General features: G+C 40.1%; 106 protein-coding genes, 1 rRNA gene, 1 other RNA gene and 2 pseudogenes (1 of these 110 running past the window's edge). 75 read left to right on the forward strand and 35 right to left on the reverse strand.

Annotated elements, in window-relative coordinates; genetic code table 11:
- The 19 genes from FTU66_RS05580 to FTU66_RS05670 all read left to right on the forward strand — a co-directional run.
- A protein-coding gene (locus tag FTU66_RS05580) for a DNA polymerase III subunit delta' C-terminal domain-containing protein (protein ID WP_180112453.1) crosses the window boundary here: on the forward strand, positions 1–65 show its end. 925 nt of this gene lie to the left of the window's left edge; the window shows 65 of its 990 coding nt (coding positions 926–990); its start codon lies off the left edge, out of view; its stop codon occupies positions 63–65.
- A 10-nt stretch (positions 66–75) separates the two neighbouring features.
- Positions 76–417: a PilZ domain-containing protein gene (locus tag FTU66_RS05585; protein ID WP_026438361.1), complete on the forward strand. Its 342-nt coding sequence runs from the start codon at positions 76–78 to the stop codon at positions 415–417.
- 24 nt (positions 418–441) lie between these two features.
- On the forward strand, positions 442–1215 hold the full coding sequence (locus tag FTU66_RS05590) for a TatD family hydrolase (RefSeq protein ID WP_180112454.1): 774 nt from the start codon (positions 442–444) through the stop codon (positions 1213–1215).
- 93 nt (positions 1216–1308) lie between these two features.
- Entirely contained in the window at positions 1309–1923 is a 615-nt protein-coding gene (locus FTU66_RS05595; protein ID WP_004976797.1) for a TetR/AcrR family transcriptional regulator, read from the forward strand.
- Positions 1924–1929: 6 nt separating this feature from the next.
- A complete protein-coding gene (locus FTU66_RS05600) occupies positions 1930–2481 on the forward strand; it encodes a prepilin-type N-terminal cleavage/methylation domain-containing protein (protein WP_131261481.1) in 552 nt (183 codons plus the stop codon).
- Positions 2471–2851, forward strand: a complete 381-nt coding sequence (gspI, locus tag FTU66_RS05605; RefSeq protein ID WP_004976793.1) for a type II secretion system minor pseudopilin GspI — start codon at positions 2471–2473, stop codon at positions 2849–2851. Before FTU66_RS05600 ends, gspI begins: the two co-directional genes overlap by 11 nt.
- Positions 2848–3471, forward strand: coding sequence for a type II secretion system minor pseudopilin GspJ (gene gspJ / locus FTU66_RS05610; RefSeq protein ID WP_131261480.1), 624 nt, complete (start codon positions 2848–2850; stop codon positions 3469–3471). Before gspI ends, gspJ begins: the two co-directional genes overlap by 4 nt.
- Before the next feature lie 13 nt (positions 3472–3484).
- Complete coding sequence (gene gspK / locus FTU66_RS05615; protein ID WP_171501107.1) at positions 3485–4468, forward strand: type II secretion system minor pseudopilin GspK; 984 nt, start codon at positions 3485–3487, stop codon at positions 4466–4468.
- A gap of 182 nt (positions 4469–4650) precedes the next feature.
- Entirely contained in the window at positions 4651–5247 is a 597-nt protein-coding gene (locus FTU66_RS05620) for a 6-carboxytetrahydropterin synthase (RefSeq protein WP_104851897.1), read from the forward strand.
- A 37-nt stretch (positions 5248–5284) separates the two neighbouring features.
- On the forward strand, positions 5285–5998 hold the full coding sequence (gene ung / locus FTU66_RS05625; RefSeq protein WP_004976786.1) for a uracil-DNA glycosylase: 714 nt from the start codon (positions 5285–5287) through the stop codon (positions 5996–5998).
- The gene (locus tag FTU66_RS05630; protein WP_180112455.1) at positions 5995–7116 is read left to right on the forward strand and encodes an enoyl-CoA hydratase/isomerase family protein; all 1122 of its coding nucleotides are present in this window, start codon (positions 5995–5997) and stop codon (positions 7114–7116) included. The genes ung and FTU66_RS05630 overlap by 4 nt, the downstream gene beginning before the upstream one ends.
- A gap of 27 nt (positions 7117–7143) precedes the next feature.
- Positions 7144–7671: a tRNA adenosine(34) deaminase TadA gene (gene tadA / locus FTU66_RS05635; protein ID WP_136144582.1), complete on the forward strand. Its 528-nt coding sequence runs from the start codon at positions 7144–7146 to the stop codon at positions 7669–7671.
- A 65-nt stretch (positions 7672–7736) separates the two neighbouring features.
- Positions 7737–8168, forward strand: a complete 432-nt coding sequence (locus FTU66_RS05640; RefSeq protein WP_180037686.1) for an SRPBCC family protein — start codon at positions 7737–7739, stop codon at positions 8166–8168.
- Positions 8169–8184: 16 nt separating this feature from the next.
- Positions 8185–8877 carry a (d)CMP kinase gene (cmk, locus tag FTU66_RS05645; RefSeq protein ID WP_180112456.1) on the forward strand — a complete coding sequence of 231 codons (693 nt, stop codon included), beginning with the start codon at positions 8185–8187 and terminating at the stop codon, positions 8875–8877.
- 119 nt (positions 8878–8996) lie between these two features.
- Positions 8997–10673 carry a 30S ribosomal protein S1 gene (rpsA, locus tag FTU66_RS05650; RefSeq protein ID WP_004976774.1) on the forward strand — a complete coding sequence of 559 codons (1677 nt, stop codon included), beginning with the start codon at positions 8997–8999 and terminating at the stop codon, positions 10671–10673.
- A gap of 159 nt (positions 10674–10832) precedes the next feature.
- Entirely contained in the window at positions 10833–11138 is a 306-nt protein-coding gene (locus tag FTU66_RS05655) for an integration host factor subunit beta (protein ID WP_004976773.1), read from the forward strand.
- Between the two features lie 17 nt (positions 11139–11155).
- Complete coding sequence (locus tag FTU66_RS05660; RefSeq protein WP_179993845.1) at positions 11156–11521, forward strand: lipopolysaccharide assembly protein LapA domain-containing protein; 366 nt, start codon at positions 11156–11158, stop codon at positions 11519–11521.
- A 182-nt stretch (positions 11522–11703) separates the two neighbouring features.
- Complete coding sequence (pyrF, locus tag FTU66_RS05665) at positions 11704–12384, forward strand: orotidine-5'-phosphate decarboxylase (protein WP_179997007.1); 681 nt, start codon at positions 11704–11706, stop codon at positions 12382–12384.
- 110 nt (positions 12385–12494) lie between these two features.
- Positions 12495–12692: a hypothetical protein gene (locus FTU66_RS05670; protein ID WP_179997006.1), complete on the forward strand. Its 198-nt coding sequence runs from the start codon at positions 12495–12497 to the stop codon at positions 12690–12692.
- Positions 12693–12754: 62 nt separating this feature from the next.
- Here the strand turns inward: FTU66_RS05670 and FTU66_RS05675 are convergent.
- Positions 12755–12895 (reverse strand): annotated as a pseudogene (locus FTU66_RS05675) (LysO family transporter); the annotation flags it as partial.
- A gap of 95 nt (positions 12896–12990) precedes the next feature.
- Here FTU66_RS05675 and FTU66_RS05680 point away from each other — a divergent pair.
- Positions 12991–13758 (forward strand): META domain-containing protein, encoded by a 768-nt coding sequence (locus tag FTU66_RS05680; protein WP_179997005.1) that lies wholly within the window; start codon positions 12991–12993, stop codon positions 13756–13758.
- Positions 13759–13807: 49 nt separating this feature from the next.
- Here FTU66_RS05680 and FTU66_RS05685 read toward each other — a convergent pair whose 3' ends face one another.
- Positions 13808–15313, reverse strand: a complete 1506-nt coding sequence (locus FTU66_RS05685; protein WP_179997004.1) for an NAD(P)/FAD-dependent oxidoreductase — start codon at positions 15311–15313, stop codon at positions 13808–13810.
- Positions 15314–15482: 169 nt separating this feature from the next.
- On the opposite strand from FTU66_RS05685, the gene FTU66_RS05690 reads away from it, so the two are divergent.
- The 5 genes from FTU66_RS05690 to FTU66_RS05710 all read left to right on the forward strand — a co-directional run bounded on the left by FTU66_RS05690 (position 15483) and on the right by FTU66_RS05710 (position 22693).
- Positions 15483–16490, forward strand: coding sequence for an AraC family transcriptional regulator (locus FTU66_RS05690; RefSeq protein ID WP_171501106.1), 1008 nt, complete (start codon positions 15483–15485; stop codon positions 16488–16490).
- 89 nt (positions 16491–16579) lie between these two features.
- The gene (zapE, locus tag FTU66_RS05695) at positions 16580–17734 is read left to right on the forward strand and encodes a cell division protein ZapE (protein ID WP_004976758.1); all 1155 of its coding nucleotides are present in this window, start codon (positions 16580–16582) and stop codon (positions 17732–17734) included.
- A gap of 358 nt (positions 17735–18092) precedes the next feature.
- Positions 18093–20258 (forward strand): malate synthase G, encoded by a 2166-nt coding sequence (locus FTU66_RS05700; protein ID WP_096901411.1) that lies wholly within the window; start codon positions 18093–18095, stop codon positions 20256–20258.
- Positions 20259–20457: 199 nt separating this feature from the next.
- On the forward strand, positions 20458–21900 hold the full coding sequence (locus FTU66_RS05705) for an aldehyde dehydrogenase family protein (RefSeq protein WP_180112457.1): 1443 nt from the start codon (positions 20458–20460) through the stop codon (positions 21898–21900).
- Positions 21901–22015: 115 nt separating this feature from the next.
- Positions 22016–22693: an SOS response-associated peptidase family protein gene (locus FTU66_RS05710; protein WP_180112458.1), complete on the forward strand. Its 678-nt coding sequence runs from the start codon at positions 22016–22018 to the stop codon at positions 22691–22693.
- A gap of 54 nt (positions 22694–22747) precedes the next feature.
- Here the strand turns inward: FTU66_RS05710 and FTU66_RS05715 are convergent, their stop codons facing one another.
- A complete protein-coding gene (locus tag FTU66_RS05715; protein ID WP_004976754.1) occupies positions 22748–23212 on the reverse strand; it encodes a MarR family winged helix-turn-helix transcriptional regulator in 465 nt (154 codons plus the stop codon).
- 777 nt (positions 23213–23989) lie between these two features.
- Between FTU66_RS05715 and FTU66_RS05720 the strand changes: the two genes are divergently transcribed.
- Complete coding sequence (locus tag FTU66_RS05720) at positions 23990–25513, forward strand: TerC family protein (protein ID WP_004976753.1); 1524 nt, start codon at positions 23990–23992, stop codon at positions 25511–25513.
- 267 nt (positions 25514–25780) lie between these two features.
- Here FTU66_RS05720 and FTU66_RS05725 read toward each other — a convergent pair whose 3' ends face one another.
- Positions 25781–26641, reverse strand: a complete 861-nt coding sequence (locus FTU66_RS05725; RefSeq protein WP_180112459.1) for an alpha/beta fold hydrolase — start codon at positions 26639–26641, stop codon at positions 25781–25783.
- A gap of 140 nt (positions 26642–26781) precedes the next feature.
- On the opposite strand from FTU66_RS05725, the gene FTU66_RS05730 reads away from it, so the two are divergent.
- A complete protein-coding gene (locus FTU66_RS05730) occupies positions 26782–27234 on the forward strand; it encodes a hypothetical protein (protein WP_004976749.1) in 453 nt (150 codons plus the stop codon).
- Positions 27235–27408: 174 nt separating this feature from the next.
- On the opposite strand, the gene FTU66_RS05735 is transcribed toward FTU66_RS05730, so the two are convergent.
- Entirely contained in the window at positions 27409–27645 is a 237-nt protein-coding gene (locus FTU66_RS05735; protein WP_004976747.1) for a hypothetical protein, read from the reverse strand.
- A gap of 573 nt (positions 27646–28218) precedes the next feature.
- Positions 28219–29511 carry a branched-chain amino acid transport system II carrier protein gene (gene brnQ / locus FTU66_RS05740; protein WP_096901417.1) on the reverse strand — a complete coding sequence of 431 codons (1293 nt, stop codon included), beginning with the start codon at positions 29509–29511 and terminating at the stop codon, positions 28219–28221.
- Between the two features lie 350 nt (positions 29512–29861).
- Here brnQ and map point away from each other — a divergent pair, with 350 nt between their 5' ends.
- The gene (gene map, locus FTU66_RS05745; RefSeq protein WP_180072620.1) at positions 29862–30656 is read left to right on the forward strand and encodes a type I methionyl aminopeptidase; all 795 of its coding nucleotides are present in this window, start codon (positions 29862–29864) and stop codon (positions 30654–30656) included.
- A gap of 223 nt (positions 30657–30879) precedes the next feature.
- Here the strand turns inward: map and FTU66_RS05750 are convergent, their stop codons facing one another.
- Positions 30880–31779 (reverse strand): LysR substrate-binding domain-containing protein, encoded by a 900-nt coding sequence (locus tag FTU66_RS05750; protein ID WP_004976726.1) that lies wholly within the window; start codon positions 31777–31779, stop codon positions 30880–30882.
- A gap of 63 nt (positions 31780–31842) precedes the next feature.
- A complete protein-coding gene (locus tag FTU66_RS05755) occupies positions 31843–32283 on the reverse strand; it encodes a guanosine-3',5'-bis(diphosphate) 3'-pyrophosphohydrolase (protein WP_180072622.1) in 441 nt (146 codons plus the stop codon).
- A 120-nt stretch (positions 32284–32403) separates the two neighbouring features.
- On the opposite strand from FTU66_RS05755, the gene FTU66_RS05760 reads away from it, so the two are divergent.
- Entirely contained in the window at positions 32404–32733 is a 330-nt protein-coding gene (locus FTU66_RS05760; RefSeq protein WP_004976724.1) for a hypothetical protein, read from the forward strand.
- A gap of 94 nt (positions 32734–32827) precedes the next feature.
- Here FTU66_RS05760 and glnG read toward each other — a convergent pair whose 3' ends face one another.
- Positions 32828–34306: a nitrogen regulation protein NR(I) gene (gene glnG / locus FTU66_RS05765; RefSeq protein WP_096901419.1), complete on the reverse strand. Its 1479-nt coding sequence runs from the start codon at positions 34304–34306 to the stop codon at positions 32828–32830.
- Positions 34293–35402 (reverse strand): nitrogen regulation protein NR(II), encoded by a 1110-nt coding sequence (gene glnL, locus FTU66_RS05770; RefSeq protein WP_004976718.1) that lies wholly within the window; start codon positions 35400–35402, stop codon positions 34293–34295. Before glnL ends, glnG begins: the two co-directional genes overlap by 14 nt.
- Positions 35403–35752: 350 nt before the next feature.
- On the opposite strand from glnL, the gene rimO reads away from it, so the two are divergent.
- The 12 genes from rimO (at position 35753) to lpxA (ending at position 48137) form a co-directional block, all read left to right on the forward strand.
- A complete protein-coding gene (gene rimO / locus FTU66_RS05775) occupies positions 35753–37096 on the forward strand; it encodes a 30S ribosomal protein S12 methylthiotransferase RimO (RefSeq protein ID WP_096901422.1) in 1344 nt (447 codons plus the stop codon).
- Between the two features lie 84 nt (positions 37097–37180).
- Positions 37181–37909 carry a UMP kinase gene (gene pyrH, locus FTU66_RS05780; RefSeq protein WP_004976712.1) on the forward strand — a complete coding sequence of 243 codons (729 nt, stop codon included), beginning with the start codon at positions 37181–37183 and terminating at the stop codon, positions 37907–37909.
- Positions 37910–37997: 88 nt separating this feature from the next.
- Positions 37998–38552: a ribosome recycling factor gene (gene frr / locus FTU66_RS05785; RefSeq protein WP_004976711.1), complete on the forward strand. Its 555-nt coding sequence runs from the start codon at positions 37998–38000 to the stop codon at positions 38550–38552.
- 3 nt (positions 38553–38555) lie between these two features.
- Positions 38556–39308 (forward strand): polyprenyl diphosphate synthase, encoded by a 753-nt coding sequence (uppS, locus tag FTU66_RS05790; RefSeq protein WP_004976709.1) that lies wholly within the window; start codon positions 38556–38558, stop codon positions 39306–39308.
- A 3-nt stretch (positions 39309–39311) separates the two neighbouring features.
- Positions 39312–40136 (forward strand): phosphatidate cytidylyltransferase, encoded by an 825-nt coding sequence (locus tag FTU66_RS05795; RefSeq protein ID WP_004976707.1) that lies wholly within the window; start codon positions 39312–39314, stop codon positions 40134–40136.
- On the forward strand, positions 40137–41333 hold the full coding sequence (gene ispC, locus FTU66_RS05800) for a 1-deoxy-D-xylulose-5-phosphate reductoisomerase (RefSeq protein WP_180060512.1): 1197 nt from the start codon (positions 40137–40139) through the stop codon (positions 41331–41333).
- A 3-nt stretch (positions 41334–41336) separates the two neighbouring features.
- Positions 41337–42692 carry an RIP metalloprotease RseP gene (gene rseP / locus FTU66_RS05805; protein ID WP_180052075.1) on the forward strand — a complete coding sequence of 452 codons (1356 nt, stop codon included), beginning with the start codon at positions 41337–41339 and terminating at the stop codon, positions 42690–42692.
- Between the two features lie 42 nt (positions 42693–42734).
- Complete coding sequence (bamA, locus tag FTU66_RS05810; protein ID WP_180060514.1) at positions 42735–45245, forward strand: outer membrane protein assembly factor BamA; 2511 nt, start codon at positions 42735–42737, stop codon at positions 45243–45245.
- A gap of 41 nt (positions 45246–45286) precedes the next feature.
- Entirely contained in the window at positions 45287–45787 is a 501-nt protein-coding gene (locus FTU66_RS05815; RefSeq protein WP_180112460.1) for an OmpH family outer membrane protein, read from the forward strand.
- A gap of 3 nt (positions 45788–45790) precedes the next feature.
- Entirely contained in the window at positions 45791–46861 is a 1071-nt protein-coding gene (lpxD, locus tag FTU66_RS05820; RefSeq protein ID WP_167845974.1) for a UDP-3-O-(3-hydroxymyristoyl)glucosamine N-acyltransferase, read from the forward strand.
- A 2-nt stretch (positions 46862–46863) separates the two neighbouring features.
- Positions 46864–47352 carry a 3-hydroxyacyl-ACP dehydratase FabZ gene (gene fabZ / locus FTU66_RS05825; RefSeq protein WP_004976697.1) on the forward strand — a complete coding sequence of 163 codons (489 nt, stop codon included), beginning with the start codon at positions 46864–46866 and terminating at the stop codon, positions 47350–47352.
- Positions 47349–48137 (forward strand): acyl-ACP--UDP-N-acetylglucosamine O-acyltransferase, encoded by a 789-nt coding sequence (lpxA, locus tag FTU66_RS05830; RefSeq protein WP_019836491.1) that lies wholly within the window; start codon positions 47349–47351, stop codon positions 48135–48137. The genes fabZ and lpxA overlap by 4 nt, the downstream gene beginning before the upstream one ends.
- A 71-nt stretch (positions 48138–48208) precedes the next feature.
- Here lpxA and FTU66_RS05835 read toward each other — a convergent pair whose 3' ends face one another.
- Complete coding sequence (locus tag FTU66_RS05835) at positions 48209–49054, reverse strand: YbgF trimerization domain-containing protein (RefSeq protein WP_180044316.1); 846 nt, start codon at positions 49052–49054, stop codon at positions 48209–48211.
- 348 nt (positions 49055–49402) lie between these two features.
- Here FTU66_RS05835 and ffs point away from each other — a divergent pair.
- An RNA gene (ffs, locus tag FTU66_RS05840) (signal recognition particle sRNA small type) lies at positions 49403–49499 on the forward strand.
- 66 nt (positions 49500–49565) lie between these two features.
- Here the strand turns inward: ffs and FTU66_RS05845 are convergent.
- The 4 genes from FTU66_RS05845 to FTU66_RS05860 all read right to left on the reverse strand — a co-directional run bounded on the left by FTU66_RS05845 (position 49566) and on the right by FTU66_RS05860 (position 52635).
- Complete coding sequence (locus FTU66_RS05845) at positions 49566–50255, reverse strand: regulatory protein RecX (protein WP_004976693.1); 690 nt, start codon at positions 50253–50255, stop codon at positions 49566–49568.
- A gap of 81 nt (positions 50256–50336) precedes the next feature.
- Positions 50337–51383 (reverse strand): recombinase RecA, encoded by a 1047-nt coding sequence (gene recA / locus FTU66_RS05850; RefSeq protein WP_004976691.1) that lies wholly within the window; start codon positions 51381–51383, stop codon positions 50337–50339.
- 144 nt (positions 51384–51527) lie between these two features.
- Positions 51528–51968, reverse strand: a complete 441-nt coding sequence (locus FTU66_RS05855; protein WP_004976690.1) for an RNA-binding S4 domain-containing protein — start codon at positions 51966–51968, stop codon at positions 51528–51530.
- Complete coding sequence (locus FTU66_RS05860; protein WP_096901429.1) at positions 51961–52635, reverse strand: HAD-IA family hydrolase; 675 nt, start codon at positions 52633–52635, stop codon at positions 51961–51963. The genes FTU66_RS05855 and FTU66_RS05860 overlap by 8 nt, the downstream gene beginning before the upstream one ends.
- Positions 52636–52920: 285 nt before the next feature.
- Between FTU66_RS05860 and FTU66_RS05865 the strand changes: the two genes are divergently transcribed.
- From FTU66_RS05865 to FTU66_RS05885, 5 genes are all read left to right on the forward strand, one after another.
- Positions 52921–53166, forward strand: coding sequence for a hypothetical protein (locus FTU66_RS05865; protein ID WP_004976684.1), 246 nt, complete (start codon positions 52921–52923; stop codon positions 53164–53166).
- A 582-nt stretch (positions 53167–53748) separates the two neighbouring features.
- On the forward strand, positions 53749–53928 hold the full coding sequence (locus tag FTU66_RS05870; protein ID WP_004976682.1) for a hypothetical protein: 180 nt from the start codon (positions 53749–53751) through the stop codon (positions 53926–53928).
- Positions 53929–54110: 182 nt separating this feature from the next.
- Positions 54111–54968, forward strand: coding sequence for a 3'(2'),5'-bisphosphate nucleotidase CysQ (locus tag FTU66_RS05875; protein ID WP_131261461.1), 858 nt, complete (start codon positions 54111–54113; stop codon positions 54966–54968).
- A 57-nt stretch (positions 54969–55025) separates the two neighbouring features.
- Complete coding sequence (locus tag FTU66_RS05880; protein WP_004976677.1) at positions 55026–55760, forward strand: histidine phosphatase family protein; 735 nt, start codon at positions 55026–55028, stop codon at positions 55758–55760.
- Positions 55761–56166: 406 nt separating this feature from the next.
- A complete protein-coding gene (locus FTU66_RS05885; protein ID WP_257222060.1) occupies positions 56167–58815 on the forward strand; it encodes a M66 family metalloprotease in 2649 nt (882 codons plus the stop codon).
- 196 nt (positions 58816–59011) lie between these two features.
- Here the strand turns inward: FTU66_RS05885 and rpsT are convergent, their stop codons facing one another.
- Complete coding sequence (gene rpsT / locus FTU66_RS05890; RefSeq protein ID WP_004976669.1) at positions 59012–59281, reverse strand: 30S ribosomal protein S20; 270 nt, start codon at positions 59279–59281, stop codon at positions 59012–59014.
- A gap of 215 nt (positions 59282–59496) precedes the next feature.
- On the opposite strand from rpsT, the gene FTU66_RS05895 reads away from it, so the two are divergent.
- The 7 genes from FTU66_RS05895 to FTU66_RS05925 all read left to right on the forward strand — a co-directional run bounded on the left by FTU66_RS05895 (position 59497) and on the right by FTU66_RS05925 (position 67909).
- Positions 59497–60162, forward strand: a complete 666-nt coding sequence (locus FTU66_RS05895) for an NAD(P)H-binding protein (RefSeq protein WP_131261459.1) — start codon at positions 59497–59499, stop codon at positions 60160–60162.
- A gap of 12 nt (positions 60163–60174) precedes the next feature.
- A complete protein-coding gene (gene rraA / locus FTU66_RS05900) occupies positions 60175–60687 on the forward strand; it encodes a ribonuclease E activity regulator RraA (RefSeq protein ID WP_004976667.1) in 513 nt (170 codons plus the stop codon).
- 53 nt (positions 60688–60740) lie between these two features.
- Entirely contained in the window at positions 60741–61520 is a 780-nt protein-coding gene (locus FTU66_RS05905) for a glutathione S-transferase N-terminal domain-containing protein (RefSeq protein WP_180112462.1), read from the forward strand.
- 227 nt (positions 61521–61747) lie between these two features.
- On the forward strand, positions 61748–62107 hold the full coding sequence (locus tag FTU66_RS05910) for a hypothetical protein (RefSeq protein WP_004976663.1): 360 nt from the start codon (positions 61748–61750) through the stop codon (positions 62105–62107).
- 150 nt (positions 62108–62257) lie between these two features.
- A complete protein-coding gene (gene mfd, locus FTU66_RS05915; RefSeq protein WP_180112463.1) occupies positions 62258–65719 on the forward strand; it encodes a transcription-repair coupling factor in 3462 nt (1153 codons plus the stop codon).
- Between the two features lie 207 nt (positions 65720–65926).
- On the forward strand, positions 65927–66361 hold the full coding sequence (locus FTU66_RS05920; RefSeq protein WP_004976660.1) for an HIT domain-containing protein: 435 nt from the start codon (positions 65927–65929) through the stop codon (positions 66359–66361).
- Positions 66362–66427: 66 nt separating this feature from the next.
- The gene (locus FTU66_RS05925) at positions 66428–67909 is read left to right on the forward strand and encodes an adenylate/guanylate cyclase domain-containing protein (protein WP_218949291.1); all 1482 of its coding nucleotides are present in this window, start codon (positions 66428–66430) and stop codon (positions 67907–67909) included.
- Between the two features lie 122 nt (positions 67910–68031).
- Here FTU66_RS05925 and fdx read toward each other — a convergent pair whose 3' ends face one another.
- The 8 genes from fdx to FTU66_RS05965 all read right to left on the reverse strand — a co-directional run bounded on the left by fdx (position 68032) and on the right by FTU66_RS05965 (position 74217).
- Positions 68032–68370 carry an ISC system 2Fe-2S type ferredoxin gene (fdx, locus tag FTU66_RS05930; RefSeq protein WP_004976656.1) on the reverse strand — a complete coding sequence of 113 codons (339 nt, stop codon included), beginning with the start codon at positions 68368–68370 and terminating at the stop codon, positions 68032–68034.
- 15 nt (positions 68371–68385) lie between these two features.
- Positions 68386–70245, reverse strand: a complete 1860-nt coding sequence (gene hscA, locus FTU66_RS05935; RefSeq protein WP_179990815.1) for a Fe-S protein assembly chaperone HscA — start codon at positions 70243–70245, stop codon at positions 68386–68388.
- 45 nt (positions 70246–70290) lie between these two features.
- On the reverse strand, positions 70291–70806 hold the full coding sequence (gene hscB / locus FTU66_RS05940) for a Fe-S protein assembly co-chaperone HscB (protein ID WP_179990166.1): 516 nt from the start codon (positions 70804–70806) through the stop codon (positions 70291–70293).
- 99 nt (positions 70807–70905) lie between these two features.
- Positions 70906–71226, reverse strand: coding sequence for an iron-sulfur cluster assembly protein IscA (gene iscA, locus FTU66_RS05945; RefSeq protein ID WP_004976650.1), 321 nt, complete (start codon positions 71224–71226; stop codon positions 70906–70908).
- Positions 71227–71262: 36 nt separating this feature from the next.
- Positions 71263–71649, reverse strand: coding sequence for a Fe-S cluster assembly scaffold IscU (gene iscU, locus FTU66_RS05950; RefSeq protein WP_004976649.1), 387 nt, complete (start codon positions 71647–71649; stop codon positions 71263–71265).
- A gap of 104 nt (positions 71650–71753) precedes the next feature.
- Positions 71754–72971, reverse strand: a complete 1218-nt coding sequence (locus FTU66_RS05955; RefSeq protein WP_180112465.1) for an IscS subfamily cysteine desulfurase — start codon at positions 72969–72971, stop codon at positions 71754–71756.
- Between the two features lies 1 nt (position 72972).
- Entirely contained in the window at positions 72973–73446 is a 474-nt protein-coding gene (locus FTU66_RS05960; protein ID WP_004976645.1) for an Rrf2 family transcriptional regulator, read from the reverse strand.
- Positions 73447–73569: 123 nt separating this feature from the next.
- A complete protein-coding gene (locus FTU66_RS05965; protein WP_168419047.1) occupies positions 73570–74217 on the reverse strand; it encodes a hypothetical protein in 648 nt (215 codons plus the stop codon).
- Positions 74218–74412: 195 nt separating this feature from the next.
- On the opposite strand from FTU66_RS05965, the gene FTU66_RS05970 reads away from it, so the two are divergent.
- From FTU66_RS05970 to FTU66_RS05980, 3 genes are all read left to right on the forward strand, one after another.
- Positions 74413–74889 (forward strand): phasin family protein, encoded by a 477-nt coding sequence (locus FTU66_RS05970; RefSeq protein ID WP_168419048.1) that lies wholly within the window; start codon positions 74413–74415, stop codon positions 74887–74889.
- Between the two features lie 214 nt (positions 74890–75103).
- Positions 75104–75376: an HU family DNA-binding protein gene (locus FTU66_RS05975; RefSeq protein WP_168419049.1), complete on the forward strand. Its 273-nt coding sequence runs from the start codon at positions 75104–75106 to the stop codon at positions 75374–75376.
- Positions 75377–75507: 131 nt separating this feature from the next.
- The gene (locus tag FTU66_RS05980; protein ID WP_180112466.1) at positions 75508–77379 is read left to right on the forward strand and encodes a SurA N-terminal domain-containing protein; all 1872 of its coding nucleotides are present in this window, start codon (positions 75508–75510) and stop codon (positions 77377–77379) included.
- A gap of 81 nt (positions 77380–77460) precedes the next feature.
- Here the strand turns inward: FTU66_RS05980 and FTU66_RS05985 are convergent, their stop codons facing one another.
- Positions 77461–78333, reverse strand: coding sequence for a DUF2797 domain-containing protein (locus FTU66_RS05985; protein ID WP_131261455.1), 873 nt, complete (start codon positions 78331–78333; stop codon positions 77461–77463).
- 34 nt (positions 78334–78367) lie between these two features.
- On the opposite strand from FTU66_RS05985, the gene FTU66_RS05990 reads away from it, so the two are divergent.
- Both FTU66_RS05990 and FTU66_RS05995 read left to right on the forward strand, forming a co-directional pair.
- Positions 78368–78862, forward strand: a complete 495-nt coding sequence (locus FTU66_RS05990) for a DUF6231 family protein (RefSeq protein ID WP_004976635.1) — start codon at positions 78368–78370, stop codon at positions 78860–78862.
- A 140-nt stretch (positions 78863–79002) separates the two neighbouring features.
- Positions 79003–79605, forward strand: a complete 603-nt coding sequence (locus FTU66_RS05995; RefSeq protein ID WP_180112467.1) for a YidB family protein — start codon at positions 79003–79005, stop codon at positions 79603–79605.
- A gap of 137 nt (positions 79606–79742) precedes the next feature.
- Here the strand turns inward: FTU66_RS05995 and FTU66_RS06000 are convergent, their stop codons facing one another.
- The 5 genes from FTU66_RS06000 to FTU66_RS06020 form a co-directional block, all read right to left on the reverse strand.
- Entirely contained in the window at positions 79743–80801 is a 1059-nt protein-coding gene (locus FTU66_RS06000; RefSeq protein ID WP_180112468.1) for a porin, read from the reverse strand.
- 350 nt (positions 80802–81151) lie between these two features.
- On the reverse strand, positions 81152–81565 hold the full coding sequence (locus FTU66_RS06005; protein ID WP_178867793.1) for an HIT family protein: 414 nt from the start codon (positions 81563–81565) through the stop codon (positions 81152–81154).
- Between the two features lie 38 nt (positions 81566–81603).
- Positions 81604–81873, reverse strand: coding sequence for a YARHG domain-containing protein (locus FTU66_RS06010; RefSeq protein WP_180112469.1), 270 nt, complete (start codon positions 81871–81873; stop codon positions 81604–81606).
- Positions 81874–81958: 85 nt separating this feature from the next.
- Positions 81959–82831 (reverse strand): NAD(P)-dependent oxidoreductase, encoded by an 873-nt coding sequence (locus FTU66_RS06015; RefSeq protein ID WP_180112470.1) that lies wholly within the window; start codon positions 82829–82831, stop codon positions 81959–81961.
- A 13-nt stretch (positions 82832–82844) separates the two neighbouring features.
- The gene (locus FTU66_RS06020; RefSeq protein WP_131261453.1) at positions 82845–83939 is read right to left on the reverse strand and encodes an alpha/beta fold hydrolase; all 1095 of its coding nucleotides are present in this window, start codon (positions 83937–83939) and stop codon (positions 82845–82847) included.
- 151 nt (positions 83940–84090) lie between these two features.
- On the opposite strand from FTU66_RS06020, the gene FTU66_RS06025 reads away from it, so the two are divergent.
- From FTU66_RS06025 to trpB, 9 genes are all read left to right on the forward strand, one after another.
- The gene (locus tag FTU66_RS06025; protein WP_180112471.1) at positions 84091–85278 is read left to right on the forward strand and encodes an O-succinylhomoserine sulfhydrylase; all 1188 of its coding nucleotides are present in this window, start codon (positions 84091–84093) and stop codon (positions 85276–85278) included.
- A 31-nt stretch (positions 85279–85309) separates the two neighbouring features.
- Positions 85310–85639, forward strand: coding sequence for a YbaB/EbfC family nucleoid-associated protein (locus FTU66_RS06030; protein ID WP_004976621.1), 330 nt, complete (start codon positions 85310–85312; stop codon positions 85637–85639).
- Between the two features lie 10 nt (positions 85640–85649).
- The gene (gene recR, locus FTU66_RS06035; protein ID WP_019837914.1) at positions 85650–86246 is read left to right on the forward strand and encodes a recombination mediator RecR; all 597 of its coding nucleotides are present in this window, start codon (positions 85650–85652) and stop codon (positions 86244–86246) included.
- Positions 86247–86484: 238 nt separating this feature from the next.
- On the forward strand, positions 86485–87627 hold the full coding sequence (locus FTU66_RS06040) for an HRDC domain-containing protein (protein WP_180112472.1): 1143 nt from the start codon (positions 86485–86487) through the stop codon (positions 87625–87627).
- Between the two features lie 169 nt (positions 87628–87796).
- Entirely contained in the window at positions 87797–88105 is a 309-nt protein-coding gene (locus FTU66_RS06045) for a YcgL domain-containing protein (protein WP_004976615.1), read from the forward strand.
- 21 nt (positions 88106–88126) lie between these two features.
- Entirely contained in the window at positions 88127–88513 is a 387-nt protein-coding gene (locus FTU66_RS06050; protein WP_180112473.1) for a hypothetical protein, read from the forward strand.
- An 18-nt stretch (positions 88514–88531) separates the two neighbouring features.
- Positions 88532–89383: a MoxR family ATPase gene (locus FTU66_RS06055; RefSeq protein ID WP_180112474.1), complete on the forward strand. Its 852-nt coding sequence runs from the start codon at positions 88532–88534 to the stop codon at positions 89381–89383.
- A 14-nt stretch (positions 89384–89397) separates the two neighbouring features.
- On the forward strand, positions 89398–90585 hold the full coding sequence (locus FTU66_RS06060; protein WP_178319350.1) for a VWA domain-containing protein: 1188 nt from the start codon (positions 89398–89400) through the stop codon (positions 90583–90585).
- Between the two features lie 104 nt (positions 90586–90689).
- Positions 90690–91898 (forward strand): tryptophan synthase subunit beta, encoded by a 1209-nt coding sequence (gene trpB / locus FTU66_RS06065; RefSeq protein ID WP_180112475.1) that lies wholly within the window; start codon positions 90690–90692, stop codon positions 91896–91898.
- A 96-nt stretch (positions 91899–91994) separates the two neighbouring features.
- On the opposite strand, the gene FTU66_RS06070 is transcribed toward trpB, so the two are convergent.
- From FTU66_RS06070 to FTU66_RS06080, 3 genes are all read right to left on the reverse strand, one after another.
- On the reverse strand, positions 91995–92429 hold the full coding sequence (locus tag FTU66_RS06070; RefSeq protein ID WP_180112476.1) for a CBS domain-containing protein: 435 nt from the start codon (positions 92427–92429) through the stop codon (positions 91995–91997).
- A 119-nt stretch (positions 92430–92548) separates the two neighbouring features.
- Positions 92549–92923 carry a DUF2750 domain-containing protein gene (locus tag FTU66_RS06075; RefSeq protein WP_180112477.1) on the reverse strand — a complete coding sequence of 125 codons (375 nt, stop codon included), beginning with the start codon at positions 92921–92923 and terminating at the stop codon, positions 92549–92551.
- Positions 92924–93074: 151 nt separating this feature from the next.
- The gene (locus FTU66_RS06080; RefSeq protein WP_004976599.1) at positions 93075–93308 is read right to left on the reverse strand and encodes a hypothetical protein; all 234 of its coding nucleotides are present in this window, start codon (positions 93306–93308) and stop codon (positions 93075–93077) included.
- Between the two features lie 219 nt (positions 93309–93527).
- Between FTU66_RS06080 and FTU66_RS06085 the strand changes: the two genes are divergently transcribed.
- Both FTU66_RS06085 and FTU66_RS06090 read left to right on the forward strand, forming a co-directional pair.
- Positions 93528–93887 carry a hypothetical protein gene (locus FTU66_RS06085; RefSeq protein WP_167845990.1) on the forward strand — a complete coding sequence of 120 codons (360 nt, stop codon included), beginning with the start codon at positions 93528–93530 and terminating at the stop codon, positions 93885–93887.
- 127 nt (positions 93888–94014) lie between these two features.
- Complete coding sequence (locus tag FTU66_RS06090) at positions 94015–94332, forward strand: hypothetical protein (protein WP_004976594.1); 318 nt, start codon at positions 94015–94017, stop codon at positions 94330–94332.
- Here FTU66_RS06090 and FTU66_RS06095 read toward each other — a convergent pair.
- Both FTU66_RS06095 and FTU66_RS06100 read right to left on the reverse strand, forming a co-directional pair.
- Complete coding sequence (locus tag FTU66_RS06095; protein ID WP_180112478.1) at positions 94229–95875, reverse strand: pitrilysin family protein; 1647 nt, start codon at positions 95873–95875, stop codon at positions 94229–94231. The genes FTU66_RS06090 and FTU66_RS06095 overlap by 104 nt on opposite strands.
- 12 nt (positions 95876–95887) lie before the next feature.
- Positions 95888–97234 carry a pitrilysin family protein gene (locus FTU66_RS06100; protein WP_257222064.1) on the reverse strand — a complete coding sequence of 449 codons (1347 nt, stop codon included), beginning with the start codon at positions 97232–97234 and terminating at the stop codon, positions 95888–95890.
- 186 nt (positions 97235–97420) lie between these two features.
- Between FTU66_RS06100 and ftsY the strand changes: the two genes are divergently transcribed.
- From ftsY to FTU66_RS06125, 5 genes and pseudogenes are all read left to right on the forward strand, one after another.
- On the forward strand, positions 97421–98527 hold the full coding sequence (gene ftsY, locus FTU66_RS06105) for a signal recognition particle-docking protein FtsY (RefSeq protein ID WP_004976589.1): 1107 nt from the start codon (positions 97421–97423) through the stop codon (positions 98525–98527).
- Positions 98528–98732: 205 nt separating this feature from the next.
- A pseudogene (locus FTU66_RS06110) lies at positions 98733–99418 on the forward strand (nitroreductase family protein).
- 258 nt (positions 99419–99676) lie between these two features.
- Positions 99677–100270 (forward strand): nitroreductase family protein, encoded by a 594-nt coding sequence (locus FTU66_RS06115; RefSeq protein ID WP_168542034.1) that lies wholly within the window; start codon positions 99677–99679, stop codon positions 100268–100270.
- A 212-nt stretch (positions 100271–100482) separates the two neighbouring features.
- Entirely contained in the window at positions 100483–101145 is a 663-nt protein-coding gene (locus FTU66_RS06120) for a DUF2057 domain-containing protein (protein ID WP_168460345.1), read from the forward strand.
- 445 nt (positions 101146–101590) lie between these two features.
- Positions 101591–101704, forward strand: a 16S ribosomal RNA gene (locus tag FTU66_RS06125); the annotation flags it as partial.

The raw sequence follows: 101704 nt of genomic DNA on the forward strand, positions 1-101704 counted from the left end.
TTGAGCAAAACGTGCAAAGTAATCTGGTGCTTGATCAATTATGTGTTAAGTTAATGAATATTTAAGGGGAACATGATGCAACCACGTATGGGCGGTATTATTCAGGCCAATATTCCTGATGTCGAAACGCTATATTTAAGTTATATGCCATACGTTGTTGGCGGTGGCTTATTTGTACCCTCAAAACAACCTGTAAAAATGGGTGAAGAAATCTTCGTGCTTGCAACTTTGCCTGAACAATCACAAAAAATTCCACTTACAGGAAAAGTCATCTGGATTTCGCAAAAGCAAAACGGCATCAAATTGCAGGGCTTTGGCATTCAACTGAGCGGTGAAAAAGGCGTTTATTACAAATCTGAAGCCGAAAGAATCCTTGCGGGGCTTAAGTCTGACAACCGTAACAGTTACACTATGTAGGTTGTTTGCTTTTAGGAAAAAATCGTGTTTGTAGATACACATTGTCATTTAACGATGCTGGATTTAAGCCTTTATGATGGTGACTTAGATGCAGCAATTGCTCAGGCACGCCTAGCGGGGGTGTCTAAAATTATGGGTATCTCTGTCGATTTAGACGATCATATTGCATTGTCAAAAATTGCAGCACGTCATGCCGATGTCGGTTATAGCGTGGGTGTGCATCCTTGTGAAAACGCTGAAAATATGGCACGCGCCACCACCGAGCAACTGATTGCTTTGGCACAAGCAGACAAAGTCTGGGCTTTGGGCGAAACAGGTCTAGATTATTTTCACAGTACCGATTTTGTCGCAGAGCAAAAAGCCTGTTTTGCACGGCATATTCATGCGTCACAAGCTGTAAAAAAACCTGTGGTGGTACATACCCGTGCTGCTAAGCAAGATACGGTAGATATTATCCGTGCAGAAAAATCGACACATGGTGTATTACATTGCTTTACTGAAGACTGGGCAACCGCCAAAGCGGTGTTAGATTGCGGTTATTATGTGTCGTTTTCAGGCATTGTTTCCTTTAAAAATGCACAAGATTTACGTGATGTGGCTAAGCAAGTACCTTTAGACCGTGTCTTAATTGAAACTGATAGTCCATATTTGGCACCTGTGCCATATCGCGGTAAGACAAATGAGCCAAAATACGTTCCGTATGTAGCCAAAACCCTAAGTGATGTATATGATAAGTCCTTAGAGGAAATGGCTTTCATAACAACACAAAACTTTGAAAACCTGCTCAAAGGACATTAATTTGCATAGTGGAATGATGCAAAAATTTAATGTTCTGGTGATATTAAAAATTTCCATTGATTGAATAGTGAAAAGAGAGTTTATCGGGTGAAGATGGATCGTCAGGCTCAGTTTCGAGCAAGAGAAACGTTAATTTTCCAAGTGGCAGAGCAGTTGCTTTTGGAAAATGGTGAAGCAGGAATGACCCTTGATGCTTTGGCAGCAGAACTGGATTTGGCCAAAGGTACTCTATATAAACACTTTCAAAGTAAAGATGAACTATATATGTTGCTTATTATTCGTAATGAGCGCATGTTGCTAGAAATGATTAAAGATGCGGAAAAACAGTTTCCTGAACATCTAGCATTTTTTATGCTGCATCACTTACATCATCCTGAACGTACTGTGCTTTTTCATCAAATTGAAGAACGCCTTTCTACAACGGGTGTTGGCATTGGCTTGTTGTTTAGTGAACTATATCAGGTTCGTAAAAGCCGATTACGCATCATTATCCGTATGACTGAACAATATTTGGAATCTATTAATAGTCACATGGAAGTGCGTGATTATCTGGCTTCAATTTGGGCACTTACGCATGGTGCGGCAGCCATTTTAAACTCAAGTTTCTATCAGCGTTATTTAGGTTCCCGGGATACTTTACGTGTGGCCTATATCGATCAAGCGTTGGCGATGCCCAAACAAGCACAATCTTTCGAGCAATTGAATTAATACGCTATGAACACACCACTATCTTCGGTTCGCGGTTTTACGCTCATTGAATTGATGGTGGTGATAGTCATTATGGCGATTATGGCATCGCTGGTTTTAATGAATATCGGTGGTGTTGATCAGCGTAAAGCCATGCAGGCGCGGGAAGTGTTTTTATTGGATTTGCGTAAACTGAATCGTGAAGCCAATGATCAAGCGCGTATTTTTGCACTCAATTTGCATCAAGCAACCGATGTTTCACCTGCGCGATATGATGTACTGGAATATCAGCCTTATGCTTCAGAACAACAATTAACCCTGCAAAATAATCAAAAATGGCAAAACTATGGCGAATTTAAAAGCAGAACGTTGCCTGAACAAGTTTCTATCCAAATTTTATCTTTAGAACAAAGCTATCCGAATGCTAACAATAGTGAGTTGCTGCAAGGTAATGCACCCGCACTGATTTGGCTGGGCAATGGTGAAGCCAAACCTGTGCGTATTCAGTTCTATTTAGAACAGCGTCCTGTAGGTGCGGAAATAGAGGTCGATCATTTAGGAAAAATCCATGAAAGCTAAAGGATTTACACTACTTGAAGTTATGGTGGCTTTGGCAATTTTTGCAACAGCAGCTATGGCAATGACCAAAGTGGCGATGCAATATACCCAATCCACCGCCAATGCAATTTTAAGAACCAAAGCACAATTTGTGGCTTTGAATGAAGTGGCATTGATGGAAATGAATCGGCAATGGTTAAGTGGAACAGAGTCAAAGCAAGTGACACAACAGGGCGAAACATGGCAAATTGACAAGTCCACACAGCCAACCATTAGTCCGAATGTGCAACGTGTCGATCTTCAAATCAGTTTATATAATCAAGACACAGGACAAGTTGAAGCAGGAGTGACTTCTTTGGTGTTTTTTAATGCCCGTGAGCAGCAATCATGAGTACAAAGAAAGGCTTCACTTTAGTTGAGTTGCTAGTCGCTATTGCAATTTTTGCAGTGCTGTCTGCTTTGGGTTGGAAAGTATTTGATTATCTCGCCAAAGTCAAAGATCGCAATGCGATGCATGAAGCCAATCTAGAACAGTTGCAAGAAAGCTATCAACAAATATTACGTGACACGATGCAGGCTGTTCCATTAACGGCCAATGTCAAAGGGCAGCAACAACCTGCTTTGGTTTTACAAAATGGACGTTTTAATTTCAGTAAAACAGGGGTGACCGATCCTTTGCAGCAGAGTATTTCACCCCATGAGCGTGTTGAATATCAATATCGTGCCGATGAAAAAAAATTGTATCGTTTAAAATATCGTAATTTGCATCAAACGGGCAATGATCAGCCTGAGTCGAGCGTGATGTTGGATGAAGTCGAAGCCTTTGAGATTATGGTTTTGAATCCAAATGAATTGAGCAGTTGGCCTGAAAGCAGTGTCGATTCGCAGCAAACTGAACAATTAAGGCTACTCCCGAAAGGAATAAAAATAAATTTAACCGTGCGTGACGTGCAATACGAATGGATATTTAGCTTATTGCAGACTGATTTTTTAAAGAAGAAAGACAATTAAAGGCACAGTGGCAATGTATTCAAAATCGACTCAGCGCTTAGGTAGCATCATCAAATCACAACAAGGCATCGCCTTGATTACGATTTTGATGTTGGTTGCCTTAGCTACGATTTTGGCAGCGACCATTGCCAAGCGGCAAATGTACACCAGTGAAAATACCGCCTATTTGATGCGTCAAAATCAGGCATTGTTATATGCCAAAAGTGCTGAAGTATTTTTTGCAGAATTACTGCAAGATGATGCTGAAAATGCAGGCCAAGTTGATCACTTACAAGAGAACTGGGCAAAACCGATGCCGCCATTTCCAGTCGAAGATGGTTATGTATCGGGCGTGCTGCAAGATGAGTCAGGGAAATTTAATTTAAATAGTTTGCTGACAACCGAAGATCAAGTAAACGAAAAAGCAAAAAAATATTTTGAAAAATTATTGCAGCGTGTTGGGCTACCTGCGCAATTAAGTGAAGCTGTGATTGATTGGCAAGATGCAGATGATGAACCGAGTGGTGCTATGGGTGCAGAGTCGAGTTATTACCAAGGTTTGCCAATTCCTTATTTACCGCCCAATAGCTTGTTTCATAGTGCGGAAGAATTAAAACAAGTCCGTGGTTTTGAAGGTGCGAAGTATCAGCAAATTGCACCTTATGTGAGTGCCTTGCCAAAACGAGATACCACTATCAATATTAATACCGCACCTGCTTTAGTTTTGGCGAGCTTTGATGAAAAATTGGATGTGGTTGCTGTGCAAAATCTACTTGATCGTCGTAATGCCAATTTAGAGCACTTTAGCAATGTAAATGCTTTGTGGGAGTTAGATGGCTTTCAAGCTGTCGATAGCGCGATACGCAATGAATTTACAAGTTTATTGGGTGTGCAATCCCATTATTTTAAAGCCAAAATTGAAGTGGTATTGGGCGAGCGCAAACGTCAATTTAGCAGTGATTTGGTGCGTAGCGAAAAATCTGTCAATGTCAGTGGGCGAAGTCTGGCGCCATTTTAAGTATTAGCATTAACCTTGACTTAGTTGCTGTTATTCGGATGCAAATGCATTGCATATCTGTACTGAAACTGATCATTACGATTTTTGTCTGGCAATCTGCGGGCTAAAATTGGCTTATTGTTCACGTTTTGCATTATAATTAAAAAGAATATCCCCCAAATATTTTGATGACGTTAAGACCCATGTTAATTCGAAAGTTATTTAAGTTTGAAAATGCGCATATTGTGCGTAATTGCACTTCAGACCGCTGTAAGCGCTCGATTCATGGTCATAGCTATAAAGTAGAATTATTACTGAAAGCTTCAAAACTTGATCATGGACAAATGGTGTATGACTTTGGTTTGCTTAAAGGTGTAATCAAAGAATTATTTGATGCCTTCGATCATGCCATTTGTTTTTGGGAGCAGGATGACCCTGCATATATTCAAGCCTGCAAAACGTTCAGCGCACGTTGGGTATCTTTACCAGTATCGCCATCAGCAGAGCAGTTTTCACGTATTTTCTTTTATTTGGCACAACAAGTTTTGGCATCAACCATCACACAAAATGGGGAAGGTGATGTAGAAGTCTATTCTGTGATTGTACATGAAACTGATACAGGCTATGCACAAAGCTTTTTGGAAGATATTGAAAATGCGCAGATGGGATTGCTAAGTCTGGATCAAATTCATTTCTCTGAGCAAGTACAGACAGAATGGTCAGACCCACAAATGTATGAAAAATTAAAACAGGGGATGACATTCCAAAACCCGAATGTCGAGTTACAAGTTAAACTTTAAATCACATCATTAGACATCAACAAGGATTGATAGCGGTATGTCTTTTACTGAGCAGCAATATGCGAGCTTAAATAAAGTTCAGTTAGATGAGAGTTGGAAATACAATCTAGCTGAATTTTTATTGAGTCCACAAATGGATGCGCTACGCGATTTTTTGTTGCAGGAAAAACAACAGAATAAGGTGATTTATCCACCAAGTTCACTGATATTTAATGCTCTAAATACCACGCCTTTAAATCAGGTGAAAGTCGTGATTATTGGGCAAGACCCTTATCATGGACCTAATCAGGCACATGGACTTAGTTTTTCTGTACAAAGAGGGGTTGCATTGCCACCATCTTTGCGTAATATTTTCCATGAGTTACATACAGATTTAGGTGTGCCTATTCCAAGACACGGTGATTTAACCCATTGGGCAGAGCAAGGGGTATTGCTGCTCAACAGCGTGTTAACAGTAGAAGCAGGACAACCAACCTCGCACCAAAAGCAGGGTTGGGAAGATTTTACAGATCATGTGATTGATGTGTTAAATCAACAACGTGAGCATATTGTGTTTATTTTGTGGGGCGCGTATGCACAACGTAAAGGACAACGTATAGATCCAAATAAACATCTGATTTTGAAGGCAGCGCATCCATCCCCATTGGCAGCAAACCGCGGTGGTTTTTTTGGATGTAAAGTATTTTCAAAATCAAATAATTATCTTAAACAAAATGGCATTGAGCCTATAGACTGGCAGCTGGACGCATGACACATTCTCCCATTTCTAAAGAATATCATCCGGATTTAATTGTCGAAGAAGCAAATAACGGTTGGCGCATTGTACGTTTGAATCGCCCAAAATCTTTGCATGCTTTAGATGAATCTATTGTTTCTGCATTATTGGCAGTATTTGAAGACTTTCATACCGATGATAGCGTAAAAGCAATTTGGCTAGATTCGACCACACCAAAAGCATTTTGTGCAGGCGGTGATGTGCGTAAATTACGTCAGCTTGTCATTAATGATGAGGTTGCAACTGCCAATAAATTCTTTGAGCAAGAATATGCGTTGGACTTGTTGCTACATAACTATGCCAAGCCTGTTTTAGTGTGGGGTGAAGGTTATGTCATGGGTGGTGGCTTAGGTCTATTTATGGCTGCACCATTCCGTTTGGTGACACCGTATTCACGTTTAGCTATGCCAGAAATTAACATTGGTTTATACCCAGATGTAGGGGCAACTCGTTTCTTGGCTGACCGTGGTGCGATTGGCTTGTTCACAGGTTTAACGGGTTCAATTATGACTGCTGCAGGTGCGTATGGTATTGGTTGGGCAACCCATATTTGTGATGCACAACGCGCTTCTGTATTAGAAAAAGTCATTAATATTGACTGGAATCATTACCCTGCAGGTGACTTCCGTGCCATTGATGATACCTTGAACAGCATGCACCGTCCTGTAGGGCCTGGGCCGCTACAAAACTCTTTGGATGTGATTCAAAGCGTGTGCCGTGGTGTGAGTTTTGAAAGTGACTATGAGTCGATTATTGGTTTGAGTGATGCGCGTAGTGACTGGTTGCGTCAAGCCAGTGAAAATCTGCAAAAAGGTTCACCAACCACAGCGGCTTTAACTTGGTTGTTATGGCAATGGGGTAAGCAAGTTCATTCTTGGAATGAAGTATTTGAACTAGAAACTCAAATTTCTGACTGGAAAATTCGCCACGCAGATTTTGTCGAAGGTGTGCGCGCACGTTTGGTCGATAAAGACCTTGCACCAGCTTGGCAGCAAAATGGGCCAGTGCAGCTCAAAACCATTTTTGCAGACAATCCACCTGTGACGAGCATTGAAAGCTGGAATGAGTTATTGAAACAATACGAGATTATTTAATTCGTATTGATTTTTACTCATATTTAAATGTCAGAACAGAACTATAGTGATGAAGACTGGATGCAGCTTGCCTATGCGCAGGCTGCTTTGGCTGCAGCACAGGGGGAAATTCCTGTGGGTGCTGTCATCGTTAGTCAAAATCAAGTGATTGGCGCGGGTTATAACGCGCCTATTTCCTTACACGACGCAACCGCACATGCCGAAATTGTGGCAATCCGTGCAGCATGTGATCATATTCAAAATTATCGTTTACCTGAAGATGCCACGCTTTATGTCACACTGGAGCCTTGTACCATGTGTGTGGGTGCGCTCATTCACGCGCGAATTAAACGAGTAGTGTTTGGAGCAACTGAACCCAAAGCTGGCTCATTGATCAGTGCCAGAAAGCTTTTAGAGTCGGGTTATTACAATCATATTTTTGAGTATCAATCAGGTTGTTTAGAACAGCAATGTTCAGCCCAATTGAGCGACTTTTTTAAGCTGCGCCGGGCGCAAAAGAAACAACAAAAACAGCAACTGTTGATAAATGACCTCCATGATCAAAACCAGTTCTGAGTTTTAGGCTTGATTTGCGTTAAACTAAATCAAACACAACACAGCATTCATCATCAGGGCAAACTATGCACGCTATTCAAATTAAAAAAGAATTTAATGCGCCAGTTGCGCAAGTATTTGAATTACTTTCTAAACATGCAACTTATAATATTGCGTTTGCACCAATGCAAGTGGTGCGCATTAAAGACTCTGCTGACCCTGAACGTCCAGATGGTGTAGGTTCGGTGCGTCGTATGGGGATTGGGCCAATTAAACCTTTGCAAGAGCAAATTACCGTGCTTGAACCGAATCAGCGGATTGAATATAAAATCATTAAAAATCCATTGATCAAACATCATTTGGGTACCATTGAATTTCAGCAAGTGGCAGATCACAAAACCTTGGTCACGTATAGCATTGAGCTACAAGCGCGAGTTCCGTTTGTGAGCAAAGCTATTCTTGCGCAGTTGAAAACTGTAATTAAAATTGGTTTATCCAAACTCGCAAAATCTCTCTAATCATTTCGGAAACAGCATGACGGTTCAAATTATTACCATTGATGGCCCTAGCGGTTCAGGTAAAGGCACACTCGCGGCAAAATTGGCAGCATATTATCAGTTTCATTTACTCGACTCTGGTGCGTTGTATCGTTTGTTGGGTTTGGCGTTACATAAGCAGAATTTGCTAGATCAACTTGATACTGAACTGAGTCAATGCGTTGCCATTGCAACACAGCTCAATATTCAATTTGTGACCCAGCCAGATGGCACACAAGTGTTGCTTGATGGTGAAGATGTCACGCAAACCATACGTACCGAATGTGTGGGGGAATATGCCTCAAAAGTTGCGGCAGTACCTGAATTGCGCACAGCATTACTTGCACGTCAGCATGCCTTTGCCCAAGCACCAGGCTTGGTTGCAGATGGACGCGATATGGCGACCAGTATTTTCCCAAATGCGCAGGCTAAAATTTATTTAACTGCTTCGGCAGAGTCACGTGCACAAAGACGAGTAAAACAGTTGCAGGGTATGGGGCTGGATGCTAAAATAAGCGACATTTTAGCGAATATACAGGCTCGCGACAAACGAGACATGGAGCGCACAGTTGCTCCGCTCAAGCCCGCAGAAGATGCTTACATCATTGATAGTTCTGAGTTGAACATTGATGAAGTGTTTGCATTAATGACGGCTTATGTCGATCAGAAGCTTGCTATTTGCCGCGCTTAACCGCGTGAAATAAACCTATTCAGCGAACGCATAGCTTGATCAGTTCTATACGGACTATGTAGACGCTTAACTAAACCGGCCTTGTCTGATCCAAGACCGCTGACTTTATCAGGTATATCATGACCGAATCTTTTGCAGCCCTCTTTGAAGAAAGCGAATTAAACCTCAACGTTGAAAAGGGTGCTGTCATCCAAGGCGTTGTAGTAAGCATCGACTCTGACTGGGTAACAGTTGATACTGGCCTTAAATCAGAAGGCGTTGTTGACCGCGCTGAATTCTTAAACGAACAACGCGAACTTGAAGTTCAAGTTGGTGACACCGTTGATGTTGTTGTTGAAGCACTTGACAACGGTATGGGCCAAACTGTTTTATCACGTGAAAAAGCGAAACGTGCTGAAACTTGGACTAAACTTGAAAAAATCTTTGAAGACGGCGAAATCGTTACTGGTGTTATCTCTGGTAAAGTTAAAGGCGGTTTCACTGTAGACATCGGTCCAGTTCGTGCGTTCTTACCAGGTTCTTTGGTAGACACTCGTCCTATCCGTGACACAACTCACCTTGAAGGTAAAGAGTTAGAGTTCAAAGTTATCAAACTTGATGCTAAACGTAACAACGTTGTTGTATCTCGTCGTGCAGTTATGGAAGCTGAATCTTCAGCTGACCGTGAAGCGCTTCTTGCTCAGCTTGAAGAAGGTCAAACTGTTACTGGTACGATTAAGAACCTTACTGACTACGGTGCATTCGTTGACCTTGGCGGTATTGACGGTCTTCTTCACATCACTGACATGGCTTGGAAACGTATCAAGCATCCATCAGAAGTGGTTGAAGTGGGTCAAGAAGTTACTGTTAAAGTACTTAAATTTGACAAAGAGCGTAACCGCGTATCTTTAGGTCTTAAGCAATTAGGCGAAGATCCATGGTTAGCGATCATGAGCCGTTATCCTAAAGGTTCTATCGTTAAAGCTCGCGTAACAAACTTAACTGACTACGGCTGTTTCGCAGAAATCGCTGAAGGCGTTGAAGGTTTAGTACACGTTTCAGAAATGGACCACACTAACAAAAACATCCACCCATCTAAAGTTGTTCAGATTGGTGACGAAGTTGACGTTATGGTTCTTGAAGTGGACGAAGAGCGTCGTCGTATTTCTCTTGGTATCAAACAAACTCGTGCTAACCCATGGGAAGAGTTTGCTAAGAACCACGACAAAGGTGAAAAAGTTTCAGGTACAATCAAGTCAATCACTGACTTCGGTATCTTCATCGGTTTACCAGGCGGTATCGATGGCCTAGTTCACTTGTCTGACATTTCTTGGAACGAGCAAGGCGAAGAAGCTATTCGTCGTTACAAGAAAGGTGACACTGTTGAAGCGGTTATCCTTTCTGTAGACGCTGAAGGCAACCGTATCAGCCTTGGTATCAAGCAATTGAACAGCGATCCATTCAACGATTTCTTAGCTGCTAACGAACGTGGTGCTTTGGTTAAAGGTACTGTAACTGCTGTTGATGCTCGTGGCGCAACTGTTAAGTTAGCTGACGAAGTTGAAGCAACACTTAAAGCATCTGAAATCAACCGTGATCGCGTTGAAGATGCAACTAAGTTCTTGGAAGTTGGTCAAGAAGTTGAAGCGAAAATCATCAACGTAGACCGTAAATCTCGCTCTATCAACTTGTCTATCAAAGCGAAAGACGAAGCTGAAGAGAAAGAAGCTGTTGCTAACTTGAAAACTGCAACTAGCGGTCAAGACAATGGTCCTAAGACAATTGGTGACTTGATCAAAGCTCAAATGGGCAACTAAGTTGCGGGTAAACTGTATGGTTAATGTAAATTAGCACATACTTTTTACACAAATACTGTAAACGGTAGCGTAGTATTCAATTATTACGCTACCGTTTTGTATTTAAACAGGTTATTATCAGTTTAGGTAAAAGTAGCTTGATAATTAAAGAGGTCGCAGATGACTACTGAAGCACTTAATAAGTCTGATTTGATAGAACGAATTGCTTTGAAAAATCCACATTTGGCTGAGCCATTGGTGGAAGAAGCTGTGAAGATCATGATTGATCAAATGATTGCATCACTATCGGCAGATAACCGAATTGAAATTCGTGGATTCGGTAGTTTTGCATTGCATCACCGTGAACCACGTGTAGGTCGTAACCCAAAAACAGGTAAGTCTGTAGAAGTTGCGGCTAAAGCTGTACCGCACTTTAAACCGGGTAAAGCACTACGTGATGCAGTAAACGAGTCTGTAAATAAATAAAATTCCTAGGGGTGTTTATGCGTTACGTTCTAGTCGCTATTTTAGTTATTCTATTTGGATATTCTCTGGCATTGGTTTTGCAAAACGGCACTGAACTTTCAGTTGACCTGTTATTTACTCAAGTGCCTGCAATGCGTTTGGGTCTATTGCTACTGATTACATTGGCACTTGGTTTGGTGCTAGGGTTATTGTTGGGCGTGCAGGTTTTCCGTGTATTCCAAAATAGTTGGGAAATTAAGCGACTACGTAAAGATATTGAATACCTACGCAAAGAGCAAATTCATGCAGCTCAACTGGCTGCTTCTGAAGCTGCTGCGCATACTCGTCATGAAAAAACGGTATTAGATGTGCATACTGAAGATCGTTCTTCTAATGCACTTTAATTTGCTCTGTTGAGCGAATTGATCATCAACACCTCAAGGTTATCTTGGGGTGTTTTTTTATGTGTGCCTTTGACGAATGGCTGATTATCGCTGCGATGGGGGATAAGCTGTCTTTTTGACTATCTGCTTGGCACGAATCACTTTATAATAGCGACTCTTTGTCAAATCCATAGGTAATTCTCTTGAGTATCATTGTTGCCCTCGATGCTAAAAGCCAATATGACGCCTTAACCATTGCAGAACAATTAGACCCTGCATTATGTCGAGTAAAAGTTGGTAAAGAGTTATTTACCCATGAAGGTCCTGCAGTCGTGAAAGCCTTGCATGACAAAGGTTTTGAGGTTTTTCTAGATTTGAAATTTCACGATATTCCAAATACAACGGCTCAGGCAGTATGTGCTGCAGCAGATTTAGGCGTGTGGATGGTCAACGTGCATGCTGCAGGTGGTCGTAAAATGATGGAAACCTGCGTGGAGCGTTTAAAAGCGGGGAATTACCAAACCCAATTGATTGCAGTGACTGTTTTAACGTCAATGGGACGTGAAGATTTGCGTGATATTGGTTTGGATATCGAACCTGTAGAGCAAGTTAAACGCTTGGCCAAGCTCACTCAAGAGAGTGGCCTGGATGGTGTAGTATGTTCGGCACAGGAAGCCAAAATGCTACGCGAAACTTTAGGACAAGATTTTGCCTTAGTAACTCCAGGGATTCGTCCTGAGGGTTCGAATGCAGATGACCAGAAACGTATTGTGACACCTAAACAGGCAATGCTGAACGGTTCAACACATTTGGTTATTGGTCGTCCTATTACACAAGCTGCTAATCCAAATCAGACTTTAAAAGATATTTTAGCGACGTTGTAATTGTTGTACTTTTACTTTGTCACATGAGTGCGAAAAGCCTTTTTTAAGAAAGGCTTTTCATTTTGAATATAGTGTGATTTTATGAGATTTTTTTAATTGAGGATTTTTTCATGTCCCCTGAATTAAATACGGAAGATTTACAACAACAAGCCGAAGAAATTGTACAACAGTTAGAAGAAACCGAACAACAACAGGCACCTCAAAGTCAGAGTACAGATTGGACATCGGGCGTGGATGTGATTGAAATTGGGGCAGATATTTTGGATTTTTTGGGTGATGTTTTAAGCAATATTGATATTAATTTCTAAGATCAAGATGTCATAAAATGGGGGCAACTTATGGTTGCCTCTCATTTGCGTTGCAATACCATTTAAAACTTCAAATTTAAAAATAAACTAATCAATAGTGGTGCGAGTAGCGAAAGAATTAAGCCACTCATCATGGCATGTGGCACATAATGCGTGCCACATGATTGCTTCACCATGGCCAGGGTAACATCCATTGAAGTTGCTTAATTTTTTATTTTATCCCAGTATATGATTCATCCATTATGCCCAGATAAGTGCTATACAAAATATCAGCAGATAGATATGGAGGAGGGACTAAATGCAAGTTAAATCTATATTTTTCTTTTTATGCTGTAGTGTGGGTTTACTTGCTTGTACCCCAGTTGTACAGGAGCCAAAAAAGATTTCAGTAGATCCAGAGAAAATATTAACTTCATATTTTTGGCAATATCAACCCCCAAATGAGAATCCTCCAATTAAATTAATCTTTGAAAATAATAGTGTTGGGGTGAATACAGGGTGTAATGCTGGGGGTGCGCCTTATAAAATTCAGGGGAAAAAATTAATTGCGACAGAAGATTTTATGCTAACCGCTATGGGATGTTCTGATGAATTAGCAAAACAAGAAGTATTAGCGACAAATTTATTTGATCAAGACAAGCAGGCTATATTTACCTTGGATTCAACCAATATTGCTCAACCAACCTTAACATTTAAAATGTTAGATAGTCAGCAGTATTCATTTGTAGGAAAAATGACACCTGAAACAAAATATCAGTCTAAACCTGAAATTTTAACATTTGAGGTTTTTCCTCATTTCGTATCTTGTGAAAATAACAGCGCAGCTTCCGATCGACCACAATGCTTAAAGATTCGTGAAATTAAAGAGGTCGGATTATGGGAAAATCGGGAAAAAGGACAGTGGCAAATTATTAAACAAGATCAAATTGAAGATTATCAGCATATTGAAAATACGTATGCCATGATTTTAGTGAAACGTTTTCCCCTAAAAGATCACAAGCGTCCGTATGTGGATGTTTATTACACCACACCAAGGTCAGGTAATGGCGATTATTACGAACCTTAAAACAATAAAGGAGAGGATCATAAATTATCCTCTCCTTTATCATTACAATTTAAGCGACTTGTTTTTTTGATTGCTTAGCGTCATTACTCATAAAATTATAATCAGCAACATTGGCTTTACGCGTTTCTAACCAGTATTTCCAGGTATAAGTTGGCCATAGAGAGAAGTTTTTGCCATCCGCTGCCTGATACCAACTACTACAGCCACCTGCTTGCCATACCGTACCTTTAAGCTGTTCCTGTACACGTTCGTTGAACTGATCTTGTACATCATGCTTGATTTCAATCGCCTGAGTAGCAGTTTTATCCACGGTCTGGATCAACTGTAGAATATAGTTCACTTGTGATTCAATCATGAAAATCACAGAGTTATGACCTAAGATTGTGTTAGGACCAAGTAGCTGGAACAGGTTCGGGAAGTTCTTGGTGACAATGCCATAATAACTCTCAGCGCCATCTTTCCATGCCTGTTTCAGCTCAATGCCATTACGACCGACACAATCAAAATGCTTTAAGTAGATACGTGGATCGGTAATAAAACCTGTACCATAAATCAGGCAGTCAATCTGACGTTCTTTACCATCTTTGGTGATGATGCCATTTGCAGTAATTTCCTGAATAGCATCTGTAACCAGTTCAACGTTTTTACGGTTAAAGGTTGGAAAGTATTTGTTGGAAATCAAAATACGCTTACAACCCATGACGAAATCAGGAGTTAGTTTCTTGGCGAGTTCTTTATCTTTCACCTGAAAACGAATAAAGGCTTCTGCAAGCTTTTGACCATATTTCATGATCTGAGGTTGTACAATCGGCACGACACGAGACTCATTGGTCCAGTACAAGCGGGTACGATGGATTTGGCGATAAATATTCGATGCCTTGAACAAAGTCTTGCTGAGTTGTGAATATTTACGTTCATCGCGTGGAATGACCCATGCAGCCGTACGTTGCATCACATATAGTTGTTTGACTTGGGGTGCAATTTCAGGAATGTATTGAATTGCGCTGCCGCCAGTACCAATGGATGCCACAACTTTACCATTTAAGTCGTATTGATGATCCCATTGTGAGGAGTGAAAAACCTTGCCCTGAAACTTTTCAATCCCTTGAATGTGAGGGATTTGCGGCACATGTAGTGGACCAGAAGCAAAGATTAAATATTGACAACTCAATTGTCTGCCATCTTTTAATGTAACGTGCCACAGACATTCTTTTTCATGGTATTCCGTATGCACCACTTCGCTGTTAAATTGGCAATATTCACGCAGATTAAATTGTTGCACCACATCTTGAATATATTGAAAAATTTCTGGTGCTTCGGCATAGCGTTTTGACCAGTCAGTTTTGGGTGCAAATGACAATGAATACAGATGCGACTGCACATCACAAGCCGCACCAGGGTATTGATTTTCACGCCAAGTACCACCCACTTCATCAGACTTTTCTAAAATCACAAAGTTATGAATATTGCGTTGTAGTAAACGAATCGCCATGGCTAATCCGCCAAAGCCTGCACCAATAATTGCGACTTGATAATACGCTGCTGCATCCTGCATGAAGACATCCTTATATTTATTTTGTTTGACTTGAGTTTGTTTGAGTCAGGATAGAATAAGCCAGCATGTGGTAACATGATCGTGCTGACATAAAAATTGATATTTTCGGCAATTTCTATCTGTGGATGAATCGGGTAAAAAGGATATTCCGTTTCGCACTGTTCATTTTATGAAAAGATCCATACTTGGCTTAATGTATTTAATACAAGGCATGCGTAAAGCAGGCGTTGATGTCGATGCAAAATTGCAAAGTATCGGCTTGCGTGCAGATGCGCTGGATACCAGTTCAATTATTCATCCGAGTTTGGAATGGGATATTCTAAAAGTGATTGGTGAAGATGTAGAACCTGAAATGGGGCTGTTTATTGGACAGCATTATGCTTTGGCAGGTTATGGTCCTTTATTGATGTTATTGGTGACCAGTCCAGATATTGCCACTGCATTAGAAAAAGGGATTCAATATCAGGGATTGACGCATTTAAGCGGGAAACTAAGTTTACAACATAGCACGCGACATATTGCATTGTGTTATCAACCCAATGATTTACATAGTAGTTTAGGTGTATTACGTGCGCAGTGTGAAATTTCAGGCACATTCAAATTTATTCAAGACCTATATAAAATGATGGGGATGAGTGCGCCACGTATTCGCATAGAATTGCCATTTGTACAGCCGCAGCAAAGTGAAGTTTTGCAAACTTTTTATGATTATTACGGTCAAGATATTGTTTTTAATCAATCACAAGCAGCATTTTGGTTTGATGATGCAGTTCTCACAGCACGTATTCCCTCTGCCGATGCAGTCACTTTTAGCAGTTATGAAGCCAAGTGTGTGATTGAGTTAGAGCGACTTAAACTTGAAGATGATGCGCCTTCGGTAGTGCAGCGCGTAAAAGATTATTTGGAGTTACAACAGGGCAGTATGCCGAGCATGGCAGAAACAGCACATGCTTTGCAAATTCCTGAACGGACATTGCGCCATCAACTGCAACAACTGAACACCAGTTATAAACAAATTCGTGAAGATCTCATCAAAGATAAAGCATTGCGATTAATTGAATATCAGGAATATTCAATTGAAATGATTGCAGAGTTACTTGGTTATTCAGAACCCGCAGCATTTAATCATGCCTTTAAGCGGTGGTTTGGACAAAGTCCACGCCAATATACAAAATAGCCTAAGTATTTTGCAAACTATGCCAAAGTGCTATATCTCGTGATTCGATCTTCGTTATAATCTATTTGCCCAAATAAGTACTGATGAATATGTCTGATTTTAATTCGCCACAAACCACAGCCTTTACTCCATTATCGCCTGCGGAGCGTTATGCACAAGCGTTAGCCTCTGGACAATTTATGCCAGATGATGCGCAGGCGCAGGCTGTACACGAACTTGAGCGTGTGTGGCAGGAATTAATTCAACGCTATAAAGCATCAAAAAAAGCGTTCCGCCGTTTCCGCCGCCAAACAGCACCACAGGGTGTTTATATGTGGGGTGGTGTAGGTCGTGGTAAAACATGGCTCATGGATCAGTTTTACGACTCGATTCCATTTAGACGTAAAACACGTATGCACTTTCACCACTTTATGCAGCATGTGCATCGTGAACTGAACAAACTTTCAGGGCAGCGTAACCCGCTCGATTCTGTTGCAGACCAAATTTATAAAGATGCAGTGGTGATTTGTTTCGATGAATTTTTCGTATCTAACGTGACTGATGCGATGATTCTGAGTGACTTGTTCCAAAAATTATTCCATCGTGGCATTACTTTGGTGGCAACATCTAACATCGCCCCAGACGGTTTATATAAAAATGGTATCCATCGAGATCGTTTTATTCCAACCATTGAAATGGTCAAAAAACATTGCCAAGTGCTAAATGTCGATGCTGGTGTAGATTATCGCTTACGTGTTTTGAAACAGGCGCAATTATTTAAATCGCCTTTAACGCATGATAATCAAAACTGGATGGCACAGCGTTTCAGTGCTTTGAGTAATACACAACATTATTCTTCTGAGCCAATTATTATCAACCAACGTATTGTTGAAACAATTGCGCATACTGAAGATGTGTTGTGGTGTGAATTTTCAGAACTGTGCTTTAAACCGCGTAGTCCTGCAGACTTTATTGAAATTGCCAACATCTACAACACGGTTTTGGTGAGCAATGTACCGCATTTAACAGACTTCTTGTCTGAAGGAACACGTCGTTTTATTTATTTGGTCGATGAATTTTATGATCGTGGTGTCAAGTTATTACTGACTTCTGAAGATTCGATTATTGAAATTTATCAGGGCGAAAAACTGGCATTTGAAATTGAACGCACACGTTCACGTTTATTGGAAATGCAGTCTGATGATTACTTAAATGAAGAACATCGACAGATACAGGCCACCGAAGCCAAACATCAAATCAGTTGATCTTTTAAGCGCCTAGAACTAGGCGCTTTTTTATGATAGAAAAGATGTGACTGTTGGTTTTATCGACATTTTGTCATAAACATGGCTTAATCTTGAAGGGTTGCAATAAGACTGACGCCGATTTTTACAACAAAATCTGAACTTAAGTCTAATTTCGACATTTCAAAAACTTTATACACTGTAAAAGTGTATTTAGATGAGTAATAGTGTCGTGTTTCTGATCAGGATTTATGATGATTGTTGTCATTCATCTTGTAATAAATGATCGTTATTTTGAAATGTGATAATACTATTCAGCTAAATATAAATCAGTATACTAGAATCTCTTGTATAAAAAGTAGCAATATCAGGAAAGACAATGACTGCACGTATTCAAAAAGGCAAGTTAGCGATTGCTAAAGAACTTTACGATTTCATCGAAAATGAAGCATTACCAGGTTCTGGTTTGGACAGTGATACATACTGGAAAAACTTTGAGCAAGTCGTTGTCGATCTTAGCCCTAAGAACAAAACATTACTCGCAAAGCGTGATGAGCTTCAGGCTAAAATTGATGAATGGCACCGCAATAATACATTTGAATTAGAAGCTTACAAAGCTTTCTTGACTGAAATTGGCTACTTATTACCAGAAGTAGAAGATTTTCAAATTACCACCGAAAATGTTGATGAAGAAATCGCATTATTGGCTGGTCCACAGCTCGTAGTACCTGTACGTAACGCACGTTATTGCTTGAACGCAGCAAACGCACGTTGGGGTTCGTTATATGACGCACTTTACGGTTTTGACGTTATTTCTGAAGAAAATGGCGCAGAAAAAGGTAAAGGCTACAACCCAGTTCGTGGTGAAAAAGTAATTGCATTCGCGAAAAACTTCTTAAATGAAACTTTCCCATTGGCGCAAGGTTCACATGCCGACGCGACTCAATATGCTGTAGAAGCAAACAAACTTGTTGTTCGCCTAAAAGATGGTTCTACAACAACTGTTGCGGATAGCTCTAAATTCGTTGGTTACAATGGCGAAGCTTCTGCACCAACTGAAATCGTACTGAAAAATAACGGCCTGCACGCAATCATCCAGATTGATGCAAACAGCCCAATTGGACAGACAGATGCAGCTGGCGTGAAAGATGTTGTGCTTGAAGCGGCTGTAACGACGATTCAAGACTTGGAAGACTCTGTTGCAGCAGTTGATGCTGAAGAAAAAGTTGAAGGCTACCGTAACTGGTTAGGCTTGATGAAAGGTACGCTTGAAGAGTCTATCGAGAAAAATGGCAAGACCATTACCCGTAAACTAAATGCTGACCGCACCTTCAAAAATGTTGAAGGCGGTGAGACCAAGGTTCATGGCCGTTCATTGATGCTGCTTCGTAACGTGGGTCACTTGATGACAAACCCGGCGATCCTTGTAGATGGCGAAGAAATTTATGAAGGCATCATGGATGCATTGGTCACTCCATTGCTTTCTGTGGCTGATATCCGTGGTGAGAACACGATCAAGAACTCACGTACCGGTTCTATGTATATCGTTAAGCCAAAAATGCACGGTCCAGAAGAAGTAGCATTTGCGGTTGAGCTGTTTGAACGTGCTGAACAAGCGCTTGGCTTACCTGCTAAAACCCTGAAAATCGGTATCATGGATGAAGAGCGTCGTACCTCTGTTAACCTGAAAAACTGTATTGCTCAGGCGAAAGACCGTACCATCTTTATTAACACCGGTTTCATGGATCGTACAGGTGATGAAATCCATACCTTCATGGAAGCAGGTCCATTTGTTCGTAAAGGCGAAATCAAAGGCCAAAAATGGTTCCCAGCTTACGAAAACCGTAACGTCATGGTAGGTCTACAAACAGGTCTACGTGGTAAAGCACAGATTGGTAAAGGCATGTGGCCAAAACCAGACATGCTTTTAGACATGTACAAAACCAAGACTGAACATCCTGAAGCAGGCGCAAGCTGTGCATGGGTTCCGTCTCCAACAGGTGCAGTGATTCACGCGATTCACTACCATCAAATTAATGTAGCAAACCGTCAGCAAGAATTGCTTGCAACTGAAGCATTGCCTTTAGATGATTTGTTAACTCCACCTCTTGCAACTGATACCAACTGGTCTGAAGAAGAGAAACTAAAAGAACTGGAAAATAACTGCCAAGGTATCTTGGGTTATGTCGTTCGTTGGGTTGATCTGGGTGTAGGTTGTTCTAAAGTTCCAGACATCAATGATGTGGGCCTGATGGAAGACCGTGCAACTTTACGTATTTCTTCTCAGCACGTTGCCAACTGGTTACGTCACGGAATTGTAACGCGTGAACAGGTTGAAGAAGTAATGCAGCGCATGGCGAAAATTGTAGATCAACAAAATGCTGATGATCCACTATACACGCCTATGTCTAACGACTTTGCTAATAACATTGCATTCCAAGCTGCATCTGACTTGATCTTCAAAGGTGGCGAGCAACCTTCTGGTTACACAGAGCCACTTTTACACGCAGCGCGTTTAAAGTTAAAAGGTTATACAGGTGATTAATCCTTTAGGATTTGATTTACTGATTGTGTAATACAAACAAATGAGCCTCTTCGGAGGCTTTTTTGTTGCCTGTATTTTGCTTATGGTTTTTTGAAAATTTTGCAGCTGAATAGTTACAGGATGTACTTGCTGCTAGAAAAACATCAAGCTGCGGAGTAGAGTGAAAGTCATATATAAAAAGTAGCGCAAGGACAAATACATGCCAGCATATCAAGATTTGAATCAACAATTTATTGGCGGCAAGTGGTCGGTTGGGACATCTACTAAAACCATTCCAAACTTGAATCCATATCATCAAACTACAATTTTTGAGATGCAGGGCGCCAGCGTGGTAGATGTTGATAGTGCCTATAGTACAGCGCAAAAAGCTTTTGATGAACAATTGATTCAATCCACAAGTCTGCGTCAATACATCATTAAGAACTTAGAGCAAGTCATTCAGCAACGACGCGAAGAAATTATCCAGTGGCTGATTGATGAGTCGGGCAGTACCCGTTTAAAAGCCAATATCGAAGTCGATGCTGCTTTAGGGATTATTCAAGAAGCTGCACAATTTCCCGAGCAAATGACCACGACGCAACTGGAAAGCAAAGATCCGAAAGTCCGTAGTGTTGTTTTGCGTAAACCTTTGGGTGTTATTGCTGTGATCAGTCCGTGGAATTTCCCTTTCCATTTGTCTATGCGTTCAGTGGTTACAGCGATTGCTTGTGGTAATAGTGTAGTGTTCAAACCTGCCAGTGATACGCCAGTCACAGGTGGAACTATACTCGGTAAACTGTTCGAAGAAGCAGACTTGCCTGCAGGCGTACTCAATGTGGTGGCGGGTGCGAGTCGTGAAATTGGTGATTACTTTGTTGAGCATGCAACTCCTAAAATGATTTCATTTACAGGCTCTACAGAAGTTGGACAGCATGTAGGGCAACTGGCCGTTGCGGGTGAGCATTTAAAACGTGTCGCCTTAGAACTCGGTGGCAATGCACCTTTAGTCATTTTGGATGATGCAGATATAGATTTGGCCGTAGAACTAACTGTGATGGGGCGCTTTTTGCATCAAGGTCAAATTTGCATGAGTACCAATCGGGTCATTGTCGATCAGTCTATTTATGCAGCCTATCTTGAAAAATTGTTAGCAAGTGTGTCGCAATTAGTAGTAGGTGATCCGAATAAAAATGACACCTTGATTGGGCCAATTATTAATGCAGAACAGGTGAAAAAGCATCAGCATATTATTCAAAAAGCACAGGCGCAGGGTGCAGAATTGGTTTATGCGGGCGGGGTTACGGGGAACTTAGTTGCACCACATGTTTTTGTGAATGTCGCTGCCGATTCAGAAATTGTACAAAATGAAAGTTTTGGACCTATTTTACCGATTCTCAAAGCAGCAGATACCGCACATGCCTTACAGTTAGCGAACGATACACGCTATGGTTTATCTGCTGCTGTATGCACTACAAATGTAGAACGCGGTGCAGAATTTGCAGCACAGTTTGATGTTGGAATGACACATATTAATGGTATTACCGTTGCCGATCATGCCAATGCACCGTTTGGTGGTGAGAAAAACTCAGGCTTAGGTCGTTTTAATGGGCGCTGGATATTTGAAGAATTTACCCGCACGCATTGGCTGACATTGCCAGCTTAACGGTAATTATTTGTCCTGCGTTTTGTTTGAGTAAGAAGGAATGCGTGGGTGCGCACTTACTGTTCATGATCAAAACGCATAATATAGTGCGTGTGTCTAATCATCCAATTTGTATATGTGTGCCAATTTTAAACCAATAAGCATAGCGCAATTATCTGCATTAGGTCTGCCTGAAATTCCGTTTGAATATGCTGAAGAAGCGTATCCAAATTCGAGTGTGCCACTATTGTTTAAGTCTGAACAAGGTTTAGAGTGGCGCTCGGTGAATTTTGGCTTGATTCCCAAATGGGCGGAAGACAGAAGTATTGCGCAAAAAACCTATAATTGCCGTAACGAAACTTTATTAGAAAAACCAAGTTTTAGTGAAGCTGCTTATAAGTGTAAATTTGGCGCGATTGTTGTGTCAGAATTTTATGAATCCAAATATATAGACAGTAAACCGCAGCGTTGGGGTGTACGTCGTAAAGATGGACAGGCCTTTTTTATTGCAGCACTGTATGAAATTTGCCGTTTAAAGGATGGGCAAGGCACGGAAGAAATTGTCCGTTCTGCGAGTATGATTACCATGGACGCAATTGATCACGCGATGATGAAGGAATTTCATGAGCCTGGGCCAGTCAAACGTTCTGTTATTGTTATTCCACATGCACGTTTAGATGAATGGCTAAGTTTGAAAACACCGAACATACACAGCTTTGTGCAGGGCTTTCCTTTAGACGAGTTTGAGTGTTCACATGTACCAAAAGTAAAGATCGAAAAAGTAAGCCCCCAGCTCAATTTTTTCGATCTTTAAGTACATCTTGTGCTTATATAGGATAAGAACAGATGTGGAACAATAACGTGATGTTTAGCGTGCTAAATTATTAAAAATATGACGTAAACTTTCCATCATTTTTTCAATTTGTAGTGGAGTTAAACCATCAAATGACTGCTCTAAAACAACGCTAGTCAGATCATTAATTTTGTTGGTCATCTCATTACCTTTTTCAGTAAGCACGACACGAGTGATACGCGCATCATCATCACAAGAATAAGTTTCAACCAAACCTTCATCTTTTAAACGATAAACAATTTTAGTTGTAGTTGACATTTTTGACACCACCATGTCTGACAAATCAGACACACTCGCATGTGCTTTTGACCTTAATGCCAATAAAATACGACGGCGAGAATTATCTAAACCATACTTTTTAAGTGCCTGATCGACATTCTGTACATATTGAGCATGTACTTGTGTGACCCAATAATACGGAAATTGTTCAATATCATATTGGTCGGCGGATGGTAGAAATTTTGAATATTTCTTGGACATTGCATATTCCCTGCATTGTTTTAATTGTATTTTTGATATTTCACATTTTATGTGAAAACTCATGTGCTTAGCAAGATGCTTTCAGTGGCTAAAATTTGGTTGAAATCTGACGAAATATGATGAATCTCGATTTAGAAGCTGGCTTTGAAATGGCTATTTTTCCAAGCGCGTAGGCATTTGTTTAAGTTCAATCCATATTCATGTGTCATATCAATTAATCCTATAGAATTGTTTTAGTTTGGATTAGTAGTGAGTTATCTGGTTTTATAAGTTGAATTATCAATTTAACCATCAACTTAGGCTGCATTTTAGTTAAAAAAATACATTTGTACACTTGGCTTTTAGGTAAAAGTGCGGGTTATTGCGTTGAATTTTGCAAAAAAATTATAAGCTTTGGTCTAATCTTTTAACAATAGTTGTTTTTTATCAATATTTTAAGTTTAGATTAAAGTGTGGGTTGGCTTACAGTTGTAATCTATGACTAATGCGTCTAAAAATACATTACAATTCATTTGACATTTTTAATCCATTCTCACGGCTTTTGTTTGGCTGTCATCGCTCTAAAAAAATTAAGAATGTGAAAAATAAAGTAAAAACCATCTTATAGATCGTACTGTTTAGTTTTATTCAAAAAAATTAAAAATTTAATTACAAATGTTCAAGATTGTGCATAATTAAGCTATCTATTGCTAAAAAGGTTACTTTTATGGATCCGTCGCCGTGCGCAGGTCTACTTTATATTTCGATTTCTGCTAACTATCTCGGAGCTATGAACTAATGGAGTTTTTATTAGATCCGGGAATATGGGTTGGTTTAATTACACTTATTATTCTAGAAATCGTATTAGGTATTGATAACCTAGTCTTTATTGCAATTCTTGCAGAAAAATTACCCCCAGAACAGCGTGATAAAGCCCGTGTGATTGGCTTATCTTTAGCGTTGTTTATGCGTTTAGGATTGTTATTTGCAATCTCTTGGTTGGTTACTTTAACCGAACCGTTAATTACCTTATTTGAAAAAACCTTTTCAGGGCGTGACCTCATTCTCTTGGGTGGCGGTTTGTTCCTCGTCTATAAGGCGGTAGGAGAGTTGCATGAGAAGATGGAAGGCAAACCCGAAGTCAAAGTCACGACCAATGTGGTTTATGCAAGTTTTGCCGCAGTTGTAGCACAAATTGTTGTTCTAGATGCAGTTTTCTCTTTAGACTCAGTCATTACCGCAATTGGCATGGTCGACAACATCTATGTGATGATGGTTGCCATGGTGGTTGCAATGTTGGTGATGTTACTTGCATCTAAGCCATTAACTGCTTTTGTGAACCGTCATCCAACAGTGGTGATTTTGTGTTTAAGCTTCTTACTATTAATTGGTATCAGCTTGATTGCAGAAGGTTTTGGCTTCCATATCCCTAAAGGTTATATCTATTCGGGTATTGGTGTTGCGATTGCTATTGAAGCGTTTAACCAATTTGGTCAGCGCAATGTTGCAAAACATGAAGCAAAAATTCCGTTACGTCACCGTACTGCAGATTCAATTTTAAAATTGATGGGGGGGCGAGTTGAAACCAGTAGCCCTGATTTGCATAACGAAGCGCAAGAAGCGTTTGCAGATGAAGAACGCTACATGATTGGTGGTGTCTTGACCTTGGCAGAGCGTTCAGTCGCATCAATTATGACGCCACGTAGCCAAATTTCATGGGTCGATATTGAAGATTCACCTGAACAAATCCGCGAACAGATTCTATCTGTACCACACAGCTTATTCCCAGTGTGTCGTGGTAGTTTAGATAAAGTCATTAGTATTGTACGTGCCAAAGAGTTGTTAGATGTATTGGACGAAGAAGAAGAGCTTAAAGCTTTAATTAAACGTCAGCGTCCAATTTACATTTTTGAAAAAATGAAAGTGATTGATGCGATCAATACGTTACGTACCTCTAAAGGTTCTTTGGTTTTAGTCAGCGATGAGTTTGGTAATGTTCAAGGTTTGATTTCACCGCTTGATGTGTTTGAAGCGATTGCAGGTGAATTCCCTGATGCAGACGAACAGTTAGATTTGGTTAAAACCAATGAAAACGAATGGAAAGCAACAGGTATGCTGGATTTATACCAGCTTGAACTTGAACTGGGTATGATGGATCTGATTGAAGAAGATGCAGGCTACATTAGCGTTGCAGGTTTGATTTTAGATAAAACCCAAGGTGAAGTTCAGGTCGGCACGCAGTTGGATTATCAAGGTGTGCACTTTGAAGTGACAGAACTTGATGGTAACCGTATTAAAACTGTGATGATTCGCTTACGCTAATTACTAAGCTTTGAATTAAATCACTCAAAAAGCTCTACCGAAATGGTGGAGCTTTTTTATGGTGTAATAAAAAGATTGTGATGTTTCATCCTGAAAATGTGTATCAGCGATAAGTCTGGATTTTAAAAGCTGAACATGAAATGTGGCATGGAATAGAAAAAAAGAAACAACCAAACAGGATTACAAATTTGGTTGCTTAAACAGGGAAAAGAAAAAGCGAGAAACTGAAACAAATGTTTAATTTGTATGTGACTTCGCCACTAAAAATTAAACTGCCAATTGATTTTCAATCACATTCCATAAATTTCGATGTGACTTTTTAAACATCGCCATATGCCCAATGGCTTTATGCTGATAACGCTTTGGTTTAAGTTCAATCATATTAGTCGATGCATGGGGATAGAGACGGAGTAAATCTTTCACATTGGCTTCGGTGGCAATCTCATCATCCGAACTCCAAATAGCAGTAATCGGGCAACGAATTTCATCGTGATAATGCTGTGAAACTGTTTTGCCTTTAGCATTGATGACATAGCCGGGTTTGCTACAAAATTGTGCCCATTGTTGGGCCACATTTTTAGGTAGGTTTTCGCCCATGCCAATTGCATTGGTTGGGCCATAACCATGTGTGATTCTGGCAAGTGGAAAAATAACTTTAAACATCACAGGGGCAAGTAGGCGAGTACGACCTTTTAAACCTTTTGTGTGGCCTGTAGAGCCTGAAACAGCTACGACTTTTGCCACTTTATGATATTCAGGGTTAATCCCCAGTAATTGTCCGCCTGCGCTGTGTCCCAATAAAACCACTTGTTCAGCTTGCGTTTTTTGCAGCAAAGTATTTACTGCTGCAGGAATATCTAACTGCCCCCAATCAACAATACTGGCTTCACATTGTTTCAATGGTTCGTGTAACGAATCACCAATACCACGAAAATCAAAACACAGCACAGCATAGCCTTGTTCATTTAGCCATGTGGCAAAAGCGTGATAAAAATTCTTGGTAATGCCTGTCGCGGGACAAATCAAGACGGGTAGACGCTGTGCTTGTGTATATTGATTTGGATAATAACAGGCAGCGAGGGCATAACCATCTGCACATATAATATTTAAGCTTTCAAATGTGCTCATAATGTTTTAAGGATGATGAGAATAAAGTTACTTTACACGAGTTCCAAAAAGAAACTTGTATTTTTTCTGACTCTAAAGTCAAGCTTAGTAGTCTGCGAGTGTAGTTAAATAGCCACACGAAAAATAAAAGAGTGTTAAACATGGAAAGTTTATCTTTGGCAGTGCGCCTTGCGATTATTTTCAGTGGAATATTTTTGTGGGTGGGGATGCTTACAGGCGTGTGGAAATATTGGCAAATTCGTGCTTCTGCCCAAGCGCGTGCTCATTATTATGTGGATATCGCACATCGCAGTAGTTTGTTATATGCACCTGCAAGTTTAATTTTAGCGGTCTTGGCTTATTTTTGTATTTGGGATGCCACTGTAATTTTAATTTGTGTGATTCTAAATTTAGTATTTTTTAGCTTTTCTATTCTGAGTTATATCTTGCATGGATTGCTTAAAGATACCACTAATCAATTTAAACAACCGCATCAAATTGCAGCATGGACATTGCCAAGTTGGTGCATGAGTTTGGCGATGCTGTTATTGATTGTGGCTGAATTGGGTGGGACTAGTGTGTTATTGCTTGGCGCAATCTATGGATTGTTGTAATTCTAATTGCTCAGTTTAATTTTTTCTTGGTAGCCCCGTAGAAGATTTTGAGATTTTTGCTGTAGATCGGGAATGATGATTAGAATCTACTTTTTGAGTTTGGCGGCAGAGGAGTGATCCATCTGCCGCAAAGTGAAAGCGAAAAAGCTAAAATGAGTGGGTGCTAGGGTAAGATTAATGAACTTCTACGTTTTTATGTTCACGAAACTTTTGGTCAATGGATGTCCAAATCGCAAAGGCTATACATACCAATAAGGCATATAAAAAATAGGTTGGTTTCAAGTTGCCTTGAATTGAGCCTTGGAGCAATAGGGTCAGCATCAGTGCAAAAGTGGTGCTTAAAAAAGTAACTAGATTTTGGTTAGCCTTCAGAGCGTTAATGAAGACTTGCGTATTGAAATGTGAAAACATCTCCATCCCTCCTTGTTATAAATCACTAAAATCAGAGCATTTTAGTCAGATTGGTTTTATTGTTCTACCTTGTTTAGCAAACTATTTCAAGTCCTTATAGTCATATTTTGATAAAAAACATCATTTTCATATGAAATACCACTATTTATTATCATTTATTTACAAAATAATAAAAAAGTAGTGTGTTTTTTAAGCCATTTAAATACGATTTCAATCGTACTTGCATATTTTATGCCAGCTAATTTTGAGGGCGACTATACGACTTTAGCGTTAATTTGAGCTCTGCTTAAAATGGGTGAATGATTTATTTTGTTTTAGTTTTTTATTGAAAATATTTTAATTTCATTTGTTTATTTATACCAAATAATTATTTGGGTTGCTATTATCATGACTGATAAATTGCCTTAAAAAGAGGCAGTTTTAGCACAAGAAACAATAAGTGCGGGTTTGGGTAAAACCTGACAATTATTGTCTAACTTAAATTCGTATTTGGATAAAACACGACTTTAATACGATACAGCTCGAAAATAGAGCATGACTTGAAAAAATAGCCGAGCTCGAAGTCCGTACTGGCTATTTTTTCATTCGATCATGAATTGCAGCGAATACAAAAATCAGTAATGCAGGAATCAACCAAGCGAGGTTTTGTTCACTCAGGGGAAAATTGGTCAGTGTGGTTGGCAAGAATCTAGCTAAGTCTGCGGCCTTCATTGCATCAATGATGCCAAAGAGCAATGCAACTGCGGCAGTAGGTGCAATCACGCGGGTTGGAATACGGAATAATCCCCAGAAAAAGCTGAGTAGAATGACCACAATTGCAGGTGGATAAATCGCGCTTAAAATAGGCACTGAAACTGCAATGAGTTTGGTGAGTCCAAGATTGGAAATAACAAAGGCAAAGCCCACTAAAATAAATACCCAACGGCGATAATGAATTTTAGTAATTTGCTCAAAATATCCAGCACATGCGCATGTCAGTCCAATTGCCGTAACCATGCAGGCAATAAAAATCATTGCAGCTAAAAATACCGAGCCAAATCCGCCAAAAGCATGTTGCACATAGGCATGTAAAATGACTGCACCATTACTGGCATTGGCGGCAACATCGTGACTGCCCATCCCCAGTTTAAATAGGCTTAGATAAACTAAAGTTAAACCGATCCCTGAAATTAAACTTGCCCATACCGCATAGCGGGTGATGAGTTTTTTATCAGTTACGCCACGTGAACGAATCGCATTAATAATCACAATCCCGAATACCAATGCACCTAAGGTATCCATAGTGAGATAACCGTTAATAAAGCCTTCAGATACAGGACTGTTCACATAATTGTGAATGGCAGGTGAAATTGTACCTGTCGGAATAATAAATGCAGTGATGCCTAAAATTAGTAATGACAGAATTTTAAGCGGGGAAAGTACATAGCCCACTGTATCTAAAATTTTGTGTGGATACAGTGAAACTAACATCACCAAGGCAAAATAGATGGCGCTATAAATGAATAAGGTGCTCGCGGAATCGCCAAAATAGGCAGAGAAACCAATTTCATAAGATACGGTAGCGGTACGTGGTGTGGCGAAAAGCGGGCCAACCGCTAAATAACAGACGACTGTTAAAATTAAGCTCGCGATTTTGCCTAAAGGCGAACTTAAAATTTGTATAGAACCTTCGACACGTGACAACGCCATAATGGTAATCACGGGTAAGCCAACTGCGGTAATGAGAAAACCGAGCGCAGCAAGCCAGACGTGTTCGCCCGCTTGCTGTGCCACGATAGGTGGGAAAATAATATTACCTGCACCAATAAACAGCGCAAAGGTCATAAAACCCAAGGCAATAATATCCCGTGTGCGTAAATTCGTCATGGGAGAGAAATAAGATGTAAACAAAAGAAAGCGATTTTAGTAGATCGAGCTATGATTTTCTAATTTATTTTATAGGTCATATGAATATTTTTTATGATATGTGTTTGTAGGCTATTTTAATCTTCACTATAAAAATTAAATAACTTACTGTTTATCTGATGTATTTTTGAAAAATGCTGATCCCACATAGTATAGATGGCTTATCTAGTATAAGTTTTGGTTGCTATTTTAAATGCGCAGTTCTTAAACAAAACTGTTGGTCGCATGACGATGGATACTTGTTTGGCAGCTTGAGCTGATTTTACAAGCCGAAAGGGCTATAATCTCAGGCTTCAGGTCAGGAGTTCATCATGCGCGCCCTTAAAGTCAGCATTAAATCAGAGCAAGATATTGAGAAATTACGCATTTCGGGGCGTTTGGCTGCTCAGGTGTTGCAGATGATTGGCGAGCATGTCAAACCCGGAGTCACGACAGAATACTTAGATGATTTGTGTCACGATTATATTGTAAATACCTTAAAAGTCATTCCTGCCAATGTGGGCTATCACGGTTATACCAAAACCACCTGTATTTCACCCAATGAAGTGGTCTGTCATGGTATTCCATCATCCAAAACCATTTTAAAAGATGGCGACATTATTAATATTGATGTGGCAGTGATTAAAGATGGTTTTTATGGTGATACCAGTCGTATGTACTATGTGGGTCAGGTGAAACCAGAAGCGAAAAAACTGGTCGATACCACTTATGAGGCGATGCGCGCAGGGATTCATACGGTGAAACCGGGCGCGACTTTGGGCGATATTGGCTATGCCATTCAAAGTGTGGCGCATCGTGAAGGGTTTAGCATTGTGCGTGAATATTGCGGACATGGTATTGGGCAGGTGTATCACGAACAACCAAGTGTGCTGCATTATGGTCAGCCTGGACAAGGCTTGGTGCTTAAAAAAGGCATGGTATTTACCATTGAGCCAATGGTGAATGCGGGCAAAGCGCGTGTGAAAGAACTGAAAGATGGCTGGACGGTGGTGACGACAGATAAATCACTTTCTGCACAATGGGAACACATGGTTGCTGTGACTGATACAGGCTTTGAAGTGTTATCGCCGTGGCCAGAAGGTACGGGGAGTTATCCTGAAATTTAATGCACGAATGCTTTCAGGTTAAGACTGATAGATAAAACATCTTAGACTTTAGTTTTAAACTATTTGTTAAAAAATGAACAATCGCTATAATTGAAGTCAAAGATACTTGCTGTAGTTTCTTTGTTTTAGCTTTCTTATTTTAGATTGTAGTTTTCAAAGCTTATCTGTCTTAGATAAGCTTTTTTTTTGCTGTTTCGTATCTGAAATCAAAAGATCCTATGTGCTAACGAATGGTTAGCTTTTCGACCAAATAGTCGATAAATACACGTACAGCAGGTAATAAACCACGGCGTGATGGATAGACGGCATGGAAAATACCATGCGGTGCGTGCCAGTCGGGTAAAACACGAACCAATTCACCCGATGCAACATAATCTTCAACAATCGTGTCAGGCAACAACACAATGCCACAATTTTGTCGTGCCAATTGCGCTAGCATCATTAAATCTGAACCCATGACTGTAGGGTTGACCTTAATTTTTTTCGGTTGCTGTTGTTGATCATGCACAACCATGTATTGATCTAAATGCTCATCCGACATGCTTAAAATTTTATGATGACTTAAATCTTCAGGTTTTTTCAAATCGCCAAATTCATTCAAATAAGCCTGACTGGCAAATAGATGTTGTTCGATGTTGCTGAATTTGCGAATCACCAAACTTGGATCATCATCTAAATTTGAGCGGACACGCAGGGCAATGTCGATCCCTTCGTTGACGATATCGACACGACGGTTGCTGACAATTAGCTGTACTTTAATTTCAGGGTAGGCTTTCAAAAACTCAGGCAAGATTTTGGCAATTTCATTTTGTGCAATTGAAACAGGTAAGCTGACTTTAATTACACCACGCGGTTGAATACTTAGGTGATCGACCAAGTCGTGCGCGGCTTGGGCAGCATTCATCATTACTTGCGCATGCCGATACACATTCATACCAATTTCTGTGACCGCAAAATGACGTGAGCTGCGCTGAATTAAACGCACACCTAAGCGTTCTTCTAGGTTGTGTACGCGTCGGCTAAGTTTGGATTTTGGAATATCGGTGGCGCGTTCTGCTGCACTAAATCCACCATGTTCGACCACTTGGGCAAAACAATAAAAATCATCCAAATCTGTAAGCATGACTAAATTCCATTTATGCAACAATACTTAAATTAAAGTGGCATCGTTGCATGTTGTCAATCTTTAATTGTGCTTTATTGCTGTGCTTTTTTGCAGAATCTCTAAAACTTGTCGGTATTCTTCTAAACGGGCTAAATCACGTGCTGTAGGATTGGGAATCCGCGTTAAATTCATGTTGTCTTGCACATCTGCAATTTTTACAGCACAGGCAAGCGGGTTTTGTGCAGTACGCATAGCCGCTTGAACACGAGTTTCATGCGGCAGTTTGGTGAGCGCCTGAATTGCTTGAATAATATGCGTTTGAAATCCTAAATTTTGCAGGTCTTGTGCTGTGGTGTGGGTATCTTCAAGAATGTCGTGCAGTACAGCGACAATTTGCTGATCGGGCTGTTGTAATTGCAACATTACACGTAAGGGATGCAAAATATAAGGCTGACCGCCTTTATCTAGCTGCCCTGTATGTTGTTGTACTGCAAGTGTAATTGCATTTTCTGGAGTTGCCATAAGTATAATTAAAAAAATTTCTATAATTATAAGCCGTGCTTAGCGCAAAATATAGAAATTGCTTGTTATGATGCAAACAGATTTTATGTTTATCTATTTTACTATTGGTGATGCTGCTCTATGCCATATCAACTCATTGAACTGAATACGCCTGCGACTGAAAATTTGCTTTGCCCACATTGCCAACATGCTGTTATTGATTGGGCAGAAGAACAATATATTCAGCCTTGCGAGCATACTTTGTTTGTCGCAATGGATTTGGGTTTTGAATATGCCTCAGATGTATTTGAACAAAGCATGCCACGCAGTGTCGATGAAATTCATGCACATGATGATCAGTTGGATATGTGGCAAGAACTGACTTCAAGTCGTTATCCGCAATATTTGATTTATAAAACGGATTTAGGCGTGCAAGGTTTATCTCGCTATGTTGGATTTACCGCGGCTTAATTGCACTTAACTTAGAGAGTCTAAGATATAAAAATAGGGAAATTCAAAAGCTGAATTTCCCTATATTTTGATGGATTAGATATTTTTTCTGCGTTTAGCTCTCCATATCTTCTTCTATTTCATCATCGGCACTGTCCATTCCTAATTCTTTGAGTTTTCGCGTCAAAGTATTACGTCCCCAACCCAATAATTCAGCGGCATGACGTTTACGTCCACGGGTTTGTTGCAGTGCAGCATTAATTAAGGTGCGTTCAAACATTGGAATGGCGATATCCAGAAGTTTCATCTCGCCATTTTTTAACTTTTGTACTGCCCATTGCCCAAGTAATTCATCCCAATGCTGCATAGATACCCGATCTGCCACATGAAGCGCAGAATGTTCGGCTAATTTTTCAATTGGAATTTGCTTGAGTTCGGTTGGTAAATCTTCAGGATAGACCTCACGTCCTGTAATCATCACGGTAAGCCAGCGACAAGTGTTTTCCAATTGGCGCACGTTACCTTGCCACGGCAATTGCTGCATATATTCGACTGTTTCAGGACGCAATATTTTTGGACTCACGCCTAATTCTTTGCCTGCACGTGCCAAAAAGTGCTGTGCCAACATTGGAATATCTTCACTGCGATGCGCCAGTTTAGGAATATGAATCCGAATGACGTTCAGGCGATGATATAAGTCTTCACGGAAGCGTCCATCTTGTACCAGTTTTTCCAAATCCTGATGTGTTGCTGCGACAATCCGTACATCCACTTTGACAGGAATATGTCCACCAACCCGATAAAATTCACCATCTGCCAAGACGCGCAATAAGCGGGTTTGGGTTTCAAAAGGCATATCACCAATTTCATCTAAAAACAAGGTGCCGCCGTTGGCTTGTTCAAAGCGTCCCTGACGTTGTGTATTGGCACCTGTAAATGCACCTTTTTCATGTCCAAAAAGTTCGGTTTCAATCAAATCTTTCGGAATGGCTGCCATATTCAGCGCAATAAATGGTTTGCTGCTACGCGGTGAGTGTCGATGCAGTGCATGCGCCACCAACTCTTTGCCTGTACCTGATTCACCATTAATGAGCACAGTAATGTGTGATTGCGATAAACGACCAATCGCACGAAACACTTCCTGCATGGCAGGCGATTCACCAATAATTTCTGTCGATTGAATTGGCTGCACTGTCGATTTTGCAGATTCTTGCTGTTGTAGTTTGGTGATATGCAAAATTGCACGATTGACTAAAGCAAGTGCTTCATCAATATCAAAAGGCTTGGGTAGGTATTCAAATGCACCTGTTTGATAGCTAGATACTGCCGATTCTAAATCGGAGTGCGCAGTCATAATAATCACAGGCAAGTCGGGATAACTGACTTTGACTTTGCCAAGAAAAGTTAAACCATCAATTCCAGGCATGCGAATGTCGGTCAAAATTACATCGGGTGCATCTTGGTTTAACTCATCTAGTGCAGACTGTGCTTCTTCAAAACTGGTGACTTCAAAACCTTCTTCTCTAAAAGTTTTTTCCAGTACCCAGCGCATTGCACGGTCATCATCAATCACCCAAATTTTATTTCGCGACATGACTCGCCTCCCAAGGTAAATATAAGCTAAATATTGTTTTTCCTGGAATGGATTGGCATTCAATCATTCCGTTATGTTGATGCATAATATTTTGTGCGATGCTCAAACCAAGTCCTGTACCGTTTGCGCGTCCAGTCACCAATGGATAAAACACGGATTCTAAAATGTCTTCAGGTACGCCTGGGCCGTTATCTTCAATATCAACACGTACGGTAGAACGATTCAGCACACCATTAATGGTAACCAAGCGTTGAATACGAGTTCTTAAAATCAATTCAGGTCGATGCTCGGTAAAGAAATCGGGATGTTCGGTCATGGCTTGTACTGCATTGGCGCAAATATTCAGCATGACTTGAATCAATTGATCGCGGTCTGCCATGACTTCAGGTAAAGAAAGGTCATAATCACGGATAATATTTATTTTGTTTTTAGTTTGATTGACGATCAGGCTGCGCACCCGTTCTAAAGGTTCGTGAATATTGACCAGTTCATAGCTTGGTAGTTGGCGTGAGCCGAGCATGGTATCGGCCAAGTTTCTTAAACGATCTACCTCGCTAATAATAATGTCGGTAAATTCATCATATTTCGGGTCATTTAAACTTCGTGCTAACAGTTGTGTCGCACCACGAATTCCTGCAAGCGGGTTTTTAATTTCATGTGCCACACCACGAATCAGCTGACGTGCGACTTGATGCTGTTGAATAAAGTTTTCTTCTTTGGAAATTTTGAGCATCCGATCAATCGGATTCAATTCAATCAGCAAAAGAGGATGATAAGGCTTGCCTGCATTTAACTGTGATGCAGTGTAATCGACATGAATATCTTTAAAATTGACATTAATGGTCGCTTCACGGCGGGTGTAGGGTTGACCAGTTTTGATGGTATTCAGGAAAGCCTCTTGCGTATTGAACTCATCATCAGGCATGTGCAGCAAATTTAAAACGGGTTGCCCCGAAGCGCGAATTAAACTGATATCAAACAATGCTTCACAAGACGAGTTTAAATAAAAAATATTCAGGTCACGATCAACCAGTAAAATTGCGGTGCTGAGGTTATCCACCAAAAGACGATAGTCAATGCTCTGGGTCTGATCCATTCGTGAATGCTTCCTGTATGAAATATTGTGCAAGGGCATTGTCATCTGTCAGCCATGTTCCAAATTTGGATCGAATTGAGGCGAATTAAGCAAAATGCACGCCAACTTTTCGTTTTTAGTGCATTTATCACTGAAGAATCGGAAAAATGCGCAGGAACTGGACTGAATTTTCAAGATATAACGGATAACAGAAACACTGTAAATAAAAAATGCATTAAAATGGTGCAATATTTAAATCATTCAGCCTGAATGGTTGTATTTTGGTGCATTATGCAAAGAGTCGGCTATTTCTCTATTTTTATGCAAAGAAAAGTCATACAATACGCGCATTCTAGTGGAGTGCAGATTCTATGAAATCCCCCAAAGTCGGTTTTGTTTCTTTAGGTTGTCCTAAGGCATTGGTAGATTCCGAACGAATTTTAACTCAGTTAAAAACTGAAGGTTATGATGTCGCATCTGATTATGAAGGTGCTGACTTAGTTGTTGTCAATACATGTGGTTTTATTGAATCTGCAGTACAAGAGTCCTTAGACGCGATTGGCGAAGCCATGAATGCCAATGGTCGTGTCATTGTGACAGGTTGCTTGGGTAAAGATGAAGATAAAATTCGTCAAATGCATCCCAACGTATTAAAAGTGACTGGCGCGGCTGCTTATCAGGACGTGATGGAAGCGGTGCATCAATATGTTCCTGAGCCACCAAAACATAATCCATTTATTGATTTGGTACCTGAACAAGGCATTCGTTTGACGCCTAAACATTATGCCTATCTTAAAATTTCAGAAGGCTGTAACCATCGCTGTACTTTCTGCATCATTCCAAGCATGCGTGGCGATTTAGTTTCGCGTCCTGTGGGTTCGGTATTAGAAGAAGCTGCAGCACTGAAACGTGCAGGCGTAAAAGAAGTATTGGTAATTTCTCAAGATACTTCTGCCTACGGCGTAGATACCAAATACAAATTGGACTTTTGGAACGGTCAGCCTGTTAAAACCAAATTCTATGATATGTGTGAAGCCTTAGGGCAATTGGGTATTTGGGTGCGTTTGCACTATGTCTATCCATATCCGCATGTGGATGCTGTAATTGATTTAATGGCACAAGGCAAAATTTTGCCTTATTTGGATATTCCATTCCAACATGCCAGCCCGAAAGTATTAAAGTTGATGAAGCGACCTGCGCACAGCGAAAACACGTTGGAGCGTTTAAAACTTTGGCGTGAAAAATGCCCTGAGTTGGTGATTCGTTCAACCTTTGTGGTGGGTTTTCCAGGCGAAACAGAAGAAGATTTCCAAATTTTGCTCGACTGGCTAAAAGAAGCGCAATTAGACCGTGTTGGTTGCTTTACTTATTCACCTGTTGAAGGTGCGGCAGCAAACGACTTGCCAGATCATGTGCCAGAAGAAATCAAGCAAGAACGCTATGAGCGTTTTATGCAGGTTCAGCAAGAAATTTCAGCAGCTAAACTGCAAAAACGTATTGGTCAAACCATGACCGTGTTGGTAGATGATTTGGAAGAAGAGTTTCCAGTCGCAGTGGCACGTTCTTATGCAGATGCACCAGAAATTGATGGCAACGTCTTTGTAGAAGATATTGACAAGAGCGTGATTAAAGCAGGTGATTTACTTGAAGTTGAAATTACCGATGCCGATGAATACGACTTATTTGCCAAGCTGATTCAGGTCAAATCTGCATAATAATTTGCAGATTTGGCTTGCAAGCTGTAAGCCATAAAAATTGTAAAAAATTAAAGTTTAGAATTTAGAATTGGAGTAATGACAATGTTAGATTCAAAAAAGCCACGTTATGCACGTATCTTGTTGAAACTATCGGGTGAGGCACTTGCGGGTAATAAAGACATGGGGATTGATGCGCAAGTGCTCGATCAAATGTCTTTGGCAATTGCACACTTGGTCGGTTTAGGTGTGCAAGTGGGTATTGTTGTCGGTGGTGGTAACTTATACCGTGGCAGCCAATTACAAAAAGATGGTTTAGTCGGCCGTGTAACAGGCGACCAAATGGGTATGTTGGCAACGGTGATGAACGGTTTAGCCATGCGTGATGCCTTGGTGCGCCGTAACATCAAAACCCGTTTAATGTCTGCATTGCCTATTGGTACAGTGGTTGAGTCTTACTCAAGCCGTGATGCGATTCGTCACCTGACTCAAGGTGAAGTGTGTGTGTTCGTTGCGGGTACAGGCAATCCATTCTTTACCACAGATACAGCAGCATGTTTACGTGGTATCGAAATCGAAGCTAACTTGATCTTAAAAGCGACCAAAGTAGATGGCGTATATAACAAAGATCCAAGCAAATACGAAGATGCGGTGAAATATGACACACTTACATTTGACCAGGTGTTGGATGAAAAATTAGGTGTTATGGATTTAACTGCAATCTGCTTATGCCGCGATCACAATGTGCCGTTGCAAGTTTTTGATATGAATAAAGCAGGTGCATTGCTTTCTGTAGTGATGGGCGAAAAAGAAGGTACTCACGTTACGAACTAATGTACGTGAGCCACAAAGCTCTTTATACTACGGTCTAATTTAACCCTATATTTTGACTCAAATTTTAGAATACAGTAAGGAAGATCTTATGATTAACGATCTTAAAAAAGACAGCGAAGAACGTATGAGCAAGACTTTAGAGTCTTTAGAACATGGTTTTGCCAAAGTACGTACAGGTCGTGCACATCCATCAATTTTAAATGGTGTGATGGTTTCTTACTACGGTTCCGATGTGCCACTTAACCAAGTAGCCAACATTGGTGTAGAAGATTCACGTACCTTATTGGTTCAGCCATTTGAGCGTTCAATGGTGTCTGCAATTGATAAAGCAATTCGTGAGTCAGATTTGGGTCTAAACCCAATCACAGCCGATGCAATTCGTGTACCGCTTGCAGCATTGACTGAAGAAACTCGTCGTGACATGCAAAAAGTTGCGCGTTCTGAAGCAGAAAATGCCAAAGTTGCTATTCGTAACATCCGCCGTGATGTATTGGGCGACATCAAAGCATTATTGAAAGAAAAAGAAATTTCTGAAGATGATGAGCGCCGTGCAGCAGATGACATCCAAAAAATCACAGACAAATACGTTGCAGAAGTAGACAAGCGTCTTGCTGCAAAAGAAGCTGAGTTGATGAAGGTCTAATCAATGACCACATCGGAAGACAGCGCGTCTTTGCCAAAACATGTTGCCATCATTATGGATGGCAACAATCGTTTTGCAAAAAAAAATCAAATGCAAAAAGGGGAAGGACATCGCTCTGGTAAAGATGTACTTGACCCGATTGTTGAACATTGTAGAAAAAAACACATTCAAGCTTTAACCGTTTTTGCTTTTTCGAGTGAAAACTGGAATCGTCCGCAGTTTGAAGTGGATTTACTCATGCAATTGCTGGAAACCACAATTCATGAGCAATTACCACGCATGGAAAAATTCAATATTGCCTTACGTTTTATTGGTGACCGTTCACGTTTGTCGCCGCATTTGCGTGAGTTAATGTTGCATGCCGAACAAAGGACTGCTAATTTCAACAGCATGACACTCACAATTGCCATTAGTTATGGTGGTATGTGGGATATGGCACAAGCTGCAAAACAAATTGCAGCAGATGTTGTGGCGCATAAAATTGATATTGAACAAATAGATACACAACTTTTTGGTCAATATGTCAGTCTTGCAGACCTACCACCTGTCGATCTGTTGATTCGTACAGGTGGCGATTTTAGATTGTCCAACTTTTTACTTTGGCAAGCTGCGTATGCTGAATTGTATTTTACCCAAACCTTGTGGCCTGAATTTAGCATAGAAGAATTTGACGATGCACTGGCAGTATTTGGTGGTCGCGAACGTCGTTTTGGTAAAACTTCTGAGCAAATTCAACAAGAGAAAATTGAGAATTAATACATGTTAGAGCGGATTATTACCGCATTGGTATTGGTTGCTGTGGTGTTGAGTTGTATGTTTGCAACTCAGTCGCACTATCCAATGTTTATGCTGATGATTGTTGCAGCAGGGGTTGCGGGCTATGAGTGGTTCAAACTCATGCCAAGAAAAACTAAATATGTCCTCAAACCTGTGGCTTGGGGCTTTGGTGTATTGACTGCCGCTTTGGCAGCAATGGCACTTTATTTTAGTGATATTGCCTTGTTACTTTGGGCAGCTTCTATTTTGACATGGTTACTCAGTATTTATTGGGTCAAGTCTTATCCAGAATACGATGCATGGTATAACCCAAGCTTAAGTTTTATTGGTTTTATTCTAATTTCTGCTGCGGTCACTGCAATTTTTTCCGTATGGAATAGTTCGCCGTGGTGGTTAATGTACTTGTTCTTGTTGGTTTGGGGTGCAGACTCAGGTGCTTATTTTGTTGGACGCAAACTGGGCAAGAAAAAACTTGCACCAAATGTCAGTCCAAACAAGTCAGTAGAAGGCTTATATGGCGGTGTGTTTACAGCCATGCTAATTGTGATTGTTGTCGAAGTGGTGTATTTGGACCTAACTTTGGCACAACATATTTTATTTTTGATTCTTTCGGTATTTACGGTATTTAGCTCAGTATTGGGCGATCTGTTTGAATCCATGATCAAGCGCCGTGCAGGTATTAAAGACTCTGGGCGAGTTTTGCCAGGTCATGGTGGTGTGCTAGATCGGATTGATTCTTTACTTGCAGCAGCTCCAATTTTTGCTGCAGGTATGTATGTTTTAAAACTTATTGGCGTAGATTTATAAATGTCACAAGCTGTTTGTATCTTGGGTGTGACAGGTTCAATTGGACAAAGCACCCTAAAAGTACTGCAACAACATCCTGAGCAGTATTCAGTTTTTGCCGTGACGGCACATAGCCGAATTCAAGAACTGGTTCAAATATGCAAACAGTATCATCCTAAAATTGTGGTTGTACCTGCGGCAAAAGTTGATGAATTGCAGCAGTTACTTGCACAGCAACACATTTCAGGGATTGAAATTTTAAGCGATGAGGCGGGTTTAATCGCAGTTGCCGAACATCCTGAAGTGGATGTGGTGATGGCAGCCATTGTCGGTGCGGCAGGTTTATTGCCTACACTGGCTGCGGTTAAAGCGGGTAAGCGCGTGTTATTGGCCAATAAAGAAGCCTTGGTGATGTCGGGCGACATCATGATGCAGGCGGCACGTGAACATGGTGCTTTGTTATTGCCTGTAGATTCTGAACATAACGCGATTTTTCAATGTTTGCCTGAACATTATTTACAAACCGAAAGAAATGGACAACCTAAGTTAGGCGTATCACAAATTTTACTGACTGCTTCGGGCGGTCCATTTTTAAATCATAGCCTAGAAGAACTGCAACACGTTACTCCTGCACAAGCTTGCAAACATCCAAATTGGTCTATGGGACAAAAAATTTCGGTAGATTCTGCAACCTTAATGAACAAAGGTTTGGAATTAATCGAAGCGTGTCATCTTTTTGCAATTTCAGAACACTTTGTTACAGTGGTGGTGCATCCACAGAGTATTATTCATTCCATGGTTCAATATGTGGATGGTTCAACTTTGGCGCAAATGGGTAATCCTGATATGTGTACGCCAATTGCGCATGCTTTGGCGTGGCCGCAGCGTATCCAAACGCATGTTCCGCCTTTAGATTTGTTTGTCAATCATCAGCTTGATTTTCAAGCACCCGATACCACCCGTTTTCCTGCTTTAAGTCTGGCACGTCAAGCCATGCAAGAAGGTGGTTTAGCACCTGCTATTTTAAACGCAGCAAACGAAATTGCAGTTGCAGCATTCTTGCAGCAAAAAATTCGTTTTACCGAAATCGCGACAGTGGTTGAGCATACCCTGAACCAAATACAAAATTCAGCCGCAGAAAGCATTGAACTGATTTTGCAGGCAGACCAAAATGCCCGTGCTGTTGCACAGCATTTTGTGTTGAATAAAGGAAGCTAAAGCATGAGTGCCTTATTTATTGTGGTTGCAGCGATTCTTTTGCTAGGACCTTTAATTGCAATTCATGAGTTTGGGCACTACTTTGTTGCACGTAAATTAGGTGTCAAAGTTTTGGTGTATTCCATCGGCTTTGGACCGACCATTTTAAAATGGACTTCTAAAAAATCGGGGATTCAATATCAGCTTTCGGCATTGCCTTTGGGTGGCTATGTCAAAATGCTAGATGAACGCGAAGAAAGCGTTGCAGAAGAAGACCTACCTTATGCCTTTAACCGTCAGCATCCGTGGAAACGTATTGCGATTGTGGCAGCAGGTCCGTTAATCAACCTGATTTTTGCCATATTATTGTTCTGGCTATTATTTTTACCCTCTCAAGAACAGTTGAATACCCGTGTGGGTAAGGTACTGGCAGATACACCTGCGGCGGCAGCGCAAATGCAAGTAGGTGATAAGATTACCGCCATTGATGGTACGCCTGTGACGACATGGGAAAAGCTGAACTTTGCCTTGGTAGATCGTGTAGGTGAAACAGGCAAGATCCAGGTACAGGCGGAACGCGCAGGTGAAATCAAAACATTTAGCTTACCCATTCAAAATTTCTTAAATGATCAATCCCAATCACCTTTAGATATCTTGGGTTTTACACCGTATCGCCCACAAATTCCTGCAATTGTCAGTAAGTTAAGTGAAGATGGTGCGGCCATTCGTCAAGGTATGCAAGTCGGCGATCAAATTATTGCGATTGATGGCGTCAAAATGAATGACTGGTACGATGTGGTACAAGTTGTTCAAGCATCGCCAGAAAAATTACTGAAAGTAGATGTGCTGCGTAACAATCAAGTACAGCAACTGGAAGTGATGCCGCAAGGCAAACGTGACAATATGGGCAATGTTTCGGGTGTATTGGGTGTGCAAAGTGATCCTGGAAAAATTGTCATTCCAGAAGATTTTAAGCAAACCATTCAATACAGCCCGAGTGAAGCTTTATTTATGGCGGTAGATAAAACAGGTCAGCTGTCTAGCATGATTCTGAATTCTATTGTCAAAATGGTACGTGGTTTAATTGGTTTAGATAACTTATCAGGCCCAATTACTATTGCCAAAGTCGCAGGGCAAAGTGCGGAAATGGGGTGGCAAACTTTTATTTCCTTTATGGCACTTATGAGCGTAAGCTTAGGAATTCTAAATTTATTGCCAATTCCAATGTTGGATGGCGGGCATTTAGTTTATTATTTTATCGAGCTGATTCGTGGAAAACCTGTTTCTGAACAAATACAATTAGTTGGTTTAAAAATTGGTATGGTACTGCTTGGAAGTATGATGCTCCTTGCATTATTTAATGACATTATGCGTTTATAACAACGTAGATACGAAATAAATTTAACACTGGAAAAGACTGGCATGCAGCACACACATTTATTTATGCCCTTGGCACTGGTTAGTGCAATGGCGGCAACACAACAAGTATATGCAGCAGATGAATTTATTGCGCGAGATATAAAAATAGATGGTCTTGTTCGTTTAACGCCAGCCAATGTCTATGGAATGATTCCAGTGAATAGTGGTGATCGTGTCAATGAAGCAGTGTTGGCCAATGCGATTCGTTCACTCTATGCCACAGGTTTGTTTGATGACATTCAGGCCAGTCGTGAAGCCGACACTTTAGTGTTTAAAGTGGTTGAGCGCCCAATCATTTCTAAGGTTGAATTTAAAGGCAATAAACTGATTCCAAAAGAAGCGTTGGAAGATGGTTTAAAGAAAATGGGTGTGGCTGAAGGTGAAGTACTGAAAAAGTCAGCACTACAAACTTTAGAATCTGAGCTTGAACAGCAGTATATGCAGCAAGGTCGTTATGATGCAGATGTACGCGTCATTACCACAGCACGCCCAAATAACCGTGTAGATTTAACCGTAGAATTTGTTGAAGGCAAAGCCGCCAAAGTGGTAGATATCAACATCATTGGCAATACGGTATTTAAAGATAGCGATATTAAGCAGGCGTTTGCTGTTAAAGAAAGTAGCTGGAGTTCGATCGTTACCCGTAATGACCGTTATGCACGCGAAAAAATGGCAGCAAGCTTGGAAGCATTACGTGCGTTATATCTGAATAAAGGTTATATCAACTTCAATATCACTAACTCTAGCTTGAATTTGAGCGAAGACAAAAAGCATATTTTTGTTGAAGTTTCGGTGGATGAAGGTGAGCAATTCAAGTTTGGCGAAAGCAAGTTCTTGGGCGATGCTTTATACAAACCAGAAGAACTTACGGCACTGAAAATTTATAAAGATGGTGAAACCTATTCACAAGAAAAAGTGAATGCGGTGAAACAATTGTTGCTGCGTAAATATGGTAATGCAGGCTATTACTATGCCGAAGTGAATATTGTTCCGCAAATTGACAAAGAAACTAAACTGGTAGATTTAAACTACTACATCAACCCAGGTCAGCAAATTACAGTGCGTCGTATTAACTTCGCTGGTAACAGTAAAACCGCCGATGAAGTACTGCGTCGTGAAATGCGTCAAATGGAAGGCGCATTGGCAAGCAATGAAAAAATTGATTTGTCTAAAGTCCGTTTAGAGCGTACAGGTTTCTTTAAAACCGTTGATGTCAAGCCTGTGCGTATTCCAAATGTGCCAGACCAAATTGACTTAAATGTAAATGTAGAAGAACAGCACTCAGGTACAAGTACTTTAGCGGTAGGTTTCTCGCAAAGCGGTGGTGTGACGTTCCAAGCTGGTTTAAGCCAAACTAACTTCTTAGGTACGGGTAATTCGGTTTCGATTGATTTGTCGCGTTCTGAAACACAAGACTATTATAATCTGAGTGTGACCGACCCATACTTCACGATTGATGGTGTGCGTCGTGGTTACAACATGTACTACCGTAAAACCAAGCTAGATGATAACTATAACGTAAACAACTATGTGACAGACAGTTTTGGTGGTGGAATTAACTTCGGTTACCCAATTGATGAAAACCAAAGCATTAGTGCAGGTTTAAACATTGATCAGACCGAAGTAACCACAGGTCCTTATGTTTCAACTTATGTCGCAGACTATTTAGAGCGCCATGGGGGTAAAGAAACCAAAAGTGACGAATATTGTCCAGATGATTTAGTCCCTATTAAAGATGCAAATGGTGATGTAGTAGGGTATGAGCCTTGTGCAAATCCAATTCCTTACGGCAAAGAATTTAAAGGTGATTTCCTTACGTATAACCTAAATTTAGGTTGGTCATACAACACTTTAAATCGTCCGATTTTCCCAACCAATGGTATGTCGCATCGTGTTAATGCTGAAATTGCTTTACCCGGTAGTGATGTGGAATTCCAAAAAGTGACCTATGATGCACAGGCTTATATGCCATTAGGTCATGATTTTGTCTTACGTGGCTACGGTAAGTTAGGTTTTGGTAATGACTTACCGTTCTATAAGAACTTCTATGCAGGTGGTTATGGTTCAGTACGTGGTTATGACAACAGCACCTTAGGCCCGAAATATCCAGGTGTTTATTTCTCTGATACAAGTCAAACGGATCGCTCACCTGAAGAAGTTGGTGGTAATGCTCTAGTACAGTTCGGTACAGAATTGGCTCTACCAGTGCCATTTAAAGGAGATTGGACGCGTCAAGTCCGTCCAGTAATTTTTGCAGAAGGCGCACAAGTTTTTGATACTCAGTGTAATGTTTCTGATTCAAATATTTTTGTGAATGGTGCTTCTGTGAATGCCAAGCAATATTGTAAAGACAATTATGGCTTCGACTTCGGTGAAATGCGTTATAGCGTGGGTGTAGGCTTTACTTGGATTACCATGATTGGCCCATTATCACTCAGCTATGCGTATCCGTTGAATGATAAACAAGGCGATGACACTAAAAATATCCAATTCGAAATTGGTCGTACTTTCTAAGTACGACCCATGTTGGATTGTTTAAACACAGGATGTAGCACATGAAAAAAACAATATTGAGTTTGGCATTGTTGGGTTTATCTACAATGGCTGCAGTAGCACATGCTGCAGGCTATGGTGTAGTAAGTTTAGAGCGTGTTGTAGAAAATAGCAGTTATTTAAAACAGCAAAATTTGGCGTTACAGCAGTCGATCAAACCACAAACCAGCAAACTTGAGCAATTGGCAAAAGAATTAGAAGCTATGCAGCAGCGTGCGCAGCAATCTAATAATTTATCTGATGCTGAAAAGCAAAAAATGAATACTCAGTTTCAAGCGAAATTGAAAGAATTTAATGGTTTGCAACAAGTAGTGCAAACTCGTGTTCAGTCAGAATTGCACAAAATTAACGATGGTTTTGAAACTCGTTTAAAGCAAGTTGCTGAACTATTGCGTAAAGAAAATGGTTTAGATGTGGTTTTGAATAAAAACTCAGCACTTGCCTATGACCCGAAGTATGATTTAACTGATAAAATGATCCAAAAGGTCAACGTACTTAAATAATCAATGAGTTCCCAATATTATCGCTTAGAAGAAATTGCTAGTTTAGTTCAAGGTCAATACATTGGACAAGCCGACTTACGTTTGCAAGGTTTGGCAAGCCTTGAGTCTGCTCAGGCGCATCAACTTGCATTCGTGAATGGCGATAAATATTTAGCGCAAGCACGTAGCTCCCAAGCGGGAGCTTTCATTGTGACAGCTTCACTACAAGCCGAGTTAGACAATCATCACAACTTTATTGTGGTCGATAATCCATATCTGGCTTTTGCAATTTTAACCCATGTATTTGAGCGTAAGCATACGCAACGTGGTATAGAAAGCACAGCCCAAATCCATCCATCAGCCATCATCGCCGATAGTGCTTATATTGGTCATTACGTCGTAATTGGTGAAAATTGTGTGGTGGGTGACAATACGATTGTGCAATCGCACTGTAAAATTGATGACTTTGTCGAAATTGGTCAACAGTGTTTTATTGATTCACACGTGACTTTGACAGGCGCAGCCAAGCTTGGACATCGTGTGCGCATACACGCCAATACTGTAATTGGCAGTGAAGGCTTTGGCTTTGCACCTTATCAAGGCAAATGGCATCGTATTGCACAGTTGGGTTCGGTGATTATTGGCAATGACGTTCGTATTGGCTCGAATTGCAGCGTAGATCGCGGTGCACTAAATGATACAATTTTGGAAGATGGTGTCATTATTGATAACCTTGTGCAAATCGCACATAACGTCAAATTAGGTGCTCATACGGCCATTGCAGCAAAAACTGCCGTGGCTGGAAGTGTGACAATTGGCAAAAACTGTATCATTGGTGGTGGAAGTGCAATTTCAGGGCACTTAAATATTGCTGATAATGTGACTTTGACAGGAATGTCAATGGTCACAAATAATATTTCTGAATCAGGAAAATATTCGTCAGGTATAGGCTTGTTTGAAAATCAAAAGTGGAAACGTACTGTTGTGCGCCTCAGACAATTAGCAGATGTGCCATTGACCCAATTGGTGAAAAGACTTGATGATATGCAATCTCAAATTGAGTCCCTTGAATCAACTTTTAAATTGCGTAAATAATTATGATGACTGAGTCGAATTCTAGCACCTTCACTAAACCTGAATTGCCAATGCACATTCAAACCATTCGTGAATATTTACCCCATCGCTATCCGTTTTTATTGGTAGACCGCATTGTAGAAGTCACTGATAACGGTATCGTGGGTTATAAAAACGTATCTATCAATGAAGAATTCTTGCAAGGACACTTCCCGAATTATCCGATCATGCCGGGTGTTTTAATCGTTGAAGCGATGGCACAAGTGTCGGGTATTTTAGGTTTTATCATGAATAATGAGAAACCGAGCGCAGGTTCTTTGTTCCTTTTTGCAGGCGCAGAAAAAGTTCGATTTAAAAAACAAGTCGTTGCAGGCGATCAACTTGTATTAAAATCTGAATTAGTTATGCAAAAACGAGGCATTTACAAATATAATTGTATCGCCACCGTTGATGGCGTCGTCGCAGCAACCGCGGAAATTATGGTTTCGCATCAGAAAACAGAGCAAGCATGAGCAATAACCCACTCATTCACCCAACCGCTATTATTGACTCATCTGCAGTAATCGCTTCAGATGTCACGATTGGTCCATACTGTATTATTGGCCCAAATGTAACGATTGGTGAGGGTACAAAACTTCATTCGCATGTGGTGATTGGTGGTTACACCCGTATTGGTCAGCACAATGAAATTTTCCAGTTCGCCAGCGTAGGTGAGGTCTGTCAGGACTTAAAATATGCAGGTGAGGAAACTTGGCTAGAAATTGGTGATCACAACAAAATTCGTGAACACTGCAGTTTGCATCGTGGTACGGTGCAAGACAATAGCCTGACCAAAATTGGTAGTCACAACTTACTTATGGTCAATACGCATATCGCACATGACTGTATGGTGGGTGATCACAATATTTTTGCCAATAACGTGGGTGTGGCAGGTCATGTGCATGTTGGGGATTATGTGGTTGTCGGTGGAAACTCTGGTATTCACCAATTCTGTAAAATTGACTCTTATAGCATGATTGGTGGTGCATCGCTTATTCTTAAAGATGTGCCTGCGTATGTCATGGTTTCTGGTAATCCTGCACATGCATTTGCAATGAATGTGGAAGGAATGCGTCGTAAAGGCTGGTCGAAGGATGTGATTCAAGGTCTTCGTGAAGCCTTTAAACTCATTTACAAATCTGGATTAACCACTGAGCAAGCCATTCAGCAAATTCGCAGTGATATTTTGCCAAATGTGGCAGAAGCGCAGCGTTTAATTGATTCTTTAGAACAATCTGAACGTGGTATTGTGCGTTAAGGTTTGAGTTTACCGAATACGGCAAGCTTCAGAATATTAAAAGACATCCTCGGATGTCTTTTTTTATTGGCTTATTTTAAAAATCTTGCTTCTTCAGACTTTGGATATTGGCTCAGAATTTTACTTTTGTATTGCGCTGCTAAAGTAGGTTTGTGATCTACATCTTGCGCTATGCTATATAAGCGATATAAGGCACTTGATGCTTTTGCAGATTGGGGATACTTTGTTGCTACAATTTCAAAATTCTTTTTGGCTTCGGTGTAATTGGTTGGCTCAATTGCTAAATTAAATTCAGCTAACCAAAAATACGCATTGCTGATATACACACTGTTTGGGTGGTTTTTAATAAAGTTTTGCATAGGTGCAATCGCTTTTTTGGCGCCACCTTGTTTATAGGCATCCAATGCAACAGTATAGGCTGCTTTTTCCAGCTCAATATTGGTATTTAAACCTTGAGCTGTTGGACTCACATGCGTTGTATTTTGCACAGATTGCGTGGCATTGTTGTTTAACTGGTTGTTGCTGGCGCTGGGTGCAGTATCTTTTTGGTTATCCTCCTCAGCGGCAGGAGCAGATTCAGGGTCTATTTTTTGTTGGAGCAGTTCTAGACGTTGATCTAAATCGGTATAGCGATTTTGCAATTCATGTTTGAGCTGCGCAATTTCATTGTCTTGTTCTTCAATTTTGCCACGTAACTGGCGGATGTCATTTTCAAGTTGCTGATTTTTTTGCATCAACTGCCAATTGATATTGGTGGGTACATTAGCAGTTGCCATATTACTCGTTGCAATCGCAGGGCTATTGGCATAGCCAGCACTGCTTTGGCTGAGGTTGTGGCTTTCAATTGGAATATTGGCAAATACAGACGTTGAGCACAGTAGGGCAAGAGCACAAAGTGCATGCTTTTTTAGCATAATTGAATATCCATCTTAATCTTGTATAAGTGAGTCCTTGTAAGCGTATTGGACTCAACCTGTTGATTTAGTCATTTTCCACATTTAAAACGTCCGCGCGTGGAATTGCAATAAGCTTTTACAAACTTATCATCAATCTCAGCGCAATATGGGTAAATCTAGGATTTAAATCTCGAAATAATTTTATGATGGTTTAGTTAGACTAAGTTTTGAATTTTAAGTGAGGTTATTCTATAAATGTCTTCAATTGTTTTTAAAATAATCAATTGGATAGCATTATAAAAGGAAATACAGAACAACGCTTGCAAGTTTGTTAAAAATCTCTATACTCTGTTTTTGCAATGGTAGCCCTGCTGGTTACTTCGCAATTGTACTCTACGAACCCCGTCAGGACCGGAAGGTAGCAGCGGTAGTGGAACTATGATGTGCCGAAGGCTTGCTGGTAGGGTTGCCACCAGTTTTGAAATAATAATTCTATTTATCTTCTACTTATTTTGATCTTATATCCACTATTTTAAAAATCCTGCTCTTTCCTACGAATTGCTTTCATAATCGCATCCATATCAAAGCCCCGATACTGTAAAAAACGAATTTGTTTGGCTTTAAGTTTTGGCTCGTTTGCGACTTCTGTGCCGAATTTTTTCACTTTCAGTTGATAGGCTTGTTCTGCCCAATCAGTTTCTTTAAGTTCTTCTGAAATTAAACTGCTATCCACTTTTTTGTTTTTAAGAGCCATTTTAATACGATTTGGCCCTTTACCTTGCCGCTTTTGGCTAGCCAGTAACATTTCTGCAAGACGCTGATCACTCTGATAATTTTCGCGTGCCAGTTCATTGACTAATTCAATCACTTCATCACGGTTTTCTGCATATAAAGCCAATTTTTCAATTAAGTCATTTTTAGAATATTCTTTACGAGTTAAGACAGCGAAGGCATAGCTGCGTAGACGAGAACCTGTTAGTCCTGGGCGTTTGTTTTGCTGTTCGTCTTGGTCTTCATTGTGATTGTGTTCTTGATCATCAATGGCTTCCGTATGAGCAGGGTATTGTTTATTAATGTTAGGCGCAGAATTTGAGGCAAAATGCAGGGCAGACGTTGTTTCGGAATATATCTGCTCAGTTCGGCTACATGATTGCTCATCTTCGCCAAATTGTTGTTTTAGCGCAGCGTAATCAATCAGTTTGGGGAATTTGTCTTCAGGCATGGTAATGCTTCCATATACAATAAAACGCTCCGTAGAGCGTTCTATTTAATTCAGTTTGTTGTGTTCATATTAGCGCATGCTTTAAACATCAAGTAAGTCGAATTCTTCTTCGTCTTTATCTTCTACAGGTGCAGCTTGACCTGTCGTGAGTAGTTGTTCACGAATAATCGCTTCGATGCCTTTAGCAAGCTCTGGATGTTCTTCAAGATGGCGAATGGTGTTGTTTTTACCTTGACCAATTTTATCGCCTTGATAAGAATACCAAGCACCAGCTTTTTGCACGATATTTTGTTGAACAGCTAAATCGACCAGCTCGCCCAAATGGTTAACACCTTTACCGTAAAGAATTTGGAACAATGCTTCTTTAAATGGAGGTGCCATTTTGTTTTTCACAACTTTGACTTTGGTTTCAGAACCAATAATCTCGTCACCTTCTTTCACTTGACCTACACGGCGAATATCTAAACGAACAGAAGCATAGAACTTCAATGCGTTACCACCAGTTGTGGTTTCTGGGCTACCAAACATTACACCAATTTTCATACGAATTTGGTTAATGAAGATCACCATACAGTTTGAGCGTTTGGCATTACCTGTGATTTTACGCAAGGCTTGGCTCATTAAGCGTGCTTGTAAGCCCATGTGTGAGTCACCCATTTCGCCTTCAATTTCGGCACGAGGGGTTAAGGCAGCTACGGAGTCGACCACAATCATGTCGATTGCGCCAGAGCGTACCAACATATCGGCAATTTCAAGAGCTTGTTCACCGTTGTCTGGTTGCGATACTAAAAGATTGTCAATATCTACACCAAGTTTACGTGCATATTGAGGATCAAGCGCGTGTTCGGCATCAATAAAGGCACAAGTTCCACCAGCTTTTTGACATTCTGCAATGGCTTGCAAGGTCATAGTCGTTTTACCTGATGATTCAGGGCCGTAAATTTCAATGATACGACCTTTAGGTAAGCCACCAATACCCAATGCAATATCTAGGGTCAATGAGCCTGTAGATACGGCTTCTACCGCTTGCACAGTGTTGTCACCAAGACGCATGACTGTGTTCTTACCAAATTGTTTTTCAATCTGGCTTAACGCAGCGTTTAACGCCTTGCTTTTATTCTCATCCATCTTACAACCTCAATACGATGTCACGAAACAATATACTCAAGTGGATGCATTTACTTAAATCTTTTCCACATGCAATATAGTGACAGAATTTGTCCTGTAGTTCTATTTATATCACGGGCTGTGCGACAGCCTGTGACGCTCTATTTAATCATCATTATATGACCAAAATTGGTCAAATTGCTGATCATTCTCTTGTTTAAATTTGCTGATGTCACGACGGTCTTTTTTACTTGGTCGATGATCAGGTCGTGCTAGATTATGCAACTTTCTTTGGGTCGCAATCAATTCCCTGCGTGCAATACTCACTTCAGTTTCTTCATAAAGTTGCTGAGCGACAGGGGCAGGGCCGCGTACGCCGGATAATGCCTTGACCAATACGGTTTTCTTATCAAAACCTTGTTGAATGGTCAGCTCAGTTCCCACACGAATTTCTTTGGAAACTTTAACGCGCTCGCCATTGTGATGTACTTTGCCGCCTTCAATGGCAGCTTTTGCAATAGAGCGGGTCTTGAAAAAACGTGCAGCCCATAGCCATTTATCAATTCGGATCGTTTCAATGGCTTCGTGGGACGAAGTTTTAGGCATATTTTTGAGTGTCCTCAAATTGTTCTAAGACAGGAATTAAATCTGTTAATTGGTGCAACATAGGGTAATTACAAGTCTGACGCGTAGGTTTTGCTGAGGATGGCTGGGCAATACTATATAAGTGTCCAATCCCAAAGGCTTTAGCACCATTAAGCACCTTTTCGGTGTCATCTATAAAATAGCAATCTTCAGGATTAAATGCATGTTGTTGTTGCAATGTTTGCCAAAATTCAACGCGCTCTTTGGCATAACCAATACTTTCAGAACTAACAATCACTTCAAAATACTTTGCTAAACCTGTATGTGCTAATTTAAAGTCTAAACCTGCACAATCGGCATTGGTGGTGAGCCAAATGTGATAGCCATTATTTTTTAAATATTCCAGTAACTCGATAGCTTGTGGACGCAACGTGACTTGATCTTTATATTCAAGTTGCATCGCAAGCATATCTACACCCACTTTAGCCGTCCAAAAACGTGAGGAATACCACTCTAAGGTGTGGCTATGCGCTTGATAAAAATCGTATAAAATTTCTTTGCTGCGCTCTAAAGAACAGGCGTGTAATTCTGCATAGCGAATAGGCAGTTGTTCATTCCAAATAAAATCATCATAAGCGAGATCTAACAGCGTTCCGTCCATGTCAAACATGATGATATTTTTGTGCATTTAGACATCCTAAACCATAAAGCAATTGCCAAAAGGCAAATAAAACTGGCTCATTTAAACATGCTTGAGGCATAACTCAAAATGCTGTCTGATTATTCGCCAAATTGTGCTAGGCTAAATAAATAAGCACTGTACATGCGTTGCATATAAATTAGGTGAGATGGGGCAGTTGTAAAAAGTAACTGTAGCGTTCACAAAAACAATTTTTTTGACATATTTCTGTATTTGTTTGTCTGTACAAGCATAGAAATTGAATGGTAAATTTTTTAAATTAGGGAGCTAGTAATGGCTGAACAACAGTATTTAGATTTAAAACACTTAGATAAACAACTCGATGAGTTTGAGAAAAAGAAGAAAAAAATTAAGAAAATGCGTATCGGCTATAAATTATTTGCGCATTTAATGGGCGATGAAAAATTCGCCCATCATGTTTCAGAGTCGGCATTAAACCCAGATAAACGTAGTTATCGTAAAGTCAAAATTAAAATCACCTCAGATGAGGGAGAGTTAACTTTTCTAGAAAAGGATTGATTAATTTTTTGATTTAAAATTCTAGTGATTTTGATTATGTATACAAATTTGTGTACCTTTAAATCTGGCCCGATTGATGCAGATCGGGCTTTTTTATACCTTAATTCTATGAATGGTTCAACCTGAATTAGAATCCTTTTATAAGTCGAAATTTGATCATAAATGATCAGTAAAATTAGTATTGAAAGTCCCTTCTTTTACGCCATGTATTGCTCAGGATGAGGAATATATTCCGCAAGTGGATGAGGGGATTCTTATAAAAAACCTCTCCCTGAGGAGCATGCTCCGCAAGTCTCCTAAAAGGAAAGGGAATTTCCTTTGCAGTGATTCAAAAATGATTTAAGAAAGAATCTTTTTAAATAAAATGCATCAAGTTGTCATAATCTGCACTTAAGCTATTCAGCAAACTCAGTGAAATGTAATAGGTCGTGTTTAGTCTATTTCAGTATAAGTTCTGTGTATAAATGTGGCAAGGTGCGCTCAAATGTTACGCTTTAACTATCAAAAGAGGCATGAATATGACAGAGCGATCGCTGACAATAATCACAATTTTTAGTCATTAAATAAAATAAAGGAACTGTGATGTCTATTTTAGGAATTGCCATTACCACTATTTTGGGTTTATTGGGTATTGCTGCAATTATTATTGGTTTTTTTGGTGGTGAAACTTATTTGGTGATTGTGGGTATTTTATTATTGGTTAGTGGTGCACTCACTTTATCGATGTTTAAAAAAAGATTATCCAATCCATTTAAAGATTAATTAACTAAGCACTCAATAAATAAAAAACTCAAGTAAAAATGAATTGCCTTGACACATAAAGTCTTGATTTAGCATATCTAGCCACTAAATTTTATCTACGCATCAGCCGTAAATTTTATTACAATGTTTTTATGAAAGTAATGAAAAATTAGACCTTTAGATACAGTCTAAAAAGGATAGTTATGTTTATAAAAACAAAGGCGCCAACGCATACTTTAATTTTACAGTTATTGCCAATCGTGCAGCAGGCGTGTGAAATTTTAAATCAGGAATTTCAAGATTATTGTTCAGGTGCTGCTTTTGATGTAGAAAAGAAAACTGATGATTCTCCTGTTACGCAAGCCGATTATCGAGTCAATTATTATTTAATGCAGGCTTTGGCAAAAATCTCCAATTTACCTGTGTTGTCCGAAGAAGGTGAGCAAGACCAACGTCAGCAATGGCAGCAATTTTGGTTGCTTGATCCTTTAGATGGCACGAAAGAGTTTTTACATCAACGTCCTGAATTTACCATTAATTTAAGTTTAATTTGTGGTGTGCAAACAACTTTTGCAGTACTTGCAGTACCAGGCGAGCAAACTATTTATTTTTGTCCTGAACAGGGTATGCCATTGAAATATCATATTTTAACTCAGCAATGGTATCTCTATCAGTCTGAACCCACGGTAACATCTTCAGTTCTAAAAATTGGATTAAGCCACAGTAGTCAAAAAAAATCACACTATGCAGACTATTTAAAAAGCTTGGCGCAGTTGACCAATTTTGAAGAACTAAAAGCAGGTAGTGCTTATAAATTCTGCATGATTTTGGAAGATCGTGTCGATATTTACCCACGTTTTCATCCGACTTCTGAGTGGGACACCAGTGCAGGACAATGTTTATTGGAACGAATAGGTGGTGGATTGGTCGATTTTCAGGGGCGGGCATTTTTATATAATCAGCGCGATACATTGTTAAATGGTGGTTTTATCGCCTATAAAAATACGCAGATGAAACAGATTGCCTTACAAGCACTTGGACTTATGGCGAAGTCAGATTGAGCAAAGTGCTGAACATGGTATAGTGTCAAGCAACCAAGTTAAAATTTTGGCTAGATCATGGCATTAGAACTACTCCCTGCAAGTATGCTTAAAGCAATTGATTTATTGCCTGATGCTCAGACGCCTGTGACTTTGTTTACCCGTCATTCTATTCGTGAAATTGTCGTTGGTCAGGGTTTGGCTGGCTATAATTTACAATTGACCGAACAAGGTCGCGATTTAGCCGAAGCATGGGGAGGCTACTTGGTTGGAAATACAGATCGGGTGATTCAACACTGTATTTCAAGTCCTATTCAGCGTTGTGTCGATACGGCTGCTTTAATGATTCGTGGGGCAGATGGCATTACCCTCGAACCCAATACCCATCACATTGAAATTATAGAACAAGGTTTATTGGTGGAACCAGGAAGCTTTGTACTTGATATCAAACAGGCAGGCCCATATTTTCAGAAACAGGGTGCTTTAGGCTTTATTAATAGTTTTGTGAATAATGCCTTGCCCGGCATGAAACATCCGATTCATGGTGTCGTGGATGTCCTTGAGCTGATTTATAACACCCATCCAACCAACCAATACGGACTGAGTTTAGCTGTGAGTCATGATACGATTTTAGCTGCAATTATCGCGGTGATTTCTGGACGTAATGAAGTCACGCAAGCCGATTGGCCAGACATGATGGAAGGTTTATTCGTTTGGTTTGAAGGTGATGAGTTTTTAGAATCCAAGCTAAAATGGATTTGGCGCGGTCAGATTCACACTTTAGATATCTCGCAATTTCGTCAGAAAGTTTAAGCAGAAAATTGAACGCATATTCTAGTGCTATCCATTCAGTACGATAGAATACCGTCTGTCAGAAATTAAAAAAAATAATTCAAATTTTATTCTCTTTTTTTCCTTCATTTTATGCAGTTGTGAGCGCAAACTCGATCAAATATTGTCTATCAATCTGTGTGCTGCTTTAAAAATTCGCTGATTTTTATAAAGAAAAATTAATAAAATTGTGTTGAAAATATAAAGCGATATGAAACTTGAGAATTGCATAATTTTATACATCTATTTAATATAAGAATACAAGCCATTGAAAAATATGTGTTTATTTTTATATTTTTTGTCATAAATTGACATTGGGGTGGAATAAATAATGAAAAGTGTGACTCGGTTTTCGCTTAGTCTATTAAGTGTATGTATATTATCATCCATGCTTGCTGCATGTGGTGGTGGCGGTGGTGGCGAGGGAGATACCGCTGGGAATTCAAATCAAGAAAATCCAATACCACCGGAAAATCCTCAGCAACCACCTGTGGGCAATGTGGCTAATCCTTATCCTGAACCTAAACAAGATGTCATCAATCAATTGGTACTCGGGTTTTATGATTACAACGCTAATTCTGAATCACGTGAAGTGCGTAATGATTTAGATGGTGATTTTCAGGCAATGATTCAATTTGCTCAAGGGCATGTGGTTGACCCGAATGGTAACGAGGTGAAAAAAATGCCACGTCTAACTGCAGAAAAAGAAGCATTATTATTGGTTACGCCAAATCAAGGCATGGACAATATCGACACTTTACAGCTTGAAGTGTATCAAAATGAGCGCTTGTTACGTCGTGTTGCTTTACTTGATCCAACCCAGATTCCTGCTTCAGACCAGAGCAATCAAGATGGTCGTGCTGAGGTGTTGTATAGTAAGCGTGCGTGGTCGGCTAAATTAAATTGGGATGAAGTACGTCCCGGTTTAAAGCTGCGTTTGGTTGATTCTAAAAACCGTAGTGGTGCAATTGACGCAGAAAAAATTGATTTTGCAGCACCGGGTGAATTGGTACTCAACAATATTCGTATTGGTTTATTGACTGCGCCGCCGAAGTCTGGCGGGCATTATATGTTATTAGAGCCTGAAAAAGCGGGTACCGATTATTTCCAAACCATTCCTGCGGCGCAAATGACTGTGGCTAAATACGACGACATTCAGCTAGATCGGGTGATGGTCGCTAACGGTACGATTTATGATACCCAAAGTGCGGGTGAAGGTGGTGTCTATTCGGGGGACATGCGGGAAAATACTGCAAAATCGACCTTTAGTGTAGGAATTAACTTGGCCAACTGGGGGGTGACCAGTGCCTCGATGTTTAGTCATCAACAGCCACAACTTACACAAACTGTAATTGCCCATCATGCACGAGGTAAATATACAAATGGTGATCAAACGCATGGTTTAAGTGGCGGTAATGGTATGTTGACCCTGTATGATTCTGTGGGCAACGAGTTTAGCCATGAAATTGGGCATCGTTATGGTCTTGGGAATTATCCGGGTTCACAAGGTGAAAATATGTTCTGGGCTGCACACCATGCAGACAGCGGTTGGGGCTATATTGCGTATCGTAATAAAATGTGTGGCAACTTGGCGTGGCATACTCGAAACTTGGGTGATGGCAAAAATGGTGTGCCTAACTTCCTGAAACAATATGCTTATGGTTGGGATGCGATGTCAGGTGGTGCAACCAACAGTAGCATTTCGCGTTATACCCATTACACGGGTTACAGTACCCATATTCGGATTCAACCCCACTTTGGGGCGCGACATGTTTGGGACGAAAGCTCACCAAGTGGTTATAAAATCTGGAATAAAGACACACGCCAAATGGAAGTGGTTTATCCAAAAGTACCAAGCTCCAATCAGGTTTGGTACAACAGTGCCGATGGATATTATTTAAAACCGCGCTTATTTGGTGTGCCTGTAATTACTATTATTGGCGGATATGATCCTGAAACTCAGCAAGGTGTGTTGTATCCTGCTGCACGCAGTAACTGGGGTAATGTTTATAATTTACCTGCGGCAAATCGTGCTGCTGAAAATGCCGCATGTTGGTTAGATGTTCAATATGCCAATCGTAATCAGAACGTGGCATTGGCACCTAACCGTATGACCAGCAATGCCAATAAACTGCATGTCAATTTAGCACTTGCTGAGCAGCCAAAACAGGTGAATTTATACTGTAAAAAAGCCAATCATGCCGAGAAGTTATTATCGACACTGAATATTCCGCAATATAGCGATAGTATTCAACCTGCGGTAAAAATTGGTCGTACACATGGCTATGAAGCTTTAAGAAAAGTTGAAATGCCTGATTTTCAGAAGCAGTTGGAAGCGCAAGCCAGTCAAGCTGTGGTGGCTTTAAAACCTGCTGCACAACTATTGTATGATTCTTATGCAGATTATCGTCAAGAGCTAAGTGCAACTGCAAAGCAACAATTACAGCGTTATGAACAACAGCAAAATACGATTTATCGTTTAAACCGCTGGATGAATGTTTATCGTGCCGATTTAGAAAAGACTAAGCCTGAAGCGGAAACAGCATTGCACAATTTTGTGGAGCGATTGGGTTTAGGCAATGAAAATATTGTGGCTGAAGCAACACTAATGAAAAACAGAAATAACTGTTTGAAAGTTGAAACTTTGGCGAGTGGTCAGAAAAATGCTTACATTAGTGGAGCAAGTGGCTGTACAGGCGATGCAACTGAGCAGTGGATTTATGATGGTTTGGGGCGTATTCACAGCAAAGCAGAAATGGATCAGTGCTTAACCAACAACGGCAATGTGGTCTCACTTGCAAGCTGCAGTACATCTAAAGACAGTCAGGTCTGGGAAATGCACACAGCTTCGGGAACGATTCGTCAGGGGAATCAGTGCTTTGATTTAGAGCATGGCTACCTAAAAGAAAACCGCGCGCGTTTAATTCGTTATGGTTGCACAGGTGGTGCGAATCAGCAATGGACGCAATTAAAGGCTAATAACAGTTTGCAACTGGCTTATTTAAGTCCACAAAATTTACGACTGATGCTGAAATAATTCTTCGTCTGAATTATTCATCTTCATTAATTTAAAACACCTTTTGACCAGTTCAGGAGGTGTTTTTTATTTTATGGTGGCAGGTGTATTTGAAGTGATGTAATTGGCGTGCAGAAACTAAAGATTGCTTAATTTGATAAATTATCGAAACAGCAGGCACAAAAAAAGCCCTTAACGGGCTTCTTTTGTTTAACACTTAGTTAGAAGCTAAAGCTTTAACTTGAGCGTTTAAACGGCTCTTATGACGAGCTGCTTTGTTCTTATGGATGATGCCTTTATCAGCCATACGGTCAATTACTGGAACAGCTTTTTTGTAAGCTTCAGTAGCAACCGCATAATCACCTGCAGCAATAGCAGCGATTGTGCGTTTTAAATAAGTACGAACCATAGAACGTAAGCTTGCGTTGTGTTTACGTGCTTTAACGTTTTGACGAGCACGTTTTCTAGCTTGAGCAGAGTTTGCCACTCGTGCACTCCTTGAAATAGATTGGTCTGGGCGGGCTGCAATTACTTCCGAAAACCAACATCAGAAGAATTATCACCAGCCCGTAAACAAGTGCCATATTTTGATGAAACTAGACAGTTAAGTCAAGTCTTGACATGCTTTGACAACATTTTAGCTGCAGAAAAATCAGAAAGAAACAGGTAGATTAGCTTTAAGCCTCAGAGATTGTTTAAAAAATGACAAATTCTATTCAAAATGCAATTGTAATTGGTGCGAATGGTTTAGTTGGGCAGCAATTGGTCAAACAGCTTAATCAGCTGCCTGAATGTAAAAATATCACCGTTGTTTTGCGTAGACCTTGCTCGGAATTAAATCGCTTAGAAAAAGTCCAGACGTTACTCCTCGAAGACTTTTTATTGCTCAATGATGAAGATGTGAGCGGTTATAGTCATGCATTCAGTTGTTTAGGCACAACCTTAAAAAAGGCAGGCTCGAAGCAGGGATTTTATGCTGTGGACTATACCATCAATGCACATTTTGCCGAATTATTGCAGGCGAAGGGTACGCATTACATATTGGTCAGTGCTTTGGGAGCAGAAGCCAAATCAGCCGTATTTTATAATCGTGTCAAAGGTGAGCTAGAACAATATATTGAAAGTTTGGATTTAGACAAAGTATCAATTTTGCGTCCATCTTTATTATTGGGTGAGCGCAACGAACAACGGCGTTTAGAAGATTTAGGACAAAAGCTGTATCTTAAAATATCACGATTTATTCCCGATCATTTTACATATAAGCCAGTAAGTGCTACGCAAGTGGCTCATACTATGGTCGAGGCAGCGCAATCGCAAATTCATAAATTCCAAATTTATGATAATTTACAAATACAAAAAACCAAGTAAAAGGGGAACAACGTGTCTACAGTACCATTCGTAACTTGTGACTTATTAGATGACCATCCAGAACATGACCTTCAAGTGGTGATTCCATCTTTGGATGGCAAATTTTTCAAAAGTTACGGTGCACGTAAAACTTTTGGCGGTCAAATTGTGACTGTAAAGTGCTTTGAAGATAACTCGCGTGTAAAAGAGTTGTTGGCAACCGATGGCACGGGCAAAGTTTTGGTGGTTGATGGTGGGGCATCTATGCGCTGTGCCTTAATGGGGGACTTGATTGCTGAATCCGCAGTGAAAAATCACTGGAATGGCGTGATCATTTACGGCTGTGTACGTGATGTCGATGCAATTGCAGCACTTGATTTAGGCGTACATGCTTTGGCTTCAATTCCACAAAAAAGTAACCGCAAAGGCGTGGGTGAAGTGGATGTGAGTTTGCATTTCGGACAAGTCACTTTTAATTCGGGCGATTATGTCTATGCTGATAACAACGGTATTATTGTGGCAAAAGAAAAATTGGTCGATTTATAAGCGGTTTGATGGCGCAGTCATCAAATTGCTGAGCACATCACAAGGAAAACAAAATGGTGCATCATCAAATTAAAGTCATTCAGGCAGTGGCATCTATGCTTACCGAAGGTGGACGTGGAGTGAATGGGACAGCATTTCCCAAGCAACCCGAAAAAGCCTTAAAGTTATATGAGTTTGAAGGTTCACCATTTTGCCGTCGTGTACGCGAAGTCATGACCTTGTTAAATTTGGATTATGAGGTTTATCCATGCCCCAAAGGCGGCACAAAATATCGACCTTTGGTGAAACAACTGGGTGGTAAAACTCAGTTTCCATTTTTAATTGATGAAAATACAGGTGATCAGCTCTATGAATCACAGCAGATCATTCATCATTTATTCAAGCATTATGGCAAAAGTGGAAAAACGCCCAAAAAATACGCGCATTTTCCTAAAATTCCTTATGTTGCGCTTGCGGGCACATTATTGAATGGTGCACGTGGTGTGTGGATTAATCAGCAAATTGTAGAGCGCGCTGCACCTGAACAATTGATTGAACTGTGGGGTTTTGAGGGAAGTCCTTATACACGTGTAGTGCGTGGTGTATTGACTGAACTGGAGTTGCCATTCAAATTTCATAATGTAGCCAAAGAGCGTTGGCAAGATCAAGGCTTGGCAAAATTACGTTTAAAACCGGGTAAATATGTGCCACTGGCAGGTGGTAAGCGTGAGCAGGTATTAAAAGTTATGGGTGATAATATTCAAGTCCCATTTTTAATCGATCCAAATACCCAGACTCAGCTTTTTGAATCGGCCAAGATTGTGAAGTATTTACAGCAAACTTATGGCAAATAAGCTTTAAGTCATTTTTTGATTGTTATAAAAGCATCTTCAAGATGCTTTTTTGCATTTGGCAGGATGCAAAATATGCATCATTATAAATAGCCTAAGCAAAGTGGGGTTAAAACACTGACTTATCACGTCAGGGAAAATATAAATCACCCTGATCAGTTGCATCTATTTTAGTGAAGCATTTAAACTCTGCAGCATTCACTTTGATTTCGCCAATTTATAGGTTCAAAATGTTCAGCAAACTTACAGGGTTGTTTAAAAATAAAGCCAATCTCGAAGAAATTGCCTATTTAGAAGCACAGAATATTCAATGGGATGCGGAACAAGGCTATATTGTCGATGGTATTTTGCTTAACGATGTTTTGGCAGAGCGTTTAAATTATTTATCCAACCGCCGTATGCAGCAGTTTGATGATTTGGCACAGCTGTATTCTACAGCTATGATTATCAATGAAAAAATTGATCTGGAAATTGCGCAACAGCGTTTTAACACAATGCTTGGTAATACCGAAGAAAACTTACTGGAATTTAAAGCGATTGTTAAAAAATTGAATGATTATTATCGACAGTTTTTACGTGATCAAAAGTAAAGAGGCGTGTGTATCAAACTTTAAAGCTCGCTGTTTTATAAAATTTTGCAATTAAATACGCTGTAATGGTGGATGAAAAAAATTACGTAAAACCGTCAATTCATCGTGCTAGTATAAGCCCCATGTTGTTTAGACTCTAAAGCTATATACATGTTCCAACACGAAATTTCCCAACTCAATTTAGCTCAACTGAAAGCTGGCGAAAAACGCTGGATTGGTAATCTACATGGTTCTGCCGCAGCATTATTATTTAAAGAAATTGGTCAGCAGAACCCGCATTTATTTGTGATTGTTGCGCGCAATCAACAACATTTGGCGCAGTTGGAAAGTGAATTAGAATTTTACGGGGTAAAACCGACCATTTTCCCCGATTGGGAAATTTTGCCTTATGACCGCTTATCACCACATCAAGACATTGTGTCGGAGCGTCTGGCGATTTTATCCAATATGCCACAGCAAGGCGTGTTATTGGTGTCGGCGACCACTTTAGCGCAACGTGTTGCACCAACCTCATGGGTGTTGGGTGAGCATTTTGATATTCGTGTTGGGCAAAAGTTTGCTTTGGAACAACAAAAACAGCGTTTAGTACAAGCAGGCTATCATCTGGTCGATACTGTCTATGATCATGGCGAGTTCGCTGTGCGTGGCAGTATTATGGATATTTATGCTTCGGGACAAGAAGCACCCATCCGTATTGATTTATTTGATGATGAAGTTGAAACCTTAAAGTTTTTTGATCCAGAAACGCAGCGAACCACTGAAAGCTTGCAGAATTTTACGGTTTTACCTGCCAAAGAATTTCCTTTAAAAGAAGGTCGTGCGATTTTCCGTGACCGCTATGCAGAAAGTTTCCCAACAGCAAATCCGAAGAAAAACCCTGTATATCAGGATGTGCTAGAAGGCATTGCATCGCCTGGTTTAGAGTTTTATTCTCCCTTATTTTTCACTCAGGCTCAGCTTGAAGGCCAAAATACACTATTTTCATACTTACCAAAGCATTGCATTGTCATTACAGATAAGGCGATCGATGACGGTTTAACTCAATTTTGGAAAGATGTGCTGTATCGTTATGAGGACAGACGTCATAACATCGACCAACCAATTTTACCGCCTGAACAATTATTTCTACAACCGAATCAATTATTAGAACAACTGAATCAATTTGGACGTGTGATTGCATCCCCCGAAGCTTTTGAGCAAAAAGCAGGTGTGGTGAACTTAAGCACGCTTGCACCACCACGTTTAGCGGTTGATCCAAAACAAGAGCAACCCTTTCATGCCGTTAAGCAATATATTGATGCCGCCAATCATCCTGTTTTATTGGTGGCAGAAAGTGCAGGCCGCCGTGAAACATTAAAAGATGCATTACGTGCAGCTTTAGGTGAAATTCCACAAGTTGAGAGTTTTGAGGCCTTTCAGCAGTCTTTACAAGCTATTGCGATTACCCATGCACCTTTAGACCGCGGCTTGGTCATTCAAGACCAATTGAGTGTAATCTCAGAAAATCAGCTGTATGAACATCGCGTGGTGCAGCGCCGTCGTAAACGTCAGCAGGAAGTTTCAGAAGAGTTTTTAATTCGTAGTTTGACCGAGTTAAGCATAGGCGCACCTGTGGTACATATTGATTATGGTGTTGGTCGTTATGCAGGTTTAATTACTTTAAGCATTGATGAGCAAGAACATGAGTTTTTACAACTCGATTATGCCGATGCTGCAAAAGTGTATGTGCCTGTTACCAATTTGCATTTGATTAGCCGTTATAGCGGAGGTGACCCAGACCTTGCGCCTTTGCATAAATTAGGCACAGATGCGTGGAATAAAGCCAAACGCAAAGCTTTGGAACAAATTCATGATGTCGCAGCAGAATTACTGCATATTCAAGCACGCCGTCAATCTAAACCAGGTTTCGCTTTTGAATTGGATCATAGTCTTTATATGCAATTTGCCAGTGGCTTTGCTTATGAAGAAACCTTAGATCAAGCCAATGCAATTGAAGCGACCTTACATGATATGCAATTGGCAAAACCAATGGATCGTTTGGTCTGTGGTGATGTTGGTTTTGGTAAAACTGAAGTTGCCATGCGGGCTGCATTTGTCGCGGTACAGAACAACAAACAAGTTGCTGTATTGGTTCCAACAACATTGTTGGCACAACAGCATTATGAATCTTTTAAAGACCGTTTTGCCGACTGGCCTGTGCGTATTGAAGTCTTATCGCGTTTTGGTTCAAGCAAATCTCATCAAAAAACCATTGAAGATTTAGCTGAAGGCAAAGTCGATATTGTGATTGGGACGCACAAAATTCTGCAAGAAAATATTCAGTTCAAGCAGTTGGGTTTAATGATTGTCGATGAAGAACATCGTTTTGGAGTGCGTGACAAAGAACGTATTAAAGCGCTGCGCGCCGATGTGGATATGCTGACTTTAACCGCAACGCCAATTCCACGTACCTTAAATATGGCATTTAGCGGTATGCGCGATTTATCCATTATTGCCACACCACCTGCACGCCGTTTAGCGGTCAAAACCTTTGTGCAAGAGCATACAGACGATACGGTGAAAGAAGCCATTCTACGTGAATTGTTACGTGGTGGTCAGGTGTATTACCTGCACAATGAAGTGGAAACTATTGAACGCAGTGCTGAAACCATTCGTGAATTGGTACCAGAAGCGCGCGTTGCAGTCGCACATGGGCAAATGCGAGAACGCGAATTAGAGCAAGTCATGCAGCAGTTTTATCATAAAGAATACAATGTCTTAGTTTGCTCGACCATTATTGAAACAGGAATTGACGTCCCAAATGCCAATACCATTTTAATTGAACGTGCAGATAAACTCGGATTAGCGCAGTTGCACCAACTACGTGGTCGTGTCGGGCGCTCGCATCACCAAGCTTATGCGTATTTGCTTGTACCATCTATTAAAGGCTTAAAAGGTGATGCTGAAAAACGCTTGGATGCCATTCAGCGTGCCTCAACTTTAGGGGCTGGTTTTATGTTAGCAACCGAAGACTTGGAAATTCGTGGTGCGGGAGAATTACTGGGTGAGCAACAAAGTGGGTCAATGCAAGCCATTGGTTATAGCTTGTATATGGAAATGCTAGAAAAAGCCACCAAAGCCATTCAAAAGGGTAAAACACCTAACTTCGATGCGCCATTGTCTTTAACTGCAGAAATCAACCTACACATGCCTGCTTTGATTCCAGATGATTATTTGGGCGATGTGCATCAGCGCTTATTATTCTACAAGCGCATTAGTAATACCGATACTCAAGAAAAGCTTGATCATATCCGTATGGAATTGATTGACCGTTTTGGTATTCCGCCACAAGCGGTGAAACAACTCTTTGCGGTGCATCAATTGCGTTTAAAAGCAGAGCAGTTGGGCATCACTAAAATTGATATTGGCACAAATGGTGGTCATATCGAATTTTCACCCGATACGCCTGTGCAAGCCATGAGCATCATTCAAATGATGCAAAAACAACCGACCTATTTCCGTATGGATGGTGGGCAGCGTTTAAAAGTAATGGTGATGTTGCAAGATGCTGAAAAGCGGATTCAATTTATTGCCGATCTATTAAACAACCTGCTTAAAACTTTGCACAGCTGAGTTGAAAAATGCAAATCTACCTAAATAACACATGAGCAAATTATGAAAAATTTCTAAGAAACCTCTGATTCTATGATGAAAATTATTTATGATGAATTTGGTTAAAATTGCACTTTATTTACATGGAAACATGATGGGAATGATACTCAGTGTACTGGGGATGTGATAGTATTAGTCATCATTACAATTTGCGTCATTTATAAAGATATGTTTAGTTTGCACCCACAACTTGCTCAAGATACTTTTTTTGTAGGCGACTTTCCTCTGTCAACATGTCGTTTAATGAATGATATGCAATTCCCTTGGTTAATTCTAATTCCACGTGTGCCAGGGGTTACAGAACTATACGAATTAAGTCAGGCAGACCAAGAACAATTTTTACGTGAATCCAGCTGGCTATCTAGCCAATTATCACGCGTATTTCGTGCCGATAAAATGAATGTGGCGGCTTTAGGTAATATGGTTCCACAATTGCATTTTCATCATGTCGTGCGTTATCAAAATGATGTGGCTTGGCCTAAACCAGTTTGGGGTACGCCAGCTGTACCATACAGCAATGAAGTTTTGGCTCACATGCGTCAAACCTTGATGCTTGCTCTGCGTGGTCAAGGCGATATGCCATTTGACTGGCGAATGGATTAATTGAAATGAATTGCCACGCAGGATGCGTGGCTTTTTAATCCTAGATCGGAGTAGGCCGCGGTGTTCATGTACAATTGGATGGAAAGAGATCCCAAACAATTCGAATTTCTGCATCGTTTAGTCGGGTATGCAAGTTTATCCCTGATTATGGTGGTCTATCACTACACCTACGCCGATACCAATTATCAAATTTACCTTCCGTTTTTTCTTACTTTTTTATTACTGATAATTCCTAAATTTTCGCGTTGGCTGCAATATAAATATAGTCATCAAGCCAAGCGTAATATCCTGTTTATTATTGATATTGTGGTAGTCGCAGTATGTTTGTCTGCGGTACATCTGAATTTGGTACTTACTTTTGCCGCTTTATTTGCGCTGCTATATACCGCCATTTATATTAAAGTTTCTTTCTTTTTGGTGGCATTGGCATCCTTATTGGCGGTCACAGTTTTTTATTTTTGTAATATTTTTATTTTTGGTTTTAACGAATATTTTGAACAAAGCAGTACCGAACTTACGATTTTAGCCTTTTTATGTATGATCTTTTACTTTGGCATGGGCAGTGCCTATCAGGCACGTCGTATCCGCTATACCACGGCAAAGAAAGACCATTACTACACACAAATGAACCGCTATATGGAATTTGCGAATCAGCTTAGTCGCTATGCACCTTTGCAGTTGTGGCAATCGATTATGAAAGGTGAGTCGGAAGCGAAAATTGAATATAAACGTAAAAAAATGACGATTTTCTTTTCTGATATTCAAGGCTTTACTGAACTTTCTGAAACACTAATTCCAGATGATTTAGCATTCCTGCTCAATGATTATTTAAGCCACATGACCGAAATTGCCAAGCAATATGAAGCGACGGTGGATAAGTTTATGGGTGATGCGATTTTAATTTTCTTTGGTGATCCAAATACGCAAGGTGTTGAACAAGATGCTAAAACTTGTGTAGAGATGGCTATTGCGATGCGTCAGCAAATGAAATTGTTACGCGAACGTTGGGTCAAAATGGGCTATCCGCCTTTACATATTCGTATGGGTATCAGTACAGGATATTGCCACGTTGGGAACTACGGTGCAGCACATCGGATGGCATATACCATTGTTGGGCGTGATGCTAACTTAGCTGCGCGTTTGCAAAGTGCGGCCGAAGTTGATGAAATTTTACTTTCAGATGACACTTATAAACTGATTAAAAATGATTATTTGTGTGCTCCGAAAGCACCGATCTTTTTAAAGGGGATTCAAGGTCCTGTAAAAACTTGGCAAGTGATGGAAAAATATGCGGCCAGCAAGTCGGATTATCAGCGTTGGTTTGACTACGAATATAAAGGTTTTCATTTGTTGCTTAATTTGGATGAAGTGCAGAATTTTGAATATCCTGAGCTAATTACCGTATTAGAAAAAATGATTAAAAGAATTCAAACGCAGCAAAAGCTGACCAACTCACAGGGCATTGTAAAACTTAATCTTGAAGATGAAGTGATTGAACATCCACCTGTTGAAGAAATTGCCAAAACTCATATTCCTGAAAACCACTAAAATTTTTCTTATAATGTAGATCTCGTTTAACTTTTAAATCCTCAAAAATTTTAAATCTAAAGTTGTGCAATAAAAAAAACTGCGCCGTAGCGCAGTTTTTTAGAATTAGCATCATTTTATGATTAATGATTTTCTGAAGCATGGTTAATGGTGTATTTTGGAATTTCGACTTCCAAGTCTTCATTGACCACTTTAACCTGACAAGATAAGCGTGAATCAGGCTCTAAACCCCAAGCACGGTCTAATAAGTCAGCTTCAACATCATCCATTTCTTCTAGGCTGTCAAAGCCTTTACGAACAACAACGTGGCAAGTGGTACATGCACAAGACATATCGCAAGCATGTTCAATTTTAATGCCATTTTCAAGTAAGCTTTCGCATAAGTTGGCATTTTGTTCGACTTCAAACTCAGCACCTTCTGGGCAGAATTGCGCATGTGGAAGTACTTTAATACGTGGCATAATCTTTACCTTAAATTAGTTTGAGTTTGACCAGTCGTCGAGTTTAGTGCCTTTAAGTGCTGTATCAATATGTTGATTCATACGAATTGCAGCAAAAGCATCACTGTGTATTTTAAGCTGTTCAACAGCATGTTCAATGGCTTTAATGTCTTGTCCAGTCAATTCGGCTTCCAACTGCGCTTTGGCAGTATTTAAAGCTTCTAATTGTTCTGGGCTTAATAGTTGTGCATCTACTTTTAAGGCTTGTTGTAAAGCTTCAAGTTCACGTTGTGCTTCAACTTTGGTTTCATGCAAATGACGCAATTGCTTGTCTTCTTCTGCATATTTGAAACCATCTAGCAGCAAACGCTCGGTATCTGCTTCAGATAAACCATAAGATGGCTTGATGTCGATATTTGCAGTCACACCAGAAGTGGTTTCTTTAGCAGAAACACTGAGTAAGCCATCAGCATCGACTTGGAACGTAACTTCAATGCGTGCCTGACCCGCAGTCATTGGTGGAATACCGTGTAGCACAAAACGACCTAAGCTACGACAATGTTCTACCAAATCACGCTCACCTTGTACCACATGAATCAACATGGCAGTTTGGCCATCTTGATAAGTGGTAAATTCTTGGCGACGTGCTACAGGAATTGCAGTATTGCGTGAAATTAAGCGTTCCACCAAACCGCCCATGGTTTCTAAACCCAAAGACAGTGGGGTAACGTCTAATAGCAACGAACCATCTTTGCTGTTACCAATTAGTTGATTGGCGGTAATTGATGCACCAATTGCAACCACTTCATCTGGGTTAATTGTGCATAATGGTTCTTGATTAAATACTTCACGAACAGCTTTTTGCACGGCATAAGAACGTGTTGAACCACCAACTAAAACTACATTTTGAATGTCATCTAGGTCAAGTTTGGCATCGCGTAATACACGTTTGCATACACTAATGGTTTTATCTAAAGCAACCTGAATAATACTTTCAAAGTTTGCGCGGTCTAATTGCAGCGTGTGCTCTAACAGTTTTAATTCAACACTTTCTGCATTGCTGAGCGCTTCTTTGGCTTTACGTGCAGACACAATAAAGTGTGCATATTCTGCATCATCTAAACTTTCAATATTCAGCTGTTTTTTTGCCCATTTTACAATCAGACGATCTAAGTCATCACCACCTAAAGCAGTGTGGCCGCCTGTGGCTAAAACTTCAAAAACACCTTGAGAGAAACGTAAAATAGAAACGTCAAACGTACCACCGCCCAAGTCGTAAATCACATAGTTACGGTCTTGAGCCAAGTTGGTGTCTTGATCTAAACCGTAGGCAACCGCTGCTGCAGTCGGTTCATTCAATAAACGCAATACTTTTAAACCTGCAAGCTCGGCAGCGTCACGTGTGGCTTGGCGTTGAGCTTCATCAAAATAAGCAGGAACAGTAATCACTGCACCATTTACAGGGTTTTGTAAGCTGGCTTCTGCGCGGTCTTTGAGTTGTTTAAGTAATTCTGCCGAAATTTCAACAGGTGTTTTACGGCCTTGAGCTGTTTCAAAAGCAGGCATTTGATTGTCTTCACCCACTAACGTGTATGGATGTTGAAATTTAATGTCCGCTTTAGAACGACCCATAAAACGCTTGACTGAAACAATCGTGTTTTTAGGGTCTGTAGTAATAAATGGCGCAGCAGCATTGCCATAATGTGTATTTTGCTCTGCATAATGGACGATAGAAGGCAGTAGCACGCGACCTTGCTCATCATGCAAGACTTTGGCTTTACCAGAAAGAACTGTGGCAACCAATGAATGAGTGGTGCCTAAGTCAATGCCAATCGCAATGCGATGTTCATGCGGTGCACTTGATTGACCTGGTTCTGCAATTTGCAAGAGCGCCATTATGTAAAATCCTTTGCCCGTTAAATATTAAAATACAAACTAAAATTAAAAATCATCGTCTAAATCAAAACTGTCATCATCAAGGAAACGATCTTCAGCTTTGTCTAGGTCAGCCATAACTTTCATGAAAAAGCGTAATTTACGCACAGTGTCACGCGCTTCTGCCCAATCTTCTTCGGCATAGTCAATTTTAAATTCACGGACTAAGCCATCAACCCACTGTTGTACTTCAAACTTTAATGACTGTAAGTCATCAGCACAGTTGGCATCATCCAATTGCTCACGAATTTCCAAGGCATCTTGTAAAAATTCAAAGTCATGGATGGATTGATCGAGATGATAATCTTGCTTTTTCAATGAGAGTAAATATGCAGCACGACTGTCTACCGCAGAGAGTTGTTTAAACGCCTGATTAATTTTACTAGATTTAATCAAGGCTTGATCTTTGTCTTCGGTTTTGTCGGGGTGATATTGCTGCTGTAGCTTTAAAAATTCAGCTTTTAAAGTAGCGAAATCAATATCGAGTGCAACAGGAAGATTAAACAACTCAAAATGATTCATGGGAGATGGAATCCGCAATTAGTGTGCAAAATTGGCTGCATAAATGCAATTAAAACAGTGTATTGTACACTGTTTTAAGCTAAAAAGAGGGAGGTGGCGTTATACCGTGAACGATTCACCGCAGCCACATTCACCTTTTTTATTGGGGTTGTTAAACTCGAAACCTTCGTTTAAACCATTTTTGACATAGTCCATTTCCATGCCATCTAGGTAAACTAGGCTTTTCGGATCAACGAAAACTTTAACACCAAACTGTTCAAACATTTGGTCGTGCGTATCGACTTCATCTACAAATTCGAGTACATAAGCCAAACCAGAACAGCCTGAAGTTTTCACACCAACGCGAATACCTTGACCCTTACCGCGATTCTTTAAGTAATTGCTGATATGAGTTGCAGCATTTTCAGTTAAATTGATCATGAAAACTCCGTTTGTTTTTCCACAAAACTTAGCAAATTAAGCTTTGGTCTTTTTGCTGCGATAGTCTTCTACAGCAGCTTTAATTGCATCTTCTGCCAATACAGAGCAGTGTACTTTCACTGGTGGAAGGGCAAGTTCGGTAGCAATATCAATGTTCTTGATCGCTTGTGCTTCATCTAAAGTTTTACCTTTAAGCCACTCAGTAACCAAAGAACTTGAAGCAATGGCAGAACCACAACCATAAGTTTTGAAACGTGCTTCTTCAATCACGCCTTCGTCATTCACTTGAATTTGCAGACGCATTACATCGCCACATGCAGGTGCGCCCACCATACCTGTACCAACGTTTTCAGCATTTTTGTCTAAAACGCCAACATTACGAGGGTTTTCGTAATGATCAATTACTTTATCGCTATAAGCCATGTCGCTTCTCCAAACCTCGGGGTCAGCCTTAATATAAATATGGGGGTGAAATTACCTTTATCAATCTAATGGCTTCCTGTCAAAGCCATTAGATTTGGGATGAATTAGTGTTCAGTCCATTCTACTTTAGAAAGGTCAATCCCTTCTTTATACATATCCCAAAGCGGTGAAAGTTCACGTAACTTTTCAACAGCAGCTTTAGTCACAGTTAGGACATGATCAATATCTTCATCAGTGGTGTATTTACCAAAGCTAAAGCGGATTGAGCTATGTGCGAGTTCGTCTGAAAGACCTAAAGCACGTAATACATAAGATGGCTCTAAAGTTGCAGATGTACATGCAGAACCAGAAGATACCGCAGCATCTTTCAGTGACATCATTAAAGATTCACCTTCAACAAAGTTGAAGCTGATATTTAAGTAGTTTGCTACGTTCTGAGTTGGGTGACCGTTCAGGAACACTTGTTCCATAGAGTTTAAGCCATTCCAAAGCTTGTCACGCAATACACGTAAACGTGCTTGTTCAGAAGCTAAGTTTTTACCAGCAAGCTCAAACGCTTCGCCCATACCTACAATTTGGTGTGTTGCAAGTGTGCCTGAACGCATACCACGTTCGTGACCGCCACCATGCATTTGCGCTTTTAGGCGAACACGAGGGCTGCGGCGAACGAAAAGTGCACCAATACCTTTAGGACCATAGATTTTGTGTGCAGAGAAGCTCATCAAATCTACTTTTAAAGTAGATAAATCAATTTCAACTTTACCAGCGGCCTGTGCAGCATCAACGTGGAAGAAGATTTTCTTAGCACGTGTGATTTCGCCAATTGCAGCGACATCGGTAATGGTGCCAATTTCGTTATTCACCATCATCAAAGATACTAAAATCGTATCTGGACGAATTGCCGCTTCAACCATTTCAGGAGTAATTAAACCTGTTTGTGGTTGTGGCTCTAAGTAGGTGATTTCAAAACCTTCAGATTCAAGCTCACGACAAGTATCTAAAATGGCTTTATGCTCAATTTTAGAGGTAATGATGTGTTTGCCTTTAGAAGCGTAGAATTGTGCTACACCTTTAAGCGCAAGGTTGTCAGATTCGGTTGCACCTGAAGTCCACACGATTTCACGAGGGTCTGCTTTGATCAAGTTAGCAACTTGTTCACGTGCATATTCAACTTTTTCTTCTGCTTGCCAGCCATAAGCGTGTGAGCGAGAAGCGGCATTACCGAAAGTCCCATCAAAAGTCAGGCACTCCATCATGCGTTCTGCAACTTGCGGATCTACAGGAGTGGTTGCTGCGTAGTCAAGATAAATAGGACGTTTCATGTCAAATACCTGTAACCGATAAAAGGGCTGAATCAAACGGAGCTGTATTTTGGCGGATGGCAACGGTTTGTACGTTGTCACGGGCTACTAAGTCAGCAAGTGAGATTTTAGCGAGATAGTCGGCGATATGATGGGAGAGTTCTTGCCATAAGTCATGAGTTAAGCACATTGCACCATTTTGGCAGTTCCCCTTATGGTCGCAGCGAGTGGCATCAACTGTTTCATTTACGGCTTCAATAATTTCTAGCACAGTGATTTCATTTGCACTACGTGCTAAATGGTAACCACCGTTAGCACCGCGAACACTAGACACTAAGCCGTGGCGCTTAAGTTTTGCGAATAACTGCTCAAGATAAGCAACAGAAATAGTTTGACGGGCTGCAATTTCAGCAAGCGTGATCGTTTGTTCAGTTGGCTGCAAAGCTAAATCAAGTAGAGCAGTCACTGCGTAGCGACCGCGAGTTGTTAAGCGCATGATTCGATACACATGATTAGACTAGATGTGTGTATTCTATGAATCCCGACTAAATTAGTCAAGTATTTTATTGTTATCTTGTAGCGGAGGTTTAGGGCTGTTTTTATTGATGTTTTAGTGTTCTTAATTCAGCCATAAATTATACACTAATAACGTAATTAATAGTACTGTTATTATGCTAAAGGCGATATTGATACGTTTTTGACGTCGCTCAATACGACGAATACGGTTTTTATGTTGTTTCAGCTCAACTTGTAAGGTGTTAATTTTAGAGCGCTGCTCATCAATTTTGTCTAAAAGTGGGGCAATACGTTTTTTAGAGCTAACCACTTCTTGCCCTTGAGGTGCTTCTTTTAACCACTGTTTCCAGTCGGCCAAAACTTTAGGCGCACTAAAATGCAAAATCAGATCACGAAATTCATCTTTTAGAGTGATGTCGCCATCTATACGCATGTGTTTGATGCTACGACGGTTGCCTAAAATGAAGATTTTAAATAAATCCATTAAAGTGGTGCGTACATCTAAATCAATAGCTTGATCAGGCGCTTTACTGTCAAACAAAATGCCATGTGGGCTAAATTGCACATATATGTCAAAATAAGGAATGTAGCTATTAATTTTTATAGTAATTTTTTGATCTACAAATTTTTTAGCTTGCAATGCGACAACGCGATCGTGCTTTAAAATAAAGCTAAAAATGGTTTCAAGCACAATCATAACCATGGTGAGCAACAAATGCGGATTACTTTGTCTTTGTTGCGAGTCACTCATAAAACCAAGTCCCTTAATTTAAAAGTTGAATTCCTTAATTTGTGTTTTTTGATCAGAAATATCGGAAAACACATGCAATAATCTTGCTTTGTAGAACAGTTTAGCAAAACGATCAAGTATTTAATTTGCTATTATTGGCGTATTTTGTAGGTTTATTATATTCATTTGCGCATAAAATAAGCGGGAGATGTGTCCATGGAAAATGCAACACAAACGCCAGAAGAACATACTTCTGAATCTGAAAATACATTGAAAAATAAAGATAAAATACGTGCAGGTCGTAAATCTTCACTCGATTTTCGTAAATATACCAAGCAAATTTGGTTAGCAGGTTTAGGTGCTTTTTCACGCGCTGAAGAGGAAGGCAATAAATTGTTTGACTCTCTGGTCAAGGTGGGGGAAGAGCTGGAATCTAAAACCACTGAAATTGCTGACCAAACTGTTGAAAAGGTTTCAGAAAAAGCCAAGGAATCGGTAATAGACACCAAAGACAAGGTCGAGCGTCTGATTGACCATAGCGTAAATCATTCTTTAAATAGAATTGGCTTAGTAACAGCAAAAGATCTTCAACATTTAGAGCATTTAGTATTACAATTACATGCCAAAGTTGATGCCTTGATTGAAGAAAATAAACAATTAAAAGAAGATGTTGCAAAAAGTAAACGTGTCTAGCCTAGATTTAGAAACATGCAGATGTGGATGAGAGGCGGGTTTTAGACTAATTGTCAATAGTATCTTATGCTCCATCGTTTTTTACCATTTATTTTGCATAAAAGCGTACAGGGAGTATTGCTTTTACCCTCAAAGCATTGCTATAAAGGCGTTACGGTAATTTAAATTAAATCTCTGGACCTTAAATAAACGATATTAAGAGGACGTAATCTTCATGAATAAATCAGAATTAATCGATGCAATTGCAGAGAAAGGGGGATTGTCTAAGACTGATGCAGGTAAAGCCTTAGACGCAACAATTGCTTCAATTACTGAAGCGCTTAAAGCTGGTGATACTGTAACTTTAGTGGGTTTTGGTACATTTAGCGTGAAAGAGCGTGCTGCACGTACAGGTCGCAACCCACAAACAGGTGCTACACTTGAAATTAAAGCAAGCAAAGTACCAAGCTTTAAAGCAGGTAAAGGTTTGAAAGATTCAGTAGCTTAATCTTTTAAAATGCCAAGAAAGCGCGCCAATTGGCGCGTTTTTTATTAATAATGTCAATAAAAGGCGTCAACGCATTCATTCGCTGAGGGTTTTCAGTTAAAATCTTCCGCAAATAAAATATTGGAATACTTATGGAATCTTTTCGTAAAGTTATTAAGGGCTGGTTGGGCAAAGTTTTGCTCGTTTTATTCTTGACCCCTTTAGCACTTGTAGGTATTGAAGGATATTTTAGTGGTGGTCAGTCTGAAGACACTGCACAAACCGTCAATGGTCAGCAAATTTCAAAACGAGAATTAGACAATCTAACTAACTCGCTGAAAGAACAATACTTGGCTTATACCAACGGTGATGAAACACTGTTAAATCAAAATTACATTCAAAATAAAGCACAAGATACTTTGGTTGCACGTACTTTGTTATTGCAACAGGCCGAAAAACTGGGCATTTCTTTGAGTGATGCTCAAATTGAGCAAATGATTGCGCAACAGCCAAACTTCCAACAAGATGGTAAGTTTTCTGAAACATTGTATGCCAACTATTTGCAATCTGTGGGTATGACAAATCAGGCTTTGGTTGCAAACTTGCGTCAGGATCATGCTTTAAAAATGCTAAGTGCGAGCTTTACAGATTATGCATTGGTGAGTCCGTCTGATATTCAGCAAATTGCAAATCTACAGACCCAACAGCGTACGTTGCATTTGTCCAGCATTAAGTTAGATGACTATAAGAAAAATATCAGCGTGACTACACAAGAAATTGCAGCATATTATGAGCAGCATTCAAGCACCTTTAAGCAAGTGGCAAGTGTAGATGTTGATTATGTTGTCGTTACGCCTGCAAATATTGCCCCTGCAAATACGACTGTAACGGATGCTGAATTACAGCAAGCGTATCAAAAGTTTGTAGACACGCAAAAAAGTGCAGCAACGCCGACGGTTAAACATATTTTAATCACCACAGATGCACGTGATGATGCCGCAGCTCAAAAACTGGCAGCACAAGCAGCTGCTGAAATTCAACAGGGTGCAAGCTTTGCTTCTGCTGCACAAAAGTATTCAGATGACCCTGAATCTAAGGCTAAAGGTGGTACGGTTGCAGGTTATGAAGCTGGTGTTTTTGGTGAAGCTTTTGATAAAGCTGTGAATAGCCTGAAATCGGGTGAAGTATCTCAGCCGATCAAAACGCAATATGGCTATCATTTAATTCAAACTGAAGGTGCTGCCGTGCAGGTGCCTACGTTTGAAGCTGAAAAAGCACGTTTAACAGCTGAGTTGCAAAAAGCAAAAACTGAAAATGCTTATACAGATACCATTAATAGCTTAAATGAGTTGGTGGTAAGCAGCGACGCTTTAGATGTCGTGGCTGAAGAAGTTAAAACAGTCAAAGTTCAATCTGCTAATGCGGTTACTTTAGCGACACAACATCCTGTGTTAAGCCAGCCAAGTGTGAAAGTGAAGCTGTTTAATGATGATGTGAAAAATGGTGATCGTAATGCCTCAAGCAATATCACTTTGGCCAATGGCGATGTGGTATGGGTGAAAGTGCGTAATTACCATGCCGCAGGTGTGCAAACTTTAGAAGAAGCAACACCCCGCGTAAAAGCTAAACTGATTGAGAAAAAAGCCTTTGATGCAGCGAAAAAAGATATTCAAGCTGCGTTGGATGCCTTTAAAACTCAACCTGCAGCGACCGTTTTGGCGAAAAACCAAATCCGTTTTGAAAATGCAGGCACATTCACCCGTGCAGATGGTTTGTTAAAGCGTGAAATTGAACGTGCTGCATTTAGTGTGCTTGCGCCTAAAGATGGTATGTGGTCAGTAACAACAGCATCTATACCAAATGAATTGGTGGTGGTAGCTGTATCAAATGTAAACGATACTACATCGAATGCTTTAACGCCTGAGCAACTGAAAGAGTTAGCGCAGTTGTATCAACAATTACGTGCTCAACAAGAGCTAGATGACTATACGCAATATTTGAAATCGAAAGCGAAAATCAAATAAGTGATGAACATCTACAAAAAAACCAGCAAATTTGCTGGTTTTTTTGTGCATCTAAAATGATTAAGTAAGCAGTTTCAAGATTTATTCAGCGCGAATTTTTAGCTCATAACCTGTGTATTTACGAATGTTGATGACACCTGTATCCAAGATTAAATATTGCCCTTTAATTCCTTGCAGTTTGCCGCGAATGATTGGGGTTTTATCTAAGTTATGCGATTTAATTTTCTCAGGATACTGTTCTACAGGGTACACAAATTCACGCGGAAGTTCCTGATCTAAAAGCTCTACCGTTTCGTTGAATTCAAGGTTTTGACTAAACTCATCACGAATGGTCTGAATTTTAGGCGCAAACTCTTCAATCAGTTGTTCACGCACTTCAATTAGGTTTAGCGGCTCTGCTTCGCCTTTGAGTAGTTTGCGCCAGTCGGTTTTATCTGCGACTTGTGTACCAAACATAACTTCTAATTGCCCAGATAAACGACGTGAGCCGACTTTCATAATTGGTAAGGCTTGGGTTGCGCCCTGATCTAACCAACGTGTAGGCATTTGACCTAAACGGGTGATTCCCACTTTTAAAGCACTTGAATTGGCTAAATATACGATGTGCGGTTGAAAGCAGACTTCTTGAGCAAAACTATCTTCACGACAGGTACCTAAATGATAGTGACAGGTCTCAGGCTTCATGATGCACATATCGCAAGATGCTTTGGTTTTAAAACACTTGAAACAATGTCCTTGCGAATAGGATTTTGGTGTTTTCACACCACAAGAAACACAATAAATATTGCCCGTCCATTCCAGTTCAAGTTCTTGCCCAAGCTGAAAAGGCAGGTCAATTTCTGCACGGTCTAGAATAAATTTATATTCAACATTTGCCTTGTGTACCTGTTCATCAGTTACACTATGGTCCTTAAGACCTGCGTGCATTTTATGGCAAATGCCTTGTAGTTCCATAAGAATACTCTCTCGAAAATGAAGGAATGCAGTGATGGCTGAAATGCGTTTAATTCAAGCATTAATTGATGATTTATCTCAACAACAGCCAATTTCTACTGCATTGTGTATAGGGCAAAATATTGAAGCAAGCCCGAAGTATAACAATCAAGCGGCTGATGAGCAGCCAACTATCCAATGGCAGTATTTTAGCGCATTGGCATTTTTAAATCTGCCTTTTACCCAACGTTTTGATTTGGCAGTTGTATTTTTAGATGCTGCCGATTTTGCTGCGCAGACGCCACAACACACCTCGCAAATTTTGGTAAAGCTACGTGATTTATTGGCAAAGCGTATTGTGGTAATTGCTGCACGTGAAGATGAGCAATTGCTTAGAGCACTTGGTTTTACGCAATTGATTGAACATCGCTTTGAGCAGCATCATTTATGCTTATGGCAATTTAATATTTTGACTTATAAGCACGTGCCTGATTGGTTTAATTCTAAGTTTTGGGCAAACCCTGAAAATTGGGATAAATTCCGCTGGTAAGTGCTGAATTACGATCACAAAATTCTAATAATGATAATTAATTCACATAAATTTAGGATATTGCAAAATTTAACAATTTCAAGCGCGCAATTCAGTCAAAACTTCGTATGCTGTCATAAGGGCATTATGAGGAAAATAAAATGACCAATTTAAGCAATATTGTTGAAATTTTAGCAAAGCAGGCATTGGGCGCGAATCAGCAATCTAATCAATCTCAAGGCGGATTGGGTGGTATTTTAGGTTCGGTTTTGGGGCAACTTGGTGGTAATAACCAACAATCTGCGCAAGGCGGCTTGGGTGGCATTCTTGGTTCGGTACTAGGTCAGTTAGGTGGGCAACAACAGCGTTCTGCTACAGGTGCTTCAGGTACACAAAGTTTATTGATTGCAGTTTTGCCTTTGGTGTTGGCATGGATTCAAAAACAGGGTGGCTTGCAAGGTGCTTTGGATAAACTCAAAGGACAAGGCTTAACCAGTCAGGTGGATGATTGGGTGTCTACAGGCCCAGGTGAAAATGCGCATGTAGGTGCTGAACAAGTACAAAGTTTATTTGATGATGCCGATGTAGAGCAGGTCGCACAGCAAACTCAGGCGCCAAAGCAAGATATTTATAATGCGATTTCTGCAGTATTGCCGCAAATTATTGATTCATTGACACCACAAGGTGAGCAAACTAGCAAACAAGAAGCCAACGACGATATTCAACAAGTCATGAATTTAGTGTCTGGATTTTTTAAGCGTTAATATTGAAAAATTCAGCTTTGCAAAACTGACTTGAATAAACTAAGCCAGCAAGTTTGTTGGCTTAGTTTTTATTTGGTTTTTTAAGTATGCAAAAAACACGCCGAAGCGTGTTTTTATGTTTTAAGTTTGGTTCAGACTTAGAAGTCGTAACGGAAACCTAAAGAAAGAGCTGTTGAGTTTTCGTCTTTAGCACCTTTTACGGAGTTACCAAAGCTACGACCTTCTTTCCAAGGAGTAAGATCAGCATTTTTATCATTTAACATGGTTGCAAGGTTTGCGTATACACGTACAGCCTTGTCTAAACGATGTTCCACGCCAACTGCTAAAAGTGTAGAGTTTGCATCTTCGGTGTCAACGTCACGGTGGAATACCTGACCGCGTACATAAGTCTTCGGCGCAACTTTATAGTCAGCCGCTACACCAAATACTTGCACATCTGGGTTTGCAGTATCATTGTCATGTGTTAAATACTGGTATAAAGCACCTAAGTTAAATTCAGGTGTGATTTTATAAGCAGCTGCAACACGGAAGCCATCACGCTCACCACGACCAGCATCTTCTTCGTAGTGCTCATAAGCAGCAGCAAAATCTACTTTGCCTTCTTTATAAGTTAAAGCTAAGTCATAAGCTTTATCTTTATCTTTAGCTCCATCTTTTGCAGCATCAGGGCTGTTTTGTTCGTGCAGTGATAAAGCACCAGTTACGTTAAAACCACCGCCAAATTTAGGAGTTTTATATTCAATTGTATTGGCATTACGCTCGTCAAAACGTAAATTACCAGCACGGGTTACGTTACGGATGTCACCAACCATGTCACCGAAGAAGTTGACTGGACCACGTGCAGCTTTAAATGGGCTGTCGAAGCGACCTACACGCGCTTGACCAAAATCACCTTTTAAGCCTACAAAGGTATCACGAGTAGCAAACTCTAAATCATCATTTGCAGAGCCGCTAGCAAAGTTAATTTCTTGTTCGATTTGACCAAAAACAGTCATGCCGTTTTCTAATTTTTGTTCAGCTTTGAAGCCTAAACGTGATGAGTTAGAAGAAAGACCAACTTCGTTATAGTCTTTACCATCATCAAGATAGTCTAAAGATACGTGTGCACGACCATAAACTTTAACATCAGCAGCCATCGCTAATGCTGGTGTTAAAAAGGTTGCCCCAACTGCTAATGCGCAAAGCGTTTTTTTCATGTGTAGCTCCAATACAGACTATTGTTTTTTAGTCCTAAACATTGTTCAGAAGTAGGGTTGATCTACCGCTGTTCTCTATTGGTGCTAAGTATTCCTTACAAATGCGACAGTAATATTAAGGAAATATTTCAAAATTATTAAAAAGTACAAGTTAGATCAAAAACTTACTTTTATTCGCATTTTTTTAATGATTATATTTCTATTTATAGAAAAATATGTGAAATAAATAACTTAATTGCAAAGGGAAAGACATCTTAGTGTCATAAATGGTGGTATAAATGAATGAAGAAAGCTGAATGCAAAAAAAATGGAGCAGCTGCTCCATTTTTTGTATGACATTTTTGAAATATTTAAAGCGCTGCTTTAATTTTTTCCGCTTGAGCTTTAATTTTTTCTTGGTCGCCCATTTGTGCAGCATGTTTCCCAAGTTGATGAACTGATGTCGGAATTAAGTGAAAATGTACGTGGGGGACAGTTTGACCTGCGCTTGTACCTGACAATTGCATTAACACGATACCATCTACACCCAAAGCTTGCTGCATTGCTTTTGCAATTTTTTGCACAATTTGAATGGTATATGCTGCTGCATCTGCAGGTAAGTCCAGTAAAGTCACCGCAGGCGTTTTAGGAATCACAAGAGTGTGACCATCGGCTTGCGGCATGATGTCCATAAACGCAAGAACTTGGTCATCTTCATACACTTTAATTGCAGGAAGTTCGCCACGTAGAATTCTTGCAAAAATATTTTGATCATCGTAAGCCATTATGATTCCTTAAATTCAGCTTTGATATTTCAGAACGGTTATTTACAGTTCAGTTCTTTTTGACGTTCTTTGATTGCGTCAAGACGTTGTTGTTCTTTTTCAGAAAACTTAGGTTTGGTTGTATAGCAGTTGTCATTACCAAAACGTGCTTTAGCTTCTGGGTCTTTGAAGCAGAACCCTTTAGATGCATAAATAACATCGTGGTCATTTTTCAGTTTCTGACATTCTTGTTCAGATGCAAAAGCAGTTGAACTTGCCCCAATTAAAGTTACAAGGCTTGCAAATACGGCAATGCTAAACTTGTTCATAAGAGTTTCCTCTATTTAATGATGGTGTGACTAGCCACTTAATACACATTATTGGGTTTATGGCTGTATATTCAATGGCGAGTTCTTACTCTAGGGTAATATTACTCCATAATTCATACATTTTCACAGCAGTGGAAAAATCACTGTCTTTTTCTGCAGTTAAATTTGCCGCTTGAATCAGACTTTGAGTTAATGCCAGCACAGGTGCGGGCAAGGCTGCCTCACGGACTAAATCCAGTGCAATGCCTGTATCTTTGGCAAGTAAAGGCAGGGCAAAGGTATTTGGGAAAGCACGATTCAATACTCGTTGCGGTAAAATCATTTCTGTGACAGCACTTTTGCCACTCGAGGCATTAATGCATTGCAGAGCCTGATTTAAGTTTACGCCATGCGCTTTTAAGGTGGTAAAGCCTTCAGCTGCAGCACACAAACTCACTGCCATTAACATATTATTCACCGCTTTTACGGCAAAGCCAGCACCAGGTTCACCCACATGCTGAATCACTTTACCAAAAGCCTGAATTGCAGGTAGGGCTTTTTCAAAAGCAGCAGCTTTACCGCCAATCATGACTGTTAATGTGGCATTTTCTGCACCAATGGTTTGTCCACTTACAGGTGCATCTAAAAAGTCGATCTGTTGTGCTTCAAGTTGTTGTACCAATTTTTTAGCACTTTCGGGTACGCCACTGGTGCAATCGACCCAGACTGAACCTGCTTTAAGTTGAACTTGTGCAATCAGGTTTTCAACTTCGGTACTGGTGGGCAAGCAAGAAAAAATAATATCTGCTTGCACCGCTTGAGCCAATTCAACCGCTTGTGTGCCATATTCAGCAGCATGTTGCTCGGCTTTGGCAAAGTTACGATTCCAGACATAGACCGTATCAAAATGTTTAGGTAAATGGGCTGCCATGCGGTAGCCCATTGCGCCTAAGCCAATAAATGCAACAGATTGAATCATGTTTTTGCTCTCTTTATGCAATTTTGCTAGATCGTTGTTCTAACCAAGTGGTCAGTTTAGGCCAGAATTCATTGGCACTTTTTTGACTGGACATTAAACCCAAATGTCCACCTGGAATAAGAGTAAACGTGACATCGGTACTACTTGTCAATTCACATAAAGGTTGAGCAGCTTCAGCAGTGACAATTTGATCGCTATCACCCGCACCGACCAAAAGTGAACAATGAATATTTTTAAGGTCTATCTGATGTTGTTTGAGTTGAATATGACCTTGTTTGAGTGGGTTTTGCAGCCATACATTCAATACCATGTCCTGATTAATCCCACCCGGATAATCAATCATATTATTTAAAAAATTGGCTAAAGTTGCGTTTTCATGCAAGGTTTGTAAGTCGTGCAGATTCGACAGCATCTGTTTATTGCTTTCCAGCCATGCTCTAGGGTCTAAAATCTTAAAACCAATCGCATTGATTAAACCCGGTGTATGAATTAAATGCTTTGGAATTTTTCCTGAATAAAAGGCATGTTGCAATTTGGGATATTTAGAAATCAGTTGATTGGTCAGTTGAAAGAGTTTACCAACCCGCCCCGAAGCATAGCTATCTACAGGGCTACCCAAAACCATCAAGTTTTTAATATGAGTTGTTTGTTGGTCGGCGGTATAAAGCATGGCAAAAATACCCGCCATACTCCAACCATGTAGTGAAATTTGTTCGACTTTGGCGTGTTGTAAAATGAGTTGAATACAATTAGGGATTGCATCCTGAATAAAAGCCATAAAATTTAAATGACAATGTTGATAGGTCAATTGTCCCCAATCAACCAAATACACATCAAAACCGCTATGCTGAAAATGTTTCACTAAAGAGCGATAAGGATATAAGTCATAAATCGACATGGTAATTGCTAAAGGCGCAACAAAAACCAGCGGCTCTTTATATTGCTTATCTGGCGAAGCGTAATAGCGAATCTGCGCATACTTATAACGTGCCACGATGTCGTATGGCGTGGTCTGAGATAAGATCAAATCACGGCTTTTAAATAAGCGAGTGCTGAGGTTTTTAAGCTTTTTTCGGTGCGGATTAAATTTTCTTTGTAGCTGATTCATGAGGTGTTCCATCACACGTGGCGCCGATTTGAATGAAGTCTAAGCGATATTTATACATTTTACCTTGACCTTAAATGCGCTTGGCGCTCAAAATGTTGGCAATTATTTAACAAACAGGTCTTAGGACTAAGTTTAGGGCTGAGCAGTAAAGATGAGTCAACACGACGACATTGAATATCAATTAGATACTTTGGCAATTCGTACTGGACACAACCGTACAATTGAAGGCGAACACAGTGAGCCAATTTTCCTGACTTCATCATTTGTTTGTGAAAATGCTGCCGATGCAGCTGCAAAATTCTCAGGTGAAATTGAAGGCAATACCTATTCACGTTATACCAATCCAACTGTACAGGCTTTTGAAAAACGCTTGGCAGTATTAGATGGTGCAGAACGTGCGGTTGCGACAAGTTCGGGTATGGCGGCCGTTCATGCGATCACTTTGGCTTATCTTAAAGCGGGTGATCATGTAGTCTGTTCACGTGCTGTATTTGGCTCGATCATTTCACTATTTGAAAAATACGTGATGAAGTTTGGTGTCGATGTCACTTTTGTTGATTTAGAAGATTTAGACAGCTGGAAACAAGCCATTCGTCCAAACACACGTCTTTTATTTATTGAAACGCCATCGAATCCATTGGCACAAGTAGGCGATTTACAAGCCATTGCCGATATTGCACATGCAAATAATGCTTTATTTGCAGTTGATAACACCTTCTGTACCCCAGTTTTACAACAACCACTAAAATTTGGTGCAGACCTTATTATTTATTCATCAACCAAATATATTGATGGTCAGGGGCGTGCTTTGGGTGGTGCGGTTGTTGGTAAAGACAAGTTGGTCGAAGAAATCAACAGCGTTATTCGTACCTTGGGCAATTCATTAAGTCCGTTTAATGCATGGATTTTCTTAAAAGGTTTAGAAACTTTAAGCCTGCGGATGAAAGCACATTGCGCTAGCGCACAAAAACTTGCCGAGTGGCTAGATGCACATCCAAAAGTTGAAAAAGTGTATTATGCAGGTCTGCCGCATCATGCGGGGCATGAGTTGGCGAAAAAACAACAGTCTGGCTTTGGTGGTGTTGTATCTTTTGTGGTGAAAGGCGAGCGTGAAGGCGCGTGGACTGTGATTGACAACACACGCTTCCTATCTATCACCAGTAATTTGGGCGATGTAAAATCAACCATTACCCATCCTGCAACAACATCGCATGGCAGAATGACCCCAGAAGCCAAACAAGCATCAGGCATCAGCGAAGGTTTAATTCGTGTTTCTGTTGGCTTGGAAGATATTGATGATATTATTCGCGACATCGAGCGCGGTTTAGACCTCATTTAAAACTAAATAGATCATTTGTTCGGAGATTTTTATGAACATTAATATGTTGATGCAGCAAGCACAGCGCATGCAAAAAGAAGTGGAAAACAACATTAAAAAAGCCAAAGAAGAACTTGCGCAAACTGAAGTGCATGCAGAAGCAGGTGGTGGTTTAGTGAAAGTGACTATGACCTGCCGTAATGTGGTCAAACGCATTGAAATCAACCCTGAATTATTGCAAGACGATGCAGACATGATTGAAGATTTGATTGCCGCTGCAATGAATGATGCTGCCCGTCAAGCCGAAGCAATTTCTGAAGAAAAAATGAAGTCTGCAAACTCAGGCATGGGCTTGCCACCGGGCTTGGCTGGTTTATTCTAAGGAACGGCGTATGTTTAGTGATCGTTTTGATCAACTGGTACAAGCGCTACGCATTTTGCCAAGTGTTGGGCCAAAATCGGCTCAACGCATGGCATTGCACCTGATTATGAAAAATAGAGAAGGTGCAGTCGGTTTGGCTCATGCTTTGAACGAAGCTACTAGCTATATTCATGAATGTTCAATTTGTCACTCATTAACGGAAGATGAAGTCTGCAATATTTGCGCCTCACATGATCGTGATGCACACTTACTTTGCGTGGTGGAATCTCCAGCCGATGTCATGGCGATTGAGCAAAGCGGCAGTTTTCGTGGCAAATACCATGTTTTAGGTGGGCATTTATCGCCATTAGATGGCATTGGGCCTGACGAAATTGGTATTCCGTATTTGGTTCAGCGTTTAAGTGATGGCAACATTACTGAAGTCATTTTGGCGACCAATGCAACCGTAGAAGGTCAAGCGACAGCACACTATTTGGTAGAAGCAACCAAACATTTGCCTGTGCAGATGACCCGTATTGCGCAAGGTGTGCCGCAAGGTGGTGAACTTGAATATGTCGATAGTCATACTTTAAGTCAGGCGGTGCATAATCGGATGCGAATGAAATAAGCATTTAGGTGCTTATTTCATGTGAATAGTCATTTGATAAATCATCCACAAAAATGATTACTTGCCTTTAAAGCCAATAAAAAATCAAATTAAGATAAAAAACGATAAAAAATTTAAATTTTCACTGTATCGACTTAGAAATAAGATAAAAATTGAAAATACTGGACATATTTTTATAGCTAAATGCTATTTAATGTTTAAAATGAACCCCTAGAGAATCCTGTTTTACCTGCTCGCTATGTTCCAATTTATTCATCAACAAAAAGACTTTGAAAATGTCTTGGCATTAATGAGCCAAAACAGCATTTATGGTTTAGACACCGAATTTATTAAGGTTGATACTTTATGGCCAAAATTGGGTGTATTCCAAATTAATGTGAATGATCAGGTCTATTTGTTAGATGGCACTTCTTTAAATTTAAGTGCATTTTGGGAAAAACTGTTTCAAGCGCAGCAAAATATTTTTCATGCCTGCGGTGAAGATATTGATTTAATTTATCATTATGCGCAGCAAAAAAACTTAGATAACGTGTTTGATACCCAAGTTGGCATGTCATTTTTAGGGCATGGTTTACAAGTCAGTTATCAAAACGCTTTAAAAACCATGCTCAATGTCGATATTGATAAAGGGCAAACTCGCTCAGACTGGCTTGCACGTCCGTTGTCCGATGAGCAGTTAAATTATGCTGCCAATGATGTGCTGTATCTAATGCAATTGGCAGATAAGGTACAAACCGACTTAAAACAAAATTATTTACAGGATTTTGCACATGAAGATTGCCGCAATTTAACTCAGGAAATTGGTGAAGAAACACCTTTAGAGTTGTTGTATCAGGATGTGGGCAACTATCGTCATTCACGCCGTCAACTCATGCAATTGCAACAATTGGCCGTTTGGCGTGAGCAAATGGTAAAAGCCTTAAACCAACCACGTAGTTTTATTTTGCGTAATTCTACTATGCTGGACTTGGTCGAGAAAAATCCTAAAAATCAGTTCCAGCTCAGTACTATTAAAGATTTACGTGCGCATATTGTGCGTGAACATGGCAAAACTATTTTAGATTTAATTAAATATTTGCCTGATCAATCACAATGGCCATTACGTATGGCGCGACCAATTCGTCATTCTTCAAAAGAAGTGGGCGAAAATGTAGAACAGGTGATTCAACGCGCCGTACAGGAAACTCAAATTCCAAAAGAAGTTTTGCTGCGTAAAAAATGGCTCAATGCGCTTTATCAGCATGTGGTATTTCATAACGATGAGCAAGATTTGCCTAACTATTTGTTAGGTTGGCGTTATGAATTACTCACCAAGCCTTTAATTGAAGTTTTACATACCGACGAGCGTTATTTGTCTGGTCAGATGAAAGTTGCTGAATAAATCAAACCGATCCACATTTTAAATAAAGCCGTTTTTCACCTGAAAATGGATGAATTTTCACGCCATTCTTTGTTTGAGTGTAAACATAGACCAATGCGTTAATAATGGTTAATGTATCTCGGTTTTTTTTGTTGTATCCTTTGCCTGAGTTTTTAGAGTTTTGTTGTTTATGCACTGTTCAATTTATAAATCGAGCAAAAAAGATGAGATGTATTTATACATCGCCCGTCCTGAGCAAACTGAAGATCAAGCAGAAGCGTTTAACCCGCTAGAGGTTTTACCTGAGCCAATGCGAGTTGCATTTGGTCGTGCGACATTTGTAATGGATTTGCAACTGTCTGAAAGCCGTAAGTTGGCACGTGTGAATGTTTTGCATGTCATGGATTCTATTCAAACACGTGGCTTCTTTATTCAAGTGCCACCAGAAGGCTTAATTAACCCAAATGCCGTTGAACCAGAAGGTTTACGTGGTGCTTAAGCTTTATTCAGGAGTTGAGAAATGAATAGTGTGATGACTGGATTGGATTCAATTCCTGAAACTGCAATTGCTGTTTCTGTTTATTTGTTGGGGAGTGCCATTATTTTATGGTGCTGGTACGAAATTGCCAAACGCTTGCCCAATCCGTTAGGTGGTATCACTTGGATTGTGCTGTTTGCAATTTTACTTACCCCAACAGTATCAGAAGGCAGCAATGCAGCACTTGCCCCAGCCATCTTTGGACTTCTTTTTGGTGTTTTAACCAAAGAAACCCCATTGGTTTGGTCTAATTTATCTGCCATTTTATTTGTGATCGGTCTTGGCTTATTGATCGGTTATTTCTGGTCAAGATACCGTCTTAAACAAACGACTTATAAAGCCAAGAAAAATACCTCACCACGTAACTAAAACAATTAAGGTAAAATCATGTCTGTTGATGCGCAACAATTTTCGGGTACAGATCAGTACATTGCGACTGATAGTTTAAAACTTGCGGTGAAAGCCGCACGTGCTTTGCAAAAACCGCTTTTGGTGAAAGGTGAGCCAGGTACAGGTAAAACCTTATTGGCAGAGCAAGTTGCTAAAAGTTTGGGTTTAAAGTTGATTACATGGCACATTAAATCGACCACCAAAGCGCAGCAAGGTTTATATGAATATGATGCAGTGTCGCGTTTGCGTGATAGCCAACTGGGCGATGACCGTGTGTATGACGTTAAAAACTATATTAAACCCGGGAAATTGTGGGAAGCATTTACCAGCGAAGAACGCTGTGTGTTGTTGATTGATGAAGTTGACAAGGCAGATATTGAATTCCCAAATGACCTGCTACATGAACTCGATAAAATGTCGTTTTATGTTTATGAAACAGGCGAAACCATTACGGCAACACAACGTCCAATCGTGATCATCACATCAAATAATGAAAAAGAGCTGCCAGACGCTTTTTTACGTCGTTGTTTCTTCCATTATATTGATTTCCCAGATGAAGCGACCATGCGTGATATTATCGATGTGCATTTCCCGAATATTTCAAGCACATTGGTTTCAGAAGCTTTACAAGTTTTCTTTAAATTGCGCCAAGTTCCGGGCTTAAAAAAACCACCATCTACGTCTGAATTAATTGATTGGTTAAGCCTATTGATGGCAGATGACATGCCGGAAGATATTTTGCGTAATAGCGATAAAAGCAAAGCCATTCCGCCTTTATACGGTGCATTAATCAAAAATGAACAAGATGTGCAATTGCTTGAGCGTTTAGCCTTTATGTCGCGCCGTTAAGGGAGGACAACGCCATGTTCGTGCGCTTGTTTTATACCTTGCGACGTTACGGTGTACCTGTCACCACACGTGAATTGATTGACTTAAATCAGGCGGTGGCATCGGGTCTGGTTTTTGCAGATCAAGATGAATTCTATCAACTTGTTAAAACCGTCATGGTCAAAGATGAGCGTTTTTTTGACAAGTTTGACCGTGCCATGAAAGATTATTTTGATGGCATTTCCACTTTTGATTTAGATGATTTACTGCAGCAAGTTCATCAATTGCCTAAAGACTGGTTCGACTTAGAACTATTAGAAAAACATCTCACGCCAGAACAACGCGAAGAGCTGAAAAAAGCAGGTTCTCTAGAAGAATTGATGAAAATGCTGGAAGAGCGTTTACGCGAGCAGCATAAAAAGCATCAGGGTGGCAACCGTATGATTGGTACGGGCGGTACATCACCGTTTGGTGCTTTTGGTGATCATCCTGAAGGTGTACGCATTGGTGGGCCTGGACGTAAGCGTTCAGCTGTTAAAGTCTGGGAGCAGCGTCAGTATCGAAATTTAGACGATGAACAGATTTTAGGTACACGACAAATGCAATTGGCACTGCGTCGTTTGCGTAAATTTGCCCGTCAAGGTGCAGCTGAAGAATTGGATATTGATGGCACTATCCGAGAAACTGCCAAACAGGGCATTTTAGATGTGCAATTGGTGCCAGAACGTCGTAATCGCGTCAAAGTGTTGATGTTGTTTGATGTGGGTGGCTCGATGGATGCACACATCGCCCAATGTGAAAAACTGTTTAGTGCGGCCAAAACTGAGTTTAAAACCCTCGAATATTTTTATTTCCACAACTGTTTATACGACTATGTTTGGAAAGACAATTTACGCCGTAGCAGTACCCGTATGAATACGTGGGATTTATTTAATACCTATGGACGCGACTATCGGGTAATTGTGGTCGGTGATGCGAGTATGGCACCTTATGAGCTGAATTCGATTGGTGGTTCGGTAGAATATATGAATGATGAGGCAGGGCAAGTTTGGTTACAACGTCTGCGTCAGCATTTTGAAAAAACCGCATGGCTGAATCCTGAACAGGAAGGCTATTGGCATTACACACATACCATTGGTTTAATTCGACAAATTTTTGAAAATCATATGTATCCAATGACTTTAAAAGGCATTGAAGATATGACGAAATATTTGGCGCGATAAGCGCCATTTTTTCCATTAATTTTTTATCAATATCAGTTATTGCATGCATATTGATGAAATAGCAATACGATAAGCAACGTGAATTTCAATTTGAGGGGATCGAGATGGAACATCAAATTAATGGCATCGCATTACCGAATGAAGAAGGTTTTTTCGGACAATATGGCGGGCAGTTTATTCCACCGCATTTAAAAGAAGCCATGGATGAAATTAACCTTGCTTATGAAGAAATTCGTCATACAGCAGAATTTCAAAATGAATTAAAAGATTTATTTGCAAATTATGTAGGGCGCCCGAGTCCTTTGTTTCATGCAAAGCGTTTATCTGAACAGTTGGGTGGTGCGCAAATTTATTTGAAACGTGAAGATTTAAATCATACAGGTGCACATAAAATCAATCACTGTTTAGGTGAAGCATTGCTAGCCAAATATATGGGTAAAACCAAAGTGATTGCAGAAACTGGTGCGGGACAGCACGGGGTAGCCTTGGCGACGGCATGTGCGCTAGTGGGAATTCCGTGTGAAATTCACATGGGACAGGTGGATATTGAAAAAGAACACCCGAATGTGGTGAAAATGAAAATTCTAGGTGCCAACCTGATTTCAGTGACCCGCGGTACAGCCACTTTAAAAGATGCAGTGGACAGCGCTTTTGAAGAATATTTAAAAGACCCAAAAAACTTTATTTATGCGATTGGTTCTGTGGTTGGGCCACACCCATTTCCAAAAATGGTGCGTGATTTCCAATCTATTATAGGTGATGAAATTAAACTGCAAAGCCAAGAGCGTTTTGGTGTAAACCCAGATTATATCGTGGCATGTGTGGGCGGTGGTTCAAACGCAGTGGGTGCATTTACCGCATTCTTAAATGACCCAGAAGTTAAGCTTGTGGGTGTAGAACCTGCAGGTCATGGTTTAGATACAGATCAGCACTCTGCAACCTTAACTTTGGGTAAACCGGGTCAATTACACGGTATGGCGGGTTATGTGCTTGAAGATGAACAAGGCGAGCCATTGCCAGTACATTCAATTGCTTCAGGTTTGGATTATCCGGGTGTGGGGCCGCAGCATAGCTTCTTAAAAGACATTGGTCGCGTGGAGTATTCAACGGCAACTGACCAAGAATGTTTAGATGCCTTTATGACGTTGTCACGTGTAGAGGGTATTGTACCTGCTTTGGAAAGCTCACATGCGGTGGCGTGGGCATTACGTGAAGCACCAAAAATGGCAAAAAACGTGAAAATTGTGGTTAATCTTTCAGGTCGTGGTGATAAAGATTCAGACTATGTAGCAGAAAAATTAGGTTTGAATTAATTCTACTGAATATGAAAAACCGCCTAAATGTGTAAGTTTAGGCGGTTTTTTTGTTTATCTTTACTTTATATTTTGCAGGTTTTATTAAACAGTGACTTAGCTTGCAATATATTGTTGTAACTGCTCAATCAGTTTACGTTGATCATCCATAGTGGCTTTTACCAAGTCACCAATTGAAACTAGCCCCACTAATTGTTCATTTTCCAAAACAGGTAAGTGACGTAAGTGGTGATCAGTAATCAGGCTTAGACATTCTTCAACACTGGTGTTTTTGGTTACAGTCAAAACTTTTGCCGTCATAATTTCGCTCACCGTCGTGCCTTTAGAGGTTCGCTCCATCAAAATGACTTTACGGGTGTAATCACGTTCAGACAATATGCCAACCACATGCTGGTTTTGATCGGTCACTACCAAAGCACCAATACCTTTATCTGCCATGAGGCTAATTGCTTCTAAAACGGTTGCTTCTGGGTGGATTGTGTAAATTTCGTGATGTGCTTTATCTTGTAAAACGTGAGTTACCTTGGTCATATTATGTGTCCTGTTTTGTTGTTTATTGTTTGACTTTTAAAGTAACGTGAATTGTAAAAATTGCAAATACTTTAGAGTCACAATCGTTGATTTTTACGTCAATTCTATCCTGTTTAGATTTAAGCAATATTTAAAATGGGCTGATTAAAAAAGAAATGTTTCATTTGCGATGTGGTCAATTTTATCTTTTGACTCGATGAACCATGCAGCGTAGGGGTAACATTTAAACGGGTGAGCGTAGGCAATAAAAAGGTTTCAAAATCCTGTGCAGAAATTTTGCGTGGGCTGTATTGTGGCCAATGTTTAGCAGCATATTTATGCGCTTGTACCGCATTTAACCAAAAAGGGAAAATATAATCATCGTGATCTGAACTCATTGCCCAACCTTGATGGAATAAACCCCAAAGTACACCGCAGTACATCATTGATTTTAATAGTGTAACTTTAAGCAGAAAATCCTTTGGTAAAGGGTGGAGTTGGTTAATCTGATTCATAATCAAGCAAGGTTGTAAAATTTGGCTATATTGTAAAAAGAATTGATGAATATACCGTTTAAGCTTTGCTTAAAATCGTAAACAAATATGTATTTATGGTTGGAGCATCTAAAAAAAGGGTCAAAAAAAACGCCACCTAAGTGACGTTTTATTATGCTTGCATGGTGGCCATGTTTTGCCAGTATTGCGCTTTCAATGAATCACGTTCTACGCGGAAACCTTGATAATACAGTTCTGCTAAGAACATTGCCGCTTTACCATGTCCTGCACGTGCAGCTTCTTCGAGTTGTTTTACCGCGTCTTGGAAGTTCATTTGTGAATGAATCGTGTTTACTGCATTTGCATAAACATGCTCTAAGTCATGGTGAGAGATCGTTTGAATCATATTAAACTCCTTATTGTAATTATGATTACTTATTTAAGCCTACCTTTTAGGCTTCATATCAATTTAACGCTTTATTGTTAAACTAATATTACAATTTGATTGAATTGTCAAATAATTATCGGGGTTAATGAGCATATTTCAAGTTTACATGATTAAACATTGAACAAGTTTAATTTTGATTAAACTAAAGCTCTAAGCATGATAAAAAAGGAGAACAACATGACAAGATCCGTAGACGGATGTGCTTTTGATGTACCTCCATTGACTTCTCAAATTATTGAGTTGGCACATCATCACCGTAAAAAACTAGATGAGGCAATTTTCCGTCGAGATGTTCATTTAGGTGAATACTGCTTGGCGCAACGTAAACGTGTGGCTGATTTTGCCAAAACTTTAGAGCGAAGCGATCGCATAGAGTTTTACCGTAATTATGATGGTGAATTACTCCGTATCGCCGATGAAGATGAACTGCATCCTGCTGAAGCAGAGGGTGGTGTCAGTGTATTTGCTATTTTCTTGGTGCTTGCAGTCATTGCATTGGTTTTATACTTTGCGGTAATTCGTGGCACCATTGGCTAAAGCTAAATGCTTTGTAGAATTTGTAGAAAAAGGCTCAATTTTTACTGTGACGATACAGTAAAAATTGAGCTGTTTAACTTGTACATCTCATAAGGGCATCCTACACTAAGGCGATTAGAGGTAGGTCATGCACAACGCAATTCAAAAAACGATTCAATTTATTTCTCAACTGAAACTCGAGCAAATTTATAATATTGTTGTGCTGAGTATTATTTTTATTATTTTAACTTTGGCAAGTGTTGCGCTTTATCGCCCAGTTGGGGTGCAACAATTTCAAAATGTTGAGCGTTTGTCACAACAATCCATGTATGCCAATACCCAAGACATGGCAGTTCATTTACTCAATCAACGTCCGATTCGTTATGTGCATTATTTAAAATTGATGCAGGCACATCAAATGGAACAAGATCGGGCTCAACAACTTCCTGCATTGGTGCAAGAGTAGTCTTCTCGGTTGGCATAGTATTTATCTTGTGCTGTGTCGGCGTTAAAAATGTTGGCGCGAGTAAATTGTCCTGCAGCATTTTTTCCAATGTGGCTTTATCTAAATGTTCGCTCACAATCACCAAAGTTAAACGATCAGGCTGTAAATGTTTTTGAATCGCACGTTGCACATCTTCTGCGGTGATTTTTTCCACTCGTTCTGCATAATCACTTAAATAATTTGCAGGAAGTCGATAAAAACCGATGTGCCCAAGCTGGGCATTAATACTGGCATTGCTGCTGTATTGATTTGGAAAAGCACGGATTAAACCCGCCTTGGTTTCTTGAAGTTGTTTAGCATCTATCGGTTGTTGCACGAAATTAATCAGTGCTTGATGCGCCACTTGAATGCTTTCAATCAATTGATCTTGACGCGTAGCATAGCCTAAGCTAAATAATCCAGTCGCTTGAGTAAAACGAAACGAACTACTGACAGCATACGTTAGACCACGTTTTACCCGTAATTCTTTCATTAAAATTGAGTTGAAACCGCCACTGCCTAACATTCGATTGGCAATTTCCAAAGCTAAATAATCAGGGTCATTACGAGTGGTCGCTAGCTGTGCGATGCTGACATGCGCTTGTTGTGAACGGTATGGAATATGCTGAATGTTAAATGTGCTTGCAGCTACGGGTAGGGGCAGTGCGGTGGCGGCTTGACCTTGTGCTATATGTGAGCTGATACGATTCGCCAATTTTTCTGCTTCTTTTAAATTTAATTTGCCTGTAATGGCAATATTCATGTTCTGCGCAACTAAAAACTGATCTCTAAATTTCTGCAAATGCTGTGGTTGAATACGTTTAATGCTGCCATTGGTTCCTGTAATCGGTTCTGCGTAGGGATGTTTAGCATAAATTGCCCGATACAGACGAATATTCATTAAACGGCTTGGGTTTTCTCGTAGTTGTTTTTGGCCAATTTGAGTATTGGATACAACACGCTGAATATTTGAAGGTTCAAAGGTTGCGTGTTTTAACAGCGTGAGCATCATTTCAACGGCAGTGTGCATTTTATCTGGGTCAGACAGCGTTCTTAGACGTACCACAAACATATCCCGATAGGCTGTTGCACTAAATCGAGCGCCGACGTTTTCAAAAGTGCTTGCAACCTCTTGTGCTGTATAACGTGGAGTACCTTCATCTATAAGTTGCGCTGCCATATTGGCAAGTCCATACAGCCCAGATTCAACTTCGCTATCTCGTGCGGAACCTGCATTGAAGGTTAATTGAATATCTACCATTGGTAATGCAGTATTTTCTACAAATAGGCTGCGTACTTGTTTTCGAGTTCTAAAATCGTGTACCTGTGGTGCATGGGTATCTGGTAATTCATTCACCGCATTTAAGCTGTGCAATAGATTTTGTGATTGTAAAGGCGCAACCAAACTGGGTTCTGAAAACTCATGTGGCACAGTTGTGGCAACATCTATTTCCATCGCGAAAGTGGCAAATGGCACGCTAAGTCCTAAGGTGAAAATAAAAGAATGAAATACACGATTTTTCATGAATATGACCGTTTAAGGATTAGCGTTTGTGGTGCTATTTTTAGGTAGTAAATATAGCGTGCTCAGGTTGTCTTTAATCAAGTAATGCCTAGCAACCCGTTGCAGGTCTTCTGCGGTAATTGCCTGAAATTGTTGTGGTAGTGCATCCATTAATTTATGGTTTAAACCATTCACTTCTAAGTTGCCAATCATGCGAGCCTGTCCTGCAAGATCATCCTGACTATAAACCCAATTGGCAATAAACTTAGTGATCACTCGTTCAATTTCTTTTTGCTGTACAAGTTCTTGTTTGAGCATTTCAATTTCTTGCTGAATAGCTGCTTGAGCCTCATTTAACTCAATGCTTGCTGCGGGTAACGCAGAAATACTAAATAAAATATCGCCACGTTGGTATGGGTCATAACTGACGCTGACTGAGGTCAAAACTTTACGCTCACGCACTAAGCGTTGTTCTAAACGTGAAGTAATGCCACCATCCAATAGTTGTTTAATAATGCTAAGCGCATAGGCATCTTGAGGTTTTTTGACCGTAGCTAAAGAGCCAACATTCCAAGCCATATATAAGTTAGGTACTTGTACGGAGCTATTCAGTTCCATGTGACGATACCCCAACTGTTCAAACTCTAAAACATCGTTGCGTGGTGGAAGAGGTGTAGCAGCAATATCGCCAAAGTATTTTTGCACTTGCAGCAAGGCGGCTTGGGTTTCCACATCACCCACAATCACCAAAATTGCATTATTGGGGCGATACCATTTTTTGTACCAGTCTTTTAAATCCTGCAATTGAATATTTTGCAGGTTTTTCATGTGCCCAATAATTGGTTGGCGATAATGGCTAGTCGGATAAGCAATCCATTTAAAGCGTTCAAATGCCAAAGCTCGAGGATTATCATCGGTACGTTGGCGCCGTTCTTCCATTACCACTCGAATTTCCGGTTCAAAATCTTGCTGACGTAGTAATAGGTTACTCATTCTATCCGCTTCAAGTTCTAGGGCTAAAGGAAAATAGGCTTTGGGATAGAGCTGATAATAATTCGTGTAATTGGTAAAGGTTGCTGCATTGACACTGCCACCATAAATACGACTTAAACGGGTAAATTCATCATTCGGCACCTTGGCTGTACCTTTAAACATCATGTGTTCAAGTACGTGCGAAATCCCAAGTGTATTTCCGGACTCATCGCTACTGCCCACTTTGTACCAAATTTGAGTCATCACCATGGGAGAACGATGGTCTTCACGGATAATGACTTTTAAACCATTGTTGAGTGTGGTTTCAAAAGTGTTATTCGCAGCTAAAACTTCAGCATGGCTAATCGAAGCTGTTAAACCCCAAAGCAACGCACAAACAGACTTCATCGAAAATTGGAACATAAGCAAGTGGAGATCAATCGTTATCGGCTTATCTTTCAGAAATTAAAGCGGAAAGGCAAGGATTGCTGTAGGTATTTTTTGTATGCGGCTATGTGGTTGGAATACGAGGTAAAAGCAATTGGTTTATGTTAGAATCCGATTTTTTAACGCAATGCTTTTCAAGGATTCGGCATGCAACAGCAATCTAATGGGCAAAATAAATTTTTGATTGATGCTGATATCGGAGATGATGATGTCACATTACCGAATTTACCAGCGGTAAATATTCCGATTGTTGAAACAACACCTCTACAACAAGCAGAAACCTCTGAACATGCTGCAGAAACATCATCAGACACGGATGCGCCTGCGAAAGGTGGTTTCTTTAGTCGCATGAAAGAAGGGTTAACCAAAACCCGTAAAAACTTTGCCGATGGCATGGTGAATATTCTGATTGGCGGTAAAGAAATTGATGATGAATTATTAGAAGAAGTCGAAGAACAACTGTTGGTTGCAGATATTGGTGTAGATGCAACGAAAACCATTATTGCCAATTTGACCGAGCGTACTGCGCGTGGCGACTTAATTTATTCACATTCTTTATATAAGGCTTTGCAAGAAGAATTAGTGGCTTTGCTTGCGCCACGGGTAAAACCTTTACATATTGATGCCAATAAAACCCCTTATGTGATTTTAGTCGTGGGTGTGAATGGTGTAGGTAAAACCACAACCATTGGCAAGTTAGCGAAACGCTTACAAGGCGAAGGTAAAAAAGTCATGTTGGCCGCAGGGGATACTTTCCGTGCTGCAGCGACAGAACAATTGCAGATTTGGGGTGAGCGTAACGATGTTGCCGTTGTTGCACAAGGTCACGGTGCAGACAGTGCTTCTGTTATTTTCGATGCGTTTGAAAGTGCGCGTGCCAAAGGCATTGATGTGTTAATTGCAGATACTGCTGGACGTTTGCATAACAAAAGCAACCTGATGCAAGAATTGACTAAAGTTAAGCGTGTGATGCAAAAAATTGATGCGACTGCACCGCATGAAGTGATGTTGGTTGTGGATGCAGGCACGGGTCAAAATGCCATTAACCAAGTTGAAATGTTTGATGAGGCTGTTGGCTTAACAGGCATCACCATCACTAAACTGGACGGCACTGCAAAAGGCGGCGTGTTATTTAACATTGCAAGCCGTAGCCATGTGCCAATTCGCTTTATTGGTGTGGGTGAAAAAATTGATGATTTACGTCCATTCTCAGCCAAAGCATTTGTTGCAGCACTGTTTGAAACTGAAAAATAAGTTTTGAATTAAGTTTTAAAGCTAAAATGTAAAATGCTGTAAGTTTCACACAAACTTCGCAAAATGCGGAGTTTGTTGTTTTTAGCGGGTTTGAGTGTTGTAAAAAGCAGCAGCTAAAAATACGAATGTGAATAAATCCACAGGAGTCTATATAGAATAAGAAAAAATATTCGCTTGTTTTAATTGATTTTTTGGGGAAGTTAAAATGACATTGCTAAATAAAATTGGTCATGTGCTTACAGCAGATATCACCAAAGATTTTAAACTCAAGAAAAAAACAATTCAGGATGGCCATGAGCTAACTTTCATTGATCAATTAAAGAAACGCCGTAGTATTTATGCTTTAGGAAAACGTATTCATTATAGCCAAACCTATATGACTGAATTAATTCAGGAAGCAGTGCGTAGTTGTCCATCTGCGCATCATTCACAAAGTACACGTGTGGTGATCTTATTTTCTGAATCGCATCAAAAATTTTGGAACATTGTGCAGGACGTACAGCGTAAATTTGTACCCGAACAATTTTTTGCAGGTACGAAAATGAAAATTGAACAATGTGCTGCAGCTTTTGGTACGGTATTGTTTTATGAAGATCAGCAAGTGATTCGTCAGTTACAAAAGAAAGTACCTTTTAATGCAGCTGAGTTTCCAGTTTGGTCAGAACAAACTTCAGGCATGGCACAGTTTGCGGTATGGACAGCTTGGCAGATTCAGGTATTGGCGCATCACTACAGCACTATAACCCGAACATAGATCTTGCTGTGGCTGCTAATTTTGATATTCCTGATACTTGGTTGCTGCGTTCACAACTTGTTTTTGGCTCAATTGAAGAACAAGTGCCTGAACGTAGTCATGCACATTATCAAAATCAATTTAAAATTTATGCTTAAACTTATTTATGATATTGATTTAAATTGAAATAAATTTCTTTTTTAGTGATGGTGTAGTGTGTTCTTATAGGGGCTTGATTAACCAAAGTAGTGCAAACTATTTTGGGGTAATCAGCAGGTATTTAGTAACTTTATAAAACTATAATCGTTCTATACATAAAACACACTGTCGTATTTTTTGTAATGTTTAGGCTAAATAAACTGCTTAATATTGCTGTATCAGTAAGTTGCTACCAAAATTCTTAAGAGGAATAAAAAATGTCATTTTTAAATCAATTAGAAAAACGCCGTTCAATCTACGCTATTGGAAAAAATGTTCCTGTAGATCAAGCAACGATTGAAAATACAATCAAGCAAGCGGTTCGTTTAAGTCCATCTGCATTTAACTCACAGTCTTCACGTGTAGTGACTTTATACGGTGCATCACATACTCAGTTCTGGAATATTGTTTTAGAAACTTTACGCAAAATGGTTCCTGCTGAGGCTTTTGCAAATACCGAAGCAAAAATTAACAGCTTTGCTGCAGGTTTTGGTACAGCATTGTTCTACGAAGATCAAAATGTTGTAAAAGCCTTGCAAGAGCAGTTCCCACTTTATGCAGATAACTTCCCAGTTTGGTCAGAACATTCAACTGGTATTGCTCAAGTTGCAGTATGGACTGCATTAGCTGAAATCAATGTAGGTGCATCATTACAGCACTACAACCCAATTGTAGATGAAGAAGTGGCACAAACTTTTGAAATTCCTGCGAATTGGAAGCTACGTGGCCAATTGGTATTCGGTTCAATTGAAGCACCTGCAGGCGAAAAAACATTTATGGATGATGCAGAGCGTTTTAAAACTTTTAACTAAGCTTTAAGCCTTTTCAATCCATAAGTAAAAGTAGGGTGATCATTCATCCTACTTTTTTATTTTTAAGCATTGTCAAAAATATGAATGGAATGTAAGGGGGGATTTAAAAGTCACATTTACATGAAAATTACAGGGATTACTTGCTGTCATAAAACTGTCATTTATACATTGCATAGTGCAATCAAACTTTCATAAATGATATCGAGTGAAAAATGACGTTAAAACTTGGTGTGGCGGGTCTAGCATTAATGGCTTGCAGTTCAGTATTTTCAGCAGTCACTATTTCTGTTCCTGAAGAAATTAAATTGCTGGCTGTGAATGATCAGGAAGTACGAGCAGGCTTATTCCGTTCTGCGCAGCAAGTGAAAGTGAATGCAGGCGAAAATACAATTAACTTGCGTTATCAGCAATATTTTGAACATCATAATGGCGCACACGATATTTTAAAATCGGGTGTGATTCAGCTTAAAACACCAGTGTTGCAAGATGGTGAGAACTATCGACTCGTTTTAGTGAATCCACCAAAAGACTTTGAAGCAGCTAAAGAATTTAAAGATCAACCGACTGTGGGCTTATATAATCAAAAAAATCAATTATTGGTTCAACAAACGGGTGCTAAAGCAAGCACAGGTTCGTGGTTAAGTGGTAGTTTGTTTGGCAAAACCGTAGATGCAACTGATCATACGCAAGCACCGGCCAATCAACCTGCGGCTGTTTATACAACTGCCGCTGTCTTAGCTACAGAAAACACACCTTCAGTTAAGACTGCACAGAAGCCACAAGGCAAAGAACAGCAACTTATACAAATTTGGCAGCAGGCCAATAAGGCTGAGCGACAAAAATTTATGTCGTGGCTTGCAGAACAGGCAAACTAATTTAAATTTACAACCAGTTCAACAGAACTGGTTGTTTTCTACTATGGGCTAAAAAGAATTTATTTGAAAAACCAATTCAAATCACATAAAAATTTAACCTAAAAGATGAAATACATGATAAAACTATTAAATACGCCTAAAGTTTAGGCGAGTGATACTTTTTTTCAAAAAAACCTAAAAAACATATTGCGTCTATTTGAAAACTGTATAGAATACGCAGCACACCAACGCAACGTTGTTTGAGTTGGGCTGTTATTGACGAAATAACAGCAAGATCATTAAGAGATTATGAAGAACAACTTGTGTGGATTTTTACTGATTGATTAATCGAAATATTATCATTGATTAATTGGTTTAAATTACTCGAAGTTTATTTGAGCGAAATTTAAGTCAGAAAATTGATGAGCCAGATTTGGAGCCTTAGATTAAAGGTTCAAAATGATTTTAACTGAAGAGTTTGATCATGGCTCAGATTGAACGCTGGCGGCAGGCTTAACACATGCAAGTCGAGCGGGCGAGGTTGCTTCGGTAACTGAGCTAGCGGCGGACGGGTGAGTAA

Source organism: Acinetobacter sp. YH12131 (genome assembly GCF_013418635.1).
GTDB classification, from domain to species: domain Bacteria; phylum Pseudomonadota; class Gammaproteobacteria; order Pseudomonadales; family Moraxellaceae; genus Acinetobacter; species Acinetobacter towneri.

Excerpts from the sequence above, each read along its gene's own strand:
- ung (WP_004976786.1), top strand. The coding sequence starts at position 5,285 with ATGTCTTTTACTGAGCAGCAATATGCGAGCTTAAATAAAGTTCAGTTA.
- FTU66_RS05730 (WP_004976749.1), top strand. The coding sequence starts at position 26,782 with ATGGAAAGTTTATCTTTGGCAGTGCGCCTTGCGATTATTTTCAGTGGA.
- FTU66_RS05685 (WP_179997004.1), bottom strand. The coding sequence starts at position 15,313 with ATGCAGGATGCAGCAGCGTATTATCAAGTCGCAATTATTGGTGCAGGC.
- FTU66_RS05895 (WP_131261459.1), top strand. The coding sequence starts at position 59,497 with ATGACAAATTCTATTCAAAATGCAATTGTAATTGGTGCGAATGGTTTA.
- FTU66_RS05720 (WP_004976753.1), top strand. The coding sequence starts at position 23,990 with ATGGAGTTTTTATTAGATCCGGGAATATGGGTTGGTTTAATTACACTT.
- FTU66_RS06045 (WP_004976615.1), top strand. The coding sequence starts at position 87,797 with ATGCACTGTTCAATTTATAAATCGAGCAAAAAAGATGAGATGTATTTA.
- FTU66_RS05860 (WP_096901429.1), bottom strand. The coding sequence starts at position 52,635 with ATGCACAAAAATATCATCATGTTTGACATGGACGGAACGCTGTTAGAT.
- FTU66_RS05690 (WP_171501106.1), top strand. The coding sequence starts at position 15,483 with ATGAAAAGATCCATACTTGGCTTAATGTATTTAATACAAGGCATGCGT.
- uppS (WP_004976709.1), top strand. The coding sequence starts at position 38,556 with ATGACCACATCGGAAGACAGCGCGTCTTTGCCAAAACATGTTGCCATC.
- cmk (WP_180112456.1), top strand. The coding sequence starts at position 8,185 with ATGACGGTTCAAATTATTACCATTGATGGCCCTAGCGGTTCAGGTAAA.
- FTU66_RS05750 (WP_004976726.1), bottom strand. The coding sequence starts at position 31,779 with ATGCTTACAGATTTGGATGATTTTTATTGTTTTGCCCAAGTGGTCGAA.
- FTU66_RS06025 (WP_180112471.1), top strand. The coding sequence starts at position 84,091 with ATGAGTCAACACGACGACATTGAATATCAATTAGATACTTTGGCAATT.
- mfd (WP_180112463.1), top strand. The coding sequence starts at position 62,258 with ATGTTCCAACACGAAATTTCCCAACTCAATTTAGCTCAACTGAAAGCT.
- pyrH (WP_004976712.1), top strand. The coding sequence starts at position 37,181 with ATGTTAGATTCAAAAAAGCCACGTTATGCACGTATCTTGTTGAAACTA.
- FTU66_RS05920 (WP_004976660.1), top strand. The coding sequence starts at position 65,927 with ATGTTTAGTTTGCACCCACAACTTGCTCAAGATACTTTTTTTGTAGGC.
- FTU66_RS06000 (WP_180112468.1), bottom strand. The coding sequence starts at position 80,801 with ATGAAAAAAACGCTTTGCGCATTAGCAGTTGGGGCAACCTTTTTAACA.
- rimO (WP_096901422.1), top strand. The coding sequence starts at position 35,753 with ATGAAATCCCCCAAAGTCGGTTTTGTTTCTTTAGGTTGTCCTAAGGCA.
- bamA (WP_180060514.1), top strand. The coding sequence starts at position 42,735 with ATGCAGCACACACATTTATTTATGCCCTTGGCACTGGTTAGTGCAATG.
- recR (WP_019837914.1), top strand. The coding sequence starts at position 85,650 with ATGTTTAGTGATCGTTTTGATCAACTGGTACAAGCGCTACGCATTTTG.
- FTU66_RS05630 (WP_180112455.1), top strand. The coding sequence starts at position 5,995 with ATGACACATTCTCCCATTTCTAAAGAATATCATCCGGATTTAATTGTC.
- FTU66_RS06080 (WP_004976599.1), bottom strand. The coding sequence starts at position 93,308 with ATGATTCAAACGATCTCTCACCATGACTTAGAGCATGTTTATGCAAAT.
- FTU66_RS05905 (WP_180112462.1), top strand. The coding sequence starts at position 60,741 with ATGGTGCATCATCAAATTAAAGTCATTCAGGCAGTGGCATCTATGCTT.
- FTU66_RS06120 (WP_168460345.1), top strand. The coding sequence starts at position 100,483 with ATGACGTTAAAACTTGGTGTGGCGGGTCTAGCATTAATGGCTTGCAGT.
- FTU66_RS05965 (WP_168419047.1), bottom strand. The coding sequence starts at position 74,217 with ATGAGTGACTCGCAACAAAGACAAAGTAATCCGCATTTGTTGCTCACC.
- FTU66_RS06060 (WP_178319350.1), top strand. The coding sequence starts at position 89,398 with ATGTTCGTGCGCTTGTTTTATACCTTGCGACGTTACGGTGTACCTGTC.
- FTU66_RS05995 (WP_180112467.1), top strand. The coding sequence starts at position 79,003 with ATGACCAATTTAAGCAATATTGTTGAAATTTTAGCAAAGCAGGCATTG.
- lpxA (WP_019836491.1), top strand. The coding sequence starts at position 47,349 with ATGAGCAATAACCCACTCATTCACCCAACCGCTATTATTGACTCATCT.
- glnG (WP_096901419.1), bottom strand. The coding sequence starts at position 34,306 with ATGTCGCGAAATAAAATTTGGGTGATTGATGATGACCGTGCAATGCGC.
- FTU66_RS05815 (WP_180112460.1), top strand. The coding sequence starts at position 45,287 with ATGAAAAAAACAATATTGAGTTTGGCATTGTTGGGTTTATCTACAATG.
- FTU66_RS05585 (WP_026438361.1), top strand. The coding sequence starts at position 76 with ATGCAACCACGTATGGGCGGTATTATTCAGGCCAATATTCCTGATGTC.
- tadA (WP_136144582.1), top strand. The coding sequence starts at position 7,144 with ATGTCAGAACAGAACTATAGTGATGAAGACTGGATGCAGCTTGCCTAT.
- FTU66_RS06015 (WP_180112470.1), bottom strand. The coding sequence starts at position 82,831 with ATGATTCAATCTGTTGCATTTATTGGCTTAGGCGCAATGGGCTACCGC.
- brnQ (WP_096901417.1), bottom strand. The coding sequence starts at position 29,511 with ATGACGAATTTACGCACACGGGATATTATTGCCTTGGGTTTTATGACC.
- FTU66_RS05660 (WP_179993845.1), top strand. The coding sequence starts at position 11,156 with ATGCGTTACGTTCTAGTCGCTATTTTAGTTATTCTATTTGGATATTCT.
- FTU66_RS05795 (WP_004976707.1), top strand. The coding sequence starts at position 39,312 with ATGTTAGAGCGGATTATTACCGCATTGGTATTGGTTGCTGTGGTGTTG.
- ispC (WP_180060512.1), top strand. The coding sequence starts at position 40,137 with ATGTCACAAGCTGTTTGTATCTTGGGTGTGACAGGTTCAATTGGACAA.
- FTU66_RS05655 (WP_004976773.1), top strand. The coding sequence starts at position 10,833 with ATGACTACTGAAGCACTTAATAAGTCTGATTTGATAGAACGAATTGCT.
- FTU66_RS06075 (WP_180112477.1), bottom strand. The coding sequence starts at position 92,923 with ATGAATCAGATTAACCAACTCCACCCTTTACCAAAGGATTTTCTGCTT.
- FTU66_RS05705 (WP_180112457.1), top strand. The coding sequence starts at position 20,458 with ATGCCAGCATATCAAGATTTGAATCAACAATTTATTGGCGGCAAGTGG.
- rpsA (WP_004976774.1), top strand. The coding sequence starts at position 8,997 with ATGACCGAATCTTTTGCAGCCCTCTTTGAAGAAAGCGAATTAAACCTC.
- FTU66_RS06055 (WP_180112474.1), top strand. The coding sequence starts at position 88,532 with ATGTCTGTTGATGCGCAACAATTTTCGGGTACAGATCAGTACATTGCG.
- map (WP_180072620.1), top strand. The coding sequence starts at position 29,862 with ATGCGCGCCCTTAAAGTCAGCATTAAATCAGAGCAAGATATTGAGAAA.
- FTU66_RS05870 (WP_004976682.1), top strand. The coding sequence starts at position 53,749 with ATGTCTATTTTAGGAATTGCCATTACCACTATTTTGGGTTTATTGGGT.
- FTU66_RS05595 (WP_004976797.1), top strand. The coding sequence starts at position 1,309 with ATGGATCGTCAGGCTCAGTTTCGAGCAAGAGAAACGTTAATTTTCCAA.
- FTU66_RS05875 (WP_131261461.1), top strand. The coding sequence starts at position 54,111 with ATGTTTATAAAAACAAAGGCGCCAACGCATACTTTAATTTTACAGTTA.
- FTU66_RS06040 (WP_180112472.1), top strand. The coding sequence starts at position 86,485 with ATGTTCCAATTTATTCATCAACAAAAAGACTTTGAAAATGTCTTGGCA.
- FTU66_RS05715 (WP_004976754.1), bottom strand. The coding sequence starts at position 23,212 with ATGTCCAAGAAATATTCAAAATTTCTACCATCCGCCGACCAATATGAT.
- FTU66_RS05990 (WP_004976635.1), top strand. The coding sequence starts at position 78,368 with ATGGCTGAAATGCGTTTAATTCAAGCATTAATTGATGATTTATCTCAA.
- FTU66_RS06050 (WP_180112473.1), top strand. The coding sequence starts at position 88,127 with ATGAATAGTGTGATGACTGGATTGGATTCAATTCCTGAAACTGCAATT.
- fdx (WP_004976656.1), bottom strand. The coding sequence starts at position 68,370 with ATGCCACGTATTAAAGTACTTCCACATGCGCAATTCTGCCCAGAAGGT.
- FTU66_RS05880 (WP_004976677.1), top strand. The coding sequence starts at position 55,026 with ATGGCATTAGAACTACTCCCTGCAAGTATGCTTAAAGCAATTGATTTA.
- FTU66_RS05680 (WP_179997005.1), top strand. The coding sequence starts at position 12,991 with ATGCAAGTTAAATCTATATTTTTCTTTTTATGCTGTAGTGTGGGTTTA.
- ftsY (WP_004976589.1), top strand. The coding sequence starts at position 97,421 with ATGCAACAGCAATCTAATGGGCAAAATAAATTTTTGATTGATGCTGAT.
- gspK (WP_171501107.1), top strand. The coding sequence starts at position 3,485 with ATGTATTCAAAATCGACTCAGCGCTTAGGTAGCATCATCAAATCACAA.
- FTU66_RS05700 (WP_096901411.1), top strand. The coding sequence starts at position 18,093 with ATGACTGCACGTATTCAAAAAGGCAAGTTAGCGATTGCTAAAGAACTT.
- FTU66_RS05970 (WP_168419048.1), top strand. The coding sequence starts at position 74,413 with ATGGAAAATGCAACACAAACGCCAGAAGAACATACTTCTGAATCTGAA.
- FTU66_RS05985 (WP_131261455.1), bottom strand. The coding sequence starts at position 78,333 with ATGGAACTACAAGGCATTTGCCATAAAATGCACGCAGGTCTTAAGGAC.
- iscU (WP_004976649.1), bottom strand. The coding sequence starts at position 71,649 with ATGGCTTATAGCGATAAAGTAATTGATCATTACGAAAACCCTCGTAAT.
- FTU66_RS05670 (WP_179997006.1), top strand. The coding sequence starts at position 12,495 with ATGTCCCCTGAATTAAATACGGAAGATTTACAACAACAAGCCGAAGAA.
- FTU66_RS06100 (WP_257222064.1), bottom strand. The coding sequence starts at position 97,234 with ATGAAGTCTGTTTGTGCGTTGCTTTGGGGTTTAACAGCTTCGATTAGC.
- hscB (WP_179990166.1), bottom strand. The coding sequence starts at position 70,806 with ATGAATCATTTTGAGTTGTTTAATCTTCCTGTTGCACTCGATATTGAT.
- glnL (WP_004976718.1), bottom strand. The coding sequence starts at position 35,402 with ATGGATCAGACCCAGAGCATTGACTATCGTCTTTTGGTGGATAACCTC.
- frr (WP_004976711.1), top strand. The coding sequence starts at position 37,998 with ATGATTAACGATCTTAAAAAAGACAGCGAAGAACGTATGAGCAAGACT.
- FTU66_RS05885 (WP_257222060.1), top strand. The coding sequence starts at position 56,167 with ATGCTTGCTGCATGTGGTGGTGGCGGTGGTGGCGAGGGAGATACCGCT.
- FTU66_RS06005 (WP_178867793.1), bottom strand. The coding sequence starts at position 81,565 with ATGGCTTACGATGATCAAAATATTTTTGCAAGAATTCTACGTGGCGAA.
- zapE (WP_004976758.1), top strand. The coding sequence starts at position 16,580 with ATGTCTGATTTTAATTCGCCACAAACCACAGCCTTTACTCCATTATCG.
- FTU66_RS06030 (WP_004976621.1), top strand. The coding sequence starts at position 85,310 with ATGAACATTAATATGTTGATGCAGCAAGCACAGCGCATGCAAAAAGAA.
- FTU66_RS05620 (WP_104851897.1), top strand. The coding sequence starts at position 4,651 with ATGTTAATTCGAAAGTTATTTAAGTTTGAAAATGCGCATATTGTGCGT.
- FTU66_RS06010 (WP_180112469.1), bottom strand. The coding sequence starts at position 81,873 with ATGAACAAGTTTAGCATTGCCGTATTTGCAAGCCTTGTAACTTTAATT.
- gspI (WP_004976793.1), top strand. The coding sequence starts at position 2,471 with ATGAAAGCTAAAGGATTTACACTACTTGAAGTTATGGTGGCTTTGGCA.
- FTU66_RS06095 (WP_180112478.1), bottom strand. The coding sequence starts at position 95,875 with ATGAAAAATCGTGTATTTCATTCTTTTATTTTCACCTTAGGACTTAGC.
- FTU66_RS06115 (WP_168542034.1), top strand. The coding sequence starts at position 99,677 with ATGTCATTTTTAAATCAATTAGAAAAACGCCGTTCAATCTACGCTATT.
- FTU66_RS06090 (WP_004976594.1), top strand. The coding sequence starts at position 94,015 with ATGCACAACGCAATTCAAAAAACGATTCAATTTATTTCTCAACTGAAA.
- recA (WP_004976691.1), bottom strand. The coding sequence starts at position 51,383 with ATGGATGAGAATAAAAGCAAGGCGTTAAACGCTGCGTTAAGCCAGATT.
- lpxD (WP_167845974.1), top strand. The coding sequence starts at position 45,791 with ATGAGTTCCCAATATTATCGCTTAGAAGAAATTGCTAGTTTAGTTCAA.
- FTU66_RS05755 (WP_180072622.1), bottom strand. The coding sequence starts at position 32,283 with ATGGCAACTCCAGAAAATGCAATTACACTTGCAGTACAACAACATACA.
- fabZ (WP_004976697.1), top strand. The coding sequence starts at position 46,864 with ATGATGACTGAGTCGAATTCTAGCACCTTCACTAAACCTGAATTGCCA.
- FTU66_RS05925 (WP_218949291.1), top strand. The coding sequence starts at position 66,428 with ATGTACAATTGGATGGAAAGAGATCCCAAACAATTCGAATTTCTGCAT.
- FTU66_RS05955 (WP_180112465.1), bottom strand. The coding sequence starts at position 72,971 with ATGAAACGTCCTATTTATCTTGACTACGCAGCAACCACTCCTGTAGAT.
- iscA (WP_004976650.1), bottom strand. The coding sequence starts at position 71,226 with ATGATCAATTTAACTGAAAATGCTGCAACTCATATCAGCAATTACTTA.
- FTU66_RS06020 (WP_131261453.1), bottom strand. The coding sequence starts at position 83,939 with ATGAATCAGCTACAAAGAAAATTTAATCCGCACCGAAAAAAGCTTAAA.
- gspJ (WP_131261480.1), top strand. The coding sequence starts at position 2,848 with ATGAGTACAAAGAAAGGCTTCACTTTAGTTGAGTTGCTAGTCGCTATT.
- FTU66_RS05640 (WP_180037686.1), top strand. The coding sequence starts at position 7,737 with ATGCACGCTATTCAAATTAAAAAAGAATTTAATGCGCCAGTTGCGCAA.
- FTU66_RS05855 (WP_004976690.1), bottom strand. The coding sequence starts at position 51,968 with ATGCCTAAAACTTCGTCCCACGAAGCCATTGAAACGATCCGAATTGAT.
- rseP (WP_180052075.1), top strand. The coding sequence starts at position 41,337 with ATGAGTGCCTTATTTATTGTGGTTGCAGCGATTCTTTTGCTAGGACCT.
- FTU66_RS05760 (WP_004976724.1), top strand. The coding sequence starts at position 32,404 with ATGCCATATCAACTCATTGAACTGAATACGCCTGCGACTGAAAATTTG.
- FTU66_RS06085 (WP_167845990.1), top strand. The coding sequence starts at position 93,528 with ATGACAAGATCCGTAGACGGATGTGCTTTTGATGTACCTCCATTGACT.
- FTU66_RS05960 (WP_004976645.1), bottom strand. The coding sequence starts at position 73,446 with ATGCGCTTAACAACTCGCGGTCGCTACGCAGTGACTGCTCTACTTGAT.
- FTU66_RS05710 (WP_180112458.1), top strand. The coding sequence starts at position 22,016 with ATGTGTGCCAATTTTAAACCAATAAGCATAGCGCAATTATCTGCATTA.
- FTU66_RS05725 (WP_180112459.1), bottom strand. The coding sequence starts at position 26,641 with ATGAGCACATTTGAAAGCTTAAATATTATATGTGCAGATGGTTATGCC.
- FTU66_RS05735 (WP_004976747.1), bottom strand. The coding sequence starts at position 27,645 with ATGTTTTCACATTTCAATACGCAAGTCTTCATTAACGCTCTGAAGGCT.
- FTU66_RS05865 (WP_004976684.1), top strand. The coding sequence starts at position 52,921 with ATGGCTGAACAACAGTATTTAGATTTAAAACACTTAGATAAACAACTC.
- FTU66_RS06070 (WP_180112476.1), bottom strand. The coding sequence starts at position 92,429 with ATGACCAAGGTAACTCACGTTTTACAAGATAAAGCACATCACGAAATT.
- FTU66_RS05845 (WP_004976693.1), bottom strand. The coding sequence starts at position 50,255 with ATGCCTGAAGACAAATTCCCCAAACTGATTGATTACGCTGCGCTAAAA.
- hscA (WP_179990815.1), bottom strand. The coding sequence starts at position 70,245 with ATGGCGCTCTTGCAAATTGCAGAACCAGGTCAATCAAGTGCACCGCAT.
- FTU66_RS05600 (WP_131261481.1), top strand. The coding sequence starts at position 1,930 with ATGAACACACCACTATCTTCGGTTCGCGGTTTTACGCTCATTGAATTG.
- FTU66_RS05975 (WP_168419049.1), top strand. The coding sequence starts at position 75,104 with ATGAATAAATCAGAATTAATCGATGCAATTGCAGAGAAAGGGGGATTG.
- FTU66_RS05980 (WP_180112466.1), top strand. The coding sequence starts at position 75,508 with ATGGAATCTTTTCGTAAAGTTATTAAGGGCTGGTTGGGCAAAGTTTTG.
- FTU66_RS05910 (WP_004976663.1), top strand. The coding sequence starts at position 61,748 with ATGTTCAGCAAACTTACAGGGTTGTTTAAAAATAAAGCCAATCTCGAA.
- trpB (WP_180112475.1), top strand. The coding sequence starts at position 90,690 with ATGGAACATCAAATTAATGGCATCGCATTACCGAATGAAGAAGGTTTT.